Source organism: Pseudomonas sp. L7, from assembly GCF_046605565.1.
Taxonomy (GTDB): domain Bacteria; phylum Pseudomonadota; class Gammaproteobacteria; order Pseudomonadales; family Pseudomonadaceae; genus Aquipseudomonas; species Aquipseudomonas wayambapalatensis.
This window is the reverse complement of record NZ_CP176784.1, coordinates 4508901-4624243: the sequence shown is the minus strand read 5'-3', so window position 1 is coordinate 4624243 and position 115343 is coordinate 4508901. Positions and strand designations below refer to the sequence as shown.

General features: G+C 62.9%; 94 protein-coding genes and 1 tRNA gene (2 of these 95 cut by a window edge). 67 read left to right on the top strand and 28 right to left on the bottom strand.

The features are described from left to right. The 3 genes in view from ACK3BK_RS21310 to ACK3BK_RS21300 are tightly spaced (at most 9 nt apart) and all read right to left on the bottom strand, a layout consistent with a single transcriptional unit that may run on beyond the window. Positions 1 to 531, bottom strand: partial view of a heavy metal response regulator transcription factor gene (locus tag ACK3BK_RS21310; RefSeq protein WP_063546106.1) — the 5' portion only. It extends 144 nt beyond the left edge of the window; the window shows 531 of its 675 coding nt (coding positions 1-531); it begins with the start codon at positions 529 to 531; its stop codon lies beyond the left edge, outside the window. A 9-nt stretch (positions 532 to 540) separates the two neighbouring features. Further along, complete coding sequence (locus tag ACK3BK_RS21305) at positions 541 to 3630, bottom strand: multidrug efflux RND transporter permease subunit (protein ID WP_411383249.1); 3090 nt, start codon at positions 3628 to 3630, stop codon at positions 541 to 543. Further along, positions 3627 to 4790: an efflux RND transporter periplasmic adaptor subunit gene (locus ACK3BK_RS21300; RefSeq protein WP_411383248.1), complete on the bottom strand. Its 1164-nt coding sequence runs from the start codon at positions 4788 to 4790 to the stop codon at positions 3627 to 3629. Before ACK3BK_RS21300 ends, ACK3BK_RS21305 begins: the two co-directional genes overlap by 4 nt. A 328-nt stretch (positions 4791 to 5118) precedes the next feature. On the opposite strand from ACK3BK_RS21300, the gene ACK3BK_RS21295 reads away from it, so the two are divergent. Continuing rightward, the gene (locus tag ACK3BK_RS21295) at positions 5119 to 6702 is read left to right on the top strand and encodes a methyl-accepting chemotaxis protein (RefSeq protein ID WP_411383247.1); all 1584 of its coding nucleotides are present in this window, start codon (positions 5119 to 5121) and stop codon (positions 6700 to 6702) included. A gap of 105 nt (positions 6703 to 6807) precedes the next feature. On the opposite strand, the gene ACK3BK_RS21290 is transcribed toward ACK3BK_RS21295, so the two are convergent. The 5 genes from ACK3BK_RS21290 to ACK3BK_RS21270 form a co-directional block, all read right to left on the bottom strand. Then, positions 6808 to 7542 (bottom strand): YkgJ family cysteine cluster protein, encoded by a 735-nt coding sequence (locus tag ACK3BK_RS21290; protein ID WP_186668316.1) that lies wholly within the window; start codon positions 7540 to 7542, stop codon positions 6808 to 6810. Then, the gene (locus ACK3BK_RS21285; RefSeq protein WP_186668314.1) at positions 7539 to 7850 is read right to left on the bottom strand and encodes a hypothetical protein; all 312 of its coding nucleotides are present in this window, start codon (positions 7848 to 7850) and stop codon (positions 7539 to 7541) included. Before ACK3BK_RS21285 ends, ACK3BK_RS21290 begins: the two co-directional genes overlap by 4 nt. 90 nt (positions 7851 to 7940) lie before the next feature. Further along, on the bottom strand, positions 7941 to 8840 hold the full coding sequence (locus tag ACK3BK_RS21280) for a chemotaxis protein (protein WP_054892508.1): 900 nt from the start codon (positions 8838 to 8840) through the stop codon (positions 7941 to 7943). 102 nt (positions 8841 to 8942) lie between these two features. After that, positions 8943 to 10949 (bottom strand): autotransporter outer membrane beta-barrel domain-containing protein, encoded by a 2007-nt coding sequence (locus tag ACK3BK_RS21275; RefSeq protein WP_411383246.1) that lies wholly within the window; start codon positions 10947 to 10949, stop codon positions 8943 to 8945. A 342-nt stretch (positions 10950 to 11291) separates the two neighbouring features. After that, positions 11292 to 13763, bottom strand: coding sequence for an autotransporter outer membrane beta-barrel domain-containing protein (locus tag ACK3BK_RS21270; protein ID WP_186721536.1), 2472 nt, complete (start codon positions 13761 to 13763; stop codon positions 11292 to 11294). A 451-nt stretch (positions 13764 to 14214) separates the two neighbouring features. Here ACK3BK_RS21270 and ACK3BK_RS21265 point away from each other — a divergent pair, with 451 nt between their 5' ends. After that, entirely contained in the window at positions 14215 to 17013 is a 2799-nt protein-coding gene (locus ACK3BK_RS21265; protein WP_411383245.1) for a hypothetical protein, read from the top strand. Between the two features lie 96 nt (positions 17014 to 17109). Here ACK3BK_RS21265 and norR read toward each other — a convergent pair whose 3' ends face one another. After that, entirely contained in the window at positions 17110 to 18660 is a 1551-nt protein-coding gene (norR, locus tag ACK3BK_RS21260; RefSeq protein WP_411383244.1) for a nitric oxide reductase transcriptional regulator NorR, read from the bottom strand. Between the two features lie 229 nt (positions 18661 to 18889). Here norR and ACK3BK_RS21255 point away from each other — a divergent pair, with 229 nt between their 5' ends. The 14 genes from ACK3BK_RS21255 (at position 18890) to ACK3BK_RS21190 (ending at position 47199) form a co-directional block, all read left to right on the top strand. Then, positions 18890 to 20716 (top strand): hypothetical protein, encoded by a 1827-nt coding sequence (locus tag ACK3BK_RS21255; RefSeq protein WP_411383243.1) that lies wholly within the window; start codon positions 18890 to 18892, stop codon positions 20714 to 20716. A 218-nt stretch (positions 20717 to 20934) separates the two neighbouring features. Next, positions 20935 to 22113, top strand: coding sequence for an NO-inducible flavohemoprotein (gene hmpA, locus ACK3BK_RS21250; RefSeq protein ID WP_186668305.1), 1179 nt, complete (start codon positions 20935 to 20937; stop codon positions 22111 to 22113). A 404-nt stretch (positions 22114 to 22517) separates the two neighbouring features. Further along, on the top strand, positions 22518 to 23024 hold the full coding sequence (locus ACK3BK_RS21245; RefSeq protein ID WP_054892511.1) for a disulfide bond formation protein B: 507 nt from the start codon (positions 22518 to 22520) through the stop codon (positions 23022 to 23024). Positions 23025 to 23581: 557 nt separating this feature from the next. Next, positions 23582 to 24526, top strand: coding sequence for a ubiquinol oxidase subunit II (gene cyoA / locus ACK3BK_RS21240; RefSeq protein ID WP_186668304.1), 945 nt, complete (start codon positions 23582 to 23584; stop codon positions 24524 to 24526). 3 nt (positions 24527 to 24529) lie between these two features. Continuing rightward, positions 24530 to 26548 carry a cytochrome o ubiquinol oxidase subunit I gene (gene cyoB, locus ACK3BK_RS21235; RefSeq protein ID WP_186668303.1) on the top strand — a complete coding sequence of 673 codons (2019 nt, stop codon included), beginning with the start codon at positions 24530 to 24532 and terminating at the stop codon, positions 26546 to 26548. Positions 26549 to 26551: 3 nt separating this feature from the next. Then, entirely contained in the window at positions 26552 to 27175 is a 624-nt protein-coding gene (locus ACK3BK_RS21230; RefSeq protein WP_186668302.1) for a cytochrome o ubiquinol oxidase subunit III, read from the top strand. Then, on the top strand, positions 27175 to 27507 hold the full coding sequence (gene cyoD / locus ACK3BK_RS21225; RefSeq protein ID WP_054892515.1) for a cytochrome o ubiquinol oxidase subunit IV: 333 nt from the start codon (positions 27175 to 27177) through the stop codon (positions 27505 to 27507). Before ACK3BK_RS21230 ends, cyoD begins: the two co-directional genes overlap by 1 nt. A gap of 11 nt (positions 27508 to 27518) precedes the next feature. After that, positions 27519 to 28406 (top strand): heme o synthase, encoded by an 888-nt coding sequence (gene cyoE / locus ACK3BK_RS21220; protein ID WP_054892516.1) that lies wholly within the window; start codon positions 27519 to 27521, stop codon positions 28404 to 28406. 120 nt (positions 28407 to 28526) lie between these two features. Then, the gene (locus ACK3BK_RS21215; RefSeq protein WP_186708087.1) at positions 28527 to 29654 is read left to right on the top strand and encodes a hypothetical protein; all 1128 of its coding nucleotides are present in this window, start codon (positions 28527 to 28529) and stop codon (positions 29652 to 29654) included. Positions 29655 to 29813: 159 nt separating this feature from the next. Further along, positions 29814 to 31022, top strand: coding sequence for an alanine transaminase (gene alaC / locus ACK3BK_RS21210; RefSeq protein ID WP_411383242.1), 1209 nt, complete (start codon positions 29814 to 29816; stop codon positions 31020 to 31022). 200 nt (positions 31023 to 31222) lie between these two features. Continuing rightward, complete coding sequence (locus tag ACK3BK_RS21205) at positions 31223 to 31606, top strand: YkgJ family cysteine cluster protein (protein WP_186668298.1); 384 nt, start codon at positions 31223 to 31225, stop codon at positions 31604 to 31606. A 284-nt stretch (positions 31607 to 31890) separates the two neighbouring features. Continuing rightward, positions 31891 to 45873 carry an autotransporter-associated beta strand repeat-containing protein gene (locus ACK3BK_RS21200; protein WP_411383241.1) on the top strand — a complete coding sequence of 4661 codons (13983 nt, stop codon included), beginning with the start codon at positions 31891 to 31893 and terminating at the stop codon, positions 45871 to 45873. A 172-nt stretch (positions 45874 to 46045) separates the two neighbouring features. Then, the gene (locus ACK3BK_RS21195; RefSeq protein WP_186668294.1) at positions 46046 to 46609 is read left to right on the top strand and encodes a GNAT family N-acetyltransferase; all 564 of its coding nucleotides are present in this window, start codon (positions 46046 to 46048) and stop codon (positions 46607 to 46609) included. A gap of 50 nt (positions 46610 to 46659) precedes the next feature. Then, positions 46660 to 47199: a hypothetical protein gene (locus tag ACK3BK_RS21190; RefSeq protein WP_186668292.1), complete on the top strand. Its 540-nt coding sequence runs from the start codon at positions 46660 to 46662 to the stop codon at positions 47197 to 47199. Between the two features lie 10 nt (positions 47200 to 47209). Here ACK3BK_RS21190 and ACK3BK_RS21185 read toward each other — a convergent pair whose 3' ends face one another. Further along, positions 47210 to 47689 (bottom strand): DMT family transporter, encoded by a 480-nt coding sequence (locus ACK3BK_RS21185; RefSeq protein WP_411383240.1) that lies wholly within the window; start codon positions 47687 to 47689, stop codon positions 47210 to 47212. A 90-nt stretch (positions 47690 to 47779) separates the two neighbouring features. Between ACK3BK_RS21185 and ACK3BK_RS21180 the strand changes: the two genes are divergently transcribed. Together ACK3BK_RS21180 and ACK3BK_RS21175 are read left to right on the top strand one after the other, a co-directional pair. Next, on the top strand, positions 47780 to 48697 hold the full coding sequence (locus ACK3BK_RS21180) for a LysR family transcriptional regulator (RefSeq protein ID WP_411383239.1): 918 nt from the start codon (positions 47780 to 47782) through the stop codon (positions 48695 to 48697). 87 nt (positions 48698 to 48784) lie between these two features. Next, positions 48785 to 49174 (top strand): lysozyme inhibitor LprI family protein, encoded by a 390-nt coding sequence (locus ACK3BK_RS21175; protein WP_186708077.1) that lies wholly within the window; start codon positions 48785 to 48787, stop codon positions 49172 to 49174. Between the two features lie 202 nt (positions 49175 to 49376). On the opposite strand, the gene mnmH is transcribed toward ACK3BK_RS21175, so the two are convergent. Both mnmH and selD read right to left on the bottom strand, forming a co-directional pair. Continuing rightward, complete coding sequence (mnmH, locus tag ACK3BK_RS21170) at positions 49377 to 50480, bottom strand: tRNA 2-selenouridine(34) synthase MnmH (protein WP_411383238.1); 1104 nt, start codon at positions 50478 to 50480, stop codon at positions 49377 to 49379. Beyond that, positions 50480 to 51514, bottom strand: coding sequence for a selenide, water dikinase SelD (gene selD, locus ACK3BK_RS21165; RefSeq protein ID WP_186721550.1), 1035 nt, complete (start codon positions 51512 to 51514; stop codon positions 50480 to 50482). The genes mnmH and selD overlap by 1 nt, the downstream gene beginning before the upstream one ends. 125 nt (positions 51515 to 51639) lie before the next feature. On the opposite strand from selD, the gene ACK3BK_RS21160 reads away from it, so the two are divergent. Genes ACK3BK_RS21160 through phnE form a run of 4 tightly spaced genes read left to right on the top strand, consistent with a single transcriptional unit; the run spans position 51640 to position 54870 of the window. After that, on the top strand, positions 51640 to 52494 hold the full coding sequence (locus ACK3BK_RS21160; RefSeq protein WP_411383237.1) for a putative selenate ABC transporter substrate-binding protein: 855 nt from the start codon (positions 51640 to 51642) through the stop codon (positions 52492 to 52494). Further along, positions 52491 to 53285, top strand: a complete 795-nt coding sequence (locus ACK3BK_RS21155) for a phosphonate ABC transporter ATP-binding protein (protein WP_411383236.1) — start codon at positions 52491 to 52493, stop codon at positions 53283 to 53285. Before ACK3BK_RS21160 ends, ACK3BK_RS21155 begins: the two co-directional genes overlap by 4 nt. Continuing rightward, a complete protein-coding gene (locus ACK3BK_RS21150) occupies positions 53279 to 54106 on the top strand; it encodes a PhnE/PtxC family ABC transporter permease (protein ID WP_186668275.1) in 828 nt (275 codons plus the stop codon). The genes ACK3BK_RS21155 and ACK3BK_RS21150 overlap by 7 nt, the downstream gene beginning before the upstream one ends. Further along, positions 54103 to 54870 carry a phosphonate ABC transporter, permease protein PhnE gene (phnE, locus tag ACK3BK_RS21145; protein WP_411383235.1) on the top strand — a complete coding sequence of 256 codons (768 nt, stop codon included), beginning with the start codon at positions 54103 to 54105 and terminating at the stop codon, positions 54868 to 54870. The genes ACK3BK_RS21150 and phnE overlap by 4 nt, the downstream gene beginning before the upstream one ends. Before the next feature lie 95 nt (positions 54871 to 54965). Here the strand turns inward: phnE and ACK3BK_RS21140 are convergent, their stop codons facing one another. Then, positions 54966 to 55856 carry a bestrophin family protein gene (locus ACK3BK_RS21140; protein WP_411383234.1) on the bottom strand — a complete coding sequence of 297 codons (891 nt, stop codon included), beginning with the start codon at positions 55854 to 55856 and terminating at the stop codon, positions 54966 to 54968. A 258-nt stretch (positions 55857 to 56114) separates the two neighbouring features. On the opposite strand from ACK3BK_RS21140, the gene ACK3BK_RS21135 reads away from it, so the two are divergent. From ACK3BK_RS21135 to ACK3BK_RS21125, 3 genes are all read left to right on the top strand, one after another. Then, complete coding sequence (locus tag ACK3BK_RS21135; RefSeq protein ID WP_411383233.1) at positions 56115 to 57170, top strand: diguanylate cyclase; 1056 nt, start codon at positions 56115 to 56117, stop codon at positions 57168 to 57170. Between the two features lie 597 nt (positions 57171 to 57767). Continuing rightward, a complete protein-coding gene (locus ACK3BK_RS21130) occupies positions 57768 to 57938 on the top strand; it encodes a hypothetical protein (protein WP_411383232.1) in 171 nt (56 codons plus the stop codon). 785 nt (positions 57939 to 58723) lie between these two features. After that, entirely contained in the window at positions 58724 to 59188 is a 465-nt protein-coding gene (locus tag ACK3BK_RS21125; RefSeq protein ID WP_411383231.1) for a hypothetical protein, read from the top strand. A gap of 62 nt (positions 59189 to 59250) precedes the next feature. On the opposite strand, the gene ACK3BK_RS21120 is transcribed toward ACK3BK_RS21125, so the two are convergent. Together ACK3BK_RS21120 and ACK3BK_RS21115 are read right to left on the bottom strand one after the other, a co-directional pair. Beyond that, positions 59251 to 59508 (bottom strand): DUF3077 domain-containing protein, encoded by a 258-nt coding sequence (locus tag ACK3BK_RS21120; protein WP_054892538.1) that lies wholly within the window; start codon positions 59506 to 59508, stop codon positions 59251 to 59253. Positions 59509 to 59521: 13 nt separating this feature from the next. Then, positions 59522 to 59755, bottom strand: a complete 234-nt coding sequence (locus ACK3BK_RS21115; RefSeq protein ID WP_411383230.1) for a hypothetical protein — start codon at positions 59753 to 59755, stop codon at positions 59522 to 59524. 375 nt (positions 59756 to 60130) lie between these two features. On the opposite strand from ACK3BK_RS21115, the gene ACK3BK_RS21110 reads away from it, so the two are divergent. After that, positions 60131 to 60751 (top strand): LysE family translocator, encoded by a 621-nt coding sequence (locus ACK3BK_RS21110; protein ID WP_411383229.1) that lies wholly within the window; start codon positions 60131 to 60133, stop codon positions 60749 to 60751. A gap of 213 nt (positions 60752 to 60964) precedes the next feature. On the opposite strand, the gene ACK3BK_RS21105 is transcribed toward ACK3BK_RS21110, so the two are convergent. The 3 genes from ACK3BK_RS21105 to ACK3BK_RS21095 form a co-directional block, all read right to left on the bottom strand. Further along, positions 60965 to 61267 (bottom strand): Fis family transcriptional regulator, encoded by a 303-nt coding sequence (locus ACK3BK_RS21105; protein WP_411383228.1) that lies wholly within the window; start codon positions 61265 to 61267, stop codon positions 60965 to 60967. Continuing rightward, on the bottom strand, positions 61264 to 61620 hold the full coding sequence (locus ACK3BK_RS21100) for a type II toxin-antitoxin system RelE/ParE family toxin (RefSeq protein ID WP_411383227.1): 357 nt from the start codon (positions 61618 to 61620) through the stop codon (positions 61264 to 61266). The genes ACK3BK_RS21105 and ACK3BK_RS21100 overlap by 4 nt, the downstream gene beginning before the upstream one ends. A 154-nt stretch (positions 61621 to 61774) precedes the next feature. Then, a tRNA-Leu gene (locus ACK3BK_RS21095) sits at positions 61775 to 61859 on the bottom strand. A gap of 108 nt (positions 61860 to 61967) precedes the next feature. Here ACK3BK_RS21095 and queA point away from each other — a divergent pair. The 6 genes from queA (at position 61968) to ACK3BK_RS21065 (ending at position 68041) form a co-directional block, all read left to right on the top strand. After that, positions 61968 to 63017, top strand: a complete 1050-nt coding sequence (queA, locus tag ACK3BK_RS21090; protein ID WP_288377026.1) for a tRNA preQ1(34) S-adenosylmethionine ribosyltransferase-isomerase QueA — start codon at positions 61968 to 61970, stop codon at positions 63015 to 63017. Positions 63018 to 63031: 14 nt separating this feature from the next. Beyond that, entirely contained in the window at positions 63032 to 64147 is a 1116-nt protein-coding gene (gene tgt, locus ACK3BK_RS21085) for a tRNA guanosine(34) transglycosylase Tgt (RefSeq protein ID WP_162144435.1), read from the top strand. A 41-nt stretch (positions 64148 to 64188) separates the two neighbouring features. Next, positions 64189 to 64524 (top strand): preprotein translocase subunit YajC, encoded by a 336-nt coding sequence (gene yajC, locus ACK3BK_RS21080; protein ID WP_186668247.1) that lies wholly within the window; start codon positions 64189 to 64191, stop codon positions 64522 to 64524. Between the two features lie 65 nt (positions 64525 to 64589). Then, on the top strand, positions 64590 to 66452 hold the full coding sequence (gene secD / locus ACK3BK_RS21075) for a protein translocase subunit SecD (RefSeq protein ID WP_186668245.1): 1863 nt from the start codon (positions 64590 to 64592) through the stop codon (positions 66450 to 66452). 10 nt (positions 66453 to 66462) lie between these two features. Beyond that, positions 66463 to 67371, top strand: coding sequence for a protein translocase subunit SecF (gene secF, locus ACK3BK_RS21070; RefSeq protein ID WP_186668243.1), 909 nt, complete (start codon positions 66463 to 66465; stop codon positions 67369 to 67371). Between the two features lie 121 nt (positions 67372 to 67492). Beyond that, a complete protein-coding gene (locus ACK3BK_RS21065) occupies positions 67493 to 68041 on the top strand; it encodes a glycine zipper 2TM domain-containing protein (RefSeq protein WP_186668241.1) in 549 nt (182 codons plus the stop codon). Between the two features lie 96 nt (positions 68042 to 68137). On the opposite strand, the gene suhB is transcribed toward ACK3BK_RS21065, so the two are convergent. Beyond that, a complete protein-coding gene (gene suhB / locus ACK3BK_RS21060) occupies positions 68138 to 68956 on the bottom strand; it encodes an inositol-phosphate phosphatase (RefSeq protein WP_186668239.1) in 819 nt (272 codons plus the stop codon). Positions 68957 to 69107: 151 nt separating this feature from the next. Between suhB and trmJ the strand changes: the two genes are divergently transcribed. The 21 genes from trmJ (at position 69108) to ACK3BK_RS20955 (ending at position 87763) form a co-directional block, all read left to right on the top strand. Further along, the gene (trmJ, locus tag ACK3BK_RS21055; protein WP_186668238.1) at positions 69108 to 69866 is read left to right on the top strand and encodes a tRNA (cytosine(32)/uridine(32)-2'-O)-methyltransferase TrmJ; all 759 of its coding nucleotides are present in this window, start codon (positions 69108 to 69110) and stop codon (positions 69864 to 69866) included. A 5-nt stretch (positions 69867 to 69871) separates the two neighbouring features. Continuing rightward, the gene (gene cysE / locus ACK3BK_RS21050) at positions 69872 to 70657 is read left to right on the top strand and encodes a serine O-acetyltransferase (protein WP_054892548.1); all 786 of its coding nucleotides are present in this window, start codon (positions 69872 to 69874) and stop codon (positions 70655 to 70657) included. A 167-nt stretch (positions 70658 to 70824) separates the two neighbouring features. Next, positions 70825 to 71316 (top strand): Fe-S cluster assembly transcriptional regulator IscR, encoded by a 492-nt coding sequence (gene iscR / locus ACK3BK_RS21045; protein ID WP_054892549.1) that lies wholly within the window; start codon positions 70825 to 70827, stop codon positions 71314 to 71316. Between the two features lie 41 nt (positions 71317 to 71357). Beyond that, on the top strand, positions 71358 to 72572 hold the full coding sequence (locus ACK3BK_RS21040; RefSeq protein ID WP_054925565.1) for an IscS subfamily cysteine desulfurase: 1215 nt from the start codon (positions 71358 to 71360) through the stop codon (positions 72570 to 72572). Positions 72573 to 72618: 46 nt separating this feature from the next. Further along, complete coding sequence (gene iscU / locus ACK3BK_RS21035; protein WP_003443374.1) at positions 72619 to 73005, top strand: Fe-S cluster assembly scaffold IscU; 387 nt, start codon at positions 72619 to 72621, stop codon at positions 73003 to 73005. Between the two features lie 24 nt (positions 73006 to 73029). Next, positions 73030 to 73353, top strand: coding sequence for an iron-sulfur cluster assembly protein IscA (iscA, locus tag ACK3BK_RS21030; RefSeq protein ID WP_003248536.1), 324 nt, complete (start codon positions 73030 to 73032; stop codon positions 73351 to 73353). An 8-nt stretch (positions 73354 to 73361) separates the two neighbouring features. Continuing rightward, the gene (hscB, locus tag ACK3BK_RS21025) at positions 73362 to 73883 is read left to right on the top strand and encodes a co-chaperone HscB (protein ID WP_186668236.1); all 522 of its coding nucleotides are present in this window, start codon (positions 73362 to 73364) and stop codon (positions 73881 to 73883) included. 43 nt (positions 73884 to 73926) lie between these two features. Continuing rightward, complete coding sequence (hscA, locus tag ACK3BK_RS21020; RefSeq protein WP_411383226.1) at positions 73927 to 75789, top strand: Fe-S protein assembly chaperone HscA; 1863 nt, start codon at positions 73927 to 73929, stop codon at positions 75787 to 75789. Positions 75790 to 75792: 3 nt separating this feature from the next. Beyond that, a complete protein-coding gene (fdx, locus tag ACK3BK_RS21015; RefSeq protein ID WP_063546067.1) occupies positions 75793 to 76134 on the top strand; it encodes an ISC system 2Fe-2S type ferredoxin in 342 nt (113 codons plus the stop codon). 10 nt (positions 76135 to 76144) lie between these two features. Continuing rightward, positions 76145 to 76345, top strand: coding sequence for a Fe-S cluster assembly protein IscX (iscX, locus tag ACK3BK_RS21010; RefSeq protein WP_027920277.1), 201 nt, complete (start codon positions 76145 to 76147; stop codon positions 76343 to 76345). 87 nt (positions 76346 to 76432) lie between these two features. Further along, complete coding sequence (gene ndk, locus ACK3BK_RS21005) at positions 76433 to 76858, top strand: nucleoside-diphosphate kinase (protein ID WP_011532343.1); 426 nt, start codon at positions 76433 to 76435, stop codon at positions 76856 to 76858. A 28-nt stretch (positions 76859 to 76886) separates the two neighbouring features. After that, positions 76887 to 78035, top strand: coding sequence for a 23S rRNA (adenine(2503)-C(2))-methyltransferase RlmN (gene rlmN / locus ACK3BK_RS21000; RefSeq protein ID WP_054892553.1), 1149 nt, complete (start codon positions 76887 to 76889; stop codon positions 78033 to 78035). Between the two features lie 12 nt (positions 78036 to 78047). Continuing rightward, entirely contained in the window at positions 78048 to 78809 is a 762-nt protein-coding gene (gene pilW / locus ACK3BK_RS20995) for a type IV pilus biogenesis/stability protein PilW (protein WP_186668229.1), read from the top strand. Then, on the top strand, positions 78806 to 79813 hold the full coding sequence (locus ACK3BK_RS20990; RefSeq protein ID WP_186721562.1) for a helix-turn-helix domain-containing protein: 1008 nt from the start codon (positions 78806 to 78808) through the stop codon (positions 79811 to 79813). The genes pilW and ACK3BK_RS20990 overlap by 4 nt, the downstream gene beginning before the upstream one ends. Positions 79814 to 79816: 3 nt before the next feature. Next, on the top strand, positions 79817 to 80926 hold the full coding sequence (gene ispG / locus ACK3BK_RS20985) for a flavodoxin-dependent (E)-4-hydroxy-3-methylbut-2-enyl-diphosphate synthase (protein ID WP_054892556.1): 1110 nt from the start codon (positions 79817 to 79819) through the stop codon (positions 80924 to 80926). A gap of 24 nt (positions 80927 to 80950) precedes the next feature. Then, complete coding sequence (gene hisS, locus ACK3BK_RS20980; protein ID WP_186668219.1) at positions 80951 to 82237, top strand: histidine--tRNA ligase; 1287 nt, start codon at positions 80951 to 80953, stop codon at positions 82235 to 82237. A 39-nt stretch (positions 82238 to 82276) separates the two neighbouring features. Beyond that, a complete protein-coding gene (locus tag ACK3BK_RS20975; RefSeq protein WP_054892558.1) occupies positions 82277 to 82918 on the top strand; it encodes a tetratricopeptide repeat protein in 642 nt (213 codons plus the stop codon). Position 82919: 1 nt separating this feature from the next. Further along, the gene (bamB, locus tag ACK3BK_RS20970) at positions 82920 to 84062 is read left to right on the top strand and encodes an outer membrane protein assembly factor BamB (RefSeq protein ID WP_288377005.1); all 1143 of its coding nucleotides are present in this window, start codon (positions 82920 to 82922) and stop codon (positions 84060 to 84062) included. A 117-nt stretch (positions 84063 to 84179) separates the two neighbouring features. Further along, the gene (der, locus tag ACK3BK_RS20965) at positions 84180 to 85643 is read left to right on the top strand and encodes a ribosome biogenesis GTPase Der (RefSeq protein WP_186668210.1); all 1464 of its coding nucleotides are present in this window, start codon (positions 84180 to 84182) and stop codon (positions 85641 to 85643) included. A 192-nt stretch (positions 85644 to 85835) separates the two neighbouring features. Further along, on the top strand, positions 85836 to 86984 hold the full coding sequence (locus tag ACK3BK_RS20960) for a pyridoxal phosphate-dependent aminotransferase (RefSeq protein WP_411383225.1): 1149 nt from the start codon (positions 85836 to 85838) through the stop codon (positions 86982 to 86984). Then, positions 86972 to 87763, top strand: coding sequence for an amidohydrolase (locus tag ACK3BK_RS20955; RefSeq protein WP_186668205.1), 792 nt, complete (start codon positions 86972 to 86974; stop codon positions 87761 to 87763). Before ACK3BK_RS20960 ends, ACK3BK_RS20955 begins: the two co-directional genes overlap by 13 nt. A 112-nt stretch (positions 87764 to 87875) precedes the next feature. Here ACK3BK_RS20955 and ACK3BK_RS20950 read toward each other — a convergent pair whose 3' ends face one another. Both ACK3BK_RS20950 and ACK3BK_RS20945 read right to left on the bottom strand, forming a co-directional pair. Further along, on the bottom strand, positions 87876 to 90431 hold the full coding sequence (locus ACK3BK_RS20950) for a PepSY domain-containing protein (protein WP_411383224.1): 2556 nt from the start codon (positions 90429 to 90431) through the stop codon (positions 87876 to 87878). Positions 90432 to 90670: 239 nt separating this feature from the next. Beyond that, positions 90671 to 92962 (bottom strand): TonB-dependent receptor, encoded by a 2292-nt coding sequence (locus tag ACK3BK_RS20945; protein WP_411383223.1) that lies wholly within the window; start codon positions 92960 to 92962, stop codon positions 90671 to 90673. A gap of 247 nt (positions 92963 to 93209) precedes the next feature. Here ACK3BK_RS20945 and ACK3BK_RS20940 point away from each other — a divergent pair, with 247 nt between their 5' ends. The 3 genes from ACK3BK_RS20940 to ACK3BK_RS20930 all read left to right on the top strand — a co-directional run bounded on the left by ACK3BK_RS20940 (position 93210) and on the right by ACK3BK_RS20930 (position 95298). Then, positions 93210 to 93890, top strand: coding sequence for a Fe2+-dependent dioxygenase (locus ACK3BK_RS20940; RefSeq protein WP_186668199.1), 681 nt, complete (start codon positions 93210 to 93212; stop codon positions 93888 to 93890). A gap of 2 nt (positions 93891 to 93892) precedes the next feature. After that, positions 93893 to 94645 (top strand): tetratricopeptide repeat protein, encoded by a 753-nt coding sequence (locus ACK3BK_RS20935; RefSeq protein WP_411383222.1) that lies wholly within the window; start codon positions 93893 to 93895, stop codon positions 94643 to 94645. Positions 94646 to 94737: 92 nt separating this feature from the next. Continuing rightward, positions 94738 to 95298 carry a hypothetical protein gene (locus ACK3BK_RS20930; RefSeq protein ID WP_411383221.1) on the top strand — a complete coding sequence of 187 codons (561 nt, stop codon included), beginning with the start codon at positions 94738 to 94740 and terminating at the stop codon, positions 95296 to 95298. 52 nt (positions 95299 to 95350) lie between these two features. On the opposite strand, the gene ACK3BK_RS20925 is transcribed toward ACK3BK_RS20930, so the two are convergent. Beyond that, positions 95351 to 96514: a type III PLP-dependent enzyme gene (locus tag ACK3BK_RS20925; protein WP_186668187.1), complete on the bottom strand. Its 1164-nt coding sequence runs from the start codon at positions 96512 to 96514 to the stop codon at positions 95351 to 95353. A gap of 605 nt (positions 96515 to 97119) precedes the next feature. On the opposite strand from ACK3BK_RS20925, the gene ACK3BK_RS20920 reads away from it, so the two are divergent. From ACK3BK_RS20920 to ACK3BK_RS20910, 3 genes are all read left to right on the top strand, one after another. Beyond that, positions 97120 to 97608 carry an RNA polymerase sigma factor gene (locus tag ACK3BK_RS20920; protein WP_186668185.1) on the top strand — a complete coding sequence of 163 codons (489 nt, stop codon included), beginning with the start codon at positions 97120 to 97122 and terminating at the stop codon, positions 97606 to 97608. Positions 97609 to 97625: 17 nt separating this feature from the next. Then, a complete protein-coding gene (locus tag ACK3BK_RS20915; RefSeq protein WP_411383220.1) occupies positions 97626 to 98588 on the top strand; it encodes a FecR family protein in 963 nt (320 codons plus the stop codon). Positions 98589 to 98696: 108 nt separating this feature from the next. Further along, entirely contained in the window at positions 98697 to 101126 is a 2430-nt protein-coding gene (locus ACK3BK_RS20910; RefSeq protein ID WP_411383219.1) for a TonB-dependent siderophore receptor, read from the top strand. Positions 101127 to 101293: 167 nt separating this feature from the next. Here ACK3BK_RS20910 and ACK3BK_RS20905 read toward each other — a convergent pair whose 3' ends face one another. Genes ACK3BK_RS20905 through ACK3BK_RS20890 form a run of 4 tightly spaced genes read right to left on the bottom strand, consistent with a single transcriptional unit; the run spans position 101294 to position 104736 of the window. After that, the gene (locus ACK3BK_RS20905) at positions 101294 to 102451 is read right to left on the bottom strand and encodes a betaine/proline/choline family ABC transporter ATP-binding protein (RefSeq protein ID WP_186668179.1); all 1158 of its coding nucleotides are present in this window, start codon (positions 102449 to 102451) and stop codon (positions 101294 to 101296) included. Further along, positions 102448 to 103101, bottom strand: coding sequence for an ABC transporter permease (locus ACK3BK_RS20900; RefSeq protein ID WP_186668177.1), 654 nt, complete (start codon positions 103099 to 103101; stop codon positions 102448 to 102450). The genes ACK3BK_RS20905 and ACK3BK_RS20900 overlap by 4 nt, the downstream gene beginning before the upstream one ends. Beyond that, positions 103098 to 104009: a glycine betaine ABC transporter substrate-binding protein gene (locus ACK3BK_RS20895; RefSeq protein WP_411383218.1), complete on the bottom strand. Its 912-nt coding sequence runs from the start codon at positions 104007 to 104009 to the stop codon at positions 103098 to 103100. Before ACK3BK_RS20895 ends, ACK3BK_RS20900 begins: the two co-directional genes overlap by 4 nt. A 13-nt stretch (positions 104010 to 104022) precedes the next feature. Continuing rightward, a complete protein-coding gene (locus ACK3BK_RS20890) occupies positions 104023 to 104736 on the bottom strand; it encodes an ABC transporter permease (protein WP_054892571.1) in 714 nt (237 codons plus the stop codon). Positions 104737 to 105282: 546 nt separating this feature from the next. Here ACK3BK_RS20890 and ACK3BK_RS20885 point away from each other — a divergent pair. The 4 genes from ACK3BK_RS20885 to ACK3BK_RS20870 all read left to right on the top strand — a co-directional run bounded on the left by ACK3BK_RS20885 (position 105283) and on the right by ACK3BK_RS20870 (position 110230). Then, positions 105283 to 105612: a type II toxin-antitoxin system RelE/ParE family toxin gene (locus ACK3BK_RS20885; RefSeq protein WP_411383217.1), complete on the top strand. Its 330-nt coding sequence runs from the start codon at positions 105283 to 105285 to the stop codon at positions 105610 to 105612. After that, positions 105578 to 105940 (top strand): helix-turn-helix domain-containing protein, encoded by a 363-nt coding sequence (locus ACK3BK_RS20880; RefSeq protein WP_288376984.1) that lies wholly within the window; start codon positions 105578 to 105580, stop codon positions 105938 to 105940. Before ACK3BK_RS20885 ends, ACK3BK_RS20880 begins: the two co-directional genes overlap by 35 nt. 105 nt (positions 105941 to 106045) lie before the next feature. Then, positions 106046 to 107629 (top strand): peptide chain release factor 3, encoded by a 1584-nt coding sequence (locus ACK3BK_RS20875; RefSeq protein WP_186710992.1) that lies wholly within the window; start codon positions 106046 to 106048, stop codon positions 107627 to 107629. 207 nt (positions 107630 to 107836) lie between these two features. After that, the gene (locus ACK3BK_RS20870) at positions 107837 to 110230 is read left to right on the top strand and encodes a TonB-dependent siderophore receptor (protein WP_411383216.1); all 2394 of its coding nucleotides are present in this window, start codon (positions 107837 to 107839) and stop codon (positions 110228 to 110230) included. A gap of 60 nt (positions 110231 to 110290) precedes the next feature. On the opposite strand, the gene ACK3BK_RS20865 is transcribed toward ACK3BK_RS20870, so the two are convergent. Both ACK3BK_RS20865 and ACK3BK_RS20860 read right to left on the bottom strand, forming a co-directional pair. After that, complete coding sequence (locus ACK3BK_RS20865; RefSeq protein ID WP_186668169.1) at positions 110291 to 110740, bottom strand: hypothetical protein; 450 nt, start codon at positions 110738 to 110740, stop codon at positions 110291 to 110293. Positions 110741 to 110850: 110 nt separating this feature from the next. Next, a complete protein-coding gene (locus ACK3BK_RS20860) occupies positions 110851 to 111744 on the bottom strand; it encodes a helix-turn-helix domain-containing protein (protein ID WP_288376979.1) in 894 nt (297 codons plus the stop codon). A gap of 166 nt (positions 111745 to 111910) precedes the next feature. Between ACK3BK_RS20860 and ACK3BK_RS20855 the strand changes: the two genes are divergently transcribed. The 4 genes from ACK3BK_RS20855 to ACK3BK_RS20840 all read left to right on the top strand — a co-directional run. Next, complete coding sequence (locus tag ACK3BK_RS20855; RefSeq protein WP_411383215.1) at positions 111911 to 112816, top strand: DMT family transporter; 906 nt, start codon at positions 111911 to 111913, stop codon at positions 112814 to 112816. 84 nt (positions 112817 to 112900) lie between these two features. Continuing rightward, a complete protein-coding gene (locus ACK3BK_RS20850) occupies positions 112901 to 114412 on the top strand; it encodes a glucosyltransferase domain-containing protein (RefSeq protein ID WP_411383214.1) in 1512 nt (503 codons plus the stop codon). Beyond that, the gene (locus ACK3BK_RS20845) at positions 114409 to 114795 is read left to right on the top strand and encodes a GtrA family protein (protein ID WP_346655305.1); all 387 of its coding nucleotides are present in this window, start codon (positions 114409 to 114411) and stop codon (positions 114793 to 114795) included. Before ACK3BK_RS20850 ends, ACK3BK_RS20845 begins: the two co-directional genes overlap by 4 nt. After that, on the top strand, positions 114792 to 115343 hold the 5' portion of the coding sequence (locus tag ACK3BK_RS20840) for a glycosyltransferase family 2 protein (protein ID WP_063546050.1). It continues 387 nt past the right edge of the window; 552 of the gene's 939 nt are visible here — the first part of the coding sequence; its start codon is at positions 114792 to 114794; its stop codon lies off the right edge, out of view. Before ACK3BK_RS20845 ends, ACK3BK_RS20840 begins: the two co-directional genes overlap by 4 nt.

Genomic DNA, 115343 nt, shown 5'->3' with positions numbered 1-115343 from the left:
GACCAGCTCGGCGATGGCGGTCTTGGACAGGATCTCGCCCTGGCGCCGGGCCAGCACGCTGAGCAGCGAGAACTCCTTGGCGGTCAGCTCCAGACGCTGGCCCGCGCGGCTGGCCTTGCGTGCCATCAGGTCGATCCACAGGTCGGCGACCTGGATCTGCAGCGGCTCATGGCTGGTGCTGCGGCGGGTCAGAGCCTGCAGGCGGGCGACCAGTTCGAGGAAGGAGAACGGCTTGCCCAGGTAGTCGTCGGCACCTTCGCGCAAGCCATGAATGCGGTCCTCGACGCGCTCGCGGGCGGTGAGCATGATCACCGGGGTCTGCTTGCGTGCACGCAGGGCGCGCAGCACGCCGTAGCCATCCAGGCCCGGGAGCATGACGTCGAGCACGATCACCGCATAGTCGCCCTCGAGCGCCAGGTGCAGGCCATCGATGCCATCACGGGCCAGATCGACAGTGAAGCCCTGCTCGGTCAGGCCGCGATGCAGGTAGTCGGCGGTTTTTTCTTCGTCTTCGACGATCAGCACACGCATGAGTTTGTCTCAACTGGCGGTCGCGGCCGCGTTGGCGACCTTGCGGCGGTGGAACAGGCGCTCCAGGGCCAAGTATATGACGGGGGTGGTGAACAGCGTCAGCGCCTGGCTGACCAGCAGGCCACCGACCACCGCGATGCCCAGCGGCTGGCGCAGCTCGGCACCGGCTCCGAAGCCGAACATCAAAGGCACCGCGCCGAGCAGGGCGGCGAGGGTGGTCATGATGATCGGCCGGAAGCGTGTCAGGCAGGCCTGGTGGATTGCCTGCTCGGGCGTCATGCCCTGGTTGCGTTGGGCGTCGAGGGCAAAGTCGATGAGCAGGATGCCGTTCTTCTTGACGATGCCGATCAGCAGCACGATGCCGATCAGCCCCATGATGGTGAAGTCCTGGCCCATGGCCCAGAGCAGGATCAGCGCACCGAGGCCCGCCGAGGGCAGGGTGGAGATGATCGTCAGCGGGTGTACGAAGCTCTCGTAGAGCACGCCAAGGATGATGTACACCGCCACCAGTGCTGCGAGGATCAGCCAAGGCTGGCTCGACAATGAACTCTGGAACGCTTGTGCCGCGCCCTGGAAACTGCCGACGATGGCATCGGGCATGCCCAGCTCGCGCTGGGTCTGTTCGAGGATGCGCACCGCATCACCCAGGGCCACGCCGGGGGCGAGGTTGAACGACAGGTTGGCGGCCGGGAACAGGCCGTCGTGGGCGATCGACAGCGGGCCGGTGCTGGGCGGTGCGACATGGGCCAGGGCCGACAGCGGCACCATCTCGCCCGACAACGGCGAGCGCAGGTAGAAATAGTTCAGGCTCTCGGCCTTGCCGCGCTGGCGGGCGTCGAGTTCGAGGATCACCTTGTACTGGTTGGTCTCGGTCTGGAACTCGCTGATCTGGCGCTGGCCGAAGGCGTCGTACAGCGCCTGGTCGACGTCGGTGGTGGTCAGGCCGAAGCGAGCGGCGGCCTGGCGGTCGATGTCGATGCGGGTGACGCTGGCGCCCAGCTGCAGGTCGTTGGACAGGTCACGGAACGCCGGGTTTTCCCGCAGGCGGTCGGTCAGGCGCTGGGTCCACAGGTTCAGGGCCACGCCATCGTTGCTCTTGAGCACGTACTGGTACTGGGTGCGCGACGGGCCGGAGCTGAGGTTGATGTCCTGGCCGGCGCGCAGGTACAGGACGATGCCGGGCACCTGGGCAAGTTTCGGGCGCAGTCGGTCGATCAGCTCGCTGGCCGACACATCGCGCTCGCCGCGGGGCTTGAGACTGATCCAGAAGCGGCCGTTGGCGATGGTCTGGTTGCTGCCTGTGACCCCGACGGAATGTGAGAAGGCGCGCACCGCAGGGTCGGCCTCGATGATCTTCGCCAGCGCCTGGTGCTTTTCGATCATCGCCGGGTACGACACATCGGCGGCGGCTTCGCTGGTGCCAAGGATGAAGCCGGTATCCTGCAGCGGGAAGAAGCCCTTGGGGATGGCGACATAGCCGACCACTGCCAGCGCCAGGGTCAGGCCGAATACACCCAGCGTCAGGCGCTGGTGGGCGAGGGCGTGGTCCAGGCCCTTTTCGTACCAGCGCACCAGGCGCTGGCCGAAGCCGTCGTGGTGTTCCTGCAGCGGTTTGCGCATGAACAAGGCGCAGAGGGTCGGCGCCAGGGTCAACGACACCACCACCGAAATCAGGATGGTCGAGGTGGCGGTCAGGGCGAACTCCTTGAACAAACGCCCGACCACGCCGCCCATGAACAGCAGTGGAATGAACGCGGCGATCAGCGAGAAGCTGATAGAGATCACCGTGAAGCCGATCTCGCCGGCGCCCTTGATCGCCGCCGTGCGGCTGTCGTCTCCGGCTTCCAGGTGACGGTGGATGTTTTCCACCACCACGATGGCGTCATCGACCACGAAGCCCACGGCGATGACGATGGCCACCAGGGTGAGGTTGTTGAGGCTGAAGCCTGCCACGTACATCAGCGCGCAACTGGCGATCAGCGACACCCCCAGCACGCTGGAGACGACCAGGGTTGCCGACCACTGGCGCAGGAACAGCGCCATCACCCCGATCACCAGTATCACCGCGATCATCAGAGTGAGTTCAACTTCATGCAGCGAGGCGCGGATGGTCTGGGTGCGGTCGTTGAGCACCGACACCTCGACCGAGGCTGGAAGCATTTCCTGCAAGCGCGGCAGGGCGTCGAGCACGCGATCCACGGTGTCGACGATATTGGCGCCAGGCTGGCGGAAGATCACCAGGTTCAGCCCGGGTTTGTCGCCGGACCAGGATTTGACATAGGCGTTCTCGGCGCCTTCGATCACCTTGGCCACGTCCTGCAGGCGAACCGGGGCACCGTTGCGGTAGCTGACGATGAGTTGGGCGTAGTCTTCGGGGTGGAACAACTGGTCGTTGGCGGCGATGGTCGAGACACTGTGCTCGCCGTACAGCGCGCCCTTGGCCAGGTTCAGGCTGGTCTGCTGGATGGCCTGGCGGATATCGGCCAAGGTCAGGCCGATGGCCGCGAGCTTCTCGGGCTGGGCTTGTACGCGGATCGCGGGGCGCAGTTGGCCGGTGATGTTGATCAGGCCGACCCCGTCGATCTGGCTGAGCTGGCGCGCCAACAGGGTTTCGGTGTAGTCGCTGAGCTCGTTGCCGGGCATTTGCTCGGAGCTGACGGTCAGCACCAGCACGGGGCTGTCGGCCGGGTTGACCTTGCGCCAGGTCGGTGGGCTGGGCAGGTCCTGCGGCAGGCGCGCAGTGGCGGTGTTGATCGCGGCCTGGACTTCCTGGGCGGCGGTGTCGATGTTCTTGTCGAGGGTGAACTGCAGGATCAGCGTGGTCGAGCCCAGGGCACTGCTGCTGGTCATCTGGGTCATGCCGGGGATGGCGCTGAACTGTACCTCCAGCGGCGTCGCCACCGAGGATGCCATGGTTTCCGGGCTGGCGCCGGGAAGCTGTGCGGTCACCTGGATGGTCGGGAAGTCGGCTTCCGGCAAGGGGGCCACCGGCAGGCGCGGGAAAGCGATGGCCCCCAGCAGCACCAGGGCGAAGGTCAGTAGCAGGGTGGCGATGGGGTGGTCGATGCACCAGGCCGAAACCCCTTTGCGGGTGATCATGGCTGGCTCCGGCGGTCAGCCACTTCGGGGCTGGCGGGCAGGTCGGGGGCGACCTCGACCCGTGCCCCGGGCTTGAGGCGCGACTGGCCGTCGAGCACCAGGCGATCACCGGCCTTGACCCCGGCGATGACGTTCAGCGCGCTGTCCTGGTAGAGCACCTTCACCGGCACGCTGGCAACCTTGTCGCCATCGAGGCGGTAGACGTAATGGCCATCGATGCCTCGCTGCACCACGGGTGGTGGCACCACCAGGGCGTTCTCGTCGATGGCGGTGCGCAGGCGAATGGTCACCAGTTGGCCCGGCCACAAGCGGCCATCCTTGTTGTCGAACTCGGCCTTGATACGCACGGTGCCGGTGTTGGCCGAGACCTGGTTATCGATCAGCGCCAGGTGGCCCTGGCCCAGCAGGCTGCGTTCGCCGTCGGCGTCCATGTAGGCCTCGACCAGCGCTGGTGACGGGGCTTTGAGCAGGTTCTGCAGGCTGGGCAGCATCTGTTGCGGCAGGGCGAACTCGACGGCGATCGGGTCGATCTGGGTGACGCTGAACAGACCCCGGGTGTCGCTGCTGCGCACCAGGTTGCCGGGGTCGACGTTGCGAATGCCGACGCGACCGGTCACCGGTGAGCGGATCTGCGTGTACGACAGTTGGACTTCGGCATTGGCGATGGCTGCCTGGTTACCCTTGACCGTGGCCTGCAGTTGATTCACCAGCGCCTGTTGCTGGTCGAGGGTCTGTTTCGAGACGCCGTCGTCGCTGCTCAGCAGGCGGTAGCGCTTGAGGTCGACACCGGCCACCTGCAACTGTGCCTGGCTCTGGCCGAGTTGGGCGCGAGCCTGCTCGAGGCTGGCGCGGATCGCGCGGTCGTCGAGGGTGGCGAGCAGGTCACCCTCCTTGACCCATTGGCCCTCCTTGACCTGCACCTGGGTCAGGATGCCCTCGACCTGCGGGCGTACGTCGACGCTGTGCAACGACAGTACCGAGCCGATGGCGCTGGCAAAGCGCGGCACGTCCTGCTGGGTGACGCTGATCACCCTGACCGGCACGGCATTTTGCGCGCGTGGGGCAGGCGTGTCCTGGCGCAGGCGCAACCAACCGGCCACGGCGATCAGCAGGAGGATGGCCAGGGTGGCGAGAACGAAGGAGCGGGAGGGACGTCGCATCGGTGCTGGTACCGGTCAGTTGGCAGGGTTGGTTACGTGTCGTGTTCTGCGCGGGCAAGCCCGCTCGCACACCATCTGTTACGGAAGTACCTGTGGGAGGGGGCTTGCCCGCGAACAGAACACCTAGATAACCGGCTTTATGTCCTGTCCTTTTTCTGCTTATAGCCCCTCAATCGGGTCGGCAACGTGACGCCTGGCTGACAGCGCTGACAGTTTCCAATCATTGATGGCCAATTGCCAAGGCATTGCGCTGGATCAATGCCCGTCCGGGGTTTGCCCCTAGAGTCGAACGCCCTCCCGATTGTCCCGACAACAATGAGAGCCTCCGATGAAGTGCAATATGCCTGTTACCGGTCGCCAAGTGGATTATCCCGGTGATGCCAACATCCTTTCCACCACCGACCTCGATAGCCGCATCACCTACGCTAACGATGATTTCGTGCGTATCAGCGGGTTTGCCCGCGAGCAGTTGCTCGGCCAGCCGCATCATGTGGTCCGCCATCCTGACATGCCTGCCCAGGCCTTCGAGCAGATGTGGCAGACGCTCAAGGCCGGTCGTTCGTGGATGGGGCTGGTGAAGAACCGCTGCAGCAACGGTGATCACTACTGGGTCAGCGCCTTCGTCTCGCCCATCGGCAGTGCGGGGCAGACGGTCGAGTACCAGTCGGTGCGCACCCGTCCACTCGACGAGCAGGTCGCGGCGGCCGAGCGCTGCTATGCACGTTTGCGCGAAGGGCGGTGGCGCTGGCGCGAGCGTCTGCCGGTGCCGGGCCTGCGGGCGCGGCTGTCGCTGGGCATTGGCGCTGTGCTGGCGCTGGTGATCGGCGTCGGGCAGGGCTGGTCGGCCTGCGCCTGGCAGGTGTCTTTGATCGAGTGGCTGGCGGCAGCGGGCCTGAGCAGCTTGGCCGTGTGGGGGCTATTGCGCCCGTTCGAGCGTCTGCGTGCCCAGGCCCTGGCGGTGGCCGACAATCCACTGAGCCAGCAGTTGTACACGGGGAGACGCGATGACATTGGCCAGATCGACTTCGCCATGCGCATGCTCAAGGCGCAGTTGGGGGCGGTGGTCGGGCGCATAGGCGATACCTCGACACGCCTGGCCGGGCATTCCGGATCGCTGGCCGAAGCCCTGCAGGCCAGTCATGCCAACAGCCTCGAGCAGCAGAGCGAGGCGGACCAGGTCGCCACGGCGATCCACCAGATGAGCGCCAGCGTCGCCCAGGTCGCCAGTAGCGCGCAGTTGGCGGCGATGGCTGCCGACCAGGCCGAAGACGAAACCCAGTCGGGTCATCAAGTGGTCGACCGCAACCGCTGCGCGATCCAGGACCTGGCCGGTTCGCTGGTGGAGGCGAGCGAGGTGATCCAGCAACTGGAAAACCACAGCGGCGAGATTTCCGGGGTCATCGATGTGATCCGTGGCATTGCCGAGCAGACCAACCTGCTGGCACTCAATGCCGCCATCGAGGCGGCGCGTGCCGGCGACCAGGGGCGTGGTTTTGCCGTGGTCGCCGACGAGGTGCGTGGCCTGGCCCAGCGTACCGCGCAGTCGACCCATGAGATCCAGCGCATGATCGCTGCCTTGCAGGAGGGTACCCGTGCGGCGGTACAGGTGATGCGTCAGAGCAGCACCCACGCCGGGCATAGCGTCGAGCAGGCGCGCCTGGCCAGCGATGCGCTCGACAGCATCAGCGTGCGGGTCAACCAGATCAACGAGATGAGTTTGCAGATCGCGGCGGCGGTGGAGCAGCAGAGCCAGGTCAGCGAGAGCATCAACCGCAATATCGTCAGTATTCGCCAGGCCAGCGAGGCGACGGTGGATGTGGGGCAGCGCAGTCACAGCAGTGCCAGTGATGTGGCGGGGCTGGCGCAGGATCTGCGGCGGTTGGCGGATGAGTTCTGGCGGCGCTGTCAGTGAGGCTGGCGGTGCCCTTTTCGCGGGCAAGCCCCTCCCACAGGGGCTAGGACTGCTTTTTTTTGTGGGAGCGGGCTTGCCCGCGAAAAGGGCACCGCAGATTCCAGCTCAGAACCCGATAAAGGCGTAGTACACCGGCGCTTCGCCGGTCGTCAGCAGCCCATGCCCCTGCAGCCCGTCTGCCAGTTCGACATCTTGCACATGCACTGTCCATGGCACGAGCGCTTGATCGCTCGTCTGATCCAGCGCCGCGAGAAACGCCTGCATGTCTGGCAGCCAGGCGGTGAAACCGTTGCCCTTGAGCGCGCTGGTGGTCATGCCCAACGCCTGGCAGACCGCAACCTTGGCGGCGATGTCGTCGCGGTCGGCCTGGCGCGAGGCTTCGATCAGTGCGGCCAGTTGCGGATCGACGGCCCTGTTGCCGACGATCAGTTGCGGGCCTTGTTGCCAGGCTTCGGGTGGGCAATCCTTGGCTTCGACGCGCAGAGGCAGGTGCGGGTTGACCTCGGCCGGATAGATACGACAGACCAGCGGGCGTGTTTCATAGATGCCGCACAGGTTGTTGGCATCCAGGTTGCGACAGCGCCCTGGATTGAAGGCCGCGAAGGTCACCGAGACCCGTACCTCTGCACTCCCGCAAGGTACGGCGAGCGAACGGCGCAGCACATGATCGCGTTGCTCGACCGGCATGCCCGGGCCATCGGTGACGAAGCCTTCGATCAGTACCACGACCTGGCCGCCACTGGCAGCCCACTGGCGGGACTCGGCGAGCGTGAGCGGTACATGGTGGCCGGTGCAGCACTTGCCGCAGCCGGTGCAGGCGAAACGAATGCCGTCGCTCACTTGGCGCCTGGCTTCCATTCGGTGACGTAGGCTTGCTGCTGGGCGCGGTCGTACAGGCACAGTTCGGTGCCTGTCTGGTTCTTCATGTATTTTGGCTTGTACACGCCTTCGATCAGCAGGGCGCTATAGGCGGTGCGGTCGTCGAATTCAGCGGGCTTGCCCAGGGCGTGGGCGTCCTTGAACTGGCTGGCGGCCAGGCAGCGCTTGACCATCTGCTGGCGGTACTCGTTCCAGGCGTCGGGGCTGGAGGCCTGGGCAAGACCGCTGGTCATGGCGAGGGCAATCAGGGCAATGCGAAGAGGGGTCATAAGCGATACCGGCAAGAAAACCTCGGAAGGGGAGTGATTATGCCCGAGTCCTCCTCACCATCAAGTGAAGGCATTGTGTCGCCAGATGTATCAGCGCTCGGCGAAGCCGACCGCTCGCGCCGCGACGACGAGGCAGTCGGTCAGCTCGGGCGAGGAAAACTTGGTGAGAATCGCGTTGGCGCCTGCGACCTTGGCTTTTTCGGCGCTCATGGCGCTGTCCAGCGAGGTGTGCAGCAGCACGTAGAGGTGCTTGAAGTCCGGGGTCTCGCGCACGGTGCGGGTGAAGGCGTAACCGTCCATCTCGGACATTTCGATGTCCGACACCACGATGTTGATTTCCTGGGCGGTGCCCTGCAGCTCCAGCAGGACATTGATCGCATCCTTGGCGCTGCGCGCGGTATGGCATTCGACACCGAGGTGGCGAAGGGTGTGCACCGATTGCTGCAGCGCCACCTGGCTGTCGTCCACCACCAGGATGTTGGCGGCGGCCAGCAGGCTGGCGTCTTCTGCGCTGAGCTCGCCGGGATGCGTTTCAGGTTCCGGCGGGGCGATGCCGTGGATGACCTTCTCGATGTCCAGCACCTGCACCAGCGTGTTGTCGACCCGGGTCACGCCGGTGATGAAGGAGCGGTTGCCCGAACCGTACGGCGGCGGCTTGATGTCGGTGCTCAGGCAATGGACGATGCGGCTGACCGCCTGCACGTGCAGGCCTTGGCGGGTGCGGCTGATGTCGGTGACGATCAGGCAGCCGCCATCGGGGTCGGCCAGTGGCATTTCGCCGATCGCCCGCGACAGGTCGATCACCGACAGCGAGTTGCCGCGCAAGGTCGCTACGCCTTTGACGTGGGGATGCGACTCGGGAAGCTTGGTCAGGGGCGGGCAGGGAATGATCTCGCTGACCTTGAGCAGGTTGATAGCCATCAGCTTGCCGCTGCGCAGGGTGAACAGCAGCAGGGACAGCGAGTCCGCGCGGGCATTTTGCGTGGCCATGGATAACCTTCGGGCATGTCGGAAAAGGGAGTGGATGCCGGGTTATCGGCCTTGGCCGTTCAGGCTTTAGGCAAAAAAGAGGGCCTTGCGGCCCCTGAAGGATTACCAGCTGTAACGCGCACCCAGGTTGACTCCCCAAGGCTGTTCGATGTTGTTGCCTTTCATGTAGTCGAATCCTGCATTCACCTGCACCGTGTCGGTGACTTGCGCGGCCACACCTGCACCGAGCTCGATGCGGCTGCCCGACAGGTCGTTGTCGAACTTGTTGTCGTTGACCTTGACCTGATTGTTGCGAGCGAACTCGTGGGCTGCTGCGACCTTTACGTAGGGCTGCACGAAACCGCCTTTATCGAGTGGGAAGGTACGGCCGACATGGCTACCGACCTTGCCCAGCAAGGAGTCGGCATTGGCAGCGCTGGCGCGCATGCCGTTGTCCAGGTTGTAGCTGGCACCGTCGACCCACAGCGTGGACAGCTGGGTATAGGGTTCGACGAACCAGCCGTCGTCCAGCTTGATGTGCTTGCCGACTTCGATCGAGGCGCCGATACCGTTGTTGCTGTATTTGCCCTTGGCCTTGCGGCCATCGCTCATGCGTACGTCCGAGGTGTTCTGGAAGCGGTTTGCCTTGAGCAGTGCATCGATGTAAAGGCCATCGTCCGCCAGCCAGGTGCTGTACATGCCCAGATGGAAGCTGTCGACCTTGCCGGTGGTGCCGGCGGACAGATCGAGGTCCGAACGGCTGTAGCCGCCCGTCACGCCCAGCAGCCACTGGCTGCCGTTCGACGGCAGTGGCGCGTCGGCACCGAAGGAAATGCCCTGTTGTACCTGGTTGTAGTCGGCACCGGCGCCTGCAGATACCTTGTGCTTGTTGCCGTAGGTGCGCAGCCAGCCACCACCTTGGGTGTTGCCGTTGCGCAGCTCGCCCATGCGCGAGCGCAGGGTGGTTGCCTCGCCGTACCACACGGTAGGCGCGGCGCTGAACAGACCGGTGACCGTGCGTGTGCCCGGGGTGGTGGTGTTGCCCTTGCGTACCAGGAACCAGTCGTCGCCGCGCTGTTCCAGTTCGTAGGCGAAGGTGCCGAAGTCCACCTGGCCGCCGATCAAGTCGAATTGCGAGGTGCTGCCCTCGCCGGTGTGCACGACCTGATGGTCGATCACTGCGGCGTTCGGGTCGGTGCCGGTGCTTTCCACCAGCAGGCGATGTTCGCCGCTGGCCTTGCCGCTGACGTCGATGAAGTCGCCTTGGCCGGTGGCCAGGTCGGCGCCAAGCACGAAGGTGCCCGAGCCAGACAGCTCGCCCAGTTGCAGGCGATTGAAGCCAGTGCTGCCTCCAGGGCCGCGCAGGTTCACGGTGCCGTCCGAGAGGTTCAGCTTGTCGACGCTGGAATCGCCGGTCAGGGACCAGCTGGAGCTGGCATCGATCTTCAGCGAGGCGGCATTCTCGATGGAACCCGTCAAGCTGGCATGATCAGCCAAGCTTATATTCAAGGTGGAGTTCTTGTCGGCCACGATGTTGCCGGTCAGATGGCTGTTGTTGATCGCCGCATTGGCGCGAGCGCCTTCGCTAACCTCGAGAATCATGCCGTTACCGCCCGAAAGGGTGGAGCCGTTGTTGATTTCGATGTTCACGTCTTCATCGTCGATATGTCGGAGCACCTTGATAGCACTGCCTTCACGACCGATCACACTTGACTGGTCCAGTACCAGATTGGCCTTGGTTGCAGAACCATCTGTGACATCGGGCAGCATGACGATGCCATTGTTGTCGCCAGTGATGACGCTGCCCGCGCGAACAGATGCAGTGGCGCCGGCAATCACCAGACCGACTCCGCCGGCAATGGGGCCCTCTTCGTCAGCGCCTGCCAAGCCTTCGACGTAGGTATTGGCAAGGTCAAGAGTGGCGTTTTGGCTTATGTTGATACCGCGACCAGTGGCCTGGACTTTACTATTGGTGATGCGTGCGCTGGAGGCCTGTTGGTCGCCGGAGAGCGCAATTCCGATCAGCGAACGCCCTGGCCGAGATGGGTCGATGAAGGCTGTAATGGTGCTGGCATCTATCTCTGCATGGCTGTTGTACAGGCTGAGCGCGTTTTCGCCCACGCTGTGCACGCGGCCATCGTTGATGTTTACACGTGAATTGTCCGTAGCAAGGATTCTTCCCGTTTGAGCGCCGCTACTTACATTGAGGGTGTTCTGGCCGACTAGGTAGTAGCGATGCATCGGTGTGTCCCTGTTTACCTCACGGCTTTCGCCGGGACGCAGAATGACATCAGCCGCCATCGCTGTACTCGCGTATGCGCCAGCGCTCAATATTGCCAGCGTGGTCTTGAAAAACATGGAGATCTCCGGTCAAAAAAGATCTGAATTTGATCGGAGGTCTCGGAAGTTGTATGTAGGAATAGTCTGGGGTTGGGGTCGCGGCCGAGTGCACAAGCAGGCTGCTATTGGCCCTTACCAGGCTAGGTTGAATCCGATATTCATACCCCACGGTTGCTCGATATTCTTGCCGTTGCTGTAATCAAGGTCGACATGCAACTGCAGCGCATTTGCCAGCTGGATGGCTACGCCTGCGCCGAGCTCGCCTCGCCCGCCAGACAGATCGTCATGAAAAGTGGTGCTGTTGACGCGAATATCATTGTTGCGGGCGAATTCGCGAGCGGCTGCCAGTTTTACGTAAGGCTGTACGTAACCACCCGATTGCAGGGCGATGGTTTTGCCTACATGGGCCCCGGCCTTGCCCAGCAATGAGTTGGCCTTGTTGCTCTTGAGCTCCATGCCATTGTCCATGCTGTAGTTTTCGCCGTTGACCCAAAGCGCGGACGCCTGGAGGTAAGGCTCGATGAACCAGTTGTCATCGAGCTTGAAATGCCGTCCGGCTTCGACGGATCCCCCGAAGCCATAATTGTTGTATTCACCTTTGGCCTTGTGCCCGTCACTCATGCGCGCGTTAGCCTTGTTCTCGAAGCGGTTTGCCTTGATCACCGCATCAATGTAATAGCCGCTGTCGGCCAACCAGGTGCCGTACACTCCCAGGTAATAGCTGTCCACTCGACCGTCACTGCCCAGGCGCATATTGAGCCGAGAGTCGCTGTACCCTCCCATGATACCGAGCAACCAGCGTCCGCTCTCGGTTGGCAGCGCCCTGTCGACACCTATGGAGACGCCTTGCTGCACTTGCTGGTAATGCACCTGGTCTGCCGCCGAGACACGATACTTGTTGCCATAGGTGCGCCCCCAGAAGCCACCTTGGTCGTAACCACCACGCAATTCGCCCATGCGACTGCGCAAGGTGCTGAGTTCCCCATACCATACGGTCGGGGCGGCGCTGAATACTGCAACGGCCATCTGCGTGCTAGGTGAGATGATCGGATCGTCCTGGCGTTGGGTCAGGTACCAGTCATTGCCCTGGCGCTCCAGTGAGTAGGAGAACGCACCGAGATCGACCAGGCCGTTATCGCTGAGGACCTTGAAGTTGGCATCGCCACCCTGGGTATGCACCACGCGTTGAGCGGTGCCTCCTGCTGTGGGATCTGCTCCGCTGTTCTGGATAGTCATGCCGTAGCTGCCACGCGCGAGGCCTTCGATGTTGACCAGGTCACTGCGACCAGCGGCCAGGTCGGTACCCAGAGCAAATGTCCCGGTGCCGTCGAGGCTGCTTGCCGTGAGCACCCGAAACTCGTCATTGCCACCCCGTAGATTCACCACACCACCTTGCAGGTTCAATGCTCCGACATTCGAGCTATTGACCATGTCGAAGCGGGAGCGATCACCTATCTCGGTGGCTTTTGCATTGGTCACGGTACCCATCAGGCTTGAACCGTTGGCCAGGCTCAACGTGCCTGTGGCAGGTGAATCGTGAAGGATATTGCCGGTCATCCGGCTGTTGTCCAGCGCAATGCCGAGAACGTTGCTGACAGTCCCGGTCAGCGTTGCTCCATTGGCGAGGGTCAGCTCGCTGGCACTGCCAGGGCTTGTGCTGACACTGCCGGTCAGGTTGCTCGCATCCAGCGTCAATGCTGCGACGTTGGTGACATCACCCACGATGCTCGATTGTGCTGTCATGCTCACCGTTGCGCTGGAGCCGACCGGCTGGTTGATCGTGCCGTTCAGTGTGCTGGCAGCCATGGACAGGCTGCGGATGTTGTTCACATTGCCGGTCAGACTGGCGCCATTGGCCATGACTACATCCGCTGACGCATGAGCGGCCACCTGAATATCTCCGGCAAGGGTGCTGGAGTCGATAAGCAGATGCGCCTGAGTGACGGCTGCGGGCGCTTCATCGGGGAGACCGACCTGCAGCAGGATGCCGTTGGCGGCAGTTACGCTCGAGTTGTTGCGAATCTCGATCTGTCCCAGCATCGGATCGATACCAAGGTTGCTGACTACGATGGCGCTACCGCTCTGGGATATAAGGTTGGAGTGATCCACCACCAGTCGCGAATTCGCATGGCCATCATCCACTGCAAGCAACGCCGCAGCGATGTTGCTACCGGTTGCCGTGCTGTTTCTCAGAATCGCCTCTCCGCCGACCAGCGACATGCCAAGACCGCTGTAGACGATGAAGTCTGTCGGGTTGCCGGTACCGGTCAAGGTGGAGTCGATCAACGTTGCACTGCTGCTTCCCGAGACATTCAACCCACGACCGAAGCCGCTGATCTCGCTACCTTCCACCAAGGCGGTCGAAGTTCGGCCGTTGAAGACTAAACCGGTGGAAACCGAAAGCCCCATATTACCGGTGGAGGTCAGCGATGAGTTGCGGATAGTGCTTTGGCTCTCAATGAGATCAAGCGCCGCTCGACTGCCGCCTCGTACTGTGGCGCCGTCCAGCGTGACTGTGGAATCTGGGTCAGCATAAATGTCCAGCGCCTGCCCTCCGGGCTCGATGAGCAGTGTGGCGGCAGTCAGTGTCCAGCGTTCGCTCACGTCGCCGGCTCTTACGGTCGCCGAACCTCCCGCTGGAAGTGTGGCGGCATCAAGGGGGGCTGCGAGAAGGGCAAACAAGCACAGCACGCTTTGGATAGGCGGATTCTTGACTGAAATGCTTCCTTGCATTGGCTCATGCTCCAAACGGATAGGTTTCAACATCGCCCGGTGCCCGGTACACGTATTCCGAGCAGCGCATGCACTTGATATGAGAGCGAGTATAGAAGTCTGTTTCGAGATCGCACACCTGTTAAAAATGCTAGGTTACGGCATTGAATATTCATGCTTGTATGTTTTTGCTGGTAGACAACGAATGGTGATGTGGCTGGGTCGTTCTGAGTCACGGGCGATATGTGTTGTCTCGTGGGTGAGAGCATGTTTGTTGTTTAAACGCTGCGCACTTAATATCGGGTAAATCAGATTGGGTGAGGGCATGAGCATGAACACAAGGATGAATATCAAGAGCGGCCGGCAGGGAAGTGTTGCACCGGCTGCGGAGATATTGCTCGAAGAAATGACTATTCCTAACCGTGACCCTGTCGGGGGACGTATACACAAAGATTTTCTGTCGGACGACGTGGAAGTTATTATTCCGCGGGCTCCAGACATGCGTCGTCAAGACAGTCTTGAACTGTATCGAAATGGTGAACCTTTCGGTGCCAAATACAGGTTGGCAGACCTGGGCTTTGATGATAATACGGTCACGGCTTTTTCTATTCCCTTTAAAGTGGCAGACTTTCCACCACCGGGTGCCGACGTCACGTACACGATGGATTACCGAGTTTTTGACCCTATTTCAGGTAGAGGTAATTTGTCTCTGCTCCCTATTTCGTTGCGTTTCGACCGGTTGGCGCCGGGTGGCGACAATCTCCCGGGTATCTTCTTTACCGGTGAACAGCTCAGGGGGATTACGGAAGCCGATATGGAGGGTGATCTATTAAAGGTCAAGATTGACCCTTATCACGATGGTGAGGCTGAGGACAAAGTCGAGTTATGGGTTTCCAACGTTGATGCCGAGGACGAGCGGTTCTACCTGACCCCGGCATTTGACGTTGCTGACCCGGTTAATATCCTGGATGTTCACTTCACCCGTGAACAGCTCACCGCCTTCGGTGGAAGCGGCAAACTCTATTTCGGTTACCGGGTAACGGATTGGTCAGGTAATGTCAGCAGTCTTTCAAGCACTACGGAGATCCCGGTCTATCTGGATCAACCGGGGCTGGCCGCGGCTGTAGTGCCGGCGGCTGCAAAGGGGCTGATTACCTATAATGATGCCACGCCCTTTATCGAGGTAGAAATACCCACTTACACAGTCGGTACGCCTGCCGCGGGGGATCTCATCACCCTGACCTGGGAGGGCGATACATTCCCTTATATCCTGCAGTCGGCCGACCTGGACAAAGACCCACTCACGATCATCCGGGTTCCCTACGCTACCGTCGCAAAGCGGCCTCTCGGGCAGACCACGATCAACTATTCTTTGAGGCGTGGTTCTGAGCCGGTTGTGCCTTCTCCCGATACCATTGTAAATATCAATCTTGAGTCACCCGGTGGTCCGGATCCGGATCCGGATCCGGAAACACCGGTTCATGAGTTAATCAGGCCTGCAGTACTTACCTGTGGTTCCAGTCCACCCAACACCATCCTGCCTGATGATTTTGGCAAAGCCGCCAGTGTAAAGATTTCCCGTGCCAGGGTTGGAGATAATCAGCCGATCTGGAAGATCGGCGACAGCATTCAACTGACCTATGACACGATCTCCGCGCCTATCGTGCCGACCGTGATCACTACGGCAAATGAAGGCAGCGATATCAGCATTGAGGTTCCGTTCGCCGATGTGATCGAAGCGGTCGGAACAGGCACACCGAAAATCTTCTTTGTCATTACCCGTGAGTTGGATTTGCCTGGTGGCGGTACTACCCCTGTAACGGCCAGATCTCCCGATCAGGAAGTCGTTGTCTCCGCCGGCTCGGAGCTGCCGGGCGGGACTACGCCGCTTCAGTTGGGGAGCTTCCCGGAAGCGGTCGATCACCAAGAAAACCCAGGCGAGGTCTACCGACTCATCCAATACAACGTTGGCAGGAGGGATACGATGTTCCGAATTCCTCTGGCGGGTGTCGCCAACATAGAAATAGGACGCAACCCCAGACTGAGTTACATCTTCGAAGGTTTTAGAACGGGCAACGATGTCAAACCTCCGGAAAAACCATGGACCCCGCTTCCCGGTACTCGCCTCGAGGCATCCAACGTGCCACTGACCCAAGCTGATCTTGACCAGGGATACTATGAGGTGCCCCTGCTGTACCGCACCCTGTTGCAGCGCATCTGCCGCAATGGTGCGGAATTGAACTACTCATTGATCAATGATCTGGAAATTCCGGTGCGGGCGCCTGTAGCCTATGTGTATATCGCAGTAAATGACGGAGGGGGGCAGTGTCTGCTAAGCTTTGCTGTTGATACGCAGATGACATCCTCCAGCTTTGGCGCAGGCGTACAAACGGCACTGCGCGAAGTGAGTAAAACCTCACGGATGAACGGTCCTCTGCAACCGCTCTCGATTCCTGGCCGCGATGCCGACACCGGTATCGTGCCTGTCGAATACCTGAAGAACGACTTGGTCGTTCAGATTACCAAGGCAGATGTCATGACCCCTGCGCATGAGCTCCGTCTGCTGCGTGACTTCGAGGGCTATGGCAGGCCTTACCGATTGACGACAGAAGAGTTGAACGATCCCGAAGTGGTTCAATTCGAACTGAATATCGAGCAGAAGGACTTTCCACGGGAGGGCGCCGATGAGACGTTCACGTTGGATTACGAGCTGTTTGATACCGTCACCCAAACGGGGGTGGTCGCCAACTTGCCGGTCAGCGTGCGTCTGGACCGCCGAGCGCCAGGTGGAAATGCCCTTTCCGCGTTGGGCTTTACCCCTGAACAAGTGAGGAACGGTATCAGGGATACCGATCTGGTCAATGACCGACTGGCCGTTAATGTTCACGCTTACTTGTATGGTGAACAGGGCGATAAAATCGAGTTGTGGCTGGGCTCGTCTGCGGACGAGGGGTTGGGCGAATATCTGGGCGTCAGCAGGGTGGTCGACGATCCCAGGGCGACTCAAGTGGTGTATTTCACACGCGCGCAGCTCTCGAATGGTTTGCGCTACTTTGGTTACCGGGTGCAAGACCAAGCGGGTAACTACAGCGTGCTGTCTCGCCTCATGGATATCGAAGTAGATATCACGCCAGCCCGTTAGTTGACGTTGTCCTTGCGCCTCTTTGCGGATACCGATATCGGAAGAGGCGCATTATTTTACCCGCCCTTGCCGGGCCGCATCGATGCACCGCGTGGCTCAGCGTAACTCGAGTCGACGAGCCAGGCGGCCGAGATTGGCCCGGTCCAGGCCAAGTTCCCGTGCCGCTGCGGCCCAGTTGTATTGATGCCGTTGCAGGCAGTTATCGATCACTTGGCGCTGGTAAGCGTCGACGGCTTCGCGCAGACCACCCTCGGGCAACGGCAGGGCAGGCTCGATGGGGGCCAATGAAGCCGCCTTTGTCGGCAGCGTAGTGCGAAGGTCGAGGTCTGCTGCTTGCAGGGTGAGGATGCGCGGGCGTTCGGGGTGCTGACCGAGGGCCTTGAGCGCCGAGCGTCCGATCAGGTGTTCCAGTTCACGCACGTTGCCTGGCCAGTCGTAAGCCACTAGTGACGTCTGGGCTTCGCTGCTCAGGCGCAGGCTGTCCAGCCCCAGTCTCGAACGGTTTTGCTCGAGAAAGAAACCTGCCAGCAGCAATATGTCCCGTCCTCGCTCGCGCAGCGGTGGAACCTGCAGTGGGTATACGCTGAGGCGGTGGTAAAGATCGGCGCGAAAGTTCCCGTTGCGCACTTCGCTGGCCAGGTCTCTGTTGGTGGCGGCGATCAGGCGCACATCTACCTTGTGTTCGTGGTCCGAGCCCAGGCGCTGCAGTTGGCCGCTCTGCAATACCCGTAGCAGTTTGGCTTGTACCGACAGAGGCAGCTCGCCGACTTCGTCGAGAAACAACGTTGCGCCGTGGGCCAGTTCGAACTTGCCGCGCCGCTCGCCATGAGCGCCGGTAAAGGCGCCCCTGACATGACCGAACAGTTCGCTTTCGACCAGGGTATCGGGCAAGGCGGCGCAGTTGAGGCTGACCATTGGTTTGTCCGCACGCTTGCTGGCCTGGTGCAGTGCCAGCGCGACCAACTCCTTGCCGACACCGGTCTCTCCGGTGATCAATACGGTCAGATCGCTGCCTGCCACCAGGCGGATTTCTTCCAGCAAGTGCTTGTGCGCCGGGCTCTGGCCGATCAGTTCCTTGCGCTGGTCGTTGGCTTGTCGGTAGACCTCCGCGCGTTGCTGCTCGTCTTCCACGCGCAGGGCCAGCTTCTCGATGCGCTCGGCGACGGTGACGGTTGCCGCAGCGAGGCTTGCGAATGCCTGGAGGGCGCCGAGTTCAAGGCTCTGGAACCGGCCCGGGGTGAGGGCGTCAAGGGTCAGCAAGCCCCAGGGGCGTTCGTCGACCATCAGCGGGCAGCCCATGCAGTCGTGCACGTGCAGGTCTGCATCAATTGCAGCGACCAGGCCATCGTAGGGGTCAGGCAGTTCGGAGTCACTGGCAAAGCGCGTCGGCTCAGGCCGACTGAGCAGTATCTTGAAACGTGGATGCTCGCTGACCTTGAAACGCCGCCCCAGGGTGTCTGTCGACAAGCCGTCGACCGCAAGCGGCACCAGCCACTCTCCATCCAGGCGCAGCAGTGCTGCAGCATCGCACGGTAGCAGGCTGCGCATGGATTGCAGTAGGCGGCGATAGCGTTCCAGGTCCGGCAGGTCGCGAGACAGATCGCTGACCAGAGGCAGGAGGGCGGTGAGGAGGGGTTTTGCGAACATGCGGGTTTTCCGGAACGGCGTGTTGACCATACGGTCGGCGAGTTGTCGGGCTGACGTCAAGGTCCGCTTGCAGCGATGCAGCAGGCTGAACGGCAATCGGACCTGGTAAAACTGTCAGGTTACGGCTTCGCGTGCGAAGGGTAGAGTCGAGCGACAACTGCGGCCAGGGCGCTTTGTGCGTGTGCGGGACTGGTCGAACATCCTTTTCAACAGGCGAGGGTAATCTGCAATGACCAAACGAGAGATGTTCCTTGGTCGGCTGCCGGTGTCGGCTCTGGCAGGTGAGCTGAATCCACTGGTCATCACTGACATGGATTCCGGAGGACCGCAACGCGATGGCCTGGGTTGGAATGAGTTGTCTGATCCAGAGCGTGTCGTGCCGATGTTGGCGAAGTTGCCCGAGGCGTATCGCCAGGGTGATGAGATCAGTCTTTTCTGGACGGCTACCAAGCCAGTTACGCAACCGCCGCAAGCCGATCCGTCTGAGGCTGCAGTGCAGTTTTACCTGTTGGATGCCGAAATGCAGGCGCGAGGCTGGTTGAGCTTCGGTGTGGTCAAGGGTGACCTGAAACTGCCAGCGGACGAGCAGATTCCCTATCCTTATTTCGGTTATTTCTATTACTCGCTGTATGACCCGATCTCAACATCCAGGCGCTACTCGCAGTACAGAGAGGTCTTGATCGACCTGCGTGTGCCCGGGGGGCTTGATCCCGATCCGGAAACGCCGGTCAACGAATTTCTTGTCGCGCCTTTAGTAACGCCCTCCACGATCGAATCCCCAACCACTCCGGTACGCGTTTCGATCGTGCCTTGGCGTTTCATGCAGCCGGATGACCAGGTCACCTTGATCTGGAGCGGTGTTCGTCATGTGGGGGAACGCCTGGGCGCAGGCGACGTAGGCAAGAATTGGGTGATTGATGTTCCGGCGGATGTGATAGAGAAGGGCGGAAGCGGCGAAGACCTGCGGGTCTACTACGAGATCCGTGACCGGGTGCAGAACTACTCGCGGCCGTCTCCATCGGCCTATGTAAAGGTCGAAGATCCCGATGCGCTCGCGGCACCTGAAGTCGAAAGTGCGGAGAGTCCACCCTACCAGCTGGATCTGGTGCCGTTGGCGGGGCAGGATGTGACCATCTACTTGCCGGACTATGTCGGTTATACGCCCGGCGATAGAGTCACGATGCATTGGGTCGGGCTCAGTGCCGGAACCGATGCAAGAGAAGTGCGTTATGACTGGCCCATCAGAACGATCACCGGCACACGCGACAAGATCTTCAGCCTGCCCTATCTCTTTGCGGTGCTGGTGGTGAATGGCCTGGCCACTGTCTTTTATGAGTCGATACCTGCCGCTGGTGGTGCAGCCAGACCTTCTCGCCGGCGCTCGCTCACCATTGTCGGGGAGGGCATTGTGTTGCAACGCCCGGACCTGGTCGAGGCAACAGGCGATGTCATCGATCTTGCCGACCTGACCACAGACAAGGTTCACGTGCGCATCCCTCTCTATCCTGGGCAAAGCGCAGGGGATGTCGTCACCTTGGCCTGGACGGCCAGGAGCGGTGGCAGCGGCGGCGCGACCTGGCGAACAGACCTGACCGTTCCTGTGGGGGGAGAAAAAAACGAACTCGTGTTCGAGGTCGATTTACCGCTACTGATCCCGGCGGTGGATGGCACCCTGACCTTGAGCTATTCGGTGCTTACCCCGGAATTCGGTATCACGCGATCTTCGCCCGAGCACGTCTACAGCGTTCTGGACAGTGCGGCAGTCGATTTTCCTGCACCGACCTGCGCCCAGGTGGAGGGCAGTGGTGCGGGCGCGTCGCTGCCATCGGATACCATCAACGCGATCATCGAGGTGCCGGCAAATGCTCCTCTGCGTGTGAACGACAGGGTCACGCTGCGTTGGGAGGCGGCTGTCGGCAATACCCCGCCTGCCTACACCGAGACCAAGACGTTCACCGGGTTCCCGTTCAGCTTCACTGTGGGTAACGCGGATATTCTGCCCTTCGAGGAAGTTGATGTATCGGTGACCTATTCGGTCGAGCGCAACGCTGCGTAATAGCGTTGGTGTTGTGAGCAACGGCCTGAGTCAGCGCATGTCTGCTGACTCAGGCCGTTGTCATTTAGACTCTATGTTGTCGATATGACCATGCTCGCGCATTGGTCATATTGACAATTTTATTTATAACTCATTGATTTATAATGTTTTATTTTTTGGCATCGTAATTGCCATGGTCTGGGTAACCATTCGAAGCCCAAGGCTCAGGAGTCACTGCAATGCTCAATGCCGACCAACGTGCAATCATCAAGGCCACTGTCCCGCTGCTCGAAAGCGGTGGCGAGGCGCTGACTACCCACTTCTACAAGATGATGCTCAGCGAGTACCCCGAGGTCCGTCCCCTGTTCAACCAGGCGCACCAGGCCAGTGGTGACCAGCCGCGTGCGCTGGCCAACGGTGTGCTCATGTATGCCCGCCATATCGACCAACTGGAGCAACTGGGTGGCCTGGTTGGTCAGATCATCAACAAGCATGTGGCCTTGCAGATCCTGCCCGAACACTACCCCATCGTTGGCAGTTGCCTGCTGCGCGCCATCGAGGAAGTGCTGGGCAAGGACATCGCCACCCCGGAGGTGATCGCTGCCTGGGGCGCGGCCTATGGCCAGCTGGCTGATATCCTCATCGGCGCCGAAGAGGGCCTGTACAAGGCCAAGGAGGAGGCCGACGGTGGCTGGCGCGGTGCTCGCGATTTTCGTGTGGTGCGCCGTGAGCAGGAAAGCAGCGAGATCGTCTCGTTCTACTTCGCTCCGGTCGATGGCAAGCCGGTACTCAAGGCCGAGCCGGGTCAGTACATCGGCTTGCAGCTGTTCATCGACGGTGCCGAGCAACGCCGCAACTATTCGCTCTCGGCATTGTGCGATGGTCAGCAGTACCGCATCAGCGTCAAGCGCGAGGCCGGGGGCAAGGTGTCGAACCATCTGCATGATCAACTGCAGGTCGGCGACACCCTAAAGCTGTTCCCGCCGTCGGGCGACTTCACTCTGGCGGCTGGCGACAAGCCGCTGGTACTGATCAGTGGTGGTGTCGGCATCACCCCGACCCTGGCGATGCTCGAGGCGGCGCTGCAGACCGAGCGTCGGGTGCACTTCATCCACTGTGCGCGCAACGGTTCGGTACACGCCTTCCGTGACTGGGTCGACGGTCTGGCTGCGCAACATCCGCAACTGCAGCGTTTTTATTGCTACGCCGAGGACGACGGCAGCCGGGATGCGAATGCAGTCGGCCTGCTGAGCCAGGATCTGCTGGCCGAGTGGCTGCCGCGTGAGCGTGACGTGGATGCCTACTTCCTTGGGCCGAAGGGCTTCATGGCGGCGATCCGTCGTCACTTGAAGGGGCTGGGGGTTCCGGATGCGCAGAGCCGCTACGAATTCTTCGGGCCGGCGGCTGCCCTGGAATGATCTACTGACCAGGCTGGCGTCTTCGCGGGCAAGCCCGCTCCTACAAAGCGCCTATTGCCTGTAGCGGCGGTTCGGCGCTCCGACTTGCCCGCGAAGGGGTTGGCCTGTGCATATATAAAGAAGGATGAACAGCGTCCCGCAGCTTTCATCTTTAATCCTGCTTTAATCACTGTATCCTTCACTCCCGGGTGTCGAGGGGCTGGTCCCTGCGCGACGCCCGGGCAGCCGTTTTTTTTACCGGCCAAGGTTGAACCGATGTCGTCAACACCGGTCACAGCATCTCCGGATAGCCCTGCGCAGCGCTGTCTCGCCGCTTCCTCGACACGCTAAGAGACCATCCCTGCGTGTAGACTTGCGCCAGGCAGGCGGAACACGCTGCCACCTATCCATCCAAGGAATCGGCAATGAACGAACAAACCCTGCGCCTGAATCGGGAACGGCGCTTCCTCGTGCTGTTGGGGGTAATCTGCCTCTCGCTGATCGGCGGCGCGCTGTACATGCAGGTCGTGCTAGGCGAGGCACCTTGCCCGCTGTGTATCCTGCAGCGCTATGCCTTGCTGCTGATCGCGCTGTTCGCGTTCATTGCCGCGGCCATGCCCGGACGACGGAGCCTGACCTTCTTCGAGGCGTTGGTCGTGCTCAGCGCAATTGGCGGAATCGTTGCGGCCGGCAACCATGTGTATATACTCGCCAACCCGTACGCCAGTTGCGGCGTCGATGTCCTGCAACCAATCGTCGACGACCTGCCCCTGGCGCGGCTCTGGCCCCTGGCATTCCAGGTCGACGGTTTCTGCACCACACCGTACCCGCCCATCCTGGGTCTGTCGCTGGCGCAATGGGCGCTGGTGGCCTTCGTCCTCACTGCCATCCTGGTGCCGCTGGGCATCTATCGGAATCGGCGCCGGGCTTAGACAAAAGTCCCGATTTGATGCAGGACTATTGCACGGTCAGATAACCGGCAAAATTTCCCCAGAGGCTGATCCTGATCAACGTTGAGCCCTTGTAATGCAAGGGTTTCAGGGCTATCAAGCCGGGTGCGACAAACTGTCGCGAAGTTGATTTTTCAGGCAGGATTATTACAAATCCTGTAAAAGACTGTTGCTCAATAAGTCATAGTCAAGGGGGGGGCGACCTATCTACAATCGCCCCCAATTTCCGTTCGGCACTGCTTGCGAGTCGCAGGATTGAAGGAAGCCCCAGCGCTCCTTTTGCTGACTTCGACAAGTTTCGCCCAACGGCGATCCGGGCGGACACCCCTCCGCGTTTTCCCGCACCAAATGGAATTGGTCTGAAGTACAGGCCTTTAGCCTAAGAAAACCCCAAGCTCGTCCATGCGCTCAACGCCCAGATCCAGCAGTCGGATCCCAGGCAGGCGCGGGTTCGAGCTCGAAATGCTAACGCTTGGCAGGACGAAGTGTTGGCGAACAAAACACATTGCATTGAAGCAAGCTGATCTAGAGGTCGTGAGATGAGTAAAAAGCGTTACCCCAGACTGTTTGGCATATTGCCCTTTTTAGGCATGCTTTTACTCAGTGGGTGCAACTGGACCCTGCTCGACCCGAAGGGCCAGGTCGGCATTGAGCAAAAGAACCTGATCCTCATCGCTACCGGCCTGATGCTGCTGGTCGTGGTGCCAGTCATCATCATGACCCTGGTCTTCGCCTGGAAGTACCGTGCTTCCAACAAGGCTGCCACCTACACCCCCGACTGGTCGCACTCGACCAAGATCGAAGCCGCGGTGTGGATCATCCCGATCCTGATCATCATCGCCCTGGGCTACGTCACCTACCACTCCACCCACAAGCTCGACCCTTATCGTCCGCTGGATTCCGATGTGAAGCCGGTGCAGATCGACGTGGTCGCCCTGGACTGGAAATGGCTGTTCATCTACCCGGAGCAGGGCATTGCCACGGTCAACAAGATCGTCTTCCCGGCTAACACCCCGGTCAACTTCCGCGTGACCTCCGACGCCGTGATGAACTCGTTCTTCATCCCTGCGCTGGGCGGCCAGATCTACGCGATGGCCGGCATGACCACCAAGCTGCACCTGATCGCCAATGAAAATGGCGAGTTCGACGGTATCTCCGCGAACTACAGCGGTGCTGGCTTCACCGGTATGAAATTCAAGGCAACCGCCACTTCCCAAGCCGACTTCGATGCATGGGTCGCGCAAGTGAAGGCCTCGCCGAAGAAGCTGGACAAGGCCGAATACGACGCCTTGGCCAAACCAAGCGAAAACAACCCAGTCGCGCTGTACAGCGAGGCTTCGCCTGACACGTTCCAGCTCATCGTCGACAAGTACGAAGGCATGAACCGTGGTCGTCCGAGCCACGAAGAAGCAGGCAGCAAAGACCTGGCCACTACCAAGGGTGTGGAAACGAGTATGCAACCAGCTGCCGGTGCAGAGGAGTAAGAGATGTTCGGTAAATTAAGCCTGGAGGCGATTCCCTATCACGAGCCGATAGTCATGGTGACGCTTGCCATGATCGCGCTCGGGGGCCTCGCCGTCGTTGGTGCCATCACCTATTTCCGCAAGTGGTCCTACTTGTGGACCGAGTGGTTGACCACGGTCGACCACAAGAAGATCGGGGTGATGTACATCATCGTCGCGATGGTCATGCTGCTGCGCGGCTTCGCCGACGCCATCATGATGCGTACCCAGTTGGCTGCCGCTACCGGCGGCTCCGAAGGCTACCTGCCGCCTGAACACTATGACCAGATCTTCACCGCCCACGGTGTGATCATGATCATCTTCATGGCGATGCCGTTCTTCACCGGCCTGATGAACCTGGCCCTGCCTCTGCAGATCGGTGCACGTGACGTTGCCTTCCCGTTCCTGAACTCCCTGAGCTTCTACCTGCTGCTGGCAGGCGTGCTGCTGGTCAACATCTCCCTGGGCGTCGGCGAATTCGCCAAGACCGGTTGGGTTGCCTATCCGCCACTGTCGGGGATCCAGTACAGTCCGGGCGTAGGGGTTGACTACTACATCTGGGCGCTACAGCTATCAGGCTTGGGTACGACACTGACAGGCGTGAACTTCCTGGTCACCGTCCTGAAGATGCGCGCACCTGGCATGAAACTGATGGACATGCCGATCTTCACCTGGACCTGCACCTGGGCCAACGTGCTGATCGTCGCTTCCTTCCCGATCCTGACCGCCGCACTCGCCCTGCTGACCGTTGACCGTTATCTGGACTTCCACATCTTCACCAACGAGCTTGGTGGGAACCCGATGATGTACGTCAACCTGTTCTGGGCCTGGGGTCACCCTGAGGTGTACATCCTGATCCTGCCGGCGTTCGGCGTGTTCTCGGAAGTAACCTCGACCTTCTCCAGCAAGCGTCTGTTCGGCCACCACGCGATGATCTACGCATCGGGTGCCATTGCCGTACTGGGCTTCGCGGTCTGGCTGCACCACTTCTTCACCATGGGTGCCGGCGCCAGCGTCAACACCTTCTTCGGTCTGGCGACGATGCTGATCTCCATTCCGACCGGTGTGAAGCTGTTCAACTGGCTGTTCACCATGTACCAGGGTCGCGTGCGTTTCACTCCGCCGATGCTCTGGACCCTGGGCTTCATGGTCACCTTCTCCATCGGTGGCATGACCGGCGTACTGCTGGCCGTTCCAGGTGCTGACTTCGTACTGCACAACAGCCTGTTCGTTATCGCCCACTTCCACAACGTGATCATCGGCGGCGCGGTGTTCGGCTACATTGCCGGCTTCGCCTTCTGGTTCCCGAAAGCCTTCGGTTTCACCCTCAACGAGAAGTGGGGCAAGGCGGCATTCTGGTTCTGGCTGTCCGGTTTCTACGTGGCCTTCATGCCGCTGTACGCGCTGGGCTTCATGGGTATGACCCGTCGTCTGAACCACTCCGACAACCCACTGTGGGAACCCTACCTGTACGTGGCCGTGGTCGGTGCGGTGCTGATCCTGTTCGGTATCGCCTGCCAGCTGATCCAGCTGTACGTATCGGTTCGCGACCGCAACCAGAACCTGGACGTCACTGGCGATCCATGGGGTGGCCGTACCCTGGAATGGTCGACTTCGTCGCCACCTCCGTTCTACAACTTCGCCCACATGCCTGAGAAGGTCGGCCTGGACGCCTGGCAAGAAGCCAAGGAAGCCGGTGTCGCCTACAAGGTGCCGGCCAAGTACGAAGCGATCCACATGCCGAACAACACCTCGACCGGTCTGTTCATGGGTCTGTTCCTGACCATCTTCGGCTTCGCTTTCATCTGGCACATCTGGTGGCTGGTGGGTGCGAGCCTGGTAGCAACCATCGCGGTCTTCGTTCGCCACGCTGCACGTGACGATCAGGGCTACATGGTTCCTGCCGAAGAAGTGGCGCGCATCGAAGGCGAACGCCAGCGGGCCCTGCAGCTTGCCGGTGTACCTACCGGTGGCGCACGTGTCGAAACCTTTGAACGGGTGTAATCAATGTCCAGTCAAGTAATTCACGGCGATGCGCATGGTCACGACCATGGGCACGACGATCACCACCACGACTCGGGCCAGATGACCGTCTTCGGTTTCTGGCTGTACCTGATGACCGACTGCATCCTGTTTGCGTCGCTCTTCGCCACCTACGCGGTGCTGTCCGGCAGTTTTGCCGGCGGCCCGTCGGGTCATGACATCTTCCAGCTCGACTTCGTGCTGGTCGAAACCGCGTTCCTGCTGCTGTCCTCGATCACCTTCGGCTTCGCCATGCTGAAGATGTTCGCCGGTAACAAGGCAGGCGTACTGGGCTGGTTGGCTATCACCTTCCTGTTCGGTGCAGGCTTCATCGCGATGGAAATCTACGAGTTCCATCACCTGATCGTTGAAGGCTACGGCCCGCAGCGCAGTGGTTTCCTGTCGGCGTTCTTCGCGCTGGTCGGCACCCACGGCCTGCACGTGACCTCGGGTCTGATCTGGATGGCCATCCTGATGTACCAGATCAACAAGCACGGCATCACGCCGACTGCCAAGACCCGCATGAGCTGCCTGAGCCTGTTCTGGCACTTCCTGGACGTGGTCTGGATCTGCGTCTTCACCGTCGTCTACCTGCTGGGGGTTCTGTAATGGCTAACGCACACGACACTCACCACGAAGGTAACCACGGCAGCGTGAAGTCCTACATGATCGGCTTCATCCTGTCGATCATCCTGACCGCGATCCCGTTCGGCCTGGTGATGTATCCGACCCTGCCGAAGAACCTGACCGTCCTGATCGTGGTGGCCATGGCCGTCATTCAGGTCGTGGTGCACCTGGTGTACTTCCTGCACATGGACCGCTCGAAAGAGCAGCGCTCCACTGTCTCGACGTTCCTGTTCACCGCTCTGGTAATCGCACTGCTGGTAGGCCTGTCGCTGTGGATCATGTTCAGCATCCACTACGAAATGTTGGCCAAGTGAGGTAAGACTGCATGTCCGTGAAGCACTTTATCCAAATCACCAAACCGGGGATCATTTTCGGTAACGTGCTTTCCGTGGCAGGCGGTTTCTTCCTTGCCGCGAAGGGCCATGTGGATTTCGCCCTGTTCCTGGCGGTGGTGGTAGGTACTTCGCTTGTGGTTGCGTCCGGTTGCGTGTTCAACAACTGCATCGACCGTGACATCGACCAGAAGATGGAACGTACCAAGAACCGCGTCATGGTTCAGGGCGGCATGTCGCTGCCCCTCGCACTGATCTACGCCACCCTGCTCGGGGTGGCGGGTTTCAGCCTGCTGTATGTCCAGGCCAACCCGCTGTCGGCGTTCTGTGCGCTGATCGGCTTCGTGGTCTACGTCGGCTTCTACAGCCTGTGGCTCAAGCGCAAATCGGTGCACGGCACCCTGGTCGGCAGCCTGTCCGGTGCCATGCCTCCGGTGATCGGCTATTGCGCAGTGAGCAACAGCTTCGACCTGGCAGCGGTCACGCTGCTGGTGATGTTCAGCCTGTGGCAGATGCCGCACAGCTTTGCCATCGCCATCTTCCGCTTCAAGGATTACAGCGCAGCCAACATCCCGGTCCTGCCGGTGGCTCGCGGTATCCTGGCGGCGAAGAAGCAGATCGTGCTGTACGTGCTGGCCTTCGTGCTCGCCACGTTGATGCTGACGCTGGGTGGGTACGCCGGTCTGGGTTACCTGGCCGTCGCAGCCGCCATGGGTCTGTACTGGTTGTACATGGCCTGGGGTGGCTACAAGGCCGAAGATGACAGCAAGTGGGCACGCAAAGTGTTTGGCTTCTCCATCCTGACCGTCACCGCGCTGAGCGTGATGATGTCGGTGGACAGCCAGACTGCTGCCGACGTGCTGATGACCTACGCACGCTGAAGCCTACGCGCATTACAAGAACCCGGCCTTTGGCCGGGTTTTTTATTGGTAGATTTTCCGTCTGCGCGCTGGTATCCGAACGCACTAGTTTGAGCTTCCAAGTCATAAGGAAGCATCCAAATGAGTGTTTTTACCGTCTATTTCTGCGGAACCGGCTCCCACCGTTTCGATCACAACAACCCTAATTTCTGGAATGGCGAGCTGATCGCCACGCTGGCCAACCATACCTTCGGCAGGGAGTTCGTCGACTGGATCGCAGTCGATGGCCCAGGCAGTGGCAACCTGCAGGACGATGCCTTGTTCGTAGACGACGGCGACTACTACAAAGTGACCGGCACGCTGTTCGGCAAAGGTTGGGATGAGAACGTGCGGCATGCCCTGCAGGTCATCAAGGGCAAGAGTACCTGGGCCCGCACCAAGCTCACCGAGCAGCAATACCAGAACCTGAAGAGCGCTGGCATTCCAATTCCTGATGCCGAGGCCGGTGGCTCGTGGTTCTGGCGCACCTACGACTATGGTGATCGCGCGGTGACCCCCCAGGCCTTGCAAGAGCAGATGATCAGGCAACTGCGCAAACCGTTGATCCCGACCACGGTCAACCTGGTGGGGTGGAGCAGGGGCGGAATCAGTTGTCACATGCTCGCCAACGCAATGGCGCAAGATCCGGAGCTGCGTGATGTGAAGGTCAACATCTTTGCCATCGATCCGGTGCCGGGGGTAGGTAACCTGAAGTCTGAGCGCGTGCAACTGGGAGCCAACGTGAAGGAGTACGTGGGGTTCTATGCGCGAGACGAGCGATCCAAAGGGTTCGCCTGTGTGGTGCCTGCCACAGCGTACGGTACACGTGTCAGCGTACTGCCGATGCCGGGCCGCCATGCAACGCTGGTGGGCAATGCTTCGATAGACGGCGCAGGTTCTGGCAAGGCACTGCCTGAGCCGGGGATGATCGTGCGGCACTTCGCGGAGGTTTGCCTGAAGCGTTGGGGCGTAAAGCTGGACAAGTGTCTGGAGTTGGACGATGCGGGGCTGATGACCTATCACAAGACCATCGATGCGAACGATGAGCTTTACCGCGCCATGCGCAAGAAGTCCTATACCGTACTGACCGAAGGCACTGCCGATGAGCGTATGGTTCATCGCGGCAGCATTGCCACGGAGTTCAGCCAGGTGCGTGGCGAGCACCTGGACCCCAGCGATGGGTTGAGTATCCAGCGTTTCGACCTGCACGCCTACAAAGCCCTGCGCTGAGTTCTTCGACCCACCAGCGGGTAAGTCTCGCTGGTGGGCGGCGAATCTATCGACAGCCCCTTTACAACGCCGGGGCAACCAGACTATTTTCTGCCTCGGCCACCGCAGTGGCCAACGTCGCTCGGACGGTTCCGGGCGCTTACGTCTCTCGAGGAAAGCATGGCCAACCCAGGTTCGCCGCGCCGCTTTGCGCGCATCGATCGTCTCCCCCCCTACGTCTTCAACATCACTGCCGAGCTCAAGATGGCGGCACGCCGTCGTGGCGAAGACATCATCGACCTGAGCATGGGCAACCCGGATGGCGCGACCCCGCCACACATCGTCGAGAAGCTGGTGCAGGTCGCCCAGCGTGAAGATACCCACGGCTATTCCACCTCGCGCGGCATCCCGCGACTGCGCCGCGCCATTTCCAACTGGTACAAGGAACGCTACGACGTCGAGATCGACCCGGACAGCGAAGCCATCGTCACCATCGGCTCGAAAGAGGGCCTCGCGCACCTGATGCTCGCCACCCTCGACCATGGCGACACGGTGCTGGTACCCAACCCCAGCTACCCGATTCACATCTACGGGGCTGTGATCGCCGGTGCCCAGGTGCGCTCCGTGCCGCTGGTGCCGGGAGTGGACTTCTTCAATGAGCTGGAGCGGGCGATCCGCGAATCGATCCCCAAGCCGAAGATGATGATCCTGGGCTTCCCCTCCAACCCGACCGCGCAGTGCGTGGAATTGGACTTCTTCGAACGAGTGGTGGCCCTGGCCAAGCAGTACGACGTGCTGGTGGTGCACGACCTCGCTTACGCCGACATCGTCTACGACGGCTGGAAGGCGCCTTCGATCATGCAGGTGCCTGGCGCCAAGGATATCGCGGTGGAGTTCTTCACCCTGTCCAAGAGCTACAACATGGCGGGCTGGCGGATCGGCTTCATGGTCGGCAACCCCGAGCTGGTCAGCGCCCTGGCGCGGATTAAGAGCTACCACGACTACGGCACCTTCACGCCGCTGCAGGTGGCGGCGATTGCCGCGCTGGAAGGTGACCAGCAGTGCGTGCGCGACATCGCCGAGCAGTACCGCCAACGCCGCAACCTGTTGGTCAAGGGGCTGCATGAGCTGGGCTGGATGGTCGAGAATCCGAAAGCCTCGATGTACGTCTGGGCCAAGATCCCCGAAGCCTATGCACACCTCGGCTCGCTGGAGTTCTCCAAGAAGCTGCTGGCCGAGGCCAAGGTCTGTGTCTCGCCCGGTATCGGTTTTGGCGACTATGGCGATGACCATGTGCGCTTTGCCCTGATCGAGAATCAGGACCGCATCCGCCAGGCCATCCGCGGTATCCGTCAGATGTTCCGCGCCGACGGGCTGACCAGCAAGTAAGCCCCAGGCGTCAAGCCGCAAGCCGGTCTGCGATGGCAGGCCGATTGCGGCTTTTGCCTGCCACGGTCGGCATGGCGCTCGAGGGCTGCGACCAGCGGCCGTCTTTTTTTCATTTCCCCTCTATCCAGCCGCTCGTGCTTGGATTAAAAATGGCGCCGCGAGCGCCCGCTCGATAACAACAACTTCCCTTCCTGGCCATCATGTCCGAACAGAACCCTTGCCTGACCTGCGGCGCCTGCTGCGGCTACTTTCGTGTGTCTTTCTTTTGGGGTGAATGCCAGTCTTCGGGCGGGTTGGTGCCCGACGATCTGGTGGTGCAGATCAATCCGACCCGCGTGGCCATGATCGGCACCGACGCCAAGCCTTGCCGCTGTATCAGCCTGGAAGGCGAGATCGGCAACAAGGTGGGGTGCACCATCTACGAGAATCGTTCCAGCCCCTGTCGCGAGTTCGACGCGTCGTGGGAGAACGGCGTGCACAACCCCAGCTGTGATGACGCCCGTGCCGCCTATGGCCTGCCACCGCTGACCCCGCCTGGCGCCAACGAACCGCACTGGCCTGACGATGGGGCAGAGGTCGCCTGAACGTCCAAACACATCACGTTTTGCCCACCGGACATGACCGTTCGTCGGTTGGATCCAAGCGACACCCTGCTGCAGCCCGCGAAATACGTGCTGCCTCGACAAAGTATTAACACCATTTGACCGTCCCCGCGTCCCTTCGCGCCTGCTCGCCAGCGGCTACACATTCCCAACAAGGAATCATGTAGCCATGGTCAGGTGTTTCGTCGTCGCGTGTTCGACTAACCGGCAACATAGCAGTGCACGCGTTCAAGGACCGAACCACCTGATCCACGAAGGAGCTCTCCGTGGACAGAAGCGTCGCCTCCATTTTGCCTACCCGTCTTTCCCATTTGTCGCTCGCTGTGAGCCTGGCTGTCGGAGGCCTGGCCTTCGGTCTGACGAGCGAGCAGGCCCTGGCCGTGTGCAGTGCGGCCGGTTCCACCATCACGTGTAACGGCGCCGCCAACCCTCTGGCACCGAGCTATACCAACGGCGGCAGCGGCCTGACGGTCAACGTGAACCCTGGCGCCAGCCTGGGTACCTTGCTGGGCGTAGGGGGCACGTCGCTGTCGCTGGCGGGCAACAACAACACGTTGAACAACTCCGGCACCATCGACCCTACATTGCTGGGGCTGTTGAGCATTCAGTCCAGTGCAGTGCTGATCGGCAATACCGGCACCGGCAGTACGCTCAACATCAACAACAATGCCACGGGTGTGATCAAGGGCACGGGTGCCTTGCTCGGCGCCAACCTTCTTAACCTCACGGGCATGGCGCTGGACGCGCGCAACGGTGCGGCCGGTACCACTACCATCACCAACGCCGGCAGCATTGGCTCCTCGGCATTGGCTTCACTGACGCTGCTCAGTGAAGACACCCCGGTCATCGCGGTTACCGGCGGCAGCACGGTGAACTTCACCAACACCGGCACCATTCTTGGCCGGGCAGCGTTCGAGGCTTCTGCCGCAGGCAACACCTTCACTAACGCCGGCACCTTGACCGGCAGCTTGTCGATGGGGGCCAACAGCACCAACCGCTTCAATGCCATCACTGGTTCGAGTGTCGGTGCCGGGCTTGGTATCAGTGTCGCCTTGCTGGTCACCAGTAATCCCAACCTGGCTTTCGCAGCCGCCGGCAAGATCGACGGCGGTGCCGGCGGCACCAACACGCTGGCCTTGCAGAACGCTATTGGTGGCGGCAGCGGGACTGCCGGCAGCGGCACGATCAACGCCAACAACTACATCAACTTCAGCCGTCTGATCGTCGATAGCGGCACCTGGAGCCTGATCGGCGCGGTGCTCAGCGGCACGACCCAGACCACCCTCAACGGCGGCGTGCTCAACTTCGACAACTCCAGCGCCTTCGGCAGCGGCGGCATCACCGTCAACGGTGGCAGCCTGTTGGGCAGTGTCGCGGGGTTGAGCCTGGCCAACGCCCTGACCCTCAACGCCGGCCTGAGTGTCGGCGGTGGCAACGACCTGGCCCTCAACGGCGTGGTCTCGGGCGTCGGCGGGCTGACCAAGACCGGCGCCGGCCTGCTCACCCTCGGCGCCACCAACACTTACAGCGGCGGCACCAACCTGACTGCGGGCGGCCTCAACCTGACCAGCGCTGCGGCGCTCGGCAGTGGAGCGCTCACCGTCAGTGGTGCGGGCAGCCTGCAAGGCAGTGTGCCGCTGGTACTGAACAACGCGGTGGCGCTGAACGCGGCGCTGACCTTGCCCGGCAGCAACGCCCTGAGCCTTGGCGGCGTGCTGAGCGGCACGGGCTCGCTGGTCAAGAGCGGTACCGGCAACCTGACGCTCAATGGCGTCAATACCTTCTCCGGCGGCACCACCCTCGGCACAGGCACGCTCACCCTCGGCAATGCCAGCGGTCTGGGCAGTGGCGCGTTGACCCTGACCGGCAACGGCACCCTCGATACCACGGCCGTCATGACCCTGGGCAATGCCATCAACCTGGGCAGCAGTGCCTTGACCTTGACTGGCAACAACGCGCTCACACTGGGCGGTGTGATTGGCGGTACCGGCAGCCTGGTCAAGAACGGCGCGGCCGACCTGACCCTGAACGGCGTCAATACCTTCAGCGGCGGCACCACGCTCAGCACCGGCAAACTCACTGTCGGCAACAGCGCCGCGCTGGGTACGGGCGCTCTCGCATTGACTGGCAACGCCAGCCTCGACGCCAGCGCAGCGGTCAGCCTGGGTAACGCGATCAACCTCGGCGCCAACACCCTCAACCTGCTGGGCACCAGTGCCACCACCCTGGGCGGGGTGATCAGCGGCACCGGCGCACTGGTCAAGAGCGGCGCAGCCGACCTGGCGCTCAACGGCAACAACACCTTCAGCGGCGGCCTGACCCTCAACACCGGCAAACTCACCGTGGGTAACAACAACGCCCTGGGCGGCGGTGCCTTGACCCTGGGTGGCAATGCCAGCCTCGATGCCAGCACCGGTGTCAACCTGGGCAACGCCATCAGCCTGGGCGCCAATACCCTCAACCTGCTGGGCACCAGTGCCACCACCCTGGGTGGGGTGATCAGCGGTACCGGCGCGCTGGTCAAGAACGGCGCCGCCGGCCTGACCCTCAACGGCGCCAACACCTTCAGCGGTGGCACCACCCTCAACGCCGGGGTGCTGACCGTCGGCAACAACGCCGCACTGGGCACCGGTGCCCTGAGCCTGGGCGGCAACGCCAGCCTCGACGCGGGCGTGGCCGTCAACCTGGGCAACGCCATCGACCTGGGGGCCAACACCTTGAGCGTGCTGGGCAGCAACGCCACCACCCTGGGCGGGGTGGTCAGTGGCACTGGTGCGTTGGTCAAGAGCGGTGCCAGCAACCTCACCCTCAGTGGTGCCAATACCTTCAGCGGCGGCCTGAACCTCAACGCCGGCACCCTGACCCTGGCCAGCGCCGCGGCGCTGGGCACCGGCGCGCTCAACGTTGGCGGCGCATCCACACTCGCCAACAGCGCGGCGATGACCCTGAACAATGGCGTCAACCTCGGCGCCAACCTGACCCTCTCCGGCGCCAACAACCTGACCCTGGCTGGCAACCTGAGCGGTACCGGCGGCCTGATCAAGAATGGGGCGAGCACCCTTACCCTGAGCGGCAGCAACACCCAGAGCGGTGCCACCGCGCTCAACGCCGGCACCCTGGTGGTCGGCAGCGCCACCGCCCTGGGCACAGGCGCGCTCAACGCCGCCGCAAACACCACGCTGGATTCTTCGGTGGCCGGGCTGACCCTGGGCAACGCGTTGAACCTGGCCGGTAACATCACCCTCGCCGGCAGCAACGACCTGACCCTGGGCGGCGTTATCGCCGGTATCGGGGGCCTGACCAAGAACGGCAGCACGACCCTGACCCTCAATGGCGCCAACACGCAGTTCGGCGCCACCAACCTCAACGCCGGCACCCTTGTGGTCGGCAGCAACACGGCCTTGGGCACTGGCGCGCTGAATGCCGCTGCCGGTACCCACCTGGACGCCAACACCGCAGTCAACCTCGGCAACGCCGTGAACCTGGCCGGTGCCCTGACCCTCGACGGCACCGCCAACCTGGGCCTCGGTGGCGTGATCGCCGGTGCCGGCAGCCTGGTCAAGAACGGTGCCGCCACGCTGACGCTCTCCGGCCCCAACACCTTCCTGGGCGGCACCACCCTCAATGCCGGTGGCCTGGTGCTGGGCAATGGAGACGCACTGGGCGTCGGCAAGTTGACCGTCGCAGGTGCCGGTACCCTGGATACCACGGCTGCGCTGACCGTTGGCAACGCCGTTACCCTGGATGCCGACCTCACCCTGGCCGGCAGCAACAACCTCAACCTCTCCGGCCTGGTCGATGGCACCGGCCGTCTGATCAAGAATGGCACCAGCACGCTCACCCTCGGCGGCCTGAACACCTATGCCGGTGGCACACTACTCAACGCTGGCGCCCTGGTGCTGGGCAATGGTAGCGCCATCGGCACCGGCGACCTCATCGTCGGTGGCGCCGCAAGCCTGGACGCCAGCGCCGCACTTAGCCTGGGCAACAACATCGGCCTGAACGCCGACCTCACCCTCACCGGCAGCAACGCGCTGACCCTCGGTGGTTTAGTCAGCGGGACAGGAAAGTTGGTCAAGAACGGCAATGCCACCGTGACCTTGGACGGGATCAACACCTATGCTGGTGGCACCACGCTCAACGCGGGTGGCCTGGTGATAGGCAACGGCAGCGCCCTGGGGACCGGTGCCCTGACTGTGGCCGGCGCCGCCAGCCTGGACAACAGCGCGGTCGCTACCCTGGGCAACGACATCGCGCTCAACGCCAACCTGACCCTCGGCGGCAGCAACGACCTGACCCTGGGCGGTGTCATCAGCGGTACCGCAGGTCTGATCAAGAATGGCCTGGCCGACCTCACGCTGACCGGCAACAACACCTTCAGCGGTGCCGTCGACTTGCTCGGCGGCAGCCTCACCACCATAGGTACTGGCGCCCTCGGCAACAGCTCGGGCGTCAACGTCGGGGCGGGCGCCAGCCTGAACCTCGGTGCCAGTACCACGATCGGCGGCCTGAGCGGTGCCGGCGCGGTGAGCGTGGCGGGGGGCAGTGACCTGACGGTCGGCGGCAACAACCTCAACAGCGTTTTCAGCGGCGCCCTGGCCGGTAGCGGTGGCCTGATCAAGGCAGGTACCGGTGCTCTGGAGCTGTCCGGTGTGAACGTGCTTGGCGGCGCCACCACGGTCAATGGCGGCCTGCTCAATGTCAGCGGTTCGCTCGCCAGCTCCGGCGTACAGGTCAATGTCGGCGCCAGCCTGGGCGGCACCGGCAGTCTGCTGGGCGCGGTCGACATCGCCAACGGCGCACACCTGTTGGCCAACAGTGGCGCGACCCTCAATACCGGCGCGCTGACCCTGCACAGCGGCTCGATTCTCGACTTCGGCCTCGGCTCGCCCTCCACGGGCGGCACTGCCTTGGTCAACGTCAACGGCAACCTGACCCTCGACGGCACCCTCAACGTCACCGACCTCGGTGGCTTCGGCACCGGTATCTATCGGCTGTTCGACTACACCGGCGCGCTGGTCGACAACGGTCTGGTCGTTGGCTCGTTGCCGGGTAGCGTGCTGCCGGGCGATGTGCAGGTGCAGACTGCCATCGGCTCACAGATCAACCTGCTGGTGGGCGGTGCAACCGGCACCGTGCAATTCTGGGACGGTGGGCAAAGCGTGCCGAACGGTGTCATCGATGGTGGCACCGGCACCTGGAATGGCGCCAACACCAACTGGACCGACGTCAACGGAGTGCTCAACACCACTTGGGCCAATGACTTCGCGGTCTTCCAAGGCACTGCGGGCGATGTCACCGTGGTGGGCACCCAGGCCGCGACTGGCCTGCAATTCGTGACCAATGGTTATCGCCTGATCGGTGCCGGTGGCCTGGACCTGGTCAACGCCAGCAACGGTGCCTTTGCCGTGCGTGTCGACCCGGGCGTTACCGCGACGATCAACGTCGGCCTCTCCGGCAGCGGCCAACTGGCCAAGCTCGACACCGGCACCCTGGTGCTCAACGGCGCCAACAGCTACACCGGCGGGACGCTGCTCAACGGTGGCACCCTGGTAGTGGGCAACGACACCGCCCTGGGCACTGGCGCGATCAGCGCCGCAACGGGCACCACCCTGGACAGCAACACCGCAGTCACCCTTGGCAACGCCCTGGCCCTGAGTGGCGCGCTGACCATCGCAGGTAGCGCCGACCTTGGCTTGTCTGGCGTGGTATCGGGTGCCGGCAGCCTGGTCAAGAACGGCGCGGCCAACCTGACGCTGGGCAACGCCAACACCTACAGCGGCGGCACGACGCTCGGCGCCGGCACCCTGACCGTGGGCAACGACCTGGCCCTCGGCACAGGCGGCCTGAACGTCACTGGCGCTTCCAGCCTCGCCGCTACTGGCAGCGTGGCGCTGGCCAATACTGTAGCGCTGAACGCCAACCTGACTGTGCCAGGCACTGGCAACCTCACGCTCAACGGCGCACTCAGCGGCACCGGTGGGCTGATCAAGAACGGCACCGGCGTACTCACCCTGAACGGCAGCAACAGCCAGCAGGGCTCTACCAGCCTCAATGGTGGCACCCTGGTGGTTGGCAGCAATACCGCCCTGGGCACTGGCGCGCTGAATGCCGTAGGTGGCACTACCCTGAGTGCAGGCGCCAACGTGACCCTGGCCAATGCGCTCAACCTGGCGGGCAACCTCACCATCGCTGGCGCGCAGGACCTGGTGCTAGGCGGCAACATCAATGGTGTCGGCGGCCTGACCAAGACCGGCAGCGGCACACTCACCCTCAATGGCACCAATGGCAACCTGGGCAACACCAGTCTCAACGCGGGCACCTTGGTACTCGGCAACGCCAGCGCGCTCGGCCTCGGCCAGCTCAACGCGGCTGCGGGCACCACCCTGGATAGCAACTCGGCGCTCACTATCGGCAACACCGTCAATCTGGGCGGCAACCTCACCATCGCCGGCAGCAACGACCTGGGCCTGGGTGGGCTGGTCACGGGCGCTGGCAGCCTGACCAAGAATGGCGCCGGCAACCTCACCTTGAGTGGCCCCAACACCCTGTCCGGTGGCGTGACCCTCAACGCCGGCACCCTGACCCTGGGCAATAACTCGGCACTGGGCCTCGGCAACCTGACCGTCGGCGGCGCCAGCAACCTGGCTACTACTGGCCCCCTGATCGTGGCCAATCAGGTCACGCTCAACGACACCCTGACCCTGCCTGGTAACAACGACCTGGCCCTGAGCGGCGTGATCAGCGGTACTGGTGGGCTGACCAAGACCGGCACCGGCAACCTGATCCTCGGTGCCGGCAACACCTACCAAGGCACCACCACGCTCGCCGCAGGCACCCTGACCCTGGGCAACGGCAGCGCGCTGGGCGCTGGCAATCTTTCGGTCACCGGCAACAGCACCCTGGCCACCACCGGCGCCCTGCAAGTAGCCAACGCCATCGGCCTGGGCACGGGCGCTACCTTGGGCGTCAACAACGCCCAGACGCTGACCCTCGACGGGGTCATCAGCGGCGGCGGCGGCCTTAACAAGACCAGCACCGGTCAATTGGTGCTCAACGGCGCCAACAACTACACCGGCGGCACCTCGTTGCAAGCCGGCAGCCTGCTGCTGGGCAACGCCAGTGCCCTGGGCAGTGGCGCCCTGAACGTCACCGGCGCCGCAGCCCTCGACGCCAGCCAGGCTCTGGCTCTGGTCAACGCGGTCAACCTGACCGGTGGCAATCTTACCCTTGATGGCAGCCAGGCCCTCACCCTCAACGGTGTGGTTTCCGGCACCAACGGCCTGGTGAAGAACGGTGCCGCCAGCCTGACCCTCAACGGCAACAACACCTACAGCGGCGGCACCACGCTCAACGCCGGCACGCTGACCGTCGGCAGCAATACCGCGTTGGGCACCGGGGATCTGACCACAGGCGCCAATACCTCCCTCGATGCCAGCGCGAGCGCCGCCTTGGCCAACAATGTGCACCTGGGCGGCACGCTCAACCTGCCAGGCACCGCCGACCTGACCCTCAATGGCGTGCTCGACGGTGTCGGTGGCCTGAACAAGGCTGGCGCCAGCACCCTGACCCTCAATGGCGCCAACAACTACCTGGGTGGTACCACCCTGGGCGCCGGGCAACTGGTGGTGGGTAACGACAACGCGCTGGGGCAGGGCGCCCTGACCGTCGCCGGGGCTTCGACCCTGAGCAGCGGCGTCGCCAGCACCACCCTGGCCAACAACGTCACCCTCAACGCCGGCCTCACTGTCGCCGGCACCAACGACCTGACCCTCAACGGTGTGATCAACGGTACCGCTGGGCTGACCAAGAACGGCAGCGGCAACCTCACCCTCAACGGCAACAACGGCTACCAGGGCGGCACCGAGCTCAACGCCGGGCGCCTGACCCTCGGCAGCAGTGGCGCCCTGGGCACCGGCACCCTCAGCGTGACCGCCGACGCCACCCTGGCCAACAGCGCGCCGATGGCACTGGGCAACACCATCGCCCTGAGCAACGGCGCCAACCTGACCGTCGAGGCCGCCAACGCCCTGATCCTCAGTGGCGATCTGGGCGGCACAGGCAACCTGGTCAAGACCGGTGTCGACGACCTGACCCTGGTCGGCGTCAAGACTTTCACCGGCAACGTCGATATCCAGGCCGGCTCGCTCACCACGCTCGGCAGCGGCGTGCTGGCCAACGTCGACACCCTCAACATCGGTGCCAGTGGCCAGCTCAACCTCAACGGCAACACCAGCCTTGGTGCCCTCACCGGCAGCGGCAACGTCGATGTCGGCGTTGGCAGCACCCTGAACCTGGGCAGCAACAACGCCAGTACGACCTTCGGTGGCGCCCTCAGCGGCTTGGGCGGCCTGGCCAAAGATGGCACCGGTACTCTTACCCTTACCGGTACCAGCAACCTGGCTGACAACACGCAGGTCAACGCTGGCACCCTGAAAATCGATGGCAGCCTGGGCAGTAACCTGCTGACCGTCGCCAGCGGCGCAACCCTCACCGGCAGCGGCTCTGCCAATGCCTCGGTGGTGATCGACAACGGCGGCCACCTGGCAGGCCAGAGCGGCACCACCCTGGGCCTCGGTTCGCTGGTGCTCAACAGCGGATCGATCGTCGATGTCGGCCTGGCTTCGCCAGGCACTGGCGGCACCGCGCTGTTCAATGTCGGCGGCAACCTGACCCTCGACGGCACCCTCAACGTCAGCAATATCGGTGGCTTCGGCAACGGCGTGTACCGCTTGTTCGACTACGCCGGCGCGCTGACCGACAACGGTCTGGACTTCGGCACCCTGCCGCTGGGCGTGAGCCTTGGCGATGTGTCGCTGCAGACCGCCCTGGCCAACCAGATCAACCTGCTCGTCAGCTCCAGCGGCCTGAACATCCAGTTCTGGGACGGCAGCCAGACTGCCCCGAACGGCCAGGTCGATGGTGGCACCGGTGTGTGGAACGCCGGCAACACCAACTGGACCGACCTCAACGGCACCGTCAACACTACCTGGGGCAGCACCTTCGCGGTGTTCCAGGGCACGGCAGGTGACGTCACCGTCGACGGCAGCCAGAGCGTCAATGGCATGCAGTTCGTCAGCAACGGCTATCGCCTGCTGGCCGGAACCGCCGGCCTGCTCGATCTGGTCAATGGCAGCGGTGGCGATACCAGCGTGCGGGTCGATCCCGGCGTGATCGCGACCCTCGATGTCGGCCTGGGCGGTGTCGGCAAACTGAACAAGCTCGACACCGGCACCCTGGTGCTCAACGGCAACAACAGCTACAGCGGCGGCACCCAGCTCAGCGGCGGCACCCTGGTGCTGGGCAGCAACACCGCCCTCGGCACCGGCCTGCTGGACACTGCCAGTGGTACCACCCTGGACACCAACAAGAACGTGAGCCTGGCCAATGCGATCACCCTCGCCGGCCCGCTGAACCTGACCGGCAACAACGATCTGGCGCTCACCGGCAACATTGGCGGCGCCGGCAGCCTGGTCAAGGCCGGCAATGCGCAACTGGCCTTGTCCGGCAACAACAGCTACAGCGGCGGCACCGCGCTGAACGGCGGCACCCTGGTGGTAGGTTCCAACACCGCACTGGGTACCGGCGCGCTCGATGCGGCGGCAGGCACCAGCCTGGACAGCAGCCAGGCCGTGGCGCTGGCCAACAACGTCAACCTGGCCGGTAACCTCAACGTGCTGGGCGGCAATGACCTGAGCCTCGGCGGCACCGTCGCTGGCGCTGGCCGTCTGATCAAGTCCGGCATCGCGCGGTTCAGCCTGCTGGGCGGCAATACCTTCAGCGGCGGCACCGAGCTGCAGGCCGGCACCCTGGTGGTCGGCAACAACGGCGCGCTCGGCACTGGTGGCCTGGACGTGACCGGCAACGCCAACCTCGACAGCAGCGCTGCGGTCACGCTGGCCAATCCGGTCAGTGTCACCGGCATCCTCAACGTGCTGGGCAGCAACGACCTGCAACTGGCCGGTGTGCTCAGTGGCAACGGCGTGTTGAACAAGAACGGCCTGGCCGACTTCACCCTGTCGGGCAACAACACCTTCAGCGGTATCCTCAACATCCTCTCCGGCAGCCTGAGCACTATCGGCACCACCGCGCTGGGTACCCAGAGCGAGTTGAACGTCAGTGCAGGCGCCAGCCTTAATCTTGACGGCAACACCACGCTGGGCGAGATCGGTGGCACCGGCGCGATCCAGATCGCTGCGGGCAACAGCCTCAACGTCGAAGGCGGCGTGTTCGACGGCAACATCAGCGGCACCGGCACGCTCAATAAACTCGGCACCGGCACCCTGGCCCTGAGCAGCAGCAACAGCCATACCGGTAATACCAACGTGCAGGCCGGGGGCTTGAAGGTGGATGGATCGCTCGCCAGCAGCGCGGTCAACGTTGCCAGTGGGGCGACGCTGTCGGGTGCGGGCAGCCTCGGTGGGGCGGTGACCGTCGCCAGCGGCGGCAGCCTCGCAGCCACCAGCGGCACGACCCTGAGCGCGGGCAACCTGTCGCTGGATGCCGGTTCGAACTTCAACGCGGCGCTCGGCACGCCGACTGGCGGCAATTCGCCGTTGGTCAACGTATCCAACAACCTGACCCTTGGCGGCACCTTGAACGTCACTGATATCGGTGGCTTCGGTGCCGGTGTGTACCGCCTGTTCGCCTACGGCGGCAGTCTGATCAACAACGGCCTGGCCTTTGGCTCCACGCCCGTTCCAGTGACCGACCTGACGGTGCAGACGGCCATTGCCAACCAGGTCAACCTGGTGGTGGGCGGTGCCAGCAACGTGCTGTTCTGGGACGGCAGCCAGAGCGTGGCCAACGGCCTGATCGATGGCGGCAGCGGTACATGGGATGCCACCAATACCAACTGGACCGATGCCAACGGCGTGCTCAACACCACCTGGAACGACACCTTCGCCGTCTTCCAGGGCGCCACCGGCACCGTCACCGTGAACGGCAGCCACAGCATCACCGGCCTGCAGTTCATCACCGACGGCTATGTGCTCGATGCCGGGACGGGGGACGAGCTGCTCACCAGCACCAGCGGCACCACCAACCTGCGGGTAGACAGCGGCGTCACCGCCACCCTCAACGTCGCCCTCAACGGTGCCGGCAACGTGGCCAAGTACGATGCTGGCACCCTAGTGCTCAACGCCGCCAACGGCTACAGCGGCGGCACCGCGCTCAACGGCGGCACCCTGGTGGTCGGCAACGACAGTGCGCTGGGTAGCGGCACGCTGACGGCCGCCGCGGGCACCACCCTGGACAGCAACACCGCCGTCACCCTGGCCAACGCCGCAGTACTCAACGGCGCACTGGCCATCGGCGGCAGCAACGCGCTGACCCTCAACGGCGACATCAGCGGTGTCGGCGGGCTGGTCAAGAATGGCGCAGGCCTGCTGACCCTGGGCGGCAGCAACAGCTACGGCGGCGGCACCCAGATCAACGCGGGCACTGTGGTCGGCAACACCACCAGCCTGCAGGGTGCGATCCTCAACAACGCGGCGCTGACCTTCGAGCAGAACGCCAACGGCAGCTACACCGGCAACCTCACTGGCAGCGGGACGCTGACCAAGAACGGCAGCGGTGAACTGCTGCTGACCGGGGTCAATGGCTTGACCGGCGCCACCACCGTCAATGCCGGCAGCCTGCTGGTCAACGGACGCCTGGACAGCGCCACGGTACAGGTCGCTACCGGCGCTCGCCTGGGCGGCAGCGGCACCTATGCCGGGGCTGTGCAGATCGCCGACGGCGCCACCCTGGCCGCAGGCCAGAGCAGCACACCGTTGACGGTAGGCAGCCTGAACCTGAGTTCCGGCAGCGCCCTGGACTTCTCGCTCGGGGCGCCAGCGGCGTCCACTACGGTGGTCAAGGTCGACGGCAACCTGGTGCTCGACGGTACGCTGAACATCACCAATGCCGGCGGCTTCGGCACCGGCGTCTACCAGCTGTTCAACTATGGCGGCGCGCTGACCAACAACGGTCTGGTCTTCGGCGCTGTCCCCGGCAGCGTGGCACTGGGCGACCTGAGCCTGCAGACCGCCATCGCCAACCAGATCAACCTGGTGGTGCAGGGCGCGGGCGACCAGCTGCAGTTCTGGAACGGCGGCAAGACCAATCCGGACGGCAGCATTGGCGGCGGCAGCGGCACCTGGGGCCCTGGTACCAACTGGACCAACGCCAACGGCACCACTGGCGAAACTTGGAGCGATGCCTTCGCTGTGTTCGGTGGCCAGCCTGGCACCGTCACCGTGGTCGGCAATCAGTCGTTCAGCGGCATGCAGTTCCTCAGCGACGGCTACCAGGTGGTGCCGGGTACAGGTGGCAGCCTGACCCCGGTCAACGGCGCCGATGGCAGCCTGGCGCCGGTACGGGTCAACGCAGGTGCCAGCGCCGTGATCAGTGCGCCACTGGTTGGCACTGGCGGTATCGAAAAACTCGACGCTGGCACGCTGTTGCTGACCGGAGCCAACACCTACACCGGTGGCACCATTGTCAGCGGCGGCACCTTGGCCGGTAACACCACCAGCCTGCAAGGCAACATCACCAACAACGCCAACCTGGTGTTCGCGCAGGGCACCAACGGCACCTTCAACGGCACCCTCAGCGGCACCGGCACCACCACCAAGCAAGGGGCGGGCAGCCTGTTGCTGACCGGCAACCAGCCGTTCAGCGGCGCCTTCAACGTCAACCAGGGCACGCTGCAGGTCGGCAATGCCGACAACCCGGGCACCAACCTTGGCGCCCAGGTCACCGTGGCCAACGGCGCGGCGCTGACCGGCAACGGCACCGTCGCCAGCCTGACCAACCACGGCACCGTGCTGCCAGGGCCTGCGGGCAACCTCAATGTCAGTGGCAACTTCACCAACGCCAGTGACGGCAACCTGGTCATCGACCTGGGCACCGCCCCGGTGAACTACCTGAATGTCGGCGGCACCGCCAACCTGGGCGGCAGCCTGACGGTTGCCAACCTCTCCGGCGGCAACGGGCAGTACACCGTGGTCAGTGCAGCTGGCGGCATCAACGGCACCTTCGCTAGCAACAACCTGGTGAACTCGGCGTTCCTCAACAGCTCGATCGACTATGGCGCCAACCAGGTGACCCTGTCGGTCAGCCGCAACGGCAACTCGTTCGCCGATGTCGCTGCCTCCAGCAACCAGCGTGGTGTCGCCACGGCCCTGGAAAGCACCGGCGCGCCGACCAGCCTGCGCGACAACATCCTGCCGCTCGACCGTCAGGCCGCGCAGTCGGCGTTCGACAGCCTGTCCGGGGAAATCCACGCCAGCACCGCGACCGTGCTGATCGAGGATTCGCGCTACATCCGCGACGCGGTCAACGACCGTATGCGTCAACCGGATTGCAGCCGCGAGGACGACCCACGCCGCACCCTGGCGCCGACCGCCAACCAGCAGCTGACCAGCGAAGGTTGCCAGGGCCAGGCCGTGGGCTGGATCCGCGCCATCGGCGGCTGGGGTGACTACGACGGCAGCAGCAGCCATGCCAGCGTCGACCGTGACCTGTCGGGCTTCATGCTCGGTGTCGATCGTGCCCTGGACGATCAGTGGAAGGTCGGTATCGCTGCCGGGTACACCCGCAGCAGCATCGATGCCCACCGTCGTCAGTCGGACGCCAGCGTCGACAGCTACCACCTGGCCACCTACCTGGGTTACCAGATGGATGCCTTCGCCGCACGCCTGGGCGCCAGCTACACCTGGCACGACATCGATACCAAGCGCGATGTCCAGGTGGGCAGCTACGACGACCGCCTGAAAGCCAAGTACAAGGCACGCAGCGCCCAGGTGTTCGGCGAGGTGGGTTACGCCATCGACGCTGGCGGTATCGCCCTGGAGCCGTTCGCAGGCCTTGCCTACGTCAACTACGACAGCGACAGTGCCCGTGAGAAGGGTGGGGACGGTCGCCTGAAGGCCAGCGTCGATCAGGACGTGACCTTCTCCACCGTCGGGGTGCGCGCCGGCAAGCGTATCAAGCTGGACAACGGCAGCGAGATCACTCCGCGCCTGTCGGTCGGCTGGCGCCACGCGTTCGGCGATACCAAGCCCGATGCCGATGCACGCTTCATCGCCGGAGGTGCGAGCTTCAGCACCGAAGGGGTGCCGATCGCGCGGGATGCGGCGGTGGTCGAGGCGGGTGTCGACCTGGCCGTGGGCCAGAGCGGCAAGCTGGGCCTGGGTTACTCCGGGCAGTTGTCCAGCGAGAACCGCGACCATGGCGTGGTGCTGAGCTTCAGCATGGGCTTCTGATCGGTTGAACCACAGGGGCTGTTCTGCAGCCCCGTTACATAACAAGCCCGCACCACAAGACCGTGGGCGCGGGCTTTTTACGTGACGGAGCCTTCACCGCCACCTCGACTTACTTTCATCACGCCGCTGACGCTAGACTGTCATCTTCCCAAAGTCGGACAGGAGTCCCTGCGTGACCCACCCCCGCAGTTTCCCCAGCGACCTGTGCCTGGACAGCCCGCGCCTGCAACTGCGCCCCATGCGTCATGGCGATGCGGCGCAGTGGCTGGCGATCATGGCCGACCCGGAGGTCATGCGTTTCTGGCACCATGCCCCCTGGCAAGAACTGGCCGAGGCCGAAAGCGCCCTGGCCGCCGACCGTGAAGCCTATGCCGCCGGCACCCTGCTCAAGCTCGGCATGTACCGGCGCGACAACGGCGAGCTGATCGGCATGGTCCAGTTGTTCAATCTCGATGACGATTCGCGTCGCGGCGAGATCGGCTACTGCCTGGCCAAGGCCGTGCAAGGTCGGGGTTACATGGACGAGGCGCTGACCTGCTTCATCGACTATCTGGCCCACACCCTGCACATGCGCCGCCTGGAGGCGGAGATCGACCCGCGCAACCAAGGCTCGGCGCGCACCCTGGAGCGCCAGGGCTTCGTCCTCGAAGGCACGCTGCGCGCCCGCTGGTGCGTGGCGGGCGAGCTGTCCGACTCGGGGATTTACGGGCTGTTGCTGGAACCGCCTGTCGCCTGAGGCGCGGGTGCGGTAAGGTCGGGGTTTCGCCCGATCCGATGGAGCTTCGGTTGCCAGCCTACTACCTCAGTATCAGCCTGCTGCTTTACCTGCTTGGCCTGTGTTTCGACGGCGTCCTGATGGGGGCCGGGCGGCACATGCCCGCTTTGCAGATGCTGCTCTACGGCCCCTGGGGCGTGGCATTCGAGCTGTACCAGTGGTTCGCCAACCCCCTGATGGCGCTGGCGGTCCTGAGCCATCGGCGCTTGCGGCGACTGTCGCTGCTGTTCGGTCTGCTCGCGCTGTACCTGGCCGCAAGCAGCCTTGGCCTCGAGCGGCTACCCGACAACCGCAGCTACGCGTTCCACGATGTCACAGGTTTCGGTGCCGGGTTCTACCTGTGGTCGCTGTCGATCCTGACCTTCTGCGCGGGCCAGGCCTGGTGGTGCTGGAAGGCCCGCAAGGCCGACGACATGCCAGGTTGGCACTGGCTGGACGTGGCCCTGATCGCGGCGCTCGGGGTGATGCTGTATGCCGCAACGCAGATGCCCTCGCTGCGCTTCGAGGTGGATCAGGTGCTGATGCCGCCCGAGCCTGCACAAAGCTTGTAGAGCCCTGGCCTCAGGCGCTGCGCGCCGTGCCCCACTGCACCACCAGCATGCCCCCGACGATCATCGCCACCCCCAGCAGCCGTGGCAGGTTCACGGGTTTCTCCGGCAGGCCCATCAAGCCGAACTGGTCGATCAGCAACGACGACAGCACCTGCCCGGCGATCACGCAGACGATGAACCCCGCCGCGCCCAGGCGTGGCGTCAGCACCAACGCGGCGGTGATGTAGATCACCCCGGCGACGCCCCCCAGCCAGGCCCACCAGGGTGCCTGGGCCAGGTTCTGCAGCTGTGGCATGGGCGCGCGCATCAGCAGCAGCGCTGGCACCAGCATCATCAGGCTGACCAGCAGCGAAACCCCCGCCGCCCACAACGGGTGCCCGAGCAAGCGCCCCAATGCAGCATTGCTGCCAGCCTGAAAAGGCACCGCCGCTCCGGCGAGCAGGGCGACGAGCAAGGGCAGGACGGCGGACAAGGCAAAGACGTTGGGCATGGCGTGAGCTCCTGTGGATAACCTTGGCCCAGTCTCTTGTATGCGCTTAAATGATGGAAATTCGAATTCTGCACAGGCTGTATTCGCCATATGGATGACCTGCGTCGCATCGATCTCAACCTGCTGCTGACCCTGCATGCCTTGCTCAGCGAGCAGCACGTCTCGCGCGCGGCGCTGCGTTTGCACCGCAGCCAGCCGGCGGTGAGCCATGCCTTGGCGCAACTGCGCGACATCTTCGCCGACCCGCTGCTGGTGCGTCGTGGCGCCCGCCTGGTACTGAGCCCTCGCGCCCAGGCCCTGCGCGATCCGCTGCAGCAGGCGCTGGCGCAGCTCGACGGGCTGCTGGGCAGCCCGGGGTTCGAGCCGGGCAAGGCGCGCCGCACCTTTCGCCTGGCGATGTCCGACTATGGCGCCCAGGTGGTCCTCCCTGCGTTGATGCGCGAGCTGCGCACCCTGGCACCGCAAATCGATCTGGTCATCTCCCAGGGCAGCCGCGAAGCGATGCTCGGGCAGTTGATCGACGGGGAGGTCGACCTGGCGCTTGGGGTGTTTCCCGAGTTGCCCTCGGAGGTCCATGAGCAGGGCTTGTTCGAGGAGTCGTTTGTCTGTGTGGCCGATCGCAGCAGCCTGCCAGCACGTGGCGGCCTGACTCTGGACACCTGGCTGGCGCGCCCGCATGTACTGGTGGCGGTACGTCCTGGCATCGACAACGAGATCGACCAGGCACTCAAGGCTCTTGGTGTCCGTCGGCGCATTGCCCTTACTCTGCCGCATTGGGGCGTGGCCCAGACCGTGCTGGCCGGGACCGACCTGGTGTTGACCGTGGCCCGGCGCAGTCTGGCAGCAAGCCCGCCAGGCAAGGCCCTGCGGGTCTTCGAGCCGCCGCTGCCGATCAGCGCGTTCAGCTTTGCCCAAGCCTGGCATGCCCGGCGCGAGGGCGATGCTGGGCATCAGTGGTTGCGCGAGCTGATCCATCGCCACTGCCAGGGCTGGCATTCACCTGCGTAGGACGGGTCCGATTTCACAGGGTTACAGGGGCCTTGCGGCGTACTTGCTGCTAGGCTGGCAATCTTTCCGATCAGAGGGTTCTCTTCGATGTTCAAGCATTCCCTGGCAGCCGTCGTTGCCGCGCTGGTATTCGCCTCGCAGGCCCAGGCCGACGAGAACTCCCCCGCCTATACCCAATGCATGGACAACGCCTCCAGCACCGTTGCGATGAGTGCCTGCATCAAGGATGAAACCAAGTTGCAGGATGATCGCCTCAACCGGGTCTACAAGCAGTTGCTCGGCAAGCTCGAGGCGCCGCAGCAGAAAAGCCTGCGCGAAGTGCAGCGCGACTGGATCAGCTTCCGCGACAAGAACTGCAAGTTCCACGTGCAGGCCAGCGGCGGGACCCTGGCGCAACTCGAAGGCGGCATGTGCGTACTGGACATGACCCGCGAGCGCGCCGCGGAGCTGGAGCGGATTCTCAGCCCCGGGCAGTGAATGGTCTCGAACCCTGTAGGAGCGGGCTTGCCCGCGAAAAATACACCGCGCTGCCTGGCACGGGCTACGCCCGTGTTCGCGGCGGTTCGGCGCCCCGACAAGCCCGCTCCCACAGGGGGGGGCTGGCCTTTAGATTTTGAGCAAGACAGTTGCTCCTACAGGTATCGCACCGGCAGAGTCGGTGCCATGCCCCACGAGGCAATCAGCGCCGGCGCAGCGCCCGTGCTTTCAGGTACTCCCGTACCTCGAGCGCGTCACCGGCAAACTCGATCCTGCCCGACTTCGCCTCACGCTGGTACGCATACATCGGGTCGTAGTACTCGTTGAGCAGACCCTCGATCCAGCCTCGGTGCAGATCCACCTCACCGCTGTGCAACTGCACCTGCAGCGCCTGCTCCAGCAGCGCATACAGCCGCTGGAAGCGTTCGCCCCCCAGACGCTTGTGGATATTGCCCATGCTCTGACGCAGGCGCTCGGCAAACAGGCGGCGCCCATCCTCTTCGCCATGCAGGGCAACGAATTCGGCACACAGGTTGATCACGTAGTCGCGCAGGATGCGCTCGACGCGATGGGCAAAACTGTCTTCCAGCCACACCAGCGGATACTGCTGCATGCCTTGGTACAGCGCCAGCGGCACCGAGCAGCTGCCGACCATCCGCCCCTCGTCCTCCAGCACGAACTGCTGCATGCCCCGCGCGCGCTTCTTGAGCATATCGATGGCCAGGCGGTTCTCGAAGTCGATCGGTGCCGGTTGCGCGGTGGCGCGCTTGCCGAAGCTCGAACCCCGGTGGTTGGCGTGGCCTTCGAGGTCGAGCACGTTGTCCAGTTGCAGCAGCACGTCGGTCTTGCCGGTGCCGGTCAGGCCGCCCAGCAGCACGAAGTCGCATTGCTCGACTGCCTGTTGGGTGGTGTCCATCAGGAAGGTCCGCAGGGCCTTGTAGCCGCCTTTGACCCGCGGATAGTCGATGCCCACGTCTTTCAGCCAGCCCTGGACGATCTGCGAGCGCAGGCCGCCACGAAAACAGTACAGATACCCTTGGGGGTTGGCCTGGGCGAATGCGGCCCAGGCTTCCAGGCGCGCCTGCTTGACCGCGCCGCTGACCAGTTGGTGGCCCAGGGCGATGGCTGCGCTTTGGCCCTGATGCTTGTAGCAGGTGCCAACCTTCTGCCGCTCCTGGTCGTTCATCAGCGGCAGGTTGATGGCGCTGGGGAAGGCACCCTTGGCAAACTCGACCGGTGCACGCATGTCCATCATCGGCGCATCGTCGAGGAACAGCTGTTTGAAGTCGGTGCAGTCGGGGCGCATCAAATCACCTCGACTGCGTAGGTCTGTCGCTCGACCAGTGTGCCGATCGGCGACAGGTCCAGGCCCAGTTCAGCGGCGACCCCCAGAAACTCCGCCTCACCCTCGGGACTCACGGCTACCAGCAGGCCACCACTGGTCTGCGGGTCGCACAGCAGGTGCTTCTGCTCATCGCTCAGGGTGCCGATCTTGTGGCCATAGCTGTCGTGGTTGCGCAGCGTACCGCCGGGAATGCAGCCCTCGGCCAGGTAGTGATCCACACCCGGCAGGCGCGGTACGGCCTCGAACTGCAGGCGCGCGGTCAGGCCGCTGCCTTCGGCGACTTCGACCAGATGGCCGAGCAGGCCGAAGCCGGTCACGTCGGTCATCGCCTTGACCCCGTCGAGCTTGCCGAAGCGGCTGCCGGGTGTGTTCAGGGTGCACATCCAGTCGCGCGCCAGGCCTTGGTCCTGTTCACGCAGCTTGGACTTTTTCTCGGCGGTGGTGAGGATGCCGATACCCAGTGGCTTGGTCAGGTACAGCGTGCAGCCGGCGGTCGCGGTGTCGTTGCGCTTGAGATTGCGCTTGCCGACCACGCCGGTCACCGCGAGGCCGAAGATTGGCTCGGGCGCATCGATGGAGTGGCCGCCGGCCAGTGGAATGCCCGCTTCGGCGCAGACCGCACGGCCACCACGGATCACCTCGCGGGCAACCTCAGGCGGCAACACGTTGACTGGCCAGCCGAGGATGGCGATGGCCATCAGCGGGTCGCCACCCATGGCGTAGATGTCGCTGATGGCGTTGGTCGCGGCGATACGGCCGAAGTCGTACGGATCGTCGACGATGGGCATGAAGAAGTCGGTGGTCGAGACCACCCCGCGCTCGTCGTCCAGAGCGTACACGGCAGCGTCGTCACGCGAGGCGTTGCCGACCCAGAGCTTGGGGTCCAGCGCCTGGCTGCCGCTTTCGGCAAGGATCACATCCAGCACCTTGGGGGAGATCTTGCAGCCACAGCCTGCGCCGTGGCTGTACTGGGTCAGGCGAATCGGCTCGCTCATTAGGCACCTCGGGGTCCAATTGTTGCGCGATTGTAGCAAAGCTGGCCTTTGCGCCATCGGCTCTTATAATTCCCGCAGTCGGTGCGTCGCCGGCACTTTCCCCGCTATTGAACCGGAGAACTCCCATGCTCAAACGCCCCTTGGCGCTCGCCGCCGGCCTCGTGCTGTCCTGCTGCGCCGTCATCGCACAGGCCGCCGACACTTTGCGGGTCAGCGCTATTCCCGACGAAGCGCCGACCGAACTGCTGCGCAAGTTCAAGCCGCTGGGTGAATACCTCGAGCAGCAACTGGGCATGAAGGTGCAGTTCGTACCGGTCGCCGACTACCCGGCGGTGGTCGAGTCGCTGGCCAGCAATCGCCTGGACCTGGCCTGGCTGGGGGGCTTCACCTTCGTCCAGGTGCACCTGAAGGATCCGACCGCCACTCCGCTGGTGCAGCGTGAGCAGGATGCGCAGTTCACCAGCAAGTTCATCACCGCCAACCCGGACGTGAAGAGCCTGGCCGACCTGAAGGGCAAGACTTTTGCCTTCGGTTCGATCTCCTCGACGTCCGGCAGCCTGATGCCGCGCTATTTCATGCTCAAGCAAGACAACATCAAGCCTGAAGGCTACTTCAGTCGGGTCGCCTATTCCGGTGCACACGACGCCACCGTGGCCTGGGTTCAGGCGGGCAAGGTCGATGCCGGCGTGCTCAACGCCAGCGTCTGGCAGAAGCTGATCGATGCGGGCAAGGTCGACACCAGCAAGGTGAAGGTGTTTGCCACCACGCCGACCTACTACGATTACAACTGGACCGTGCGCGGCAACATGGACCCGGCCCTGAAAGACAAGATCAAGCAAGCCTTCCTCGCCCTCGACCCGGCCAAGCCCGAGCATAAGGCGATCCTCGACCTGCAAGCGGCCAGCCGCTTCATCGAAACCAAACCCGAAAACTACGCCGGCACCGAACAGGCTGCCCGTGAGGCCGGCTTGCTCAAGTGAGTATTCAACTGCACGCGGCAGGGCTTCGGCATGGTCAGGTACGCGCCCTCGAAGACGTGAGCCTGCGCATCGACAAGGGCGAGCGGGTGGCGGTGATCGGGCCATCGGGAGCGGGCAAGTCCAGCCTGCTGCACCTGATGGCCACGGCCGTGCAGCCCGGCGCCGGGCACCTGGAGTTGCTTGGCGCACAGCCCTGGGCATTGTCGGCGGGTGCGCGGCAGCGCCTGCGGGCGCGGGTCGCGCTGGTGCACCAGGCGCCGCCGCTGCCGCCGCGCCAGCGGGTGGTCACCGCCGTCCTGGCCGGGCGCCTTAGCCAGTGGGGCACCTTGCGCGGCCTGCTCAATCTGCTGCACCCCAGCGATGTGCCGGGCGCGCGACAGGTGCTGGCGGAGTTGGGGCTGGCCGACAAGCTGTTCGTGCAGTGCGGGCAGTTGTCCGGTGGCCAGTTGCAAAGGGTGGGTATCGCCCGGGCGTTGTATCAACAACCTGAAGTACTGCTGGCCGACGAACCCGTCTCGGCGATGGACCCGGTGCTGGCTGATCACAGCCTGGCCCTGCTCAATCGCCACGCGCAAACCCATGGCGTGACACTGGTCGCCAGCCTGCATGCCGTGGAGCTGGCGCTCGCGCATTTCCCCCGGGTGATTGGCATCCGCGAAGGGCGCGTGGTGTTCGATTGCCCGGCAGTGGCGGTGACCGATGCCTTGCTCGACGCCCTCTACGCCAATGAGCAACTGGCGTCGCCAACGACCGTGGGGCCGACGCTGACGGTGCAGATCCCGCGATGCTGAAGACCGATGCCCGCGACCCTGCGGCGTTGCCACGTCTGTTGCTGACGCTGTTGTGCCTGGCCCTGTTGTGGCCGGGCGTGCAGTTGAGCGAACTCGACCCCGGGGTGCTGTTGCAGGCCGAGAACCGTCAACAGATGGCAAGCTTCGTTGGCGCCTTCTGGCCACCGGCCCATGACCGGGACTTTCTGGCGTTGCTGTTCGAGGCCACCCTGCAGACGCTTGCCGTGGCCACTGCCGGCATGACCCTGGCATTGCTGCTGGCCATCCCCGCCAGCCTGCTGGGCAGCCGGGCATTGTCGTTGAGGGCGGCATCCCGCGCGGGTCGCCCCGGGCCTTGGTCGCGGCTGGTGCGCATGCCGGTACGCGGCCTGCTGGTGTTCCTGCGCAGCGTGCCGGAGATCGTCTGGGCGCTGTTGTTCGTGCGCGCCGTGGGGCTGGGACCGACGGCGGGGGTACTGGCCATCGCCATCACCTACAGCGGCATGCTTGGCAAGGTCTATGCCGAAATCTTCGAGTCGGTGGACCAGCGCCCGGCCCACGCCTTGATGCAGGCCGGCAGCGGACGGCTGAGTGCGTTCTGCTATGGCATCCTGCCGGTGGCGGCGGCGGAGGTGGTGTCCTACACGGTCTATCGCTGGGAATGCGCGGTGCGGGCTTCGGTGGTGATGGGCTTTGTCGGTGCTGGCGGGCTGGGGCAGCAGATCGACCTGTCGATGCGCATGTTCGCTGGCGCCGAGGTGGCGAGCATGCTGCTGGCGTTTCTCGTACTGGTGACCCTGGCCGATGTGTTGAGCCGCGTGTTGCGCGGGAGGCTGGCATGATCCGGGCGATCAACCTGCTGGTGATCGTCGCCATCGTCGCGGCGGTGGTGGCGTCGTTCGCCTACCTGGAACTCGACCTTGCGGCCGTCGTCGGCAATGGTGGATTGGCGCAGATGGGCGAGTACGCCTCGCGCTTCCTGAGCCCCGACCTGTCCCCCGAGCATCTGCGTGCCGTGGGCCGTGGTGCATTGGAAACCCTGGCGATGTCGGGGCTGGGCACCTTGCTGGCGATGGTGCTTGGCCTGCTGCTGGCATTGCCCGCGGCCGGGCGCTTCGGCTGGCCGCTGCAGGGGGCGGCGCGCTTGCTGCTCAATGCCCTGCGGGCTATCCCTGAGCTGGTGTGGGCGGCCTTGACCGTGCTGGCAGCCGGGCTCGGGCCCAATGCCGGCACCCTGGCCCTGGCGCTGCACACGGCAGGCGTGCTGGGGCGCCTGTTCGCCGAGGCGCTGGAGAACGCGCCCGCAGAGCCGGCGGCGGCGATCCGCTTGCAGGGCGGCAGCCAGGTCGCAGCGTTCTGCTTCGGCACCTTGCCCAATCTGTGGCCGCAGTTGCTGGCCTACAGCCTGTATCGCTGGGAGAACAATATCCGCATGGCCAGTGTGCTGGGCTTCGTTGGTGCGGGCGGGTTGGGGCAGATGCTCTACACCACCCTCAGCCTGTTCCAGGAAGCCCAGGCCAGCACGGTGATCATCGGCATGCTGGCGCTGGTGTTGCTGGTGGATGCCTTCAGCGATGTGCTGCGCCAGCGCTATGTGCGGGCCTGAGCACTCTCCGTAAGCGTGGCGATTCGCTGGCTACTGTGGGGATGGCACCGGCTTTGCCGGTGATCGCGGGACAAGCCCGCTCCCACACATCGACCTCAATCCACCCATTCCCCACACTGCGCCTCACGCTGCATCGACTCCAGGTTCCGTTCGATGGTCTCGCAGATCGTGTCCATCGGAATCTGGTGCTCGCTGCGTCGAAACGGGCTCTGCAGGTCGGTGCCGATCCGCTCGATCGCCAGCAGCATGAAGCCCACCACCGTCGAAGCCAGCGGCGTGAACCACTCCAGCGACTCCACCAGCCCGATCGGCACGATCACGCAGAACAGCGTGATGAACAACCGCGGAAAATACACGTAAGGGTAGGGCAGTGGCGTATTGGCGATTCGCTCCATCCCGCCCTGGGCGTTGGACAGGTCCACCAGCGTCGACTCCAGCCGCGCCAGGCGAATGCTGTCCAGCCGCCCGGCCTTGTATTCGCGTGCCAGCAAGGCGGCGGAGCCGGCGAGGATGTCGTTGGCGAAGTTGTTCGAACCATTGCGCCGCTCGAACTCGTGATGCGGGATGAACGCCATCAGCTCCGGCGGGCACGGCTCGTTCTTCAGGTTCGCTGCCAGGCAGTTCACATAGGCCACATGCCGACGCAGCAAGGTCGCCTTGACCGGGTTGAGCCCGTCATCTGGATCGTCTACCAGCGTCAGCACCTGCCGCGCAAAGCTGCGTGAACTGTTCACCATCGCCCCCCACAGCGTGCGCGCCTCCCACCAGCGGTTGTAGGCACTGCTGTTGCGAAAGCTCACCAGCACCACCAGCGCCGAACCCAATAGCGTCAGCGGGATCAGCGGCAGGCTGAACTTGCTGTTGAAGAACAGCATGAAGTCGATGGTGACCAGGATGTCCCACACCAGCAGCCACAGCAGCGACCAGCCGATGTAGTTGAAGGTCTTGAGGACCAGGCGGTACTTGCGCACGAGGTAGTTTTTCACGCAGGGATCTCTTCGTGGAGCGGATGAAGGATCCGACGTCGGGGGCGGGGCAAGGTTCGGTGGACTGGATGTTACTGGACGTGTTTCTCGCGAGGTCGAGACGGAATTGACCCGACGGTTAGTGTATTTCGTCCAGCACGTTTGAAGTCCTGTTTTCGATAGTGGCACAATGCTCGAACGCCGACCCCCAGGGCATTTTCCCGCCTGGCTGCCTGTCCGGTGCATTCAAGGACAGTCCATTTTTTCGGTGAGCCCTCGATGATCGAGCGAACGGGTAAGGGTCTTTCCTTCGCCAAACGCATGTACCCACCCCGCGCCATTGGCACCGGGCTGGGGTTCTTCTGTGTGCTGATCGGCATCTGGCCGCTGCAGCCGGCCTGGTGGACCTGGGCCTTGCTCGCGCTGCACGGCTTCGTCTGGCCGCACGTCGCTTATCAGCTGGCCCGGTTGTCGAAGCAGCCCTTTCGCGCCGAGCAACGCAACCTGGTGTTCGATGGCTTTGCAGGAGGCTGCTGGGCTGGCGTCATGGGGCTCAACCCGCTGCCGAGCGTGATCATCCTGTCGATGATCGCCATGGACAAGATCGCTGCTGGCGGCTGGCACATGCTCGGCAAGACCTTCCTCGCCCAGGCGCTGGGCATTGGCCTGGGGCTCTGGTTGTACGCGCCACCGCTATTCCCGCCTACCAGCCAGGCGCAGATGCTTGCGTGCCTGCCGATCCTGCTGATCTACCCCATGGCCATCGGCCTGATCTGCTATCAAGTCACCGTCCAGCTCGCCCAGCACAAACGCACCTTGGCGCGCCTGAGCCAGACCGACAGCCTCACCGGCCTGATCAACCACGGCGCCTGGAAAGACCTGCTGCTGCGCGAATTCCAGCGTTGCCGCCGCGACAATCAGGCCAATGTGCTGGCACTGATCGACATCGACCATTTCAAGCAGATCAACGACCGTCACGGCCACCTGATGGGCGACGACATCCTGCGCACCCTCAGCGCGTTCCTGCCGACCCACCTGCGCAAGAGCGACCCGGTGGCGCGCTATGGCGGTGACGAGTTCTGCGTGATGCTGCCCGGCGTCAGCGTGGCGCAGGCCGAAGAAGTGCTCGAGCGGCTGCGCGAGGCGGTGGAGTGTTATCGCCATCCTGAATTGCCGGAGCAGGGGTTGAGCCTGAGCATCGGCATCGCGCCTTTTGGCGGGCATCTTCAGAGCGCCGAGGCCTGGTTGCATGAGGCGGATATGGCGCTGTACCAGGCCAAGAGTGCGGGGCGAAATCGGATTGTAGTGGCGGGGCGGTATGGGGCGTTGGTGTAACACCAGCACATAGCTGCGATGTGTTGGTTTTGAGTTTGCTCAGCAGGTCGACCTCTTTCGACCCGCGCAGCTCAAAAATAAACGGACGCCAATAATCCGATTGTTTTCGATAAGCAGGCTCTTCAGCTATGCCTAGGCGTACCCAATCCTATGGATAAACGGATTTAATCGTCCGTTTATTTTAATTAGTCGGACATATTTGGCCGCTTATGGAAAGATTTTTTCCGGTAGATTGTGACGCAAGCCTCCAGCGTATAGGGCTTCTAGTCAAAACGGCGCGCCTGGAGCAGGGTGTCCGGCAACTGGATGTCGTCAGTAGACTTGGCGTTACCGAGAAGATGCTGCGTCGCATCGAACGTGGTGATCCATCCGTCAGTGTCAGATCGTTGATGCTCGTGTTGTGGAACCTTGGTCTCACAGACAAGGTTTTCCGTCCTCTGGAGGACGCTTCAGTCTCCTTCGTTGAGTTGAAGGACGAGACCAGTGGCCGCCGAGCGCGCAGACGTCGCGCCAAGCCGGAGGACTTCTGATGCCCAGTGCCTACATCTACATGGAGCACCCCAGACCGGTGAGGTTCTGACGCTTGGGCGCCTGACCTTGAATGGCAACCGCCCTGGCGAGTTCATCTATTCTCCCGCCGCGCAGGATGAGGCGGACCCGGTTGCCGGTTGGGCTGATGAGTTGAAGGAGTACTACGCGGACTTTCTGCAAGGCAAGGTGCTGGAACTGGCGCGCAATGCGACCACCGCACAGAGGATTCTGGGCTGAGCGTCAATGGCGGGCTGCATGCGGAAAAATCCGACTGATATTTGGGATGTGTACTGCTGATCTGGTAAGTGGCAAACGGTTAGAACTGGCGTTTCGACGCTGGAATGTTTGCCATGGAAAAGCTGGTCCGGTGGACCAAGGTGCAAACGGAGCATCTTGCGCAAATTGAAAGCCCAACATTTGCCAGACGCAGGGTTGAAAGCGCTCTTCGGCATGATGAGTATCTTGTTGGCCTTGATGAGCTGATCCGATCCTGTACTCATTCATCTCCTCTGCGAGCTGGTACGTCTTGCACTGAAACCTTGCTAGCACACGTCGAGCACGGGCGATGGCTGTTAATTACTCCTAGGCCGCTCAGGCCTTTCGTCTCCGGTGGACTTGGCCATTACCCGCATTTGTCATGGTGCCAATCCAGGTTGTCCTAGCACCTCCGTGTTGCATGAAGGTCCTGGAAAATGGCGAACAGTAGATATCAGTGTTGATATGGGAAAAAGTGCCTTGGCCTTCGCTGCCAACCTCCTGGTGTCTCGCGGTGAAGACCGAATGTTCTTGTCTGAAGGCAAGGATTACTCGAATACGGTTCGAACGATCACACAGAGATGGACTCCGCTGGAGGAGCATGAATTGCGGATGTCGCTTCGCTCAACCAAACGTAACTATGGCGAAATTCGGCACATTAGACAGGTTTATGTCGAGGCTGATGATCATTGGCCTGTTGACGGTAAGTCTTGGCATTGGCGACCTGTCGTCGCGGACACTATCTATGAACAGAAAGGAGGTGTTTTTTGGCCCTGATGAACGATCGTCTTCAGCGATTCACCCAATTATGCTGGGGCGCGATGGATGCGCTCATCATCGTGCTCTACGCAGTCGCCAGCATTCGCCGTGGTCGGATTCCATTTTGGGATGATCTGCAAAGCATTGTGGCCTTGTCACGCGAGCATGGTGAGTTGGCATTGTTTATCGGCCTTACAGGCGTAGCGGTGCATCTCTCGGTAGTCGCCAGTGGTTTGCTGTTTATCAAAGGTGTGCGTGTTGCGGCCTATGTCGGCCTGGCCCAGGCGCCATTTCGAATGATCCTGCTTCCCTCGATACCTATCGCCTTCCTATGGCCCAACGTCCTTGTTACGCCAGCACCCTGGCTGCTTTTTCTACTGGGAGTTGTCGCGGAAGCCGTTAAAGTGTGGAGTTTGGTACTGCTGGTGCGAAGCCAGCGGTTCGCCCAAGCGACTGAATCACAGCCTGTGTAGCCGATGCGACTCAATAGGCCGGGGCTACGTGCAGCCCCACCTATCGACAATGCGGCTCTGACCTAGCGGCTTTCCCGTCCGCGCCCTATCTCCACGTCATCCATCACCGCCTTGACCATGTCGCACAGCAAGTGCGCTGCCCAGCCCAGGTCGGCCTCGCCGTCGGTGGAGGCGAGCAAGGTCATGCGCTTGGCGCAGGCCATCATCGCCGAGGCCTGTTCCATTGCCAGTTTCGAATCATGTCCGGGCTCGACCCGGAACAGCGGCTTGTCGCCATCGCCGTAACCGAACCCGGTGACGCCTGCAGTGGTATCGCTCATCTCCGATGCTCCTTCAGTGACGGACCTGGATCCTGCTCAGTGCGGTTTCCGCCAGCGTCAGTGCGGCATCGACTTCGTGGGCGGTGGCGATGGTCAGGGGCTGGGCGGGGGAGCCGAGGGTGAGGGCGGTGCTGTGATGGGTGATGGCTAGGGCGCAGGTGAGGTGTTCGATGATTTGGAGGACGAGGTCTTCGAGGGCGTGGGGATTTTCGTGGGAGAAAGGGGGATCGGGGACGATCTTTAACATGGTGAACTCCTCGCTGATGAAGGGACCACCACCATTGCTGTCAAACAAGAGGGTGGCAGCTGTAAGCAGGTTGACAGACCGGTCAGCAAGGAAACCCGGCGCACCCGAAGGTGCCCCACCTACAGCCGCCATAAAAGCGAAGCCGTGTGAGTTGCAATGCTGATTCGGCCTGTCATAGCCGGTCGTTGATGAGCAACGACCGGGCGAGACTAGAACGCGCCCCATGGCACCGCAACGGCTTTAGGCGGCCGAGAGTATGTTTGGGAAACGGACTACAGGGAATGGGGAAAAACTGAAAATCGAGCCACTTATCCACAACGAAAAAAGCTGCGCCCAAGCTAATCTAGGGCAACTTCCCGCCCAGGTAGAGCCCCCATGTCCATCGCCGACAATCTGATTGCCTTCACGCTCGCGGCTACCCTGCTGACGATAACCCCCGGCCTCGACACCGCCCTGATTCTCAGAACCTCCGCCGTCGAAGGACGCAAGCAGGGACTGCGCGCGGCCCTGGGCATCAACGCCGGTTGCCTGCTTTGGGGCGCGGCGGTCGCCTTCGGCCTTGGCGCATTGATCGCCGTCTCCGAGCTGGCGTACGACATCCTCAAGTACTGTGGCGCTGCCTATCTGGCATGGTTGGGCGTGAACATGCTCCTGCGCCCACGCCAGTCGCTGGCGCCTGCCGAGGCTGAGGGGAGACCGGCAGCGAACTGGTTTCTCAAGGGCATGATGGGCAATCTGCTCAATCCCAAGGTCGGGATTTTCTACGTGTCGTTCCTGCCGCAATTCATTCCGCAAGGCCAGCCATTGATTGCATGGACCTTCGGGCTTGTGGGCATTCATGTGCTGCTGGGGTTGATCTGGGCGGTGGGGTTGATCAGTGCGACACAATCCATGGCGGGTGTGCTGCGCAAAGGGAAAGTGATTCAGTGGATGGATCGGGTGACTGGAATGGTGTTTGTGTTGTTTGCGGCGCGGCTGGCGTTGAGTCGGCGCTGAGGTGGGCTGTGATTTTGCTGATATTCCAAGGGTAAGCGTGGTAAGTGCTTAAACAGGGTTATTGCTTGCAGAGCTCCAAGAACTTTGGATCGCCAAAACCTAGTTAAAAAAAGAACCGACCCTTTGGTCGGTTCTTCATGGCGTCGCAGTATTGGCATAGACCATTCGATTTGAGCTTGAGAAAAACAAACTCAAAGCTTTATCGACTATGGGTCAGGCGTGGGCTGTTTCTTTTTCTGGGACCAGTCGCACCTCGACGCGCTGACCAAGCGCGCGGGCAGCGCTAGCCAGGGTCGCCAAAGTCATTCCTGGATCGTCCTGATCGAGCGCTCGATCTACTGCAGTACGGCTGGTATGCATGCGCGTGGCCAGTGCTTTCTTCGTCATCTTCTGGCGCTTCATGGCTTCAGCGATCTGCCAAGAGATGACTCGCTTGAGGGCAGCAGCAGACACTTCTTCTGCGAGCCCTTGCTCTGCAAGGAAATCATCGAAGTCGGAGCCAATGTGCTGGTTCATTGCTTGTTCCTCTTGAGTGTTGCTTTGCGCTTCCTGGCAGTGGCCAGGTCGGACGCCGGTGTTTTCTCACTTTTTTTGATGAAGCCGTGAAGCAGGACCATGGCCTGACCTTCTACCGCAAACAAAACCCTGGCGATGCTATCGACCAGGTTCGTCCTTACTTCCCAGAGCCCTGGCTCCATCTTGCGTACGACAGGCATCCCGATCGGCCACCCAAGCTGCACGGTCTTGATGTCGACTCCAATGAGTCGGCGACTTGCACGGTCCAGTTCTGTCAGCCATTCACGCACGGGTTCATTTCCTGCCTCCGTGCGGAAAAATTTGACTTCCAGCTTGATAAGGGGGTCGTCCATGAACGGGATTGTACCAAAAAAGGTGCACAAATCAACTGGTCAGGTAACTGGAGGACAATGGTAGGTTTGCACTGACAACAGACACAAAAAAACCGGCTCGTTGGCCGGTTTTTTGTCGTTCCAGGTCTGGTAGGGACCGCTTGGAACTATGTGATGGTGCCCCGAGGGAGACTCGAACTCCCACTCCTTTCGAAAACGGATTTTGAATCCGCCGCGTCTACCAATTCCGCCATCAGGGCTTGTGGCGCCGCAGTATAGAGAGGCTCCTGCAGTCGGTCAATCGGCTTTCATGGTCAATTTTCATGCATTGGGCTAAACTTCCCGGCCCTGCCAAGCCGAACACGATCATGCGCGTCGCCGATTTTTCCTTCGAACTCCCCGATTCCCTCATCGCCCGCCATCCCCTGGCCGAGCGCCATGGCAGCCGTCTGCTGGTCCTTGACGGGCCGAGCGGGGAGCTGGCGCATCGGCGCTTCACCGATTTGCTCGAGTACCTGCGCCCGGGCGACCTGATGGTGTTCAACAACACTCGGGTGATTCCGGCGCGGCTGTTCGGTCAGAAAGCCTCCGGCGGCAAGCTGGAAGTGCTGATCGAGCGCGTGCTCGACAGCCATCGGGTCCTGGCCCATGTGCGTGCCAGCAAGGCACTGAAGGTCGGCGCCACGGTGCTGATCGATGGCGGTGGCGAGGCCGAGATGGTCGCGCGCCATGAGACGCTGTTCGAGCTGCGCTTCACCGAAGAGGTGCTGCCACTGCTCGATCGCGTCGGTCACATGCCGCTGCCGCCGTATATCGACCGCCCGGATGAAGGCGCCGACCGTGAGCGCTACCAGACCGTGTACGCCGAGCGTGCCGGTGCGGTTGCTGCACCCACGGCGGGCCTGCACTTCGACGAGGCGCTGCTGGCGCAGATTGCCGCCAAGGGCGTCGAGCGCGCCTTCGTCACCCTGCACGTGGGCGCCGGCACCTTCCAGCCGGTGCGGGTCGACAAGATCGAAGACCACCACATGCATAAAGAGTGGCTCGAAGTGAGCCAGGAGGTGGTCGATGCCATCGAGGCTTGCCGCGCCCGTGGCGGGCGGGTGATCGCGGTCGGCACCACCAGCGTGCGTTCGCTGGAGAGCGCCGCGCGCGATGGCGTGCTCAAGGCGTTCAGTGGCGACACCGACATCTTCATCTACCCCGGCCGGCCGTTCCATGTGGTCGATGCCCTGGTAACCAACTTCCATTTGCCCGAGTCCACGCTGCTGATGCTGGTCTCGGCCTTTGCGGGGTATCCCGAGACCATGGCCGCGTACGCCGCGGCGGTCGAGCAGGGATACCGCTTCTTCAGTTACGGTGATGCCATGTTCATCACCCGCAATCCGGCGCCGCGCGGCCCCGAGGATCAAGCATGAGTCGCACCTGTCGAATGTCCTTCGAACTGCTGGCCACCGACGGCAAGGCCCGTCGCGGTCGGCTGACCTTCCCCCGTGGCACCGTGGAAACCCCGGCGTTTATGCCGGTGGGCACCTATGGCACGGTCAAGGGCATGCTGCCGCGGGACATCGAGGCCATTGGCGCCGAGATCATCCTGGGCAACACCTTCCACCTGTGGCTGCGCCCGGGCACCGAGGTGATCAAGAAGCACAACGGCCTGCACGACTTCATGCAGTGGAAAGGCCCGATCCTCACCGACTCCGGCGGCTTCCAGGTGTTCAGCCTGGGTGCGATGCGCAAGATCAAGGAAGAGGGCGTGACCTTCGCCTCGCCGGTAGACGGCTCAAAGGTGTTCATGGGCCCGGAAGAGTCGATGCAGGTACAGCGTGACCTGGGCTCGGACATCGTGATGATCTTCGACGAGTGCACGCCATATCCGGCCGAGCACGACGTGGCGCGCACCTCCATGGAGCTGTCGCTGCGCTGGGCCCAGCGCTCGAAGAACGCCCACGGCGACAACACCGCGGCACTGTTCGGCATCGTTCAGGGCGGCATGTACCAGGACTTGCGCATGCGCTCGCTGGAAGCGCTGGTCAACATCGACTTCGACGGCCTGGCCATCGGCGGCCTGTCGGTGGGTGAACCCAAGCACGAGATGATCAAGGTGCTGGATTACCTGCCGGCACAAATGCCTGCTGACAAACCTCGTTACCTTATGGGGGTAGGCAAACCGGAAGATCTGGTTGAGGGTGTGCGCCGCGGCGTCGACATGTTCGACTGCGTGATGCCCACGCGCAACGCGCGCAACGGCCATCTGTTCGTCGATACAGGGGTGATCAAGATCCGCAATGCGTTCCATCGCCACGATGATTCGCCGCTGGATCCGACCTGTGACTGCTATACCTGCACCAACTTCTCCCGCGCTTATTTGCATCACCTGGACAAGTGCGGCGAAATGTTGAGCAGCATGCTGAATACCATCCACAACTTGCGCCATTACCAGCGCTTGATGGCCGGTTTACGCGAGGCTATTCAACAGGGTAAATTGGCCGCCTTTGTCGACGCCTTCTATGCCAAGCGCGGACTTCCCGTTCCGCCTTTGGACTGACTGTTCGCACACATAACTAAATTCAGCAACTGGAGTGCTACATGAGCTTTCTGATTCCCGCCGCTTACGCGGACGCTGCAGCCCCTGCCGCCGGCCCAGCTGGTACCGGCTTCGAGTGGATCTTCCTGGTCGGCTTCCTGGTCATCTTCTACCTGATGATCTGGCGCCCGCAGGCCAAGCGCGCCAAAGAGCAGAAAAACCTGCTCAGCGCACTGCAAAAGGGTGATGAAGTGGTCACCAACGGCGGTATCGCCGGCAAGATTGTCAAAGTTTCCGACGATTTCGTGGTACTGGAAGTGTCCGACAACGTCGAGCTGAAGTTCCAGAAGGGTGCCATCGCGGCCACCCTGCCAAAAGGTACGCTCAAGGCTATCTGAGTTACCGGTTTCATTTTTTCCAGTCGGGGCGCGCAAAGCGCCCCGCGTCTTGAACGGGCGGCGTGATGCTGAACAAATACCCTCTGTGGAAATACCTGCTGATCCTGGTGGTACTGGCGGTCGGCTTTATTTATTCCGCTCCCAACCTCTACCCGGATGACCCGGCGGTGCAGATCAGCGGTGCAAGTTCCGCGCTGCACGTGAGCCAGGCCGACCTCGACCGCGCTACCAAGGCGCTTGTTGATGCCGGTATCACCGTCAAGGGTGGCAGCCTGGGCGAGAAGGGCAGTGCGCTGGTGCGCCTGACCAACCAGGAAGACCAACTGCCGGCCAAGGATGTGGTGCGCAAGACCCTGGGTGACGACTACGTCGTCGCACTGAACCTGGCCCAGACCACCCCGCAGTGGCTGCGCAACCTGGGTGCCAGCCCGATGAAGCTGGGCCTGGACCTCTCCGGTGGTGTGCACTTCCTGCTGGAAGTGGACATGGACAAGGCCATGAGTGCCCGCCTGAAGGTCTACGACGGCGAAGTGAAGACCCTGCTGCGCAAAGAGCGCGTGCGCTACCGTAGCCTGCCCCAGCAGGACGGCAGCATCATGCTGGGCTTCTCCGACGATGCTACCCGCGAACAGGCGCGTGCCCTGGTCCGCAAGAATTTCAATGATTTCGATATCACCACCACCGAGCGCAACGAGCTCTCCGTGCTGCGTCTGGCGCTGACCCAGGCCAAGGTCGCCGAAATCCGCGAATACTCCATCAAGCAGAACCTGACCACCGTCCGCAACCGTGTGAACGAGCTGGGTGTGGCCGAGCCGCTGGTTCAGCGCCAGGGTGCCAACCGTATCGTGGTCGAGCTGCCCGGCGTGCAGGACACGGCCGAAGCCAAGCGTATTCTCGGCAAGACCGCCAACCTCGAGTTCCGCTTCGGCGCTGAGCCAGGTGCCTCGAAAGCGACCACCGAGGTCTTCGAGTTCCGTGATGGCAACCGTTCGGCTGCGGTCGAGCGTGGCTTGATCATCACCGGTGACCAGGTCACCGATGCCCAGGCGAGCTTCGACGAGCACGGTCGTCCGCAGGTGAACATCCGCCTGGACGGCCACGGCGGCGAGTTGATGAGCCGCGCCACGCGCAGCAACGTCGGTCGCAGCATGGCGGTGATCTTCATCGAGCAGAAGCCGGTGACCCGCTACGTCAAGCAGACCGTCGACGGCGTCGAGAAGGAAGTGGCGGTACAGAGCTTCCAGGAAGAGAAGAAGATCATCAGCCTGGCGACCATCCAGTCGCCGCTGGGCAGCCAGTTCCGTATCACTGGCCTGAACGGCCAGGGCGAATCGTCGGAACTGGCCCTGCTGCTGCGTGCCGGTGGTCTGGCGGCGCCGATGTACTTCGCTGAAGAGCGTACCATCGGCCCGAGCCTGGGTGCCGACAACATCACCAAGGGTGTCGATGCGTCGCTGTGGGGCATGCTGTTCGTCTCGCTGTTCATCATCGCCATCTACCGTGGCTTCGGCGTGATCGCCACCATCGCCCTGACGGGCAACATGGTGCTGCTGCTGGCGCTGATGTCTCTGCTGGGCGCGACCCTGACCCTGCCGGGTATCGCCGGTATCGTGTTGACCATGGGTATGGCGGTCGACGCCAACGTGCTGATCTTCTCGCGGATTCGCGAGGAGCTGAAAAACGGCATGTCGGTGCAGCGCGCCATCCACGAAGGCTTCAACCGTGCCTACACCGCGATCATCGACGCCAACCTGACCAGCCTGCTGGTCGGCGGCATCCTGTTCGCCATGGGTACTGGCCCGGTCAAAGGCTTCGCGGTCACCATGTCCCTCGGGATTTTCACCTCGATGTTCACCGCCGTCATGGTGACCCGCGCAATGGTCAACCTGACCTGTGGCGGGCGTGACATCAAGAAGCTGTGGGTTTGAGGGAGCTGCGATGAAAACCATCAACTTCATGGGCGTGCGCAACGTTGCGTTCGCCGTCACTGTCCTGTTGACCGTACTGGCGCTGTTCAGCTGGTGGCACAAGGGCTTGAACTTCGGCCTGGACTTCACCGGCGGTACGCTCATCGAGCTGACCTACGAGCGTCCGGCCGACCTCAAGGCGGTGCGTGCCGAACTGGTCGAGTCTGGCTTCCACGAGGCCATCGTGCAGAGCTTCGGTGCCACCACCGACCTGCTGGTGCGCATGCCGGGCGACGACCCGCAACTGGGCAATCAGGTTGCCCAGGCGCTGCAGAAACTGGGCGGCGACAACCCGGCCACCGTCAAGCGTGTCGAGTTCGTCGGCCCGCAGGTCGGTGAAGAACTGCGTGACCAGGGCGGCCTGGGCATGCTGCTGGCGCTGGGCGGGGTACTGATCTACCTGGCGTTTCGCTTCCAGTGGAAGTTTGCGGTGGGTGCGATCGTCTCGCTGATTCACGACGTGATCGTGACCGTGGGCATCCTCTCGTTCTTCCAGATCACCTTCGACCTGACGGTGCTGGCGGCGGTGCTGGCGATCATCGGCTACTCGCTCAACGACACCATCGTCGTGTTCGACCGGGTGCGTGAGAACTTCCGCGTGATGCGCAAGGCCTCGCTGATCGAGAACATCAACGTCTCGACCACCCAGACCCTGCTGCGTACCATCGCCACGTCGGTGTCCACCTTGCTGGCGATCGCTGCGCTGCTGTTCTTCGGTGGCGACAACCTGTTCGGCTTCTCCCTGGCCCTGTTCATCGGTGTCATGGCGGGTACCTATTCGTCGATCTACATCGCCAACGTGGTGCTGATCTGGCTGAACCTGAACAGCGAAGACCTGATCCCGCCGGTCAAGGCCGAGGGTGTGGACGACCGTCCGTAAGGGCTTGTCCTGCGCCGTTTGGCGTAAAGGGAGGCGCGAGTGTTGAACTCGCGCCTTTTTTTTTGCTCCAAGGCAGGGAGAAGGCGGGCAATGTCCCGCGGGTATGATCAGGAGATTCCACGTGAACAAATCAATGCTGGTGGGTGCGGTTCTGGGTGCTGTCGGTGTTACAGCCGGAGGTGCTGTGGCGACCTACAGCTTGGTGAACAAAGGGCCGGAATATGCCCAGGTCACTGACGTACAGCCGATCAAGCAACAGGTGAAGACACCGCGCGAAGTGTGCAAGGACGTGACCGTGACGCGCCAGCGTCCGGTGCAGGACCAGCACCAGATCGCCGGTACCGTGGTGGGCGCCTTGGCCGGGGGGCTGCTGGGTAACCAGATCGGTGGCGGCACCGGCAAGAAGATCGCCACGGTGGCCGGTGCGGTCGGTGGCGGTTATGCCGGCAACAAGGTGCAGGAGGGCATGCAGGAGCGTGATACCTACACCACCACGCAAACGCGTTGCAACACGGTCAACGACGTCAGCGACAAGGTGGTGGGTTACACCGTGAAGTACACCATCGGCGATCAGGCGGGTGTGGTGAAGATGGATCACGAGCCAGGCTCGACCATCCCGCTGGACAAGAATGGCAAGCTGATACTGAGCCAGGCACAGCCAGGGCAGTGACCTGTGTGCCGGCCCCATTGCGGGTCGGCAGGGTTGTGGAAAACAGGCATAAAAAAGCACCCCGAGGGGTGCTTTTTTTGCATCTGGTGCCTTGGCTCAGCGCTTCAGGTTCTCTGGCAGGTGCGGCTGGATCGCAGTCAGCACCGCCTTGAAGCACTTGATGTTGCCGGCAACGATGTGGCCTTTGTCGAGGAAGTCGTGGCCGCCGTTGAAGTCGCTCACCAGGCCGCCTGCCTCCTGGATCAGCAGTACGCCTGCAGCCATGTCCCACTCGGACAGGCCCGACTCCCAGAAGGCGTCGAAGCGGCCTGCGGCAACGTAGGCCAGGTCCAGGGCGGCGGAGCCGGCGCGGCGGATGCCGGCGGTCTGGCCGGTGAGGGCGCGGAACATGCCGAGGTAGTTGTCCAGGTCAGCCATCTGGTTGTCGCGGAACGGGAAGCCGGTACCCAGCAGGGCGCCTTCCAGGCTGGTGCGCGAGCTGACGCGCAGGCGACGACCGTTGAGCTGGGCGCCACGACCGCGGCTGGCGGTGAATTCTTCCTGGCGGACCGGGTCGACGATGACCGCGTGCTCGAGACGGCCGCGGTATTTGCAGGCGATGCTGACCGCGAAGTGCGGAACGCCACGCAGGAAGTTGGTGGTGCCGTCCAGCGGATCGATGATCCACAGGTAGTCCTTGCCTTCCTCACCGGAGCCGGCGTGCAGGCCAGTCTCTTCACCCTGGATCGAGTGGTTCGGGTAAGCCTTGCGCAGGGCGTTGACGATGGTCTGCTCGGCGGCGCGATCGACCTCGGAGACGTAGTCCTTGGCCTCTTTCTCGTCGACCTTGATGCTGTCCAGGCGTTCGATGGAGCGGAAAATCAGTTCACTGGCGCTGCGAGCGGCGCGCAGGGCGATATTCAGCATAGGCTGCATGGGCGTTTCACCTGGAGATGTTAAAGAAGAAAGCCGCATAGTCTATCAGAAAACTGTTCCGGCAGAAGGGTGACATTCGCATTCGTGGCGTTACGCCCGTCGCTTAGGTAAGATCGGTCCCCCCTTTATAGGCATCCGTGAGCTCGACACCTTGCTGCAGAATATTCGTGTTGTTCTGGTCAATACCAGCCACCCCGGCAACATCGGCGGCGCTGCTCGTGCCATGAAAAACATGGGCTTGTCGCGCCTGGTGCTGGTTCAGCCACTGGATTTCCCCGCTGCGGACGCCAGCGCTCGTGCCTCCGGCGCCGACGATGTGCTGGACGGTGCCGTTGTGGTCGATACGCTCGAGCAGGCGCTGGCTGGCTGCAGTCTGGCGATTGGTACCAGCGCCCGTGACCGCAGCATGCCGTGGCCGATGCTCGACCCGCGCGAATGCGGGGTGCAGAGCGTCGCGCGTGCGGCCGCCGGCGAGGAGATCGCCCTGGTGTTCGGTCGCGAACATGCAGGCCTGACCAATGACGAACTGCAGCGATGTCACTTCCACGTGCACATTCCATCGAACCCCGACTTCAGCTCGCTGAATCTTGCTGCCGCAGTCCAGGTGCTCGCCTACGAGGTGCGCACCGCATGGCTGGCGGCGCAAGGTGCGCCGGCGAAGGTCGAGAAGGTCGATGCCAGCGACGAGCTGGCCACCCTGGACGAAATGGAGCTGTTCTACGAACACCTGGAAAAGACCCTGGTGGACATCAGCTTCCTCGACCCTGAAAAGCCCAAGCACCTGATGGCGCGTCTGCGCCGGTTGTATGGGCGCAGCTCGGTCAATCGTTCGGAAATGAGCATTTTGCGCGGCATCCTCACCGAGACTCAGAAAGTCGCCCGGGGTGATGCGCACAAGCGGAAGGACTAGAAACAATGTTCGAGCGTCTGCGTGAAGATATACAGAGTGTGTTTCATCGTGACCCCGCGGCACGCAATGCCTTCGAGGTGCTGACCTGCTACCCCGGGATGCATGCCATCTGGCTGCATCGCCTGGGCAATGCCCTGTGGAAGCGCGACTTCAAGTGGCTGGCGCGCCTGGTGTCGAACTTCGGGCGCTGGATGACCGGCATCGAGATCCACCCCGGCGCCACCATCGGCCGGCGTTTCTTCATCGATCATGGCATGGGCATCGTCATCGGCGAGACCGCCGAGATCGGCGATGATGTGACGCTCTATCAGGGCGTGACCCTCGGCGGCACCAGCTGGAACAAGGGCAAGCGACACCCGACCCTGGAAAACGGCGTAGTGGTGGGGGCGGGCGCCAAGGTGCTCGGCCCGTTCACGGTGGGCGCCGGGGCCAAGATCGGCTCCAATGCGGTGGTGACCAAGGCCGTGCCGGCCGGTGCCACGGCAGTCGGGATCCCGGGGCGGATCATCGTCAAGACCGAAGACAGCGAGGTCGAGGCCAAGCGCAAGGCCATGGCCGAGAAGATCGGCTTCGATGCCTACGGCGTCAGTGGCGACATGCCCGACCCGGTGGCGCGCGCCATCGGCCAGATGCTCGACCACCTGCAGGCGGTCGACGAGCGCCTGGAGGGCATGTGCGGGGCGCTGACCAACCTGGGCAGTGACTACTGTGCCAAGGCCTTGCCGGCCCTGCCGGAAGAGGACTTCGCCGAGGTCAAGCAGGCTGCGCAGAGCGACACTCCGTCGCATTGATTACGCCGGGCTGATACACGGGGCGTGTGCTCGCGCCCCTTGTCTGCTATCATCGCGCCCGCTTCCCGCGTGCAAACCCGACTAAAGCACTAGGTCTTATAGTTGACTTAAATGCTCGGGAATCGCATACTCGCACACATCCTGTAACTCCCGTGGTACCCATAGCCATGCGATTGACTACCAAAGGCCGTTACGCCGTCACCGCCATGCTCGACCTGGCGTTGCACGCGCAGCATGGGCCGGTATCCTTGGCCGACATTTCCGAGCGCCAGGGCATCTCCCTCTCCTATCTGGAACAGCTGTTCGCCAAGCTGCGCCGCAGCAGCCTGGTTTCCAGCGTGCGCGGTCCGGGTGGCGGCTACCAGCTGTCGCGGGGCATGGAAACCATCCAGGTGGCGCAGGTAATCGACGCGGTCAACGAGTCGGTAGATGCCACTCGCTGCCAAGGCCTCGGGGATTGCCACGCCGGTGATACCTGCCTGACCCACCACCTGTGGTGCGACCTCAGCCAGCAGATCCACGAATTCCTCAGCGGCATCAGCCTGTCCGACCTCGTCATGCGCCGCGAGGTGCAGGAAGTCGCCCAGCGCCAGGACCTGCGCCGAGTCGCCGGTCGCGTTGCCCAGCTGGACAAGATTGAGACGTCCGCCGTCGACTGATGCAGCGACGAGCGACGCCAACGCCTGATAGGAGATACTCAATGAAGTTGCCGATCTACCTCGATTACTCCGCGACCACCCCGGTCGATCCCCGCGTCGCCCAGAAGATGGCCGACTGCCTGCTGGTCGACGGAAACTTCGGTAACCCGGCCTCGCGTTCCCACGTGTTCGGCTGGCGCGCTGAAGAGGCGGTCGAGAATGGCCGCCGCCAGGTCGCCGAGCTGATCAATGCCGACCCGCGCGAAATCGTCTGGACCAGCGGTGCCACCGAGTCCGACAACCTCGCGCTCAAGGGTGTCGCGCACTTCTATCAGACCAAGGGCAAGCACATCATCACCTCCAAGATCGAGCACAAGGCGGTCCTCGACACCGCTCGCCAGCTCGAGCGCGAAGGTTTCGAAGTCACCTACCTCGAACCCGGTGAAGACGGCATCGTCACCCCGGCGATGGTCGAGGCCGTGCTGCGCGACGACACCATCCTCGTCTCGCTGATGCACGTGAACAACGAAGTCGGCTCGATCAACGATATCGCCGCCATCGGTGAACTGACCCGCTCGCGCGGCGTGCTGTTCCACGTCGATGCCGCGCAGTCGGCCGGCAAGGTCGAAATCGACGTGCAGAAGACCAAGGTCGACCTGATGTCGTTCTCGGCGCACAAGGTCTACGGCCCGAAGGGCATCGGTGCGCTGTACGTCAGCCGCAAGCCGCGTGTGCGCCTGGAAGCCATCATTCACGGCGGTGGCCATGAGCGCGGCATGCGTTCGGGCACCCTGCCGACCCACCAGATCGTGGGCATGGGCGAGGCCTTCGCCATCGCCAAGCAGGAAATGGCCGCTGAAAACGTGCGCATCAAGGCGTTGAGCGATCGCTTCTTCAAGCAGGTCTCCGACCTTGAAGAGCTGTACGTCAACGGCAGCCAGACCCAGCGCGTTCCGCACAACCTGAACCTGAGCTTCAACTACGTCGAAGGCGAGTCGCTGCTGATGTCGCTCAAGGACATCGCCGTATCGTCCGGTTCGGCCTGCACCTCCGCGTCGCTCGAGCCTTCTTATGTACTGCGCGCCCTGGGCCGCAACGACGAGCTGGCGCACAGCTCGATCCGCTTCTCCTTCGGTCGCTTCACCACCGAGGAAGAAGTCGACTACGCCGCGCAGGAAGTCTGCAAGGCCGTGAACAAACTGCGCGAACTGTCGCCGCTGTGGGACATGTACAAAGACGGCGTCGACATCTCCAAGATCGAGTGGGCCGCCCACTAAGCAGTCGCCAGCAAGAGCGGCTCCCTGATGAGGAAGGAATTGCACCATGGCATACAGTGAAAAGGTCATCGACCACTACGAAAACCCGCGCAACGTCGGCAAGATGGACGCCGAAGACCCGGACGTCGGTACCGGCATGGTCGGCGCCCCGGCGTGCGGTGACGTGATGCGTCTGCAGATCAAGGTCAACGAGCAAGGCATCATCGAAGATGCCAAGTTCAAGACCTACGGCTGCGGTTCGGCCATCGCCTCCAGCTCCCTGGCCACCGAGTGGATGAAGGGCAAGACCCTGGACGAAGCCGAAACCATCAAGAACACCCAGCTGGCCGAAGAACTGGCGTTGCCGCCGGTCAAGATCCACTGCTCGGTACTCGCCGAAGATGCCATCAAGGCAGCCGTTCGCGATTACAAGCAGAAGAAAGGCTTGATCTAAGTCGCCGCGAGGTAAGGAGTTCCGATGGCTATCAGCATGACAGAAGCCGCCGCCAACCACATTCGCCGCTCCCTCGACGGGCGCGGCAAGGGTGAAGGCATCCGCCTGGGCGTGCGCACCACCGGCTGCTCGGGCCTGGCCTACGTGCTGGAGTTCGTCGACGAGCTGGCCGACGAGGACCAGGTGTTCGAGAACCATGGCGTGAAGGTCATCATCGACCCGAAAAGCCTGGTGTATCTCGATGGCACCGAGCTGGATTTCGTCAAGGAAGGGTTGAACGAAGGCTTCAAGTTCAACAACCCCAACGTGCGCGGTGAGTGTGGCTGCGGCGAAAGCTTCAATGTCTGAGGCTTGACGTGGGTACTCCTTGCCATTTCGCCCTGTTCGACCTGCAGCCGGGCTTTCGCCTGGACCTCGACAAGCTGGCCACCCGTTATCGTGAGCTGGCCCGAGAGGTCCATCCAGACCGCTTTGCCGACGCCTCCGAGCGTGAGCAGCGTGTTGCCCTGGAAAAGTCCGCAGCACTCAACGACGCCTACCAGACGCTGCGCAGCGCGCCGCGTCGTGCGCGTTACCTGCTGGCCGTCAGCGGCCACGAAGTGCCCCAGGAAGTCACGGTCCACGACCCCGACTTCCTGCTGCAGCAGATGCAGTGGCGTGAAGAACTCGAAGAGCTGCAGGACGAAGCCGACCTCGACGGTGTTGCTGTGTTCAAGAAGCGCCTGAAGGTCGCCCAGGACACGCTCAACGAGGATTTCGCCGCCTGCTGGGATCAAGCTGCCGAGCGCGACAAGGCCGAGCGCCTGATGCGCCGCATGCAGTTCCTCGACAAGCTCGCCCAAGAAGTGCGCCAACTCGAAGAGCGCCTCGACGATTAACCCCGGCGTTGCCCGTGATGACGCCTAAGGTATTCAGATAAGCATGGCCCTACTGCAGATCGCCGAACCCGGTCAGAGCCCCCAGCCGCACCAGCGTCGCCTGGCGGTGGGTATCGACCTGGGTACCACCAACTCTCTCGTCGCTGCAGTGCGCAGCGGTCGCAGCGAGCCCCTGCCCGACGCCCAGGGCAATGTCATCCTGCCGTCCGCCGTGCGCTATTTGCCAGGGCACTGCGACGTCGGCCAGGACGCTCGTGACGCAGCCTCCAGCGACCCGCTGAACACCGTTCTTTCGGTCAAGCGCCTGATGGGTCGCGGTCTTGCCGACGTCAAGCAACTGGGCGAGCAACTGCCTTACCGCTTCGTTGGCGGTGAATCGCACATGCCATTCATCGACACTGTCCAGGGGCCGAAGAGCCCGGTGGAGGTGTCGGCTGACATTCTCAAGGTCCTGCGCCTGCGCGCCGAGCAAACCCTCGGTGGCGAGCTGGTGGGCGCGGTCATCACCGTGCCGGCCTATTTCGACGACGCCCAGCGCCAGGCCACCAAGGACGCGGCGCGCCTGGCCGGCCTGAGCGTGCTGCGCCTGCTCAACGAGCCGACCGCTGCCGCCGTGGCCTATGGCCTGGACCAGAACGCTGAAGGCGTGGTGGCGATCTTCGACCTGGGGGGCGGCACCTTCGATATCTCGATCCTGCGCCTGACCGCGGGCGTCTTCGAAGTGCTGGCCACGGGGGGGGACACTGCCCTGGGTGGCGATGACTTCGATCACGCCATCGCTGGCTGGATCATCGAGCAGGCCGGTCTGTCCGCCGATCTCGACCCGGCTACCCAGCGCCAACTGCTGCAGACGGCCTGTGCCGCCAAGGAAGCCTTGACCGATGCCGACACCGTCAGCGTCGCCCACGGCGCCTGGCAGGGTGAGCTCAGCCGTGCCGCCTTCGAAGCCATGATCGAGCCACTGATCGCCCGCAGCCTCAAGGCCTGCCGCCGCGCCGTGCGCGACAGCGGTGTCGAGCTGGAAGAGGTCGGTGCCGTGGTGATGGTCGGTGGCTCGACCCGCGTGCCGCGTGTACGCGAAGCCGTCGGCACGCTGTTCGGCCGCACTCCGCTGACCTCGATCGATCCTGACCAGGTCGTGGCCATTGGCGCCGCGATCCAGGCCGACACCCTGGCCGGTAATCGCCGCGAAGGTGGCGAATTGTTACTTCTGGACGTCATCCCGCTGTCGCTGGGTCTTGAGACCATGGGCGGGCTGATGGAAAAGGTGATTCCGCGCAACACCACGATTCCCGTGGCTCGTGCCCAGGAGTTCACCACCTACAAGGATGGCCAGTCGGCCATGATGATTCACGTCCTGCAGGGCGAGCGCGAGCTGATCAGCGACTGTCGTTCGCTGGCCCGCTTCGAGCTGCGTGGCATCCCGGCGATGGTGGCCGGTGCAGCGAAGATCCGCGTGACCTTCCAGGTCGATGCCGACGGCCTGCTCAGCGTCGCGGCCCGCGAGCTGGGCTCGGGCGTGGAGTCGAGCATCCAGGTCAAGCCGTCCTACGGCCTGACCGATGGCGAGATCGCCCGTATGCTCAAGGACTCCTTCGAGCATGCAGGCTCCGACAAGCAGGCGCGCCAGTTGCGCGAGCATCAGGTCGATGCCGAGCGCTTGCTCGAAGCGGTACAGGGCGCCCTGGATGCCGACGGCGAGCGCCTGCTCAGCGCTGACGAGCGCGAGGCCATTGCCTTCCAGATGCAAGAATTGCGTGATTTGCTCAGCGGCACCGATGGCGCGGCCATCGAGCAACAGACCAAGCGTCTGTCGCAGGTGACCGATGCCTTTGCCGCCCGTCGCCTTGATTCGACGGTCAAAGCCGCACTGGCCGGGCGCAACCTGAATGAGATCGAGGAGTAACCGATGCCCCAGGTGATTTTCCTGCCGCATGAGAAGTTCTGCCCGGATGGGCTGGTGGTCGAAGTGGAGCCAGGCACCAACATTCTGGAGCTGGCCCACGAACACCATATCGAGATGGAAAGCGCGTGCGGCGGCGTGTGTGCCTGCACCACCTGCCACTGCATCGTGCGTGAAGGTTTCGACTCGCTGGAAGAAGCCGACGAGCTGGAAGAAGACATGCTGGACAAGGCCTGGGGCCTGGAAGCGCAGTCTCGCCTGGCGTGCCAGGTGATCGTGGGTGATGAAGACATCACCATCGAGATTCCGAAATACTCGCTCAACCACGCTGCCGAAGCGCCGCACTGAGGTTTTCAGCATGAGCCTGAAATGGATTGATGTACTTGAGATCGCCATCCAGCTTGCGGAAAGCAAGCCGGACGTCGATCCTAAATATGTGAATTTCGTCGATCTGCACCGTTGGGTGCTGGCTTTGCCAGAGTTCAGCGACGATCCGTCACGCGGCGGTGAGAAAGTGCTCGAGGCCATCCAGGCGGCCTGGATCGAAGAAGCCGACTGAGCGTCTCTGCAGGTTAGGCAATCCCCTGGAACCCGCGTATAATTCGCGGGTTTAATTTTTCGCAACACTCAAATTCTGGAGTTTTCCATGGCTGTTCAACGTACTTTCTCCATCATCAAGCCTGACGCAGTTGCCAAGAACGTCATCGGCAAGATCACCACTCGCTTCGAAGAAGCCGGCCTGAAAATCGTCGCTTCGAAAATCAAGCAGCTGTCCAAGGCCGAAGCCGAAGGCTTCTACGCCGAGCACAGCGCTCGTGGCTTCTTCGGTGATCTGGTTGCCTTCATGACTTCCGGTCCGGTCGTCGTTCAGGTGCTGGAAGGCGAGAACGCCATCGCTCTGAACCGTGAGCTGATGGGCGCCACCAACCCTAAAGAAGCCGCTCCAGGCACCATCCGTGCCGACTTCGCCGAGTCGATCGACGCCAACGCCGTTCACGGTTCGGACTCCGAAGCCGCTGCAGCTCGCGAAATCGCTTACTTCTTCGCTGCTACCGAGGTAACCACTCGCTAAGCGAAAGCTTACGAGTGAGGGTGAATCCATGACGACATCTACTGGCAAAATCAACCTGTTGGGGCTGACCCTGCCGGAAATGGAACAGTTCTTCGACTCGATCGGGGAGAAGCGCTTCCGTGCCGGTCAGGTGATGAAATGGATTCACCATTTTGGCGTGTCCGACTTTGCGGACATGACCAACGTCGGCAAGGTCTTGCGCGAGAAGCTCGAGGCCGTTGCCGAGATTCGCCCCCCGGAAGTGGTCAGCGAGGACATTTCCGCCGACGGTACCCGTAAATGGGTAGTCCGCGTTGCCTCCGGCAGCTGCGTCGAGACCGTCTACATTCCCACCGACGACCGCGGTACCCTCTGCGTTTCGTCGCAAGCCGGCTGTGCCCTGGACTGCAGTTTCTGCTCCACCGGCAAGCAAGGCTTCAACAGCAACCTCACCGCCGCCGAAGTGATTGGCCAGGTGTGGCTTGCCAACAAATCCTTCGGGACCGTCCCGGCCAAGATCGACCGCGCTATCACCAACGTGGTCATGATGGGCATGGGCGAGCCCTTGCTGAACTTCGACAATGTCATCGCCGCGATGAAGATCATGATGGACGATCTGGGCTATGGCATCTCCAAGCGTCGCGTCACCCTGTCCACTTCGGGTGTCGTGCCGATGATCAATGAGTTGGCCAAGCACATCGACGTGTCGCTGGCGCTGTCGCTGCATGCGCCCAACGACGCGCTGCGCAACCAGTTGGTCCCGATCAACAAGAAGTACCCGCTCAAGATGCTGCTCGAGTCCTGCATGGGCTATATGTCCACGCTCGGCGGCAAGCGGGTGCTCACCATCGAGTACACCCTGCTCAAGGACGTCAACGATCAGCCTGAGCATGCCGCGCAGATGATCGAGTTGCTGCGTGACGTGCCGTGCAAGATCAACCTGATTCCGTTCAACCCGTTCCCGCACTCCGGTTACGAGCGTCCCAGCAACAATGCGATCCGTCGCTTCCAGGATCTGCTGCACCACGGCGGCTTCAACGTCACCACCCGCACCACCCGCGGCGAAGATATCGACGCGGCCTGTGGTCAGTTGGTGGGGCAGGTCATGGACCGCACCCGCCGTAGCGAGCGCTACATCGCCGTGCGCCAGATCAACGCCGATGGCAGCGAGCTGCAAGACAGCGCTGCGCGCCACTGACGGAAGCCGCCGATGACCCTGCGCGCCGCGCTGTCGATCCTGTCGCTTTTGCTGCTGGCCGGCTGCGTGTCCGGCGGTGCAGGTGATCCGCTGTCCAGCCGACAGGGCAGGGCGGAGGCAGGGCGTGCCTATGTGCAGTTGGGGCTGGGGTATTTGCAACAAGGCATGACTGAGCAAGCCAAGGCCCCGCTGGCCAGGGCGCTTGCGTTGAACAGCCACGATGCCGATGCACACGCCGCCCTGGCCCTGGTCTTCCAGGCCCAGGGCGAGCCCGATCTGGCCGATGGCCATTTCCGCGAAGCCTTGTCGCAACGCCCGAATGACACGCGGATTCGCAACAACTTCGGCAGTTTCCTATATGCTCAGGGGCATTTTCGCCAAGCAGAACAGATGTTTCGCCAAGCTGCTGCCGATACCCTGTATCCTGAACGTTCCCGGGTATACGAGAACCTTGGCCTGACCGCCCTCAGGCAAGGGCGTCGCGAGCAGGCTCACGAATACCTGGACAAGGCCCTGCAGCTCGATCAGCGGCAACCACGAGCGCTGCTGGAAATGGCTGAGTTGTCCTACGAAAACAGGCATTATGTGCCGGCCCGGGACTATTTCGAGCGCTTCAGCCAGCATGGCGATCACGACGCTCGCAGCCTGCTGTTGGGCAGCCGCCTCGCCCGAGTCTTCGAAGAGCACGGCACCGCAGCCGAGCTGGGCCAGAAATTACAACGACTTTATCCCGGTACGCCGGAATATCAGCAATACCTGTCGGAGCAACGATGAAAGCCGCGCACCCCGAAGCAGCAGCAGCGATTCAGCAGAATCCAGGTGATATCTTGCGCCAGGCCCGCGAGAACCGGAACTGGTCGCAGGCCGAGGTCGCCCGTAAGCTGAATCTCACGGTCACTTCGCTGAACAACCTGGAAACCGGCGCCTTCGACAAGCTTCCCGGACACACCTTCGCGCGCGGCTATATCCGTGCTTACGCCAAGCTCATGGACATGGACCAGGCGCCGCTCGTCGAGGCTTTCGACCAGATCACCGGGACTCACGCCAAGGGCAGCGAAGTACATGCCCTTGGTCGTATCGAGGAGCCGGTGCGCCTTTCGCACAATATCCTGCGTGTCGTCAGCCTGTTGCTGCTGGTGGCCGTGGTCGGTGGCGGGTTCTTCTGGTGGCAGGACCAGAGCAGCCTGCGTGGCAAGGACCTGGCCAAGATCGCCCTGGAGCATGTCGAGGTCGAAAGCGCCGACGGCACCACGCAGATCCACCCGCTCGATGAGCCGGAAGATCAGGCCGTGACTGCGGGCCAGCAGCCAGAGAGCGCGCCACTGCCGCTTGAGCAGGCTACGACCGAAGCTGCCGCCGAGGCTGCTGAACAGGGCACCCCGGGCACCGCAGCATCCGCCGCCGCTCCAGCCGCTCCGGTTGCCCAGGCTCCTGCCCAGACGCACGCGCCCGCCACCACGCCCGCACCAACCGCACCGGCCACCCACGCCGTACCGACTGCGCCAGTTGCCAGCGAGCCTGCCGTGGTTGCTGCGGGCGATGGCAAGATCGCCATTCAATTCACCGCCGATTGCTGGACCCAGGTCACCGATGGCAACGGCAAGGTGCTGTTCAGCGCGATCAAGCGCAAGGGTGACAGCCTGGAACTGACCGGCAAGCCGCCGTTCGCGGTCCGCCTGGGCTTTGCCCGCGGCGCTCAGGTCAGCTACAACGGTCAGGCCGTCGATGTCGCCCCGTTCACCAGTGGCGAGACCGCTCGCCTGAAGTTGGGACAGTAAGTCATGCACGGCGAATCTCCGATCAAACGTCGCGAATCCCGCAAAATCTGGGTCGGCAATGTGCCGGTGGGTGGTGATGCACCCATCGCGGTACAGAGCATGACCAACACCGACACCAATGATGTCGCCGCCACCGTTGGGCAGATCCAGCGCCTGGTCGATGCTGGCGTCGACATCGTCCGCGTCTCGGTGCCGGACATGGACGCGGCCGAAGCCTTCGGCAAGATCAAGCAATTGGTCAGCGTGCCATTGGTCGCCGACATCCATTTCGACTACAAGATCGCCCTGCGCGTCGCCGAGCTTGGTGTTGACTGCCTGCGCATCAACCCGGGCAACATCGGTCGCGAAGACCGTGTGCGCGCGGTGGTCGATGCCGCTCGCGACCGTGGTATCCCGATTCGCATCGGCGTCAACGCGGGTTCGCTGGAAAAGGACCTGCAGAAGAAGTACGGCGAGCCGACCCCGGCAGCGCTGGTGGAGTCGGCGCTGCGCCATGTCGAGCACCTTGACCGCCTCGACTTCCAGGACTTCAAGGTCAGCGTCAAGGCCTCCGACGTGTTCATGGCCGTCGAAGCCTACCGCCTGCTGGCCAGGCAGATCGTGCAGCCGCTGCACCTGGGCATCACCGAAGCCGGTGGCCTGCGTTCGGGGACGGTGAAATCCGCTGTCGGCCTCGGTATGCTGCTTGCCGAAGGCATTGGCGATACCATTCGCATCTCCCTCGCTGCCGATCCGGTCGAGGAAGTGAAAGTCGGCTACGACATTCTCAAGTCGCTGCACCTGCGTTCCCGTGGCATCAACTTCATCGCCTGCCCGAGCTGTTCGCGGCAGAACTTCGATGTGGTCAAGACCATGAACGAGCTGGAAGGGCGTCTGGAAGACCTGCTGGTGCCGCTGGACGTCGCGGTGATCGGCTGCGTGGTCAACGGCCCGGGCGAAGCCAAGGAATCCCACGTCGGCCTGACCGGTGGTACCCCCAACCTGGTGTACATCGATGGCAAGCCGGCGCAGAAGCTGACCAATGACAACCTGGTCGATGAGCTGGAAAAGCTCATCCGCCAGAAAGCGGCCGAGAAGGTCGAGGCCGACGCGGCGCTGATCGCCCGCGGCTGATACACAGATTCGTAAGGACTTTTCGTGAGCAAATCGCTGCAAGCCATCCGTGGCATGAACGACATCCTGCCCGAGCAGTCGCCCCTGTGGCGCTACTTCGAAGGCACCGTGGCCGGCCTGCTGGACGGCTACGGCTACAGCCAGATCCGCACGCCGATCGTCGAGTTCACCGAGCTGTTCAAGCGCTCGATCGGTGAAGTCACCGATATCGTCGAAAAAGAGATGTACACCTTCCAGGACAACAAGGACTCGCTGACCTTGCGCCCGGAAGGCACTGCCGCGTGTGTGCGTGCTGTGCTCGAGCACGGCATCATCGGCAATGGCCAGGTTCAGAAGCTCTGGTATGTCGGCCCGATGTTCCGCCACGAACGCCCACAACTGGGGCGTTATCGCCAGTTCCACCAGATCGGCGTCGAGGTGTTCAACCTGGCCGGTCCGGACATCGACGCCGAGCTGATCCTGCTCACCTGGCGCCTCTGGGCGCGCCTGGGTATCCAGGACGCGGTCACGCTCGAACTCAACAGCCTGGGCACCAGCGAAGCCCGTGCGCGCTATCGCGACGCGCTGGTCGAGTTCCTCAGCGAGCGTATCGATCAACTGGACGACGACAGCAAGCGTCGCCTGAAGAGCAACCCGCTGCGCATCCTCGACAGCAAGAACGAAGGCACCCAGGCCGCTCTGGTGGGCGCACCGAAGCTCGAAGAGTACCTGGACGAAGAGTCCCGCGTGCACTTCGAGGGCGTGAAGGCCCGCCTCGACGCTGCCGGTATCCCGTTCGTGATCAACACCAAGCTGGTGCGTGGCCTGGACTACTACAGCAAGACCGTGTTCGAGTGGGTCACCGACAAGCTCGGTGCCCAGGGCACTGTCTGTGCCGGTGGCCGCTACGATGGCCTGGTCGAGCAGATGGGCGGCAAGCCGACGGCTGGCGTGGGCTTCGCCATGGGTATCGAGCGACTGCTGCTGCTGATCGAGACGCTGGGCCAGGTGCCCGAGTCGATCAGCCGCACGCTGGATGTCTACCTGTGCGCCTTCGGCGAGCAGGCGGAGCTGGCGGGCCTGAAGATCAGCGAGCAACTGCGCGATCGTCTGCCGGGCCTGCGCCTGGCGGTCAACGCCGGTGGCGGCAACTTCAAGAACCAGTTCAAGAAGGCCGACAAGAGCGGGGCGCTGTTTGCCCTGATCCTGGGGGACGACGAACTGGCGCAACAAGTGGTAGGTTTCAAGCCCCTGCGTGGCCAGGGCGAACAACAGAACATTGCCTGGGATGCTCTGGCCGAGCACCTGCAAGCTGCTCTCGCGCAGGCGTGAAGCGGTCAAACAGCCGAATTGCTGAAAAGGAGTATTGGGGTGTCGAGTACCGATGATGATGGCCTGGCCGCAGCCAAGGACTGGTGGAACCGCAACGGCAAGCCGCTGCTGACCGGTGCCCTGCTCGCCGCTGCGGTGGTGATGGGCTGGCAGGCCTGGCACAAGTACCAGAGCAACCAGTCGCAAGGCGCTTCGGCGCTGTACCAGGCGTTGCTGGAAACTACCCTGACGCCTGACGGCAAGCCGGATGCGACCAAGGTCGCCGAGCTGTCCGGCAAGCTCAAGAGCGAATTTGGCGGTTCGGCCTATGCCCAGTACGGCAGCCTGTTCGTGGCCAAGGTCGCGGTCGACAGCGGCAAGCTGGACGATGCCGCCGCCGAGCTCAAGAGCGTGATGGACAAGCCGGCCGATGCAACCCTCGGCGAGATCGCGCGCCAGCGTCTGGCCCGTGTGCTCGCTGCCCAGGACAAGGCCGAGGAGGCCCTCAAGCTGCTCGACGGTGACGCCGACAAGGCGTTCCTGGCCAGTCGTGAGGAGCTCAAGGGTGACTTGCTGGTCCAGTTGGGCCGCGCCGACGATGCCCACGGTGCGTATGAAAAAGCCAAGGCCGCGCTGTCCGACGACGCCGCGATCGGTGGCCTGCAACTGAAGCTGGATGACCTGGCCAAAGGGGACGCGTGAAGTGACCGGTTGGAAACAAGCAGCAGTGCTCGCCCTGGCCGTGCTGGCCGCGGGTTGCAGCAGCAACAGCAAGAAGGAACTGCCCCCGGCCGAACTGACCAAGTTCACCGAAGAGGTGGTGCTCAAGAAACAGTGGAGCCGTTCGATCGGTGACGGCCAGGGTGACAAGTACAACACCCTGGTGCCGGCCATCGAGAACGACCGCATCTACGCTGCCGACGTCAACGGCAAGGTCTTCGCGCTGAACCGCAGCAACGGTGACGTGGTGTGGAAGAAGGACCTGGACGTACCGGTTTCCGGCGCTGTCGGCGTGGGTTACGGCCTGGTGATGATGGGCACCCTCAAGGGTGAAGTCATCGCACTGGACTCCAGCACCGGTGAAGAGCGCTGGCGCTCGCGCGTCACCAGCGAAGTGCTGGCTCCGCCAGCGACCAACGGTGACGTGGTGGTGGTGCAGACCCAGGACGACCGTCTGATCGGCCTGGACTTCAACACCGGTGATCGCCGCTGGATCTACGAGAGTTCGCCAGCAGTGCTCACGCTGCGTGGTACCGGCGCGCCGATCGTGACCAACCGCCTGGCGGTGGCTGGTCTGTCCACCGGCAAGGTGATCGCGGTCGACACGCAGAACGGCGTGCCGGTGTGGGAGGCCCGCGTGGCCGTTCCGCAGGGCCGTTCCGAGCTGGACCGTGTAGTGGACATCGACGGTGGCTTGCTGCTGTCCGGTGGTACCCTTTACGTCACCAGCTACCAGGGTCGCGTCGCGGGCCTGGACCTGGAAAGCGGTCGCGTGCTGTGGCAGCGCGATGCCTCCAGCTATGTGGGTGTCGCCCAGGGCTTTGGCAACGTCTACGTGAGCGAGGCTTCGGGCACTGTCGAGAGCATCGATGAGCGTTCGTCTTCGGCGCTGTGGACCAACGACTCCATGGCCCGTCGCCAACTGTCGGCGCCGGAAGTGTTTTCCAGCTATGTCGCGGTAGGTGACTTCGAGGGTTACCTGCACCTGCTCAGCCAGGTCGATGGTCGCTTCGTCGGCCGTGAGCGTATCGACAGCGATGGCCTGCGCGCTCGCCCCCTGGTGGTCGGCGACACCATTTATGTCTATGGCAACAGCGGCAAGCTCGAGGCACTGACCATCCGCTGAAGCTATGCTTGAGACCGTCATCGGTTTCAGGCTGCGGCGCAGGAAGCGCCGCCCGAACTCCGGCCGCTGCCTTGCAGCGGCCTTTGCATTTTCAAGAATTCACGAGTGGAGAGCCGCATGGTTCCCGTAATCGCCCTGGTGGGACGGCCGAACGTCGGCAAATCCACCATGTTCAACCGCCTGACCAAGACCCGCGATGCCATCGTCGGCGACCTGTCGGGCCTGACCCGTGATCGCCAGTACGGCGACGCCACCTGGCAGGGTCGTTCGTTCATTCTCATCGACACCGGCGGTATCACCGGTGACGAAGTGGGCATGGACGAGAAGATGGCCGAGCAGTCGCTGATGGCCATCGAAGAAGCGGATTATGTGCTGTTCCTGGTCGATGCCCGCGCTGGCATGACCGCCGCTGACCAGATGATCGCCGAGCACCTGCGCAAGCGAAACAAAGAGGCGATCCTGGTCGCCAACAAGATCGACAACATCGATGCCGATGTCGCCCGCGCCGAGTTCTCGCCGCTGGGTATGGGCAACGCCATTCCGGTCGCCGGTTCGCAAGGCCGTGGTATCAACGCGCTGATGGAAGCCGTACTTGGCCACATCCCGCGCGACCAGGTCGAGGAAGCGCTGGATGCCGAAGTCGCCGAAGGCGAGGAAGCGGTGCGTATTCCGGGGCCGAGCGAGAAGGATGGCATCAAGATCGCCATCATCGGTCGCCCGAACGTCGGCAAGTCGACGCTGGTCAACCGCATGCTCGGTGAAGAGCGTGTGGTGGTCTACGATCAGCCGGGCACCACCCGTGACAGTATCTACATCCCGTTCGAGCGTGATGGCGAGAAGTACACCTTCATCGACACTGCCGGGGTGCGCAAACGCGGCAAGATCCACGAGGAAGTCGAGAAGTTCTCAGTGGTCAAGACGCTGCAGGCGATCAAGGACGCCAACGTGGTGATCTTCGTCATGGACGCGCGCGAGGGGGTGGTCGACCATGACCTGAACCTGCTGGGCTTCGCCCTGGAAGCCGGCCGTGCCATCGTCATCGCCCTGAACAAGTGGGATGGCATGGAGCCGGGCGAGCGCGACTACGTGAAGACCGAGCTGGAGCGTCGGCTGTTCTTCGTCGACTTTGCCGACATCCACTTCATCTCCGCCTTGCACGGCACTGGCGTCGGCCATCTGTACAAGTCGGTGCAGGCCGCGTTCAAGTCGGCGGTCACCCGCTGGCCGACCAGCCGCCTGACGCAAATCCTCGAAGACGCCATCAGCGAGCACCAGCCGCCGCTGGTTAACGGTCGACGGATCAAGCTGCGCTACGCTCACCTCGGAGGTGCCAACCCACCCCTGATCGTGATCCACGGCAACCAGACCGACAAGATCCCGCGTTCCTACTCGCGCTACCTGGAAAACACCTACCGCCGTGTGCTGAAGCTGGTCGGTACGCCGATCCGCATCGAGTACAAGGGCGGCGAGAACCCGTACGAGGGCAACAAGAACACCCTCACCGATCGCCAGGTCAACAAGAAACGCCGCTTGATGTCGCACCACAAGAAGGCTGAGAAGAAGCGCAAAGACAAGCGCTGATTCTCGCGTCTGCTTCTTCGCGGGCAAGCCCGCTCCCACTGCAAGGCACAGGCATTGAGATCTGTGAACGATCTGTGGAGCGGGCTTGGCCACGAATGAGCCTTTAAATGTTTCAACCTTTTTCCTGCCTGCCCGATCCGCTATGCTCGGACTCCACCCCGTGCCGGACCACCCCGCAGGAAAGAGGGCTCCATGATCCGCAGCAAACTGCCGAACGTCGGCACGACCATCTTCACCACCATGTCCCAGCTCGCCGCGCAAACCGGCGCGCTCAACCTGTCCCAGGGTTTCCCCGATTTCAATGGCCCGCAGCCGCTGCTCGATGCGGTCGGCCGACACGTGGCCGCTGGCAACAACCAGTACGCGCCGATGACCGGCTTGCCGGTGTTGCGCCAGCAGGTCGCGGCGAAGATCGCCCGTCTTTATGGCGCTCAGGTGGATGCCGATCAGGAAGTGACCATCACGCCTGGCGCCACCGAGGCGATCTTCTGTGCGATCCAGGCGGTGATCCAGACTGGCGACGAAGTGATCGTCTTCGACCCGTCGTACGACAGCTACGAGCCGTCGGTAGAGCTGGCCGGTGGTCGCTGCGTGCATGTGCAACTGAGTGATGGCGATTTTCGCATCGACTGGCAGAAGTTCAGCGATGCCCTGACCCCGCGCACGCGCATGGTCATCCTCAACTCGCCGCACAACCCCAGCGGTGCCCTGATCACCCGCGAAGACCTCGACCAGCTTGCCGACTTGATTGCCGAGCGCGACATCTACCTGGTGAGCGACGAGGTCTACGAGCACCTGGTCTACGACGGCGTGCGCCATGCCAGCGTGCTGGCTCACGAGCCGCTCTATGCCAGGGCCTTCGTGGTCAGTTCGTTCGGCAAGACCTACCACGTCACCGGCTGGAAGACCGGCTATGTGATTGCACCGCCTGCGCTGAGTGCCGAGCTGCGCAAGGTCCACCAGTACGTCAACTTCTGCGGCGTGACGCCGCTGCAATGGGCGCTGGCCGACTTCATGGCCGAACACCCGGAGCATATCGACGAACTGCCAGGCTTCTACCAGGCCAAGCGCGACCTGTTCTGCGACCTGCTGCAGACATCGCGCTTTGCCTTCACCCGCACCGCGGGCACCTATTTCCAGTTGGTGGATTACTCGGCGATCCGTCCCGACCTCAATGATGTGGAGATGGCACTGTGGCTGACCCGCGAACATGGCGTGGCGACCATCCCGGTGTCGGTGTTCTACCAGCGCCCTATCCCCGAGCAACGCCTGGTGCGCCTGTGCTTTGCCAAACGTGAGGAGACGCTGCGTCAGGCAGCGGAAAAACTATGCGCGATCTGAGTCAACTGCCGAACCTGAAGCTCGCCCTGGTGCAGACCACCCTGGCCTGGCATGACCGCGAGGGCAATCACGCGCATTTCGAGGTACTGCTGGAGCAGGCCCGTGGCGCTGACTTGGTGATCCTGCCGGAAATGTTCACCACCGGCTTCTCGATGGAGTCCGAACGCCTTGCCGAGCCCGAGCAGGGGCCGACCTACAAGTGGCTCAAGGCACAGGCAAAGAAGATCGATGCGGTGATCACCGGCAGTGTGATCATCCAGGCCGCCGATGGCAGCCATCGCAATCGCCTACTGTGGGCACGACCGGACGGCGAGGTGCTGCATTACGACAAGCGCCACCTGTTCCGCATGGCGGGCGAGCACAAGCACTACACGCCTGGCGAACGCCAGGTACAGTTCGAGCTCAAGGGCTGGCGAGTTCGCCCGCTGATCTGCTACGACCTGCGCTTCCCAGTGTGGAGCCGCGACGCACAGGATACCGACCTGCTGCTGTACACGGCGAACTGGCCGGCCGCGCGGCGCCAGCACTGGAACCGGCTGCTGCCGGCGCGGGGGATCGAGAACCTGTGCTACGTGGCTGCGGTGAATCGGGTGGGGACCGACGGCAAGGGCTTTGCCTATTCGGGTGACAGCCAGGTGCTGGACTTCCAGGGCGAGAGCCTGCTGAGTGCGGGGGAGGCCGACGGGGTGTTCAGCGCGGTGTTGAGCGCGGCGGAGCTGGCGGCGTATCGGACCAAGTTCCCGGCGAACCTGGATGCCGACACCTTCGAGCTGCATTGAAACTGCAGTGCTCTTTTCGCGGGCAAGCCCGCTCCCACAGGTAACGCGTTACTCAATGCTTTACCTGTGGGAGCGGGCTTGCCCGCGAAAAGACCGATACATCAGGCGCTGGTCAGTACACATCCCGCCGATAGCGCCCATCCTCGATCAGCCGCTCGACGAGCTCTTCACCAAGAAGCCCCTTCAGCGCCGCATCCACGCCGCCTGCCATCCCTTGCAGGCTCCCGCAGACGTACACGCAGGCGCCGTCGTCCACCCAGCGGCGCAATTGTTCGCCTTGCTGCAACAGCACATCCTGCACATAGACCTTTTCCGCCTGGTCCCGCGAGAACGCCAGGTCCAGTCGCGCCAGATCGCCGCTGTCCAGCCAGCCTTGCAGCTCACGGCCGCAGAGCAGGTCGTGGGCGCGGTTGCGTTCGCCGAACAGCAGCCAGTTGCGCTGCTCACCCCCCGCGATCCGGGCCTTGAGCAGGCTGCGCAGGCCTGCCAGGCCAGTACCGTTGCCGATCAGCACCATCGGTGCCGAGGTTGTCGGCAGGTGGAAGCTGCTGTTGCGGCGCAGACGCAGGCTGGCATGGCCGTCCATGGGCAGGTATTCGGTCAGCCAGCCGGAGCCCAGCCCGAGGCTGCCATCGGCATGACGCTCCTGGCGCACGATCAGCTCCAGCACGCCGTCGCTGGCGATCGACGCGATGGAGTATTCACGGGCACCGAGTGGGATCAGCGAATCGACCAGCGCCTGGGCGTGCAGGCCGACCAGATGCTCGCGGCTGGTCGGCAACTGGCGACTGGCCAGCGCTTGGCCAAGCGGTTCGACAAGACCATCAAGTTGCACCGGTAGATTCGCATCGAGCCCCAGCCCTTGCAGGAAGGCATCGATCCGCGCCTGGCTGTGGCGGGGCAGCACCTCGACCAGGTCGCCAGCTTCCCAATGGCTTGGGTGTTCGGCACTCAGGCCCAGCAAGTACACCGGTGCGCCCTGGCTGCCGGGGTTGAGCCGTTCGCGTCGGACCAGGCGCCAGTTGCCGTAGCTGGGCGGCTGCCAGGCGGCGAGCGGACGTGCGCCGGTCAGTTGCGCCAGGGCCTGCTGCCATTGTTGCAGGGCATTCTGGTCGGCACTGTCGACTTCGATCGGGCTGAACGCGGTGGTCGCACCGCGTTCGGCCAGCCAGGCCTGCAGGCGTCGGGCGAAGCCGCAGAAATGCGGATACTGTCGATCGCCCAGGGCGAGCAGGGCGTAGTTCAGGTGTTGCAGCGCCCAGGGTTGGCCCAGCACCTTGCGCTCGAAGCCGCGGGCGCTGTCAGGCGCTTCGCCATCACCGAAGGTGCTGACCACGAACAGTGCCCGACGGGCCTGGCGCAGCTCGTCCTCGCCCAGCTCGGCAAGCGAGCGCACCTGGACCGGCAAGCCCGCCGCCTGCAACTGCCCTGCGCTCTGCCAGGCCAGTTGCTCGGCCAGGCCACTCTGGCTGGCGAAGCCGATCAGCCAGCTGTCGCCGCTGGCCTGGGCGGTGTCGACCGAGCAACGGGCGGCACGGACCTGGCGCTTCTTGCGGCGGCGATCGAGATACAGCAGCCAGCCGGTGACGAAGAACAGCGGCATGGTCAGGCTGGCGATGGTGAGGATGATCCTGCCCGGCAAACCGAAATAGCTGCCCACGTGCAGGGCGTAGACGCTCTGCAGCAGTTGGGCTTTGAACGACTTGTCGGTGTAGCGCTCGTGACGCTTGATCTGGCCGTTGGCGGGGTCAAGTGTCAGGGTGTTGAAGGCGCGCTCGTGGGCTGAGTCATCGAGCAGGTAGAACAGCGTCGCTGGCTGCCCGCCGCCAGGTGGCAGGCGCAGGTTGTAGCTGGCAAGGCTTGGGCCGGCGGCATTCTTGAGGTTGTTCCAGATGGCGTCGTAATCGACCACCAGCGGCGCCGCCTTGGCATCCGCTGCTTGCGGTCCGGGGCGGCCACGACCTGCGCCGCGCTGCTGCTGTTCGCCGGCTGCGGGTTTGTCGGCGAGCAGTGTGTTCAGGCCCTCGCGGTACCAGTCGTACGACCAGAACAGGCCGGTCAGGGCAAACAACAGGTAGAACAGCAGGCACCAGGTCCCGGCGACGGCGTGCAGGTCCCAGTTGAAGGCGCGGCCTTTCTTGGCCCAGTCGAAGCTCAGCCAGACCCGCCAGTTCAGGGCCCGGCGCGGCCAGCGCAGGTAAAGGCCGGAGAGGCAGAAGAAGATCAGCATCAGGGTGCAGGCACCGGTGATCTGCCGACCGCTATCGCCCATGGCCAGGAAACGGTGCAGCTGCAGCATGAGGTTGAAGAAGCCTATCCCCGCGACCTCACCCTTGAGCTCGCCTGTGTAAGGGTCGGCATAACGCAGCTCGCCGCGGCGTTCGCCGGGCGGCGGGGTGAAGAAGAGGCGGGCGGCATTGTCGGCGTGGGTATCGACCCAGAGCATCGCCACCTTGTCGCCCTGGGCCAGTTCGGCGCGGCGTACCAGCTCCGGCAGCGGCAGCACGCCCTCCTGGCGCACCTCGACCTTGAGCACATCGGCGTTGAACAGGCGCAGCAGTTCTTCCTGGAACGACCAGATCGCACCGGTGATGCCCATCAGCGCCAGCACCAGGCCGGCGGTGATGCCAAAGAACCAGTGCAATTGGAACAGCGACTTCTTCACCACATCGATCACCTTGTGTTGCAGCCACAGACCGCGCGGCGTGCATTATGCCTTGATACGCAAAAGCCCCGCCCACAGGAATGATCGGGGCGGGGGGCGTTCTGTTTCGTGCTCGACTGCACCGGCCTCTTCGCGGGCAAGCCCGCTCCCACAGGTGTTCCACAGGATTTGAGGATTGTGGTGTCCCTATGGGAGCGGCCTTGCCCGCGAAGAGGCCGGTGCAGACTAGCCCAGTCCCCTCATCAGAAGTGGACGCTGGTGGTCAGCAGCGCCGTGCGCCCGGCCGCCTGGTTGGCGAAGTGGGTGGAGAAGGCCTTGTCGTAGTACACCTCGTTGGTCAGGTTCTGCACGTTCAGTTGCAGATCGACGTTCTTGGTCAGCTTGTACGCTGCCATGGCGTCGTAGCGCACGTAACTGTCGACCATGGTGGTGTTGGCCACGCTGCCATACACGTCATCCACATAGAAGGCGCCGCCGCCAACGGTCAGCTTCGGTGTGATGGCGTAGGTGGTCCAGAGGCTGGCGCTGTTGTTCGGCGTGTTCGGCAGCTGGTTGCCGTCGTTGGCCTTGCCCAACGGGCCACCGTCGATCTGGCGTGCCTGCATGTAGGTGTAGCCGGCGAACACCTGCCACTTGTCGGTGAGCTTGCCGCTGGCCGACAGCTCGATGCCCTGCACGCGAGTTTCGCCGACGTTCTCGTAGGTGGTGGTATTCACCTGGACGCGAGCGTTTTCCTTTTCGGTGCGGAACAGCGCAGCGGCCAGGGACAGGCGCTGGTCAAGCAGGTCCCACTTGGTACCGATCTCGTAGTTGGTCGTTTCTTCAGGTTCCAGGTCGCTGGACAGCAGGTTGCCCGAGCGGTCCGGCGTACCCGGCAGCGGGTTGCCTTCCTGGCCTTCGCCGAGCATCGCGCCCGGTGGCGTGGCGGAGGTGGCGTAGGACACGTAGATGCTGCCGTTGTCGGCCGGCTTCCACACCAGGCCCAACTGGCCGGTGATGAACTCGCTCTTGTCGCGGCCCTTGGCAGTGGTGGCGCCGGCTGCGGTGTAGGTCTTGTAGTCGGTGTCGAAGTGGTCGTAGCGCAGGCCCATGTTCAGCAGCCACTGCGGGGTCAGTTCGAGGGTGTCGAAGACGTACAGCGCACGGGTCTTGCTGTTGGTGGTGGTGCCGGCGTAGTTGCGCGAGATCGCGCCGTTCCACGGGTCGTCCGGGTTGGGATTGCTCAGCGAGGTGCAGTTGTAGCCGCTGGAGACGATCATGCCCGGGGTGCAGTTGGTGCTCGCGTTGCCGGGCGAGGCGGGCGTGGTGTCGGTGTTGACGTTGTACGAGGAGCGCTCGCTCTCCTCGCGGCTCAGTTCGATGCCGGTGGAGAAGCTGTTCTTCAGGCCGCCCAGGTACAACTCGCCGAACAGGTCGGTCTGGTTGGTGGTGGTGGCGGTGTTGCCCACGCGGGTGTTGGCGCGGCGCCAGACACTGCCGTTGTTGACGTTGCCCTTGCTGTCGTCCGGCTGGGTGAGGATGTAGTCCTGCATGCTGTTGCCGTGGCGCAGGGTGTTCTTGACGGTCAGCGAGTCGGACAGGTCGTGCTCGACGGCGATGGTGGCGATGTCCACCCGCGATTTGCGGAAGTCGCGGCCGGTCAGGCCGTAGAAGTTGTCGTGGTCGCCACCCGCGTAAGGCTTGCTCGGATGGGCCGAGGTGCGGGCACCGGTGCCGCCGGCCGGCACGGTGTAGGGGATGCCCGAATCCGGCAGGTCGTCGCTTTCCAGGTGGTAGTAGTCGAGGTTGACGCGGGTCGGGGTGCCCAGGCCGAACGCCAGCGACGGGGCGATGCCCCAGCGGTCGTAATTGACCTTGTCGCGCCCGGCGACATTGCTCTCGTGGGTCATCAGGTTCAGGCGCCCGGCCACGGTGTCGCTGAACTGGTAGTTGCCATCGAAGGTGTAGCGCTGGGTCTGGTCGCTGCCCCAGGTCCAGGCGCCGTCGAGCGAGTTGCCCAGGTGGGCGCGCTTGCTCACCAGGTTGATGGTGCCGCCTGCGGCACCGCGGCCGCCAATGGCGGAGTTCGGGCCCTTGGCCACTTCCACCGATTCGATGGCGAAGATCTCGCGGGTCTGTGCGCCCGTGTCGCGCACGCCGTCCAGGTAGGTATCGCCTTGGGCGTCGAAGCCACGGATGAACGGGCGATCGCCTTGCGGGTTGCCGCCTTCGCCGGCACCGAAGGTGATGCCCGGCACGGTACGCAGCGCATCCTGCAGGCTCAGGGCGTTGGTGTCCTTGATCACCTGCTGCGGGATCACCGTGACCGAACGCGGGGTGTCCACCAGTGGTGCGGTGTATTTCTGCGAGGAGGCTTTTTCGACCTTGTACTCGGTGCTCGCCTGTTCGGCCTTGCCGTTGACGCTGGTGGCGTCGAGGGTGACCGGCTGGGCGGTTGCGGGATCGGCGGCATAGGCCGAGGTCGCGCTGAGGGCGACGCCGATGGCGCAGGTGAGCAGGCGTGGTGAGCTGACAGCGGATGGTACGTGGCGCATTTTGTTTTTGACCTTCCCCAAGGTGTGAAGGCCGCGGATGTTAATGTAAGCAATTGTAAGTAACAATTGAGACTCGTTACCATTCGCAAGAAACTTACAATCTTTACATCTTACCCTTACGGTTTTTCCGGGTTCGTGCGTCTGCGATCCTGACCACAAGGCAGGGGATTGCGCCAACGGCACTTGCCTACCGTAAAAGGGAATCAATATCATTGGGGCCTTTGCCCTCTGCCAGGTACCTCGCGCCATGCTTCTGCACATCCCCGGCCTGTTCGACGCCGACGAGATTTCCCGCATCCGCCAGGCCCTGGAGCAGGCCGACTGGGCCGATGGCAAGGCGACGGCCGGCTACCAGTCGGCCAAGGCCAAGCACAACCTGCAGTTGCCCGAAGGCCACGCCCTGGCCAAGGAAATCGGCAGCGCGCTGATCGACCGGCTGTGGCGCAATCCGTTGTTCATGTCGGCGGCGTTGCCGCACAAGGTGTTCCCGCCGCTGGTCAATTGCTACCGCGAAGGAGGCAACTTCGGTTTTCACATCGACAACGCGCTGCGCCAACCCAAGGGCAGCCCCGAGCGGGTACGCACCGACCTTTCGTCCACGCTGTTTCTCAGCGAGCCAGACAGCTACGACGGTGGCGAGCTGGTGATCCAGGACACCTACGGTGTCCAGCAGGTCAAGCTGGCGGCAGGCGATATGGTGCTGTATCCGGGCACCAGCCTGCACAAGGTCAACCCTGTGACGCGCGGCGAGCGCTTCGCGGCGTTCTTCTGGACCCAGAGCCTGGTGCGTGACGATGGCCAGCGCACGCTGCTGTTCGAGATGGACAACGCCATACGCCAGCTCGGTGCCGATGTGCCCGATCATCCGTCGCTGCTGCAACTGACCGGCACCTACCACAACCTGTTGCGTCGCTGGGCGGAGGTTTGAGCATGTCGTATCAGTTGCGACGCGAGGATGTGATCGATGTTGCCGAGCTCAAGTCGATGCTCGAGCACAGCCCCGGCAAGGCCGCCCAGGCGATTCTTGCCGCCGCGGGGCAGGGGGTGGTCGAGGCGCAGGCATTGCTTGGGCAGATTCTGCTCGACGGGCATGGGATCGAACAGGATGAGCGCCTGGCACGGCATTGGTTCGCCATTGCCGCCCAGGCCGGCAACGCCATGGCGTACAACATGCTGGGGCGATGCCTGGAGCACGGTTGGGGTGGTGAGATCGATCTGACCCAGGCGGCCATCCATTACGCACAGGCCGCCGATGCCGACTCCGATTGGGGCCTCTACAACCTGGGCAACCTGTTGGCTACCGGTCGCGGGGTGCCAGTAAATCAGGCGCAGGCGCTGATCTGTTACGAGAAGGCGGCGCACATGGGGCATGCCAAGTCGATGAACCTGTACGGGCGCTACCTGGAGCAGGGCATTGCCACCACCGCGAGCCCTGCGCGGGCGGTACGCTGGTATCGGCGTTCGGCCGAGGCGGGGGATTTTCGCGGAATGTTCAGCCTGGCGCTGGTGCTTGTCGAACGAGGGCAAATCGAAGCGGCGTTTCCCTGGCTACGACGAGCCAGGCAGGAGGGCAACGAAAGCTTCCTGCGCAGCAGCGTGTTGACTTTGCGTGCCGGTGGGCCTTTGTTGGCTTGCGTTGCAGCGGACTACCAGGAGGAACTGGAGCGTCGCAGCCGCTCGTGAAGCATGGCGTCAGACCCGAGAAAGATTTCACGATTATCCAGCTAGGTCGTACTTGTGACGATAGGGCTCATTTCAGCGATCTGAGGTCAAACATGAGTACTTATAACCAAGCTGCTTCGTTTATCGCCGTTTTATCCTGTGAAACCAGCAAGGGCTCGGGCACGCTGACCGCCGGTAAACTCAAGGGAGCAAAGAGCGGGGGTGGCTACTATGGCAACGTTGATGTAGACCGCCGTGGTGATGTTTACCTCTGCAGCAGCGTCAACTTACAAAATCAAGAGCGTTTCTGGTTTGGTTGTTTCAACCGCGGTGAGCCGGAGCGCTATGACGTTCGTAGTTGGGCTCCAGGCAAGCCTCATCATGGGCAGCGCTTGGCTGTAGCCAGTGATGGCAGTCTGAGGATGGTTCCCGCTGCCGGTATTTCCTGCGACTGGCTTCTAAGCTGGGATGGCAAGCCATTGCGGCTTGGTCATGTCAACGAAATGGGCGGGCCAGCCTATGGCTTTGCCATGTCGCATGTCACTGCTGGAGGCTTGCGCCATGAAGCGCCGACCAGCGTTCGGACGGGATGGCATAACAAGATGCGCACAGGCAGTGGCGAGCAGGCTGGGCTCTGGATTCAGATTCAAGAGACTTGGGTAGCACAGCCCTGACACCCATCGTCTGGCTGAAAAGGCGCTTCGTGACGAAGCGCCTTTTCAGGTGTTACAGGTAGAACGCCTTCAGCGGCGGGAAGCCGTTGAACTCCACCGCGCTGTAGCTGGTGGTGTAGGCGCCGGTCGACAGCCAGTACAGGCGGTCGCCGATGGCCAGGTTCAGCGGCAGGCCGTACTTGTAGTTCTCGTACATGATATCGGCGCTGTCGCAGGTCGGGCCGGCGATCACCACTTCTTCGGCTTCACCTTTCTTCTCGGTCCAGATCGGGAACTTGATGGCTTCGTCCATGGTTTCGATCAGGCCGGAGAACTTGCCCACGTCGGTGTAGATCCAGCGCTCGACCGCGGTGCGCGACTTGCGCGCCACCAACACCACTTCGCTGACCAGGATACCGGCGTTGGCGATCAGCGAACGGCCCGGCTCCAGGATGATTTCCGGGAGGTCGTCACCGAAGTCTTCCTTGAGGAAGCGGATGATCTCTTCAGCGTAGGTTTCCAGGCTGTTGGTACGGGTGATGTAGTTGGCCGGGAAGCCGCCGCCCATGTTGATCAGCTTCAGCTCGATGCCGTCTTCTTCTTTCAGGCGCTCGAAGATCACCTTGACCTTGGCGATGGCCGCGTCCCAGACGCTGATGTCGCGCTGCTGGGAACCGACGTGGAACGAGATGCCATAAGGCACCAGGCCCAGGTCACGGGCCAGGATCAGCAGGTCCATGGCCATGTCGGTCTGGCAACCGAATTTACGCGACAGCGGCCAGTCGGCGGTGGTGGAGCCTTCGGTGAGGATGCGCACGTACACTTTCGAGCCCGGTGCGGCCTTGGCGATGTTGCGCAGGTCGGCTTCGGAGTCGGTGGCGTAGAGACGCACGCCCTTCTCGTAGAAGTAGCGAATGTCCTTGGACTTCTTGATGGTGTTGCCATAGCTGATGCGGTCGGCGCTGACACCACGGCCCAGCACTTTGTCCAGCTCGTAGATCGAGGCGATGTCGAAGCTCGAGCCTTTTTCCTTGAGCAGGTCGATGATCTCGACCGCCGGGTTGGCCTTGACTGCGTAGTAGACCTTGGCGAATTCGAAGCCCGCGCGCAGGTCGTCGTAGGCCTGGCTGATCATCTGGGTGTCGATGAGTACGAACGGGGTTTCCTGCTTGTCGGCGAACGCCTTCATTTTCTGGAAGGTGTCGCGCGCGAAATAGTCTTCGACCTGGATCGACATGCTTAGGGACTCCATGGGCAAACTGAAAAGATAAGTGGCTGCAAACTGAACGTCCTCCGTATCCCCACTTTGGTTCGCCTACTTCCCAAGGCATGTCGCCGAAAGCAAAAAGGTCGCTGTAAAAGCGGCGGCCTTGCTGTCTCGTCGTCAGTACTTGAGCCGGATGGATCGTTTCCAGCATGGACGTTCGGCGCGCACTTTAGGACGTGAGGAATGCAGAATCAACCCGCAATCCCAGCGTGTTCCCGTGCAATCGACGAGTAGCCATTTGAATAACCGACTCGTGTGACCGGCAGATGTTCCCCTGGTCAATTCCAGCGTAAAGAATTGTGGAATGGAGCATGTCGGCCCGTTGCTGGGTGAACCCGTTTCCATAGGCATCAGGGTGTTTGCGCCGTGCCGTGCTCGCTCGCGAAAAGCGCCTGGGTGTTCATATTTATGGCCACGCCTGGCTGGCACCTCCGTGCCGGAATTCCTCGATAAATTTTTTGTTACCGAGGCAAAAAAATGCTCCCGTGAGGACAGTTGCACGCCGATTTGCCGCTTTTAATAAGAAGTATTATTATTTGCGACCTCTTGTCCCCGCCTCCCTGACGAGCCAGACCGTGTCCGGACACAAAGGCTTTCTCGACCACTATCACGAGCTGATCGGCACCTGGACGCGCAAGTTGCGCAGTCGTCAGCAGGCCGAGGACCTCGCCCACGATGCTTTCGTCCGCGTGCTGGAAAATCCGCGCGAGCAGGTCGAGCAGCCGCGTGCCTATCTGCACCAGACCGCACGCAACATCGCGGTGGATGGTTTCCGTCGCGAAGACCGGCGCCAGGCACTGGAACTGGAACTGTTCGATGAGGGCGGTGCCCAGGGCGGTGACCCGGAAGCCTACATGCACGCACTGGAGCTGGCAGACACCGTCGAGCGGGCGCTGGCGCAACTGCCGGTCAATTGCCGGCGGGTGTTCATCTGGCAGAAACTCGAAGGCCTGACCCAGGCCGAGATCGCCGAGCGCATGGGTTTGACCAAGAATATGGTCGAAAAGTATATGATTCGCACGCTCCGACATCTGCGTGAGCACCTGGACGTGACCACCAGATGAGTCAGGAGACCCTTTCGATGAATCAGCAAGGCGCCGACAACCCGCGCGAACAGGCCGCCGACTGGTTTGTCCGCGTTCAGGATGCGCCGGATGACAGCGGCCTGCGCGAGCGCCTGCAGCGTTGGCTGGACGAGCGCCCCGAGCACCGGCAGGAATACGAACTGCTTGGCAGGTTGTGGTGTGCAGCCGATTTCATCCCTTCCGAACGCCTTGAGGCACTGTGTGAAACAGAGCCGGTGCGTCAGTTGCCGCGTCGGCGTCTGCTGCGTCAGGCCCTGGCCGCAGGCGTTGCGGTCGCCGCGCTGGGGCTGGGCTGGGCGGGGTGGCAGTATCAGCAGTTGAACCACCATGACGTGCTCGCCACGCAATTGGGCGAGCGCCGCCTGTTCGAGCTGCCGGACGGCTCGCGCCTGGAGCTGAACAGCGCGACGCGCGTCGAGGTCGCCTTCAGCGCCGGGCGCCGGCAACTGCGCCTGGAGACGGGCGAGGCGATGTTCAGTGTCGCCCACGATAGCAGTCGGCCCTTCGTGGTTGATACGGCCCAGGGCAGCGTCACCGTCACCGGTACCCGTTTCGACGTGCGCCAGGACAGCGGCCTGACCCGGGTTGCCGTCGAGCAGGGTTCGGTGAAGGTCGAAGGCGCGGCTGGCTCGCTGGCGCAGTTGGGCGCAGGGCAGGGCGCGCATATCGACCAGCAGGGCACGGTCGCCGCGCCCTATGCGGTCAACGCCGCCTCGCTCACCGCCTGGCGCCAGGGCAAGCTGGTGTTCGACAACGCGACCCTCGCCGAAGTGGTCAGCGAGGTGTCGCGCTATCGCGCCCACCCGCTGCGTGTCGCTCCGGGCAAGGTCGCCAACCTGCGTCTGTCCAGTACCTTCAGCACCGACGACACCGACGCGTTGCTGCGGGCCCTGCCGAACATCCTTCCCGTGGCCGTGAAAGCCCATTCCGACGGCTCCAGCGAAATAATCGCGAAATAGATTCAGGTTTTTTCCGGTTCGTTCGTCTTCCTCGCCAGCTGCAACTGCCAAGCATTTCCATTTGCGTATGGTTGGCGTTTATCCGGACTTTCAGGACCTATCGAAGACGTGAACAACAACAAGCCCTTCCTTCGCCTGCGCCGCCTGGCGCTGGCCCTGGCGGTCAGCGCCGCCGCTGCGAACAGCTATGCCGAACAAGCTCCGGCCGCCATCCAGATCCAGGCCCAGCCATTGGCTTCGGCCCTGACTCAACTGGGCCAGCAGACCAGCCTGCAATTGTTCTTCAGCCCCGAGCTGGTCGCTGGCAAACAGGCGCCAGCGGTGTCTGGCAGCCTGGCCCCCGAGCAGGCCTTGCAGCAGCTGCTGCAGGGCAGCGGGCTGACCTACGAAATGTCTCAGGACACCGTGGTGGTCAAACCGGCCCAGAGCGCCGGCACCCTGACCACCGGCAGCCTGGAGCTGGCGCCGACCGATGTGAAGGTGGTGGGTGACTGGTTGGGCGATGCCGACCAGACCGTGGTGCAGAACCACCCCGGCGCGCGTACCGTGGTGCGCCGCCAGGAAATGGTCGAGCAGGGCACCATGAACGTGCGCGACGCACTGCGTGGTATCCCGGGTGTGCAGGTACAGGACTCCAACGGCACCGGCGGCAGCGACCTGTCGCTCAACGTCGGGGTGCGTGGCCTGACCTCGCGCCTGTCGCCACGCTCGACCGTGCTGATCGACGGCGTGCCGGCGGCCTTCGCCCCCTATGGCCAGCCGCAGTTGTCGATGGCGCCGATCTCCTCGGGCAACCTTGGCAGCATCGACGTGGTCCGCGGTGCAGGCTCGGTGCGTTATGGCCCGCAGAACGTCGGTGGCGTCATCAACTTCGTCACCCGGGCGATCCCGGAAAAAGCCACCGCCGAGCTGGGTACTACCCTGGAAACCTCCAAGTACGGTGGCTGGAAACACACCGAATCGGCCTTCGTCGGCGGTACTGCCGACAACGGCATCGGCGTTGCGTTGCTTTACTCCGGCGTCAACGGTAACGGCTACCGCCGCAGCAACAACGACAACGACATCGATGACGTGCTGCTCAAGACCCACTGGGCCCCCACCGACAGCGACGAGTTCTGGCTCAACTTCCACTACTATGACGGCCGCGCCGACATGCCCGGTGGCCTGACCCAGGCGCAGTTCGACCGCGATCCGTACCAGTCTGTGCGCGACTACGACTACTTCAGCGGCCGTCGCAAGGACGTCTCGTTCAAGTGGCAGCGCCAGCTCGACGAAGCCACCCAGTTCGAGGTGCTGACCTACTACACCGACAGCTTCCGCGGCAGCGCCATTGCCGCTCGCGACCAGCGCACCCTGTCGTCGTTCCCGCGCAACTACACCACCTTCGGTATCGAGCCACGCGTGTCGCGGGTCTTCTTCACCGGGCCTGTGACCCAGGAAGTCAGCGTCGGCTATCGCTACCTCAAGGAAGCCATGCGCGAGCAGGCCTCCCGCCTGGCGCTGATCGACAACGTGCCGACCGTCACCCCGACCGCCGATGGCCACGTCTACCAGGACCGTACCGGCGGCACCGAGGCCAGTGCCTACTACATCGATGACAAGATCGACGTCGGCAACTGGACCATCACCCCGGGCATCCGCTTCGAGCACATCAATACCGACTGGAGCGACCGTCCGGTGCTGGACAACAACAACCGCCCGGTGCCGGAGAAGAACCGCAGCATCACCAGCAACGAGCCGCTGCCGGCCCTGAGCGTGATGTACCACATGTCCGAGGCGTGGAAATTGTTCGCCAATTACGAGACCTCGTTCGGCAGCCTGCAGTACTTCCAGTTGGGTCAGGGTGGTTCGGGTGACAACACCGCCAACGGCCTGGAGCCGGAGAAGGCCAAGACCTACGAGATCGGTACCCGTTATGACGACGGCCACTTCGCGGGCGAGCTGACGGCGTTCTACATCGACTTCGACGACGAACTGCAGTACATCAGCAACGACGTGGGCTGGACCAACCTGGGGGCGACCAAGCACCAGGGTATCGAGGCATCGGTGCGTTATGACCTGGCGGGCCTGGATCCGCGTCTGGACGGTCTGTCGGCCAATGCCGGTTTCACCTACACCCGTGCCACCTATGAAGGCGAGATCCCTGGCTTCAAGGGCCGCGACCTGCCGTTCTACTCACGTCAGGTGGCAACTGCCGGGCTGCGTTACCAGATCAACCGCTGGACCTGGAACCTGGACGCCTACGCTCAATCCAAGCAGCGCGCACCGGGTACCGGGGTCAATGCCGATGGCAGCTTCACCGGCAACTACATCACCCAGCCGAGCGCCGATGGGCAGTACGGCAACATTCCGGGCTATGTGACCTGGCATGCTCGTGGTGGCTATGACTTCGGTCCGCAGCTGTCGAACCTGAAGCTGGCGGCGGGGGTGAAGAACATCTTCGACAAGCAGTACTACACCCGCTCCAGCGACAACAACGCCGGGTTGTACGTGGGTGAGCCGCGCACCTTCTATGTACAGGCCAGTGTAGGGTTCTGATACCGAGTCGCCCCATTCGCGGGCAAGCCCGCTCCCACAGGTACAGCGCCAGCCTCAAGGCTTGCAGAAGACCTGTGGGAGCGGGCTTGCCCGCGAATAGGCCCGTACAGCACTACATATCCAGAATTTGATTCGACATTGGCGAGGCGCAAAGCGCCCCTGGCAATCTAAAGGGCCACCGCCTCCGCAGGCGACACGATGCTGGTCTTCGCTCCCCGCGACCTACCCGAACTCAAGTAAGCCGCAATAGACTCCTGGGTCACCTCACCCAGAAACACTTGCTCGGCATCCAGCACCGGCAACCAGGCCCGATTGAACTCGTACATGCGCGACAGCAGGATGCGCAGGTGCTCGTCATGGGCCGCGGTGGCATTGAACGGTCGCAGGAAGTCCCCACAGGTGCCTTGCTGGCGGTGCATGTCGCGCCGGCGCACATACCCCATCGCCTTGTTCGCCGCATCGGTGACCACCACGTAGCGACGGTCGTGCTCGTCGAGCAACTCCAGCGCCTCGCTCACCGGGGTCTCGGGGCTGACCGACGGCGCGTTGTCCGCGGCATCTTCTGCGCGCACCAGCAGCAGGCGCTTGAGGGTGCTGTCCTGGCCGACGAAGTTGCTGACGAAGTCATCCACCGGGTGCGCCAGCAGCGTGTCCGGGTGATCCAGTTGCAGCAGCTTGCCCGCGCGGAAGATGGCGATCTTGTCGCCCAGCTTGATGGCCTCGTCGATGTCGTGGCTGACCATGATCACGGTCTTGTTCAGCGCCCGTTGCATCTCGAAGAACTCGTTCTGGATCATCTCGCGGTTGATTGGGTCAACCGCACCAAACGGCTCGTCCATCAGCAGCACTGGGGCCTCGGCCGCCAGCGCGCGGATCACGCCGATGCGTTGCTGCTGGCCACCCGACAGCTCGCGCGGGTAGCGCTGCAGGTACTGCTTGGGCTCGAGCTTGATCATGCTCATCAGCTCGCGGGCACGATCGTGGCAGCGCTGCTTGTCCCATCCGAGCAGGCGCGGCACCACGGTGATGTTCTCCTCGATGGTCATGTTGGGGAACAGGCCGATCTGCTGGATCACGTAGCCGATGTGGCGGCGCAGGGTGACCTCGTCGAGTCCGGTGGTGTCTTCGCCATTGATGAACACCTGGCCGGAGGTCGGGGTGATCAGGCGGTTGATCATCTTCAGCGTGGTGCTCTTGCCGCAGCCCGAAGGGCCGAGGAACACGCAGATTTCGCCTTCGTTGACGGTGAGGCTGACCGAGTCGACGGCTTTGACGTCCTTGCCGTTGACGTTGAAGGTCTTGCTGAGGTTCTTGAGTTCGATCATGAGCGCAGTCCTTCTGGAGTCAGGGCACGTTGCAGGGTTTGCAGGAGCAGGTCGGCGATGATCGCCAGCAGGCTGACCAGCACGGCGCCGACCAGCAGCATCGACATGTCGCTGCGGCTGATGGAGGTGAGGATGAGCACGCCCAGGCCACCGGCACCGATGGTTGCGGCGATGGTCATGACGCCGATGTTCATCACCACGGCGGTGCGTACGCCAGCGAGGATCACCGGTACCGCGATGGGCAGCTCGACCATGCGCAGGCGCTGGCCGAAGGTCATGCCGATGCCGCGTGCCGCTTCGCGGATGCCGGGCTCGACGTTGGTCAGGGCCAGGTAGGTGTTGCGCAGGATCGGCAGCAGCGAATAAAGGAACACCGCGGTGATCGCCGGCAGCGGGCCGAGGCCCTGGCCGAACTTGCTGTAAAACGGCAGCAGCAGGCCGAACAGGGCGATCGACGGGATGGTCAGCAGCACCGTGGCGCTGGCCTGCAGCGGGCCGGCCAGTACCGGGAAGCGGGTCATCAGGATGCCCAGCGGCACGCCGATGACGATGGCCAGGCTGACGGCGATGCCGACCAGCATGATGTGTTGCCCGGTCAGTTGCAGGACCAGGGCCCAGTCGAGATGGGCGAAGGTATCGAACAGGTTCATCGCGCGACCTCGCTGAAGGCATGTTCACGCAGGAAAGCGGCCGCCACGCTGGACGGGCTCTGGTGCTCGACATCGACCTTGGCGTTGAGCTGGCGCATGGTCTCGTCGTCGAGCGTCTCGGCCAGCGGCTTGAGCAGGTCGGCCAGTTGTGGATGGGCGTGGAGCACCGCCTTGCGCACCACCGGCGCGGCGGTGTAGTCGGGGAAGTAGTGCTTGTCGTCATCCAGCAGCTTGAGGTCGAAGGCGCTGAGGCGGCCGTCGGTGGTGTAGACCAGGCCGGCGAACACCTGGTTGTTGCGCAGGGCGGTGTAGACCAGGCCTGCATCCATCTGGCGGATGTTGGCGCGCCCCAGTTGCATGCCGTACATCGCCTGCAGGCCATCGAGACCGTCGGGGCGATTGGCGAACTCGGTGTCCAGCGCCACCAGGTGCTTGCGTGCCTGTTCGTCCTGCAGCACCTGGTTCAGCTGGCTGATGCTGGTGACCTGCGGGTAGGCTTCGGCGACCTTGCGTGGCAGGGCCAGGGCATAGGTGTTGCTGAACTTGGAGGGGGTCAGCCAGATCAGGTCCTTCTTCGCATCCAGGGCCTTGACCTTGTTGTAGGTCGCTTCGGCGCTGGGCATGCGTTCCTCGATGTGGTTGTAGGAGACCAGCGATACTCCGGTGTACTCCCACATCAGGTCGAGCTGCCCGGTTTCGTGGGCCTGGCGCGCCAGGCTGCTGCCCAATCCGCCGGTGACTCGGACCTGGAAGCCGTTGGCGCGCAGGTACTGGGCAGTGATTTCGGCGAGCACGGTCTGCTCGGTGAACACCCGCGCGCCGATGCGCACCAGGGGTTTTTCTGCAGCTTGGGCAAAACCTGCGCATAGCAGTGCCGCGCCCAGCAGCAAGGCGATTGTCTTTTTCATGAGTTCCCTCTTGTTATCCGGCCAGGCCGCGTTCCAGCCAGCGCTTGCTGGAGAAGCTCACCAGGGCATCCAGTACCAGGGCCAGGAGCGCCGTGCAGGCGGCGCCCAGCAGCAGCTGTGGCTGGTTGTTCAGGGCGATGCCGGGGAAGATCAGGCTGCCAAGGCTGTTGGCGCCGATCAGAAACGCCAGTGGTGCGGTGCCCACATTCAACGCCAGGGCCACGCGCACGCCGCCGACGATGATCGGCACGGCGTTGGGCAGCTCCACCTGCCAGAGTTGCTGGCGCGGGGTCATGCCGATGCCGGTGGCGGCTTCCTTGAGCGAGGCGGGGACGTTTTTCAGGCCCTCGTAGGTGTTGCGCACGATGGGCAGCAGGGAGGCGAGGAACAACGCGAAGATCGCAGGACCTGCGCCGATGCCCAGAATGCTCAGGGCAATGGCCAGAACGGCCAGGGGGGGAATGGTGTTGCCAACGTTGAAGAACTGCATGAAGCGCTCGGCTTTGTCGACCCGGTGCGGTCGACTGAGCGCAATGCCGGCGGGGATACCCACGGCCAGCGCCGCCGCCATCGAAGCCAACACCAGTACCAGGTGCGCTTGCAGGTAGAACCCAAGATCGTCGCGGTAACGCGCGATCGTGTCAGTGCCGATCCAGTGGATCAGCAGGGCCAGGATGACGAGCACGCAGGCCCATCCCATCAGCCCTTTTCCGTAGCGTTTCGCCACAGGTGGACTCCTTATGTCGTCGGCGGACACACTTCTTCGTAGCCGGCCCGTGCGGGAGGCGGGTGGTGTGTTCGCGAGTAGCAGCGTGACGCCTGCGAGGCAGTGCGTTCATGCCATGAGTCGAGCCCCGTCAGGCTCGTGAATGCTGGTGAAACCAGCCCTGAACCGAAACGGGTTGCAGGGGAGTGGACGTCTCCGGGGGCGTAAAGGTTCCCATCTGAGGCGGCATTTGGCCAGTGCTAATCACTGGCTGAATGCGAAAAAGGCGCGCAAAAAATGCGATTTGTCGCGCTACAGGCGTTGAAAACACTGCGCTTGCAGTTTTTTTGCTAACGGCGCTCGACACCGGTTGCAAGCGTGCATGGTCGACCAGCTCGTCGTGATGACGAACCAGCGTACGGACCAAACGTAGAAATCCTACCTCTTGAAGCTGATGCATCTGCTATCGACCAAGTACTGGAGGGCTCAGCATTTGCGTCCTGGAAGATCGAAATAGTCGCTTGAAGGAATATTCCTTGAGAGGTATTTTTAGTGTGGTCCATACGCATGTGCCCAGAGTTCGTCGTGGAGTTCGAGGCATTGGACCAAGATGTTCAGGATGAGCTTCTGGCACAGCTTCACCTCCTCGCTTGCTACGGCCCTGCGCTAGGGCGTCCTCGCGTGGATACCTTGAGTGGCTCACGGTATTCGAACATGAAAGAGCTTCGATTCAATGCCAGTGGTGGTGTATGGCGGGTGGCATTCGTGTTTGACCCTGTCCGCTGCGGCTTACTGTTGGTGGCTGGCAACAAGGCTGGCGTGAGTGAACGCAGGTTCTACCGAGCGCTGATTGAACGGGCTGATGAGCGGTTTGATCGACATCTGTGCAGAGGGTGAAGGTATGTACAAGACACTTGATGACATAATGGCGGGCCTTTCTCCCCAGCGCAGGGAGAAGGTCGCAGCGCGTGCAGACGAGTTACTCGATGAGGAAATGACCCTTCAGGCCTTGCGCAGGCAGCTTGAAATCACTCAGGAAGGCTTGGCGGAGCGTCTTGACGTTCGCCAAGGCAATGTTTCCAAGATGGAAAACCGTAGCGATATGCTGATTTCAACCTTGCGCACCTATCTGCAGGCCATGGGAGGCAGGCTGGAGCTCGTCGCCCATCTGCCGGGGCGGTCACCCATTACGATCAAGGGGCTGGCAGAGGACACCGGGCATTGAGCCTCGGGCGGGTGCCGCGCTGGCTTGTCACCAGGCATTTTGGCCTGGCGCCCGAGTTCAGGTATGATATCGCCCCTTTTTCGATCCCCATTCAGGCGATTTCCCATGACCAACCAGGCCGCCGAAGTCGCGAAGCGCCGCACTTTCGCAATCATTTCCCACCCCGACGCCGGTAAGACCACCATCACCGAGAAGCTCCTGCTGATGGGCAAGGCGATCTCCGTCGCGGGGACCGTGAAGTCGCGCAAGTCCGATCGCCATGCCACCTCCGACTGGATGGAAATGGAGAAGCAGCGCGGCATCTCCATCACCACCTCGGTGATGCAGTTCCCGTATCGCGAGCACATGATCAACTTGCTCGACACCCCCGGCCACGAAGACTTCTCCGAAGACACCTACCGCACCCTCACCGCGGTGGACTCGGCGCTGATGGTGCTGGACGGCGGTAAGGGTGTAGAGCCGCGTACCATCGCCCTGATGGACGTGTGCCGCCTGCGCGACACGCCCATCGTCAGCTTCATCAACAAACTCGACCGTGACATCCGCGACCCGATCGAACTGCTCGACGAAATCGAAGCGGTACTGAAGATCAAGGCCGCGCCGATCACCTGGCCGATCGGTTGCTACCGCGATTTCAAGGGCGTGTACCACCTCACCGGTGACTACATCATCGTCTACACCCCGGGCCACGGCCACGAGCGCACCGAAGCCAAGATCATCCAGAAGCTGGACTCCGATGAGGCCCGCGCGCACCTGGGCGACCAGTACGATAGCTTCGTCGAGCAACTGGAACTGGTGCAGGGCGCCTGCCACGAGTTCAACCAGGACGAATTCATCAACGGCCAGCTCACGCCTGTGTTCTTCGGGACCGCCCTGGGCAACTTCGGTGTCGACCATGTGCTCGATGCCGTCGTCGACTGGGCACCGCGCCCGCTGGCACGCGTGGCGCACGAGCGCACCGTGGAGCCGGTGGAAGAGAAGTTCACCGGTTTCGTGTTCAAGATCCAGGCGAACATGGACCCCAAGCACCGCGACCGTATCGCCTTCATGCGCATCTGCTCGGGCAAGTACGAGAAGGGCATGAAGATGCGCCATGTGCGCCTGGGCAAGGATCTGCGCATCGGCGATGCGCTGACCTTCTTCTCGTCCGAGCGTGAACAGCTCGAAGAGGCATACGCCGGCGACATCATTGGCCTGCACAACCACGGCACCATCCAGATCGGCGACACCTTCAGCGAAGGCGAAGCGCTGGGCTTCACCGGTATCCCGCACTTCGCCCCGGAACTGTTCCGCCGTGTGCGCCTGAAAGACCCGCTGAAATCCAAGCAACTGCGCCAGGGCCTGCAGCAGTTGGCCGAGGAAGGGGCGACCCAGGTGTTCTTCCCCGAGCGCAGCAACGACATCATCCTCGGTGCGGTCGGTGTGCTGCAGTTCGATGTGGTCGCCAGCCGCCTGAAGGAAGAGTACAAGGTCGAGTGTGCCTACGAGCCGATCACCGTCTGGTCGGCACGCTGGATCGCCTGCGACGACAAGAAGAAACTCGAGGAATTCCAGAACAAGGCCATGGAGAACCTTGCCATCGATGGCGGTGGTCACCTGACCTACCTGGCGCCGACCCGGGTCAACCTGTCGCTGATGGAAGAGCGCTGGCCTGACGTGCAGTTCCGCGCGACCCGCGAACACCACTGATCCCAGCAGGATGCGGCGCAAGGCCGCTTCCGGGTAATGCGCCGATGGGCGCTCTGCCCGGGAGCGGCCTTGTGCCGTTATGGGGCGTGCAGCCGCTTCCGGAAATATTTTTTGCACAAGCAGTGAGGTAACCCGGCGCGGCATTCGTGTAGTGAGTGAAAGTGCGATTCATTCGCAATCAATCCGTTCTCTCACAGGTCAGCGTCCATGAAGTTCACCCCGCGTTGCGTCCCTCTCTGGTTCGGTCTCTGCACCCTGTCCGCTGTGGCGCTGACACCCCTGGCTCACGCCGCCGAGCAGGTTCAGGTGTATACCTTCGCCCAGCCCGGTCAACCACTGGCCCTGGCCCTCAACGCCTTCAGCCGCACCACTGGGCAAAGCGTGGTGTACACCTTCGAGCTGCCCAGCCAGCAGGCGCCGGCGCTCAACGGCGCGTTCAGCGCCGAGCAGGCCTTGCAGCAATTGCTCGGCCATTCCGGGCTGGCCTGGCGCCGCGTCGATGCGCGCACCCTGACCCTGGAGCCTCTCGACACGTCCGGCGCCTTGAACCTGCAAGCCACCACCGTGACCTCGCAGATGGACAGCTTCAGCTACCAGCCACCGGCCAGCCCCTCGATCATGCGCGGCCAGGGGACGAATCTGGAAACGCCGCACGCCATCAACGTGGTTCCGGCCCAGGTGCTGCGCGACCAGGCACCGCGCAACCTCGACGATGCCCTGGCCAACGTCAGTGGTATCACCCAGGGCAACAACTTCGGCGGCACCTCCGACACGGTGATGAAGCGAGGTTTTGGCGACAATCGCGACGGTTCGATCATGCGCGACGGCATGCCCATCGTGCAGGGTCGCAGCCTCAACGCCACCACCGAGCGCGTCGAAGTGCTCAAGGGGCCCGCGTCGCTGCTGTACGGCATCCAGGATCCGGGCGGGGTGATCAACGTGGTCAGCAAGCGCCCGCAGCTCGAGCAATACAACGCCTTGACCCTGCGCGGCTCGACCTACGGCAGCGGCAAGAATGGCAGCGGTGGCAGTTTCGACAGCACTGGTGCACTGGGCGACAGCAACCTGGCCTATCGCTTGATCGTCGATCATGAAGATGAAGACTACTGGCGCAACTACGGCGTGCACCGCGAGTCGCTGGTGGCACCGTCGCTGGCCTGGTTTGGCGAGGACACCCAGGTGATGCTGGCCTACGAGCACCGTGAGTTCCTGTATCCGTTCGACCGAGGTACGGCGATCAGCAACCGCACCAATCACCCGCTGGACATCCCGGCCACTCGCCGCCTCGACGAGCCGTTCAACGACATGGAAGGCCGTTCGGACCTGTATCGCCTTGAAGTCGATCACCAGTTGGCGGACGACTGGAAACTGCACTTCGGCTACAGCTTCAACCGTGAAACCTACGACGCCAGCCAAGTACGGGTGACCGGCGTCAACGATGCCCGTGGCACCCTGACCCGCAGCATCGACGGCACCCACGGCGCCATGAGCCGCGACCAGTTCGCCACCCTGAGCCTGAACGGCAATGTGCAACTGGGCGGGATGCAGCATGACCTGTTGCTGGGCTTCGACCATGAAGACCGCAAGGTCTACCGCGCAGACCTGATCCGCCAGGCCAGCCGCTCGACCTTCAGCTACCTCAACCCGGTCTACGGCCAGGAGCCTGAAGGCAGCACCGTGCGTGCCAGCGACAGCGACCAGACCGACAAGCTGCGCACCGACTCGCTGTTCTTCCAGGACGCCGTGCACCTGGACGAGCACTGGATCGCCGTGGCCGGTGTGCGCCTGCAACAGTACGACCAGCTCGCCGGTCGCGGCCGGCCGTTCACCACCAACACCGATACCAGCGACCGCGCCTGGACCCCGCATGCCGGGCTGGTCTACAAGGTCGATGAGCAGTTGTCGTTCTATGGCAGCTACAGCGAGTCGTTCAAGCCCAACTCCAGCATCGCCCCACTGACCGGTGGCCTGGTGCTCGACTCTTCCATCGCTCCGGAGGAGGGCAAGGCCTGGGAGCTGGGGGCCAAGCTCGACATTCCCGGGCAGATCACCGGCACCCTGGCGCTGTTCGACATCACCAAGCGCAATGTGCTGGTGGCCAACTTCGACACCCGCACCGGCGAAACCCTGTACAGCAATGCCGGCGAAGTCAGCTCGCGTGGCGTCGAACTGGACCTGAGCGGCCAGCTCAGCGAACGCTGGAGCCTGATCGGCAGCTATGCCTTCACCGACGCCGAAGTGACCAAGGACCCGGACCTCAAGGGCAATCGTCTGCAGAACGTGGCGCGCCATACTGGCTCGCTGTCAGCGGTGTACGACTACGGCAGCCTGTTCGGCGGTGATCGTCTGCGCCTGGGAGCGGGTGCACGCTATGTCGGTGAGCGGGCAGGTAACCCGGCCAACGATTTCGACCTGCCGGCCTACACCGTCGCCGATGCCTTCGCCAGCTACGAGACCAAGCTGGATGCGCACAAGGTGCGTTTGCAGTTGAACGTGAAGAACCTGTTCGACAAGGTGTACTACAGCTCGGCGGTGAACCGGTACTTCGTGGCCATCGGCGATGCACGGCAGGTGAGCCTGTCGAGTACCTTGGAGTTCTGAGGCAGGTCAGCAGCACTCTACTTCAATGGCGAAGTAGAGTGCTTTCAATATATTCAGCCATCAACGTGGTTTACGCGGGTAAGGGAAATTGAAATACCCTTTTTTGAGGTTGAAACCGCCTGCCGTTCCAGAGAAGCTGACGATGCACCTTTCGTTGATGTTGTTCAGATCGACAACACCTTTTACTGAACCGATATTGGTTCCTCCCAGGATGATTCCGGGGATGATGCCGACTTTCCCGCCTTGATGTTCATCCCTGGTGACAAAAGGGTAACTCCCGTCTTTGGTTCCATTAGGAACATTCAAAACGACTCGATCAATCGGGGGATCCATATACGCGATGATCTGAGTGAAGCCTTCGTTGAACTCATAATCAATCTTGGCATTCGAGGTCTCGTACGTATGTTCGCTCTCGAAGCCAAACCACTTCAGGTTAAAGTGAGGTTCCGCCGATCTATCCGGCGCAGTTGAACCATAAGAGGCGTCGGGTAGTTTTGTGATCTTGTCCATGTTCCACCCCTGAGCGATAGATTCAGTGAAGGACGATAGGTGCCTGCTGAAGCTAAGCAATTGATCAGGAGCCCACAACTAGCAGAATTATCAGGTACCCAGGCGAAGGTTTATCGGCTCGCAAGTTCTATTCTGCCCAACGCAGCGCGATATTCGCCGGGCGTTGCGCCCATCGCCTGCCTGAAGCGGTTGCTGAAATGGCTGGCACTGGCAAACCCGCACAGCAATGCCACCTGCCCCAGCGGCAGGTCGCCCTGGCGCAGCAACCGGCATGCCTGGTGCAGTCGGCGCGCCAGCAGGTACTGGTGCGGCGGCAGGCCGAAGCTTGCGCGGAACATCCGGGCGAAGTGGTATTCGGACAGATTGCAGCGCAGCGCCAGTTCGTTCAGTGAAAGCGGCTGGTCGAGATTGGCCTCGATGTAGTCCACCAAGTGCCTACGCTGGTGCGGTGCCAGGCCGCCTTTGAGCCGCAGGCCCTGTCGCAGCCCGGCCTGGCCCAGCACGGCATGGTCGATGATGGCGTGCGCCAGGCTGCTGGCCAGCAGGCGCTCGGCAGGTTCGTTCCAGTCAAGCCCGATCAGTTGGTGAAAGCGCAGGGCCTGCTGTGGGTCGTCGAGGAAGGTGGCTTCGTGCAGCTGCATTTCCCGTGGCTCGCGATCGAGCAGGCGAATGCAGCCCAAGGCGAACTGTTCTTCGCTGATGTACAGGTGCGCCAGGCGGATAGCACCGTTGACCACCCAATTGGACTCGTGGCCGGCCGGCATGATGCACAGTTTGTTGGGCGCGCCCTTGTCGCCCGGGCGCTGGCGGCGGAAGGTGCCGGTGCCGTCGGCGATGTAGCACGACAGGGTGTGGTGGCTGGGGGCGAGGTAGTCACGCGCATCGTCACGGTTGCGCCACAGGGCTGCTGCCAGGCCCTCACCCATTTGCGCGCTGGCTTCCAGGCGGGCGTTGGGCGAGCTGTGCATGGCGTTGAAGACTTGCAGCTGATGAAGTGGCGGCATGGGCGATTCCTCTGGAGGGCTATCGTACTGCGACGCGAGCGCAATGGGAGTGGTTGCCGACGGAAAAGCGCAAGTTTGTGCAAGCGCGGGGCGGGGCGAGGGGGACAGACTTCATGAGCCCACCGCCGTTCCCGCAGACCACCGCCAAGCCCCAAGGATCCAGCCCATGAACCTGTCGCTCTACCTGCTCACCGTCCTGATCTGGGGCACCACCTGGATCGCCTTGAAACTGCAATTGGGTGTGGTCGAGATCCCGGTATCGATCGTCTACCGCTTCGCCCTGGCCGGGCTGATCCTGTTCGCGGTCCTGCTGCTGACCCGTCGCCTGCAACCGATGAATCGGCGCGGGCACCTGATCTGCCTGGCCCAGGGGCTGTGCCTGTTCTGCGTCAATTTCATGTGCTTCCTCACCGCCAGCCAGTGGATCGCCAGCGGCCTGATCGCCGTGGTGTTCTCCACCGCAACCTTGTGGAACGCGCTCAACGCGCGGATCTTCTTCGGCCAGAAGATCGCCGCCAACGTGCTGGGTGGCGGCGCCTTGGGCTTGCTGGGGTTGGGCCTGCTGTTCTGGCCGGAGCTGTCAGGGCACGCCGCCAGCCGCGAAACCCTGGTCGGCCTGGGCCTGGCGTTGCTGGGCACCTTGTGCTTCTCGGCTGGCAACATGCTGTCCAGCCTGCAGCAGAAGGCAGGCCTCAGGCCAATGACCACCAACGCCTGGGGGATGGTGTATGGGGCGAGCCTGCTGGGGTTGTATTGCCTGGTCACAGGCGTGCCCTTCGCCATGGAGTGGAACACACGCTATATCGGTTCGCTGCTGTACCTGGTGATCCCAGGTTCAGTGATCGGCTTCACCGCCTACCTCACCCTCGTCGGGCGCATGGGGCCGGAGCGGGCGGCGTATTGCACGGTGCTGTTCCCGCTGGTGGCGCTGAACGTGTCGGCATTCGCCGAAGGCTATCAGTGGACCGCACCGGCATTACTGGGGCTGGTCGCGGTGATGGCCGGTAACGTGCTGGTGTTTCGCAAGCCCCGGGTTGCCAAGGCTGCGCAGGCAACGCTGGCCATGAAGTGAGGCCTGTGCCCGACACCGATGCAGAAGATGCCGGCGCTGCGCTGTCTACACTTGGCCAAATCCCTTGATCCTGCAAGGTAGGCCATGTCGACAGCCCAGCCGTGGAACCGCCCCCTGACACCGCGCCAGGCGCACATGCTCTGCCTGCTCGCGCTTGGCCTGCATGTGCTGCCGCTGATTCTTGCCGACTCGATGTACCTCGACGATGTCTGGCGCGCGCAGACCGCCACGGGTAACTGGATCGCCGAAGGGCGCCTGTTCACCCAGTGGCTGCATGCCGGGCTGAGCTTCGCGGGTGGGGCGATCAACCTGTTTCCCTTGCCGCTGCTGTTGAGCCTGCCGGTGGCGGCCTATGCCCTGGCGCGCCTGGCCATTCATTACTTCGGACAGCCGCGCCCGACCGACCTGCTGGTGGTGTTGCCGCTGTGGTACAGCCCGTTCTTCCTGCAGAACCTGTCGTACCAGTACGACGGGCCCGCCATGGCACTGGGGTTGGCGGCGATGATCCTGGCGGTAAGCCTCGATTCACGCCGGTTGTTCGCTGGCACCGTATTGATTGCCTGCGGCCTGGGTTTCTACCAAGTGACGCTGAATGTATTCATCGGCTTGTGTTGCATCGACGCGGTGCGCGGCCTGTTGCGGGGCGATCCGCTGGCCAGGGTGGGCAAAGCGGTGACCCTGCGTGTGGTGCAGATGCTGTTGGGCGGGCTGGTGTACCTGTTGGTGGCGATGCCCTGGATGTCCGAGCAGCGTTTGACCATGCTGGCGGTGGACACTGCGCTGCCGGGCGAAGTGATACAGCGCCTGGGCACTGCGTTCGAACAGGTCGCCCTGCTGCTGACGCCCGACAATCGGGTCCTGGCGGTTGGGCTGGCGCTGCTGGCCGGCGTTGGCCTGTGGCGCGATGCCCGGGGTATCCATCGGGACCACGGCCTGCCGGGCCTGCTCGTGCGCGGCGGCGGCCTGCTGCTGGCGGTGCTGGTGCTGCTGGTGATGACCAGCGGCGTGATGCTGGCATTCGACTATTTCATTCATGGCGCGCGCACCCTGATGGGCTTTGCCTGCGTACTGGTGCTGCTGCTCTACCTGGCCAGGCGCGGGCTGGGCAACCGTGCGCCCGACCGTGCGCTGATTCTCTGCCTGCCGCTGCTGTCGATGCTGTCGCTGGCCTACGCCCATGGCCGCCTGCTGGAGGCGCAGAAGGCGCAGTTCGCTGCGATCGGCCAGTACATCGGTCAGGACATCCTCAGCCACCCGGCGCTGGACAAGGCCCGCGCCTTCTACCTGCTCGAACGCAACCAGGCCGACGGCTGGTTGCCTGCAGCCTCTGGCGCGCAGGCCCGGGCGCCGCTGCTCAAGTTCATCCGCAGTTCGGACTTCGTACTCTTGCCGGAGATGATGGCGCGCGTCGGTATCGGCCAGTTCTATATCAACAGCTCCGCCAACCAGAGCCCGGCGCCGGCCTGGCGCGCCGATGATCTGCTGGCCCGCGGCGACACACCAGTGGTGGACAACCGCCTGTACAGCATCTACCTCGTCGGCGACCAGGGTTATGTGGTGACCAAGCCGCAGCCCAGGCCCTGGACGTTGCCGTGAGCAGCGGTGCGGGCGGCCTGTTCGGCCAGATGCGGCGCTATGTGCTGGTCGGGTTGGGCAATACCCTGGCGCACTGGTCGGTGTTCTTTCTGCTGCACCTGCTGCTGGGGTTGCGCCAGGCGCCAAGCAACCTGCTGGCGTTCGCCGTGGCGGCCAGCCTGTCGTACTACGTCAATGCCCGCTACACCTTCGCGGCCAGGCCCAGCAAACGGCGCTACTTGCTGTTCCTGCTGGGCATGGGGATAGTGAGCGTGGCACTGGGAGCGCTTTCCGACTGGGCACGCCTGTCACCCTGGCTGACCCTCGTGACCTTTTCCACGGTCAGCCTGGTAGTGGGTTACAGCTACTCGCGCACTGTGGTCTTCAGACGGAGGACGCCATGAACATCACCCTCATCGTGCCGGTGTACAACGAGCAGGACACCCTCGAGCACTTCTACCGCACCGTGCGCGCCGAGCCGTCGCTGCAGGGCATGACGGTGGAGATCCTGTTCGTCAATGACGGCAGCAGCGACGAGACCGAGGCGATCTGCGCCGAACTTGCGCTGCGTGATGAATGGGTCACGGTGATCAACTTCTCGCGCAATTTCGGCAAGGAGTCGGCGCTGTTCGCCGGGCTCGAATATGCCGATGGCGATGCCATGGTGCCGATCGATGTCGACCTGCAGGACCCCATCGAGCTGATCGCACAGATGGTCGAGCGCTGGCAGCAAGGCGCCGACGTGGTCCTGGCCAAGCGCCGCAGCCGTGATGCCGACACCCCGCTCAAGCGCTGGAGCGCGCGCCTGTACTACCGGCTGCACAACCGCATCGCCTCCACCCATATCGAAGAGAACGTCGGTGATTTTCGCCTGCTCGACCGCAAGGTGGTCGCCGCGATCCGCCAGTTGCCGGAGCAACAGTTGTTCATGAAGGGCGTGTTGTCGTGGGTG

Bases quoted from the DNA above. Each gene is read 5' to 3' on its own strand.
- ACK3BK_RS21305 (WP_411383249.1), bottom strand. From the start codon at position 3,630: ATGATCACCCGCAAAGGGGTTTCGGCCTGGTGCATCGACCACCCCATC.
- ACK3BK_RS21300 (WP_411383248.1), bottom strand. From the start codon at position 4,790: ATGCGACGTCCCTCCCGCTCCTTCGTTCTCGCCACCCTGGCCATCCTC.
- ACK3BK_RS21295 (WP_411383247.1), top strand. From the start codon at position 5,119: ATGAAGTGCAATATGCCTGTTACCGGTCGCCAAGTGGATTATCCCGGT.
- ACK3BK_RS21285 (WP_186668314.1), bottom strand. From the start codon at position 7,850: ATGACCCCTCTTCGCATTGCCCTGATTGCCCTCGCCATGACCAGCGGT.
- ACK3BK_RS21280 (WP_054892508.1), bottom strand. From the start codon at position 8,840: ATGGCCACGCAAAATGCCCGCGCGGACTCGCTGTCCCTGCTGCTGTTC.
- ACK3BK_RS21265 (WP_411383245.1), top strand. From the start codon at position 14,215: ATGAATATCAAGAGCGGCCGGCAGGGAAGTGTTGCACCGGCTGCGGAG.
- norR (WP_411383244.1), bottom strand. From the start codon at position 18,660: ATGTTCGCAAAACCCCTCCTCACCGCCCTCCTGCCTCTGGTCAGCGAT.
- ACK3BK_RS21255 (WP_411383243.1), top strand. From the start codon at position 18,890: ATGACCAAACGAGAGATGTTCCTTGGTCGGCTGCCGGTGTCGGCTCTG.
- hmpA (WP_186668305.1), top strand. From the start codon at position 20,935: ATGCTCAATGCCGACCAACGTGCAATCATCAAGGCCACTGTCCCGCTG.
- ACK3BK_RS21245 (WP_054892511.1), top strand. From the start codon at position 22,518: ATGAACGAACAAACCCTGCGCCTGAATCGGGAACGGCGCTTCCTCGTG.
- cyoA (WP_186668304.1), top strand. From the start codon at position 23,582: ATGAGTAAAAAGCGTTACCCCAGACTGTTTGGCATATTGCCCTTTTTA.
- cyoB (WP_186668303.1), top strand. From the start codon at position 24,530: ATGTTCGGTAAATTAAGCCTGGAGGCGATTCCCTATCACGAGCCGATA.
- ACK3BK_RS21230 (WP_186668302.1), top strand. From the start codon at position 26,552: ATGTCCAGTCAAGTAATTCACGGCGATGCGCATGGTCACGACCATGGG.
- cyoD (WP_054892515.1), top strand. From the start codon at position 27,175: ATGGCTAACGCACACGACACTCACCACGAAGGTAACCACGGCAGCGTG.
- cyoE (WP_054892516.1), top strand. From the start codon at position 27,519: ATGTCCGTGAAGCACTTTATCCAAATCACCAAACCGGGGATCATTTTC.
- ACK3BK_RS21215 (WP_186708087.1), top strand. From the start codon at position 28,527: ATGAGTGTTTTTACCGTCTATTTCTGCGGAACCGGCTCCCACCGTTTC.
- alaC (WP_411383242.1), top strand. From the start codon at position 29,814: ATGGCCAACCCAGGTTCGCCGCGCCGCTTTGCGCGCATCGATCGTCTC.
- ACK3BK_RS21205 (WP_186668298.1), top strand. From the start codon at position 31,223: ATGTCCGAACAGAACCCTTGCCTGACCTGCGGCGCCTGCTGCGGCTAC.
- ACK3BK_RS21185 (WP_411383240.1), bottom strand. From the start codon at position 47,689: ATGCCCAACGTCTTTGCCTTGTCCGCCGTCCTGCCCTTGCTCGTCGCC.
- ACK3BK_RS21180 (WP_411383239.1), top strand. From the start codon at position 47,780: ATGGATGACCTGCGTCGCATCGATCTCAACCTGCTGCTGACCCTGCAT.
- ACK3BK_RS21175 (WP_186708077.1), top strand. From the start codon at position 48,785: ATGTTCAAGCATTCCCTGGCAGCCGTCGTTGCCGCGCTGGTATTCGCC.
- mnmH (WP_411383238.1), bottom strand. From the start codon at position 50,480: ATGCGCCCCGACTGCACCGACTTCAAACAGCTGTTCCTCGACGATGCG.
- selD (WP_186721550.1), bottom strand. From the start codon at position 51,514: ATGAGCGAGCCGATTCGCCTGACCCAGTACAGCCACGGCGCAGGCTGT.
- ACK3BK_RS21160 (WP_411383237.1), top strand. From the start codon at position 51,640: ATGCTCAAACGCCCCTTGGCGCTCGCCGCCGGCCTCGTGCTGTCCTGC.
- ACK3BK_RS21150 (WP_186668275.1), top strand. From the start codon at position 53,279: ATGCTGAAGACCGATGCCCGCGACCCTGCGGCGTTGCCACGTCTGTTG.
- phnE (WP_411383235.1), top strand. From the start codon at position 54,103: ATGATCCGGGCGATCAACCTGCTGGTGATCGTCGCCATCGTCGCGGCG.
- ACK3BK_RS21135 (WP_411383233.1), top strand. From the start codon at position 56,115: ATGATCGAGCGAACGGGTAAGGGTCTTTCCTTCGCCAAACGCATGTAC.
- ACK3BK_RS21120 (WP_054892538.1), bottom strand. From the start codon at position 59,508: ATGAGCGATACCACTGCAGGCGTCACCGGGTTCGGTTACGGCGATGGC.
- ACK3BK_RS21115 (WP_411383230.1), bottom strand. From the start codon at position 59,755: ATGTTAAAGATCGTCCCCGATCCCCCTTTCTCCCACGAAAATCCCCAC.
- ACK3BK_RS21110 (WP_411383229.1), top strand. From the start codon at position 60,131: ATGTCCATCGCCGACAATCTGATTGCCTTCACGCTCGCGGCTACCCTG.
- ACK3BK_RS21105 (WP_411383228.1), bottom strand. From the start codon at position 61,267: ATGAACCAGCACATTGGCTCCGACTTCGATGATTTCCTTGCAGAGCAA.
- ACK3BK_RS21100 (WP_411383227.1), bottom strand. From the start codon at position 61,620: ATGGACGACCCCCTTATCAAGCTGGAAGTCAAATTTTTCCGCACGGAG.
- queA (WP_288377026.1), top strand. From the start codon at position 61,968: ATGCGCGTCGCCGATTTTTCCTTCGAACTCCCCGATTCCCTCATCGCC.
- tgt (WP_162144435.1), top strand. From the start codon at position 63,032: ATGTCCTTCGAACTGCTGGCCACCGACGGCAAGGCCCGTCGCGGTCGG.
- yajC (WP_186668247.1), top strand. From the start codon at position 64,189: ATGAGCTTTCTGATTCCCGCCGCTTACGCGGACGCTGCAGCCCCTGCC.
- secD (WP_186668245.1), top strand. From the start codon at position 64,590: ATGCTGAACAAATACCCTCTGTGGAAATACCTGCTGATCCTGGTGGTA.
- secF (WP_186668243.1), top strand. From the start codon at position 66,463: ATGAAAACCATCAACTTCATGGGCGTGCGCAACGTTGCGTTCGCCGTC.
- suhB (WP_186668239.1), bottom strand. From the start codon at position 68,956: ATGCAGCCTATGCTGAATATCGCCCTGCGCGCCGCTCGCAGCGCCAGT.
- cysE (WP_054892548.1), top strand. From the start codon at position 69,872: ATGTTCGAGCGTCTGCGTGAAGATATACAGAGTGTGTTTCATCGTGAC.
- iscR (WP_054892549.1), top strand. From the start codon at position 70,825: ATGCGATTGACTACCAAAGGCCGTTACGCCGTCACCGCCATGCTCGAC.
- ACK3BK_RS21040 (WP_054925565.1), top strand. From the start codon at position 71,358: ATGAAGTTGCCGATCTACCTCGATTACTCCGCGACCACCCCGGTCGAT.
- iscU (WP_003443374.1), top strand. From the start codon at position 72,619: ATGGCATACAGTGAAAAGGTCATCGACCACTACGAAAACCCGCGCAAC.
- iscA (WP_003248536.1), top strand. From the start codon at position 73,030: ATGGCTATCAGCATGACAGAAGCCGCCGCCAACCACATTCGCCGCTCC.
- hscA (WP_411383226.1), top strand. From the start codon at position 73,927: ATGGCCCTACTGCAGATCGCCGAACCCGGTCAGAGCCCCCAGCCGCAC.
- fdx (WP_063546067.1), top strand. From the start codon at position 75,793: ATGCCCCAGGTGATTTTCCTGCCGCATGAGAAGTTCTGCCCGGATGGG.
- iscX (WP_027920277.1), top strand. From the start codon at position 76,145: ATGAGCCTGAAATGGATTGATGTACTTGAGATCGCCATCCAGCTTGCG.
- ndk (WP_011532343.1), top strand. From the start codon at position 76,433: ATGGCTGTTCAACGTACTTTCTCCATCATCAAGCCTGACGCAGTTGCC.
- rlmN (WP_054892553.1), top strand. From the start codon at position 76,887: ATGACGACATCTACTGGCAAAATCAACCTGTTGGGGCTGACCCTGCCG.
- pilW (WP_186668229.1), top strand. From the start codon at position 78,048: ATGACCCTGCGCGCCGCGCTGTCGATCCTGTCGCTTTTGCTGCTGGCC.
- ACK3BK_RS20990 (WP_186721562.1), top strand. From the start codon at position 78,806: ATGAAAGCCGCGCACCCCGAAGCAGCAGCAGCGATTCAGCAGAATCCA.
- ispG (WP_054892556.1), top strand. From the start codon at position 79,817: ATGCACGGCGAATCTCCGATCAAACGTCGCGAATCCCGCAAAATCTGG.
- der (WP_186668210.1), top strand. From the start codon at position 84,180: ATGGTTCCCGTAATCGCCCTGGTGGGACGGCCGAACGTCGGCAAATCC.
- ACK3BK_RS20960 (WP_411383225.1), top strand. From the start codon at position 85,836: ATGATCCGCAGCAAACTGCCGAACGTCGGCACGACCATCTTCACCACC.
- ACK3BK_RS20955 (WP_186668205.1), top strand. From the start codon at position 86,972: ATGCGCGATCTGAGTCAACTGCCGAACCTGAAGCTCGCCCTGGTGCAG.
- ACK3BK_RS20945 (WP_411383223.1), bottom strand. From the start codon at position 92,962: ATGCGCCACGTACCATCCGCTGTCAGCTCACCACGCCTGCTCACCTGC.
- ACK3BK_RS20940 (WP_186668199.1), top strand. From the start codon at position 93,210: ATGCTTCTGCACATCCCCGGCCTGTTCGACGCCGACGAGATTTCCCGC.
- ACK3BK_RS20935 (WP_411383222.1), top strand. From the start codon at position 93,893: ATGTCGTATCAGTTGCGACGCGAGGATGTGATCGATGTTGCCGAGCTC.
- ACK3BK_RS20930 (WP_411383221.1), top strand. From the start codon at position 94,738: ATGAGTACTTATAACCAAGCTGCTTCGTTTATCGCCGTTTTATCCTGT.
- ACK3BK_RS20925 (WP_186668187.1), bottom strand. From the start codon at position 96,514: ATGTCGATCCAGGTCGAAGACTATTTCGCGCGCGACACCTTCCAGAAA.
- ACK3BK_RS20915 (WP_411383220.1), top strand. From the start codon at position 97,626: ATGAATCAGCAAGGCGCCGACAACCCGCGCGAACAGGCCGCCGACTGG.
- ACK3BK_RS20905 (WP_186668179.1), bottom strand. From the start codon at position 102,451: ATGATCGAACTCAAGAACCTCAGCAAGACCTTCAACGTCAACGGCAAG.
- ACK3BK_RS20900 (WP_186668177.1), bottom strand. From the start codon at position 103,101: ATGAACCTGTTCGATACCTTCGCCCATCTCGACTGGGCCCTGGTCCTG.
- ACK3BK_RS20895 (WP_411383218.1), bottom strand. From the start codon at position 104,009: ATGAAAAAGACAATCGCCTTGCTGCTGGGCGCGGCACTGCTATGCGCA.
- ACK3BK_RS20885 (WP_411383217.1), top strand. From the start codon at position 105,283: ATGTGCCCAGAGTTCGTCGTGGAGTTCGAGGCATTGGACCAAGATGTT.
- ACK3BK_RS20880 (WP_288376984.1), top strand. From the start codon at position 105,578: ATGAGCGGTTTGATCGACATCTGTGCAGAGGGTGAAGGTATGTACAAG.
- ACK3BK_RS20875 (WP_186710992.1), top strand. From the start codon at position 106,046: ATGACCAACCAGGCCGCCGAAGTCGCGAAGCGCCGCACTTTCGCAATC.
- ACK3BK_RS20870 (WP_411383216.1), top strand. From the start codon at position 107,837: ATGAAGTTCACCCCGCGTTGCGTCCCTCTCTGGTTCGGTCTCTGCACC.
- ACK3BK_RS20865 (WP_186668169.1), bottom strand. From the start codon at position 110,740: ATGGACAAGATCACAAAACTACCCGACGCCTCTTATGGTTCAACTGCG.
- ACK3BK_RS20860 (WP_288376979.1), bottom strand. From the start codon at position 111,744: ATGCCGCCACTTCATCAGCTGCAAGTCTTCAACGCCATGCACAGCTCG.
- ACK3BK_RS20855 (WP_411383215.1), top strand. From the start codon at position 111,911: ATGAACCTGTCGCTCTACCTGCTCACCGTCCTGATCTGGGGCACCACC.
- ACK3BK_RS20850 (WP_411383214.1), top strand. From the start codon at position 112,901: ATGTCGACAGCCCAGCCGTGGAACCGCCCCCTGACACCGCGCCAGGCG.